This window comes from Methylotenera versatilis 7, assembly GCF_000799165.1.
In the GTDB taxonomy this organism is placed as follows: domain Bacteria; phylum Pseudomonadota; class Gammaproteobacteria; order Burkholderiales; family Methylophilaceae; genus Methylotenera_A; species Methylotenera_A versatilis_A.
Map to the genome: position 1 here is coordinate 807,403 of NZ_JUGF01000001.1, position 82,372 is coordinate 889,774.

The 82,372-nt window shown below is 42.8% G+C and carries 79 protein-coding genes and 1 pseudogene (1 of these 80 cut by a window edge); 44 read left to right on the forward strand and 36 right to left on the reverse strand.

The genetic code is table 11. From position 1 onward, the window contains the following. Positions 1-113, reverse strand: partial view of a hypothetical protein gene (locus K370_RS03575; RefSeq protein ID WP_047538364.1) — the beginning only. Its footprint begins 460 nt before the window's first position; only the first 113 of its 573 coding nucleotides appear in the window; the start codon lies at positions 111-113; its stop codon lies off the left edge, out of view. Between the two features lie 66 nt (positions 114-179). Continuing rightward, positions 180-2,096, reverse strand: a complete 1,917-nt coding sequence (locus K370_RS03580; RefSeq protein WP_047538367.1) for an ATP-binding cassette domain-containing protein — start codon at positions 2,094-2,096, stop codon at positions 180-182. A 278-nt stretch (positions 2,097-2,374) separates the two neighbouring features. Between K370_RS03580 and K370_RS03585 the strand changes: the two genes are divergently transcribed. From K370_RS03585 to tldD, 3 genes are all read left to right on the forward strand, one after another. After that, on the forward strand, positions 2,375-6,244 hold the full coding sequence (locus K370_RS03585) for a YhdP family protein (protein ID WP_047538370.1): 3,870 nt from the start codon (positions 2,375-2,377) through the stop codon (positions 6,242-6,244). A gap of 17 nt (positions 6,245-6,261) precedes the next feature. Continuing rightward, positions 6,262-7,122 carry a carbon-nitrogen hydrolase family protein gene (locus K370_RS03590; RefSeq protein WP_047538373.1) on the forward strand — a complete coding sequence of 287 codons (861 nt, stop codon included), beginning with the start codon at positions 6,262-6,264 and terminating at the stop codon, positions 7,120-7,122. Between the two features lie 99 nt (positions 7,123-7,221). Continuing rightward, the gene (gene tldD / locus K370_RS03595; RefSeq protein ID WP_047538376.1) at positions 7,222-8,688 is read left to right on the forward strand and encodes a metalloprotease TldD; all 1,467 of its coding nucleotides are present in this window, start codon (positions 7,222-7,224) and stop codon (positions 8,686-8,688) included. Between the two features lie 152 nt (positions 8,689-8,840). On the opposite strand, the gene efp is transcribed toward tldD, so the two are convergent. The 8 genes from efp to K370_RS03635 all read right to left on the reverse strand — a co-directional run bounded on the left by efp (position 8,841) and on the right by K370_RS03635 (position 13,645). Further along, positions 8,841-9,401, reverse strand: coding sequence for an elongation factor P (gene efp, locus K370_RS03600; RefSeq protein ID WP_047538379.1), 561 nt, complete (start codon positions 9,399-9,401; stop codon positions 8,841-8,843). An 81-nt stretch (positions 9,402-9,482) separates the two neighbouring features. Next, complete coding sequence (earP, locus tag K370_RS03605; protein WP_047538382.1) at positions 9,483-10,643, reverse strand: elongation factor P maturation arginine rhamnosyltransferase EarP; 1,161 nt, start codon at positions 10,641-10,643, stop codon at positions 9,483-9,485. An 82-nt stretch (positions 10,644-10,725) separates the two neighbouring features. Then, positions 10,726-11,133, reverse strand: coding sequence for a hypothetical protein (locus K370_RS03610; protein ID WP_047538385.1), 408 nt, complete (start codon positions 11,131-11,133; stop codon positions 10,726-10,728). Then, complete coding sequence (locus tag K370_RS03615; RefSeq protein ID WP_047538388.1) at positions 11,134-11,475, reverse strand: heavy-metal-associated domain-containing protein; 342 nt, start codon at positions 11,473-11,475, stop codon at positions 11,134-11,136. It abuts the gene before it with no gap. Between the two features lie 27 nt (positions 11,476-11,502). Further along, positions 11,503-12,171: a hypothetical protein gene (locus K370_RS03620; RefSeq protein ID WP_047538390.1), complete on the reverse strand. Its 669-nt coding sequence runs from the start codon at positions 12,169-12,171 to the stop codon at positions 11,503-11,505. A gap of 102 nt (positions 12,172-12,273) precedes the next feature. Next, a complete protein-coding gene (locus K370_RS03625) occupies positions 12,274-12,666 on the reverse strand; it encodes a hypothetical protein (RefSeq protein ID WP_047538393.1) in 393 nt (130 codons plus the stop codon). A gap of 31 nt (positions 12,667-12,697) precedes the next feature. Then, positions 12,698-13,204 (reverse strand): transcription elongation factor GreB, encoded by a 507-nt coding sequence (gene greB, locus K370_RS03630; RefSeq protein ID WP_047538396.1) that lies wholly within the window; start codon positions 13,202-13,204, stop codon positions 12,698-12,700. A gap of 39 nt (positions 13,205-13,243) precedes the next feature. Beyond that, positions 13,244-13,645 carry a hypothetical protein gene (locus K370_RS03635; protein ID WP_047538400.1) on the reverse strand — a complete coding sequence of 134 codons (402 nt, stop codon included), beginning with the start codon at positions 13,643-13,645 and terminating at the stop codon, positions 13,244-13,246. Between the two features lie 101 nt (positions 13,646-13,746). On the opposite strand from K370_RS03635, the gene K370_RS03640 reads away from it, so the two are divergent. Both K370_RS03640 and K370_RS03645 read left to right on the forward strand, forming a co-directional pair. Then, positions 13,747-16,452 (forward strand): PD-(D/E)XK nuclease family protein, encoded by a 2,706-nt coding sequence (locus tag K370_RS03640; RefSeq protein WP_047538403.1) that lies wholly within the window; start codon positions 13,747-13,749, stop codon positions 16,450-16,452. A 33-nt stretch (positions 16,453-16,485) separates the two neighbouring features. Further along, entirely contained in the window at positions 16,486-19,884 is a 3,399-nt protein-coding gene (locus K370_RS03645) for a UvrD-helicase domain-containing protein (protein WP_047538406.1), read from the forward strand. A gap of 50 nt (positions 19,885-19,934) precedes the next feature. On the opposite strand, the gene K370_RS03650 is transcribed toward K370_RS03645, so the two are convergent. Continuing rightward, positions 19,935-20,546, reverse strand: a complete 612-nt coding sequence (locus K370_RS03650) for a DedA family protein (protein WP_047538410.1) — start codon at positions 20,544-20,546, stop codon at positions 19,935-19,937. Between the two features lie 14 nt (positions 20,547-20,560). Next, on the reverse strand, positions 20,561-23,962 hold the full coding sequence (mfd, locus tag K370_RS03655; RefSeq protein ID WP_047538413.1) for a transcription-repair coupling factor: 3,402 nt from the start codon (positions 23,960-23,962) through the stop codon (positions 20,561-20,563). 153 nt (positions 23,963-24,115) lie between these two features. Between mfd and rpiA the strand changes: the two genes are divergently transcribed. Both rpiA and mltF read left to right on the forward strand, forming a co-directional pair. Next, positions 24,116-24,796 carry a ribose-5-phosphate isomerase RpiA gene (rpiA, locus tag K370_RS03660; RefSeq protein ID WP_047538947.1) on the forward strand — a complete coding sequence of 227 codons (681 nt, stop codon included), beginning with the start codon at positions 24,116-24,118 and terminating at the stop codon, positions 24,794-24,796. Positions 24,797-24,823: 27 nt separating this feature from the next. Beyond that, positions 24,824-26,302: a membrane-bound lytic murein transglycosylase MltF gene (gene mltF, locus K370_RS03665; protein WP_047538416.1), complete on the forward strand. Its 1,479-nt coding sequence runs from the start codon at positions 24,824-24,826 to the stop codon at positions 26,300-26,302. A gap of 51 nt (positions 26,303-26,353) precedes the next feature. Here the strand turns inward: mltF and serS are convergent, their stop codons facing one another. From serS to K370_RS03685, 4 genes are all read right to left on the reverse strand, one after another. Continuing rightward, entirely contained in the window at positions 26,354-27,631 is a 1,278-nt protein-coding gene (gene serS, locus K370_RS03670; RefSeq protein WP_047538419.1) for a serine--tRNA ligase, read from the reverse strand. Positions 27,632-27,638: 7 nt separating this feature from the next. Next, positions 27,639-28,976, reverse strand: coding sequence for a replication-associated recombination protein A (locus K370_RS03675; RefSeq protein WP_047538422.1), 1,338 nt, complete (start codon positions 28,974-28,976; stop codon positions 27,639-27,641). Between the two features lie 93 nt (positions 28,977-29,069). Then, entirely contained in the window at positions 29,070-29,705 is a 636-nt protein-coding gene (lolA, locus tag K370_RS03680) for an outer membrane lipoprotein chaperone LolA (RefSeq protein WP_047538425.1), read from the reverse strand. Further along, positions 29,689-32,001: a DNA translocase FtsK gene (locus tag K370_RS03685; protein WP_047538435.1), complete on the reverse strand. Its 2,313-nt coding sequence runs from the start codon at positions 31,999-32,001 to the stop codon at positions 29,689-29,691. Before K370_RS03685 ends, lolA begins: the two co-directional genes overlap by 17 nt. A gap of 153 nt (positions 32,002-32,154) precedes the next feature. Between K370_RS03685 and K370_RS03690 the strand changes: the two genes are divergently transcribed. The 4 genes from K370_RS03690 to K370_RS03705 all read left to right on the forward strand — a co-directional run bounded on the left by K370_RS03690 (position 32,155) and on the right by K370_RS03705 (position 35,162). Next, on the forward strand, positions 32,155-32,619 hold the full coding sequence (locus tag K370_RS03690; RefSeq protein WP_047538439.1) for a Dps family protein: 465 nt from the start codon (positions 32,155-32,157) through the stop codon (positions 32,617-32,619). 99 nt (positions 32,620-32,718) lie between these two features. After that, on the forward strand, positions 32,719-33,669 hold the full coding sequence (gene trxB, locus K370_RS03695; RefSeq protein WP_047538442.1) for a thioredoxin-disulfide reductase: 951 nt from the start codon (positions 32,719-32,721) through the stop codon (positions 33,667-33,669). Positions 33,670-33,901: 232 nt separating this feature from the next. Then, positions 33,902-34,441 carry a Smr/MutS family protein gene (locus K370_RS03700; protein WP_047538949.1) on the forward strand — a complete coding sequence of 180 codons (540 nt, stop codon included), beginning with the start codon at positions 33,902-33,904 and terminating at the stop codon, positions 34,439-34,441. Positions 34,442-34,460: 19 nt separating this feature from the next. Beyond that, complete coding sequence (locus K370_RS03705; RefSeq protein WP_152603136.1) at positions 34,461-35,162, forward strand: hypothetical protein; 702 nt, start codon at positions 34,461-34,463, stop codon at positions 35,160-35,162. On the opposite strand, the gene K370_RS03710 is transcribed toward K370_RS03705, so the two are convergent. The 9 genes from K370_RS03710 to K370_RS03745 form a co-directional block, all read right to left on the reverse strand. Beyond that, positions 35,157-35,636 (reverse strand): DUF1348 family protein, encoded by a 480-nt coding sequence (locus tag K370_RS03710; RefSeq protein WP_047538455.1) that lies wholly within the window; start codon positions 35,634-35,636, stop codon positions 35,157-35,159. The two genes, K370_RS03705 and K370_RS03710, sit on opposite strands and share 6 nt — an antisense overlap. Before the next feature lie 75 nt (positions 35,637-35,711). Next, entirely contained in the window at positions 35,712-37,556 is a 1,845-nt protein-coding gene (locus tag K370_RS03715; protein ID WP_047538458.1) for an ABC transporter ATP-binding protein, read from the reverse strand. A 170-nt stretch (positions 37,557-37,726) separates the two neighbouring features. After that, positions 37,727-38,218 (reverse strand): 2-C-methyl-D-erythritol 2,4-cyclodiphosphate synthase, encoded by a 492-nt coding sequence (gene ispF / locus K370_RS03720; RefSeq protein ID WP_047538953.1) that lies wholly within the window; start codon positions 38,216-38,218, stop codon positions 37,727-37,729. Then, positions 38,218-38,907 (reverse strand): 2-C-methyl-D-erythritol 4-phosphate cytidylyltransferase, encoded by a 690-nt coding sequence (gene ispD, locus K370_RS03725; protein ID WP_047538955.1) that lies wholly within the window; start codon positions 38,905-38,907, stop codon positions 38,218-38,220. The genes ispF and ispD overlap by 1 nt, the downstream gene beginning before the upstream one ends. Before the next feature lie 94 nt (positions 38,908-39,001). After that, entirely contained in the window at positions 39,002-39,154 is a 153-nt protein-coding gene (locus tag K370_RS12385) for a DUF2474 domain-containing protein (RefSeq protein ID WP_081977145.1), read from the reverse strand. Further along, entirely contained in the window at positions 39,154-40,161 is a 1,008-nt protein-coding gene (gene cydB / locus K370_RS03730; RefSeq protein WP_047538461.1) for a cytochrome d ubiquinol oxidase subunit II, read from the reverse strand. The genes K370_RS12385 and cydB overlap by 1 nt, the downstream gene beginning before the upstream one ends. A gap of 1 nt (position 40,162) precedes the next feature. Beyond that, positions 40,163-41,593 carry a cytochrome ubiquinol oxidase subunit I gene (locus K370_RS03735; protein WP_047538464.1) on the reverse strand — a complete coding sequence of 477 codons (1,431 nt, stop codon included), beginning with the start codon at positions 41,591-41,593 and terminating at the stop codon, positions 40,163-40,165. Positions 41,594-41,900: 307 nt separating this feature from the next. Further along, entirely contained in the window at positions 41,901-43,091 is a 1,191-nt protein-coding gene (locus K370_RS03740; RefSeq protein ID WP_047538468.1) for an ammonium transporter, read from the reverse strand. 195 nt (positions 43,092-43,286) lie between these two features. Next, the gene (locus K370_RS03745) at positions 43,287-43,958 is read right to left on the reverse strand and encodes a hypothetical protein (protein WP_047538470.1); all 672 of its coding nucleotides are present in this window, start codon (positions 43,956-43,958) and stop codon (positions 43,287-43,289) included. Between the two features lie 188 nt (positions 43,959-44,146). On the opposite strand from K370_RS03745, the gene K370_RS03750 reads away from it, so the two are divergent. The 3 genes from K370_RS03750 (at position 44,147) to hslO (ending at position 46,460) form a co-directional block, all read left to right on the forward strand. Continuing rightward, a complete protein-coding gene (locus K370_RS03750) occupies positions 44,147-44,461 on the forward strand; it encodes a DUF3301 domain-containing protein (RefSeq protein ID WP_047538960.1) in 315 nt (104 codons plus the stop codon). 67 nt (positions 44,462-44,528) lie between these two features. Further along, the gene (gluQRS, locus tag K370_RS03755; protein WP_047538962.1) at positions 44,529-45,428 is read left to right on the forward strand and encodes a tRNA glutamyl-Q(34) synthetase GluQRS; all 900 of its coding nucleotides are present in this window, start codon (positions 44,529-44,531) and stop codon (positions 45,426-45,428) included. Between the two features lie 96 nt (positions 45,429-45,524). Further along, positions 45,525-46,460 carry an Hsp33 family molecular chaperone HslO gene (gene hslO, locus K370_RS03760; RefSeq protein WP_047538473.1) on the forward strand — a complete coding sequence of 312 codons (936 nt, stop codon included), beginning with the start codon at positions 45,525-45,527 and terminating at the stop codon, positions 46,458-46,460. 22 nt (positions 46,461-46,482) lie between these two features. On the opposite strand, the gene K370_RS03765 is transcribed toward hslO, so the two are convergent. Next, positions 46,483-47,010, reverse strand: coding sequence for a pilin (locus K370_RS03765; protein WP_052185158.1), 528 nt, complete (start codon positions 47,008-47,010; stop codon positions 46,483-46,485). A gap of 29 nt (positions 47,011-47,039) precedes the next feature. Continuing rightward, positions 47,040-47,825, reverse strand: coding sequence for a TrmH family RNA methyltransferase (locus tag K370_RS03770; RefSeq protein WP_047538476.1), 786 nt, complete (start codon positions 47,823-47,825; stop codon positions 47,040-47,042). 136 nt (positions 47,826-47,961) lie between these two features. Between K370_RS03770 and aqpZ the strand changes: the two genes are divergently transcribed. The 6 genes from aqpZ (at position 47,962) to K370_RS03800 (ending at position 52,765) form a co-directional block, all read left to right on the forward strand. After that, positions 47,962-48,651, forward strand: coding sequence for an aquaporin Z (aqpZ, locus tag K370_RS03775; RefSeq protein ID WP_047538966.1), 690 nt, complete (start codon positions 47,962-47,964; stop codon positions 48,649-48,651). Positions 48,652-48,732: 81 nt separating this feature from the next. Continuing rightward, positions 48,733-49,449 (forward strand): pseudouridine synthase, encoded by a 717-nt coding sequence (locus tag K370_RS03780; protein WP_047538479.1) that lies wholly within the window; start codon positions 48,733-48,735, stop codon positions 49,447-49,449. Between the two features lie 183 nt (positions 49,450-49,632). Continuing rightward, the gene (locus K370_RS03785; RefSeq protein ID WP_047538482.1) at positions 49,633-50,055 is read left to right on the forward strand and encodes a hypothetical protein; all 423 of its coding nucleotides are present in this window, start codon (positions 49,633-49,635) and stop codon (positions 50,053-50,055) included. 253 nt (positions 50,056-50,308) lie between these two features. After that, positions 50,309-51,703: a DEAD/DEAH box helicase gene (locus K370_RS03790; protein WP_047538485.1), complete on the forward strand. Its 1,395-nt coding sequence runs from the start codon at positions 50,309-50,311 to the stop codon at positions 51,701-51,703. Positions 51,704-51,705: 2 nt separating this feature from the next. Next, positions 51,706-52,179 carry a YaiI/YqxD family protein gene (locus K370_RS03795; RefSeq protein ID WP_047538488.1) on the forward strand — a complete coding sequence of 158 codons (474 nt, stop codon included), beginning with the start codon at positions 51,706-51,708 and terminating at the stop codon, positions 52,177-52,179. A 4-nt stretch (positions 52,180-52,183) separates the two neighbouring features. Beyond that, positions 52,184-52,765, forward strand: a complete 582-nt coding sequence (locus K370_RS03800; protein ID WP_047538490.1) for a lipocalin family protein — start codon at positions 52,184-52,186, stop codon at positions 52,763-52,765. 95 nt (positions 52,766-52,860) lie between these two features. Here the strand turns inward: K370_RS03800 and K370_RS03805 are convergent, their stop codons facing one another. From K370_RS03805 to K370_RS03815, 3 genes are all read right to left on the reverse strand, one after another. Then, positions 52,861-53,541 carry a BON domain-containing protein gene (locus K370_RS03805; protein WP_047538492.1) on the reverse strand — a complete coding sequence of 227 codons (681 nt, stop codon included), beginning with the start codon at positions 53,539-53,541 and terminating at the stop codon, positions 52,861-52,863. Between the two features lie 340 nt (positions 53,542-53,881). Continuing rightward, the gene (locus tag K370_RS03810; protein WP_047538494.1) at positions 53,882-54,412 is read right to left on the reverse strand and encodes a BON domain-containing protein; all 531 of its coding nucleotides are present in this window, start codon (positions 54,410-54,412) and stop codon (positions 53,882-53,884) included. Positions 54,413-54,624: 212 nt separating this feature from the next. After that, positions 54,625-56,103, reverse strand: a complete 1,479-nt coding sequence (locus K370_RS03815; RefSeq protein ID WP_047538497.1) for a CHASE3 domain-containing protein — start codon at positions 56,101-56,103, stop codon at positions 54,625-54,627. 117 nt (positions 56,104-56,220) lie between these two features. Here K370_RS03815 and K370_RS11990 point away from each other — a divergent pair, with 117 nt between their 5' ends. The 9 genes from K370_RS11990 (at position 56,221) to K370_RS03860 (ending at position 60,487) form a co-directional block, all read left to right on the forward strand. Further along, complete coding sequence (locus tag K370_RS11990; RefSeq protein WP_047538499.1) at positions 56,221-56,394, forward strand: DUF1328 family protein; 174 nt, start codon at positions 56,221-56,223, stop codon at positions 56,392-56,394. Between the two features lie 146 nt (positions 56,395-56,540). After that, positions 56,541-56,699, forward strand: a complete 159-nt coding sequence (locus tag K370_RS11995; protein WP_047538501.1) for a DUF1328 domain-containing protein — start codon at positions 56,541-56,543, stop codon at positions 56,697-56,699. 80 nt (positions 56,700-56,779) lie between these two features. After that, entirely contained in the window at positions 56,780-57,202 is a 423-nt protein-coding gene (locus K370_RS03830; RefSeq protein WP_047538504.1) for a DUF883 family protein, read from the forward strand. A 23-nt stretch (positions 57,203-57,225) separates the two neighbouring features. Then, entirely contained in the window at positions 57,226-57,717 is a 492-nt protein-coding gene (locus K370_RS03835; protein ID WP_047538508.1) for a phage holin family protein, read from the forward strand. Between the two features lie 63 nt (positions 57,718-57,780). Beyond that, positions 57,781-58,413 carry a response regulator transcription factor gene (locus K370_RS03840; RefSeq protein WP_047538511.1) on the forward strand — a complete coding sequence of 211 codons (633 nt, stop codon included), beginning with the start codon at positions 57,781-57,783 and terminating at the stop codon, positions 58,411-58,413. Positions 58,414-58,548: 135 nt separating this feature from the next. Next, positions 58,549-59,022, forward strand: coding sequence for a response regulator (locus tag K370_RS03845; RefSeq protein WP_047538969.1), 474 nt, complete (start codon positions 58,549-58,551; stop codon positions 59,020-59,022). A 27-nt stretch (positions 59,023-59,049) separates the two neighbouring features. Then, the gene (locus K370_RS03850) at positions 59,050-59,520 is read left to right on the forward strand and encodes a hypothetical protein (RefSeq protein WP_047538514.1); all 471 of its coding nucleotides are present in this window, start codon (positions 59,050-59,052) and stop codon (positions 59,518-59,520) included. Positions 59,521-59,603: 83 nt separating this feature from the next. Further along, positions 59,604-60,053, forward strand: a complete 450-nt coding sequence (locus K370_RS03855; RefSeq protein ID WP_047538516.1) for a hemerythrin domain-containing protein — start codon at positions 59,604-59,606, stop codon at positions 60,051-60,053. An 11-nt stretch (positions 60,054-60,064) separates the two neighbouring features. Further along, entirely contained in the window at positions 60,065-60,487 is a 423-nt protein-coding gene (locus tag K370_RS03860; protein WP_047538518.1) for a DoxX family protein, read from the forward strand. Between the two features lie 25 nt (positions 60,488-60,512). Here K370_RS03860 and K370_RS03865 read toward each other — a convergent pair whose 3' ends face one another. Both K370_RS03865 and K370_RS03870 read right to left on the reverse strand, forming a co-directional pair. Beyond that, on the reverse strand, positions 60,513-61,316 hold the full coding sequence (locus K370_RS03865; RefSeq protein ID WP_235272677.1) for a TraB/GumN family protein: 804 nt from the start codon (positions 61,314-61,316) through the stop codon (positions 60,513-60,515). A gap of 79 nt (positions 61,317-61,395) precedes the next feature. Then, a complete protein-coding gene (locus tag K370_RS03870; protein WP_047538523.1) occupies positions 61,396-63,594 on the reverse strand; it encodes a YgiQ family radical SAM protein in 2,199 nt (732 codons plus the stop codon). Positions 63,595-63,750: 156 nt separating this feature from the next. On the opposite strand from K370_RS03870, the gene K370_RS03875 reads away from it, so the two are divergent. From K370_RS03875 to aroA, 5 genes are all read left to right on the forward strand, one after another. Then, positions 63,751-64,488, forward strand: coding sequence for a heavy metal translocating P-type ATPase (locus K370_RS03875; RefSeq protein ID WP_047538972.1), 738 nt, complete (start codon positions 63,751-63,753; stop codon positions 64,486-64,488). Between the two features lie 29 nt (positions 64,489-64,517). Continuing rightward, positions 64,518-65,219, forward strand: coding sequence for a leucyl/phenylalanyl-tRNA--protein transferase (gene aat / locus K370_RS03880; RefSeq protein ID WP_200883428.1), 702 nt, complete (start codon positions 64,518-64,520; stop codon positions 65,217-65,219). A gap of 1 nt (position 65,220) precedes the next feature. Continuing rightward, on the forward strand, positions 65,221-65,946 hold the full coding sequence (locus K370_RS03885; RefSeq protein ID WP_047538529.1) for an arginyltransferase: 726 nt from the start codon (positions 65,221-65,223) through the stop codon (positions 65,944-65,946). A 103-nt stretch (positions 65,947-66,049) separates the two neighbouring features. After that, on the forward strand, positions 66,050-66,916 hold the full coding sequence (locus tag K370_RS03890) for a prephenate dehydrogenase (protein WP_047538532.1): 867 nt from the start codon (positions 66,050-66,052) through the stop codon (positions 66,914-66,916). Positions 66,917-66,928: 12 nt separating this feature from the next. Further along, entirely contained in the window at positions 66,929-68,212 is a 1,284-nt protein-coding gene (aroA, locus tag K370_RS03895; RefSeq protein WP_047538535.1) for a 3-phosphoshikimate 1-carboxyvinyltransferase, read from the forward strand. Positions 68,213-68,250: 38 nt separating this feature from the next. Here aroA and K370_RS03900 read toward each other — a convergent pair whose 3' ends face one another. After that, positions 68,251-68,475, reverse strand: a complete 225-nt coding sequence (locus K370_RS03900) for a DUF2061 domain-containing protein (RefSeq protein WP_047538538.1) — start codon at positions 68,473-68,475, stop codon at positions 68,251-68,253. 90 nt (positions 68,476-68,565) lie between these two features. Here K370_RS03900 and cmk point away from each other — a divergent pair, with 90 nt between their 5' ends. From cmk to K370_RS03930, 6 genes are all read left to right on the forward strand, one after another. Then, positions 68,566-69,231: a (d)CMP kinase gene (gene cmk, locus K370_RS03905; protein WP_047538541.1), complete on the forward strand. Its 666-nt coding sequence runs from the start codon at positions 68,566-68,568 to the stop codon at positions 69,229-69,231. Between the two features lie 213 nt (positions 69,232-69,444). Then, the gene (gene rpsA, locus K370_RS03910; protein WP_200883430.1) at positions 69,445-70,959 is read left to right on the forward strand and encodes a 30S ribosomal protein S1; all 1,515 of its coding nucleotides are present in this window, start codon (positions 69,445-69,447) and stop codon (positions 70,957-70,959) included. Positions 70,960-71,058: 99 nt separating this feature from the next. Then, a complete protein-coding gene (locus tag K370_RS03915; protein WP_020168729.1) occupies positions 71,059-71,343 on the forward strand; it encodes an integration host factor subunit beta in 285 nt (94 codons plus the stop codon). Between the two features lie 166 nt (positions 71,344-71,509). Continuing rightward, positions 71,510-72,760 (forward strand): lipopolysaccharide assembly protein LapB, encoded by a 1,251-nt coding sequence (gene lapB / locus K370_RS03920; protein WP_047538547.1) that lies wholly within the window; start codon positions 71,510-71,512, stop codon positions 72,758-72,760. A gap of 23 nt (positions 72,761-72,783) precedes the next feature. Further along, positions 72,784-73,485, forward strand: a complete 702-nt coding sequence (gene pyrF / locus K370_RS03925; protein ID WP_047538550.1) for an orotidine-5'-phosphate decarboxylase — start codon at positions 72,784-72,786, stop codon at positions 73,483-73,485. Positions 73,486-73,589: 104 nt separating this feature from the next. Beyond that, entirely contained in the window at positions 73,590-74,210 is a 621-nt protein-coding gene (locus tag K370_RS03930; protein WP_047538553.1) for a ComEA family DNA-binding protein, read from the forward strand. Positions 74,211-74,289: 79 nt separating this feature from the next. On the opposite strand, the gene K370_RS03935 is transcribed toward K370_RS03930, so the two are convergent. Beyond that, positions 74,290-74,751: a glycine zipper domain-containing protein gene (locus K370_RS03935; RefSeq protein ID WP_047538556.1), complete on the reverse strand. Its 462-nt coding sequence runs from the start codon at positions 74,749-74,751 to the stop codon at positions 74,290-74,292. Positions 74,752-74,882: 131 nt separating this feature from the next. Beyond that, positions 74,883-76,934, reverse strand: coding sequence for a methionine--tRNA ligase (metG, locus tag K370_RS03940; RefSeq protein ID WP_047538559.1), 2,052 nt, complete (start codon positions 76,932-76,934; stop codon positions 74,883-74,885). Positions 76,935-77,060: 126 nt separating this feature from the next. Between metG and apbC the strand changes: the two genes are divergently transcribed. Further along, the gene (apbC, locus tag K370_RS03945; RefSeq protein ID WP_047538575.1) at positions 77,061-78,149 is read left to right on the forward strand and encodes an iron-sulfur cluster carrier protein ApbC; all 1,089 of its coding nucleotides are present in this window, start codon (positions 77,061-77,063) and stop codon (positions 78,147-78,149) included. Positions 78,150-78,157: 8 nt separating this feature from the next. Beyond that, positions 78,158-78,769, forward strand: a complete 612-nt coding sequence (locus tag K370_RS03950) for a DUF1294 domain-containing protein (RefSeq protein ID WP_047538578.1) — start codon at positions 78,158-78,160, stop codon at positions 78,767-78,769. Between the two features lie 51 nt (positions 78,770-78,820). On the opposite strand, the gene pgl is transcribed toward K370_RS03950, so the two are convergent. After that, positions 78,821-79,525 (reverse strand): 6-phosphogluconolactonase, encoded by a 705-nt coding sequence (gene pgl / locus K370_RS03955; RefSeq protein WP_047538581.1) that lies wholly within the window; start codon positions 79,523-79,525, stop codon positions 78,821-78,823. A gap of 257 nt (positions 79,526-79,782) precedes the next feature. Here pgl and gnd point away from each other — a divergent pair, with 257 nt between their 5' ends. After that, on the forward strand, positions 79,783-80,688 hold the full coding sequence (gnd, locus tag K370_RS03960) for a phosphogluconate dehydrogenase (NAD(+)-dependent, decarboxylating) (protein WP_047538584.1): 906 nt from the start codon (positions 79,783-79,785) through the stop codon (positions 80,686-80,688). A gap of 165 nt (positions 80,689-80,853) precedes the next feature. Beyond that, positions 80,854-82,353: pseudogene (zwf, locus tag K370_RS03965) on the forward strand (glucose-6-phosphate dehydrogenase). Positions 82,354-82,372: the final 19 nt, after the last annotated feature.

Sequence of the window (82,372 nt, forward strand, 5' to 3'; positions counted from 1 at the left end):
GCTGAATCGACTGCATTGTAATCGTCCAAACTAATATTAGGCTTTGCGCCATCGTCGTAGCTATCTGCTAAGCATAGCGCGTGCAATAAGGTTAATCGTTTTGAATAGTCCATAGGTTTTCTCAATCCGTTTTTAAATAAGTTTTTTGCCTACTTTATATTTAACTCAGCGCTAAATGATTAACTACCGATTTCAGGCAAAGTTTCTAATTGTTCGTGCAATTCCAACCAGCGCATTTCTGTCGCTTCTACTAACCCCGCCAATTCAGCTTGGCGTTTTAGCAGGTTTTGCAGCTCATTTTTATTTGCAACATCATACAAACTTGAATCGCCTGCTCTGGCATCTAATACCGTTTTTTCAGCCGCAATTTGTTCAAGCTGTTTTTCCAGTTTTTCAGTTTCTTTTAGTAATGGTCTACGTGCCAAAATACGCGCTTGACGTTCTGCTTTACTTTGTGCGTAATCATTCTTTTTAGGCGTCGTTTCGGCATTCACTATTTCATTGTTTTGTTCTTTTGATAGTTGAGTTTTTGTTGTCGCAAGCCAGTTTTTATAATCATCCAGATCACCATCAAAGGTTTTTGCCGCGCCATCTGCGACCAAGACAAAGTTGTCACAGGTTGCGCGCAGCAAGGCTCTATCATGCGAAACTAGAATCACGCCACCTTGATAATCCTGCAAAGCCAGCGTTAATGCATGACGCATTTCCAAATCCAGATGGTTGGTCGGTTCATCCAATAGCAGCAGATTTGGACGCGTCCAAATCAGCAAAGCTAAAGCCAAGCGTGATTTCTCGCCGCCAGAAAAATTTTCACAGCTACTGCGTGCCATGTCACCTTTAAAATCAAAACCGCCTAAATAATTGAGGTGCTCTTGTTCTCTGGTAGATGGGTCAAGCCTTAGCATATGTTGCAGCGGCGATTCATTTGGTCGCAATTGCTCTAGTTGATGTTGGGCAAAATAACCGATATTTAAATCTTTACCAGTAACGCGCTTGCCACTTAAAGGCTTTAGCTCATCCGCAAGTAATTTGATGAGGGTAGATTTACCCGCACCATTCTTACCCAACAACCCAATGCGTTCACCAGGGCGAATCGCTAAAACAACATTGTTTAAAATAGGTTTATCTGCATAACCTGCGCTTATCTCGTCCAGTACCAATAACGGATCAGGGGCAGATACAGGTGGCCGAAACTCAAAACTGAATTGTGAGTCGATATGCGCAGCAGAAATCATTTCCATGCGCTCTAGGGCTTTAATGCGGCTTTGTGCCTGACGTGCTTTGGTGGCCTGTGCACGGAATCGGTCAATATAGCTATGCAGATGCGCAACTTTGCGTTGCTGCTTTTCATGCATGGCTTGTTGCAATGCCAGCTTTTCAGCACGCTGGCGCTCAAAATCACTATAACCACCGCGATACAGCGTAATACGCTGCTGTTCTATGTGCAGCACATTATCAATGACGTTATCCAAAAAGTCGCGGTCATGCGAAATAAGTAATAACGTTCCGCGATAATCACGCAGCCAACTTTCCAGCCAGATCACCGCATCCAAATCCAAATGGTTGGTTGGTTCATCCAGCAAGAGTAAATCACTGCGGCACATCAATGCGCGCGCCAGATTCAACCGCACACGCCAGCCGCCAGAGAAATCACTCACAGGACGCGTTAAGTCAGTCTGGCTGAAACCCAAACCATCCAGCAAACTGGCCGCGCGCGCCTTGGCAGAATATCCTTCGATATCGCTTAAACGCTGGTGCAACTCTGCGATTTTTTCGCCTTGATGCTGAGTTTCTGCTGCTTGCAATGCGGCTTCTACTTCGGTTAATTCTGCATCGCCTTCCAAGGTAAATTGCAAGGCTGCTAAATTTAAACTCGGCGTTTCTTGCGCCACATGCGCAATCACCCAGTTAGGTGGAGTTTCCAAATCGCCGACCTCTTGCTGCAACTCACCACGCAATAAGGCAAAAATGGATGATTTACCAGCGCCGTTTGCGCCGATCAAGCCAACTTTGTGACCCGGATGTAATTGAAAAGCTGCTGCTTCTATCAACACTTTTACACCGCGAGTTAAACTTAAATTTCTAAATTGAATCAATACAATTCCAGTTGATAAGCAGTAAAACGAAACCGACGAACCATTTAGCAAGTGGATTCGTCAAAAGGCGTTATTCTAAAGCAATCTACATGAATTTTTATCAGAATATCCGCTTAAAGCATGTTTACGTTTTGTTTACGTGTAAACATCTAATTTTCAAGTAAAATAATGACTTAATACGCGTATTAACCATAGAAAACCGACTAAATACGCTTTATCGACCTTCAATCAACCGTTTAGAAAATACCCATTCATTTAGAAATGACAATACCCAACCAATGATTACCGTAAAAAAAATAGCTCGCTGGGTATTGTATGTCTTTGCTGTGTTGCTGGGCGTGGTCGTAGTGGCGGCACTGGTAATACGCTTTATGATTTTTCCTAATATCGACCAGTACAAGGACGATATTGCCACTTTTGCAACAAAAACGATTGGGCAAAAAGTAACCATTGGCGAAATCGTCACGGGTTGGGATGATATTTCACCACATGTTGCACTCCTAAAAGTAGATGTGTTTGACGCAGAAAATCGCGTTGCACTGCACTTGAATAATGTAGAAGCAACACTGTCTTGGATAAGCGTGCCTTTACTGCAACCCAGATTAAGAGAGTTACAGGTACATAATCCTGAATTAACCATCAGGCGCAATGCAGACGGCAGCATCTACTTGGCTGGTATCAACATGGCAAGCGAATCTAAACCTGATTTTGCCAATTGGTTATTAAAACAACGCAGTGTAGAAGTTAAAAATGCACAGGTAATCTGGCAGGATGATCTACGTCAGGCACCTGCACTATCTTTAAAAGAATTCAATTTAACACTGGAAAAACCTTTATTAAACAGTTTATTAAGGCAACATACTTTTGAAATATCCACCCTGCTATCCGCAGGTACGCAGCAAAAAATAAAAGCCAGCGGGTACTTTATTGGTAACGATGTCAGCAAGTTAAACACATGGCATGGCGATGTTGCGGCTGAACTCACCCAAACAGAATTAGCCGCTTTTAAACCTTGGCTGGATTACCCCGTTAATATTCAAAGTGCTTTAGGCAATGCAAAAATTGCCCTGACTTTTGCTAATGCGCAGATTCAAAGGGTGAAATCAAATGTTGGTATTAGCAATTTGGCGGTTGTTACCAAAAATGAAACCGCACCGTTAGTTGCAACAAAATTTACCGGCGACCTGCTATGGAGCAAGTTAAAAAATACGCAAACCTTTAGCGCGCGCGATATTCAACTTAATACCAATACAGGTTTGAATATTCGCAATGGCAACGCAACGTACGTCAGCTCAATCAAAAATAATAAACCCTGGATTAAAGCCGATGTCCGCTTGGATCAATTTAATTTGGCCATGTTAAAACAGGTTTCATCGCACATTAACTTGCCACAGAACATAGTGACGCAACTGAATGGATTTTCGCCGGTTGGCGCTCTGCAAGCAGTACATTTAAGCTGGGAAGGTAGCGCAAATAAACCTGAACACTATTTAGTGAATACACGATTTAATCAGTTAGGTATTCAGGCATTTCAAGAAATACCCGGTTTTAGCAATTTAACAGGTGCGATTCAAGCAGATGAGGACGGCGGAAAACTTACGCTGGCATCACAAAATGCCACGCTGGACTTTAAAGATATTTTACGCTGGCCAATTCCTGCAAGCCAATTAAAAGGCGAAGTGGATTGGAAGGTACGTAAAGATCAAACCCGCATTACTGCCAAAGAGGTTTTCATTTCCAGCCCGCATATCACCGGAACCGTTAACGCCAGTTATGACATGAATGGCATCAAAGGTGGTCATTTAGACTTAACCGGCAAGTTTGGCAAAGGTAATGCGAAATATGCGCCATTTTATTATCCGATCATATTAGGTGAAAGCACGATACATTGGCTGGACACCTCTATATTGGCGGGGCGTGCAGAAGATGTTTTGCTGAGAGTGAAAGGTAATTTAGCTGATTTCCCTTTTGTGGATAAACAAAACAAGCCAAATACTCAGCTAGGAATATTTAAAGTAACGGCTAAAGTTAGCGACGCTTTATTGGAGTATGGCACTGGCTGGCCTGCTATCGATCAATTAAATCTAGACCTGCTGTTTGAGGGAAAACGCATGTTGCTTGAAGCAAATTCAGGCCGTATTTCTGGCAATAAGATCATTAAAAGCCGCGCAGAAATTGCGCAGCTTGATGCAGATTGGCCCATTCTACATATTGTGAGCGAAGCAGAAGGTTTGGTTTCTGATGCCATTAAATTTGTGAACGAAAGTCCTGTTAAGCAAGTGACACTAGGGTTTACAGACAACCTTAAAACAGCTGGCCGTGGCAACTTACAATTGACGCTGGAGATTCCGCTGGAAAATTCTGAACAGGCAAAATATAAAGGGCTTTATAAAGTCAGTAACAGTACTATTTTTGCCAATACAGAATTAGGGTTACCCGAATTAACCAAGTTAAATGGCAGTTTGGTTTTTAACGAAAAAGGCTTATCTGCCAACAATGTTAATGCCGAAGTATTAGGAGGGCCTGCACAATTTAGCCTGAATACTGGCTCTGACAAGGTGGTTAAAGTGATTGCCAGCGGCAAAGTGAATGATATTGGCATTAAAAAATTCAGCGCAAATGCGCTCACAAACCGCATTACTGGTAACGCAAGCTGGGCTGGCGAGATCACCATTAACAAACCATTGGTTGATTTGAATTTTCGTTCAAATTTAGTTGGTTTAGCCTTGGACTTTCCGCCACCTTTTAATAAACCTGCCAACCAAGAGATGTCAATTAGTGTTAATAAAAAACAGACGGTCAGTGATAGCGATGTGATTAACATTAACTATGATCAACTTGTATCCGCAAAAATATTACGCACATTAAAAGCACAACAACTTGCATTCGATCGCGGAGACATTGGCATCAATACCGCTGCCGTTACTCCTTCGCAACAAGGATTATCGGTGCATGGAAAACTGGATGAGTTGGATGTAGATGAATGGCTAACGCTATTAAGTGAAAAACCATCCACGCAGACAAATAGTAACAATGCCGATTTAAACATCATCGGCAAAGCCGATTTGACCGTACAAAAACTGACTATTTTTGACCGCACAATTAATGCGCTCAAAGTAACTGCTCAACCCAATGCAACTGGCTTGAAGATGGATATTGACGCGAAAGAAATGAGTGGCGATGTTGAATGGCAAGGCGAAGATCGTGGCAAAATCATTGCACGCCTTAAACACTTAAGCATCCCCAATACAACCAGCATTACATCACCAACCATCACTAAGAAAGAATATATAAAACAGGCAAAAACTTATCCTGCGCTGGACATAGTGGCGGATAATTTTGAGCTGGGCACTAAAAAATTAGGCACTTTAGCGCTAAATGCTTTTGAGAATGGTGAAGACTGGGTGATTCAAAAGCTGGACATCACCAACGCAGACAGCACACTTAACATACAGGGCAATTGGCATAATTGGTCTCGCAATCCCAATACCAGCTTAATTGTGTCGCTAAGCACCAATAACATTGGTAAAACATTCAACCGTTTTGGCCAGCCTGATACGGTTAAAGGCGGCGAAGCCAAAGTTGATGGGCGACTTAACTGGGCTGGTAGTCCGCATGAGTTTGACATCAGGCGCTTAGATGGCAATTTAACTTTTGAGGCAACAAAAGGCCAAGTATTAAAAGTACAACCAGGCGTTGGACGTTTATTCGGTTTAGTGACATTGCAAAGCTTGCCACGCCGTTTGAGTTTAGATTTTAGAGACTTATTTAGTGATGGTTTTGCATTTGATAAAATTAGTGCAACCGCTAAAATTAACAGTGGCATTGTACGCAGCGATGACTTTTTTATGACTGGTCCAGCCGCTGAAGCAAGCATTAAAGGTGAAACAAATTTAAAAACTGAAACACAGCATCTAAAAGTAAAAGTCACTCCACATATCAGCGATAGTTTATCCCTTGCTGCACTTGCAGGTGGCCCGATTGTCGGCGCAGCCGCCTTTGTTGCGCAAAAAATATTAAAAGACCCTTTTAATAAAATCGCTTCTACTGAATATGTCATCGGAGGCACGTGGGATAATCCGATAGAAATAAACGCAGAAAAAGATGATGCTCAGAAACCTAGCAACCAGTCTCCATTAACTCCTTAACAAACTGTTGAATAGATATGATCAGCCAAACTAAAAAAGCACCCCAGCAATCAAAAAGCACCCCTGCTAACAGTGTAAAAGTAGCAGGTATCCAAATGGCATCCAGCCCGCAGGTAAACTCCAATTTAATTGAAGCCGAACGCTTAATTGCGCTGGCGGTAACGCAAGGCGCAAAGATTGTCGTATTGCCGGAATATTTTTGCATAATGGGCATTAAAGAAACAGACAAAGTGGCAGTACGCGAAAGTACTGGTGATGGGCCGATACAAAAATTCTTAGCCAAAATGGCACGTAAGCATAAAGTCTGGCTGATTGGCGGTACAATTCCTTTAGTCAGCAATTTCCCCAATAAAGTGCGCAATAGCTGTTTAGTGTTTAACGACAAAGGCGAGCAAGTTGCGCGCTATGACAAAATTCATTTATTTGGCTTGGATTTAGGTACAGAGCATTATCACGAAGAAAACACGATTGAATCGGGCGATAGCGTCGTGGTGGTAGATACTCCTTACGGCAAAATTGGTTTGTCTGTCTGCTACGATTTACGCTTTCCAGAGCTTTATCGCGCCATGGGCGAAGTGGATATGATTGTGATCCCATCGGCCTTTACCGAAACTACCGGCAAAGCACACTGGGAGAGCTTAATCCGCGCGCGTGCGATTGAAAACTTATGCTACGTCATCGCGCCAGCACAAGGTGGCTACCATGTATCAGGCCGCGAAACACACGGCAACAGCATGATTGTAGACCCATGGGGCGTGATTTTAGACAGGTTGCCACGCGGTTCCGGAGTCGTCGTTGCCAATGTCAATCGTGATTACCAAACAAGCTTGCGTCAAAGTTTGCCGGCACTTAAGCACAAAACAATTAAAGCGATTTAACTGGCCGTCAATTTAAGCACGCATCAATCAAGAATATACTTAGCGCGATTACTGCTGTGCGAGTATAGTAAATTTAACTTACGTCACCATATTAAAGTTATGAAAATAGAACAGCCAAATTTAACTAAAGCCAGTCACTTTGATACCGCACAGGATGTGCTATTAAAGCCGACAGGACTTGATACAAGTGCTTTGCAAGGTGTACTTGGCAATATTATGTCGCATCAGGTGGATTATGCGGACTTATATTTTCAATATAGCCGCAGTGAATCCTGGGGTTTAGAAGAAGGCCAAGTCAAATCGGGAAACTTCAGTATTGATCAAGGCGTGGGCGTACGCGCAGTTAGTGGTGAGAAAACTGCTTTTGCCTATTCGGATGACATTAACCTACCCGCCTTGCAGCAGGCTGCAAATGCCACTAAATCAATCGCCGCACTAGGTCTGGAACAAACTGGCAAAAGCATTATAACTAGGCAGAACAATCAACTTTATTTACCGCAAGATCCAATTGCCAGCTTATCAGCCGATGCAAAAGTAAAGTTGCTGGAACGTTTAGAGCAGTTTGCAAAAAAAATTGACCCACGTGTCACGCAAGTAATGGCCAGCATTGCGGGGGAATATGAAGTCATCATGGTCGCGCGTAGCGATGGCGTCATGGCAGCCGACGTACGGCCTTTAGTACGCATTTCGGTGCAAGTTCATGTAGAGCAAAATGGTCGCCGTGAGCAAGGCTCCAGCGGCGGCGGCGGACGTTTTGACTATAGTTATTTTACCGATGAAGTATTACAGGATTACGCCCAACGAGCGGTGCATCAAGGCTTGATAAATTTAGAGGCGCGCCCGGCCCCAGCTGGCAGCATGACGGTTGTGCTTGGCGCTGGCTGGCCTGGTATTTTATTGCATGAGGCGATTGGACATGGCTTAGAAGGCGATTTCAACCGTAAAGGCAGCAGCGCTTTTGCCAACATGATGGGCAAGCAAGTCGCCGCCAAAGGTATCACCATTGTTGATGACGGTACATTAGCCGACAGACGCGGTTCATTGACCATGGATGATGAAGGTAATCAAACCAATAAAACGGTGTTGATTGAAGATGGCATTTTGCGCGGCTATATTCAAGATAGCTTAAACGCACGATTGATGAACATGCCGCTAACGGGCAATGGCCGCCGTGAAAGCTATGCGCATATCCCCATGCCGCGCATGACCAACACCTACATGCACAATGGCGACAAAGACCCTGCTGAAATTATTAAATCCGTTAAGAAAGGTTTGTATGCAGCCAATTTTGGCGGCGGACAAGTCGATATTACCAGCGGGAAATTTGTATTCAGCGCGGCCGAAGCTTATATGATTGAAGATGGTAAAATCACCTACCCTGTTAAAGGTGCTACATTAATTGGTAATGGGCCAGATGTGTTAACGCGCGTTTCCATGATTGGCAACGATATGGCGCTTGATTCGGGCGTTGGTACTTGCGGCAAAGAGGGTCAAAGTGTGCCAGTTGGTGTTGGTCAGCCAACACTTAAGATTGATGGATTAACAGTGGGCGGTACCGCGTCTTAACTCATTTATCAAATAAAAAGGCCGCATATGCGGCCTTTTTATTTGATTGTTTTACTTAACAACTAAATCTATTTAAACACTTTTTTGCCAAATTAGACTAGGCGAAAATTTTAATTTTGCAACGACGTATAATGACGCAAAAATGCGTTTAATTATTTTAATACGCGGTTACGATATTCGCCGGTTCTAGTATCTATCTCGATTTTGTCACCTTGTGCAACAAACAATGGCACAGGAATTTCGAAACCTGTGGCTAACTTAGCTGGTTTCATTACCTTGCCTGATGTGTCACCTTTAACAGCTGGTTCTGTATAAGCCACTTCGCGTACAACAGTCGTTGGTAATTCAACTGAGATTGCTTTACCTTCATAAAAACGAATATCCACTGGCATTGCGTCTTCTAAAAATGGTAATGCATCTTCCATAAACTCTGCATCTACATCATATTGATTATATTCCGCATCCATAAACACGTAAGTTGGATCAGCAAAATAAGAATATGTCGCTTCTTTTTTCTCCAGCACGATCACGTCAAATTTGTCGCCTGCGCCATAAATAGTCTCGCTTGGTGCTTCTGTCAGCAAGTTTTTAAATTTCATTTTTACTACGGCTGTGCTGCGGCCAGATTTATTATACTCGGCCTTGACTACCACTAGCGGTACGCCATCAACCATAATCACGTTACCTGGGCGGAGTTCTTGAGCTGTTTTCATCGGGTTGCCTTACTGTTTAGTTGGATTGGAATCGAGCCGCGCATTATACCTAAACTATTATTTTTTAACCAGTTTCGCTCATTAGGTTGATTGTTGTGCCATATTACAAAAAACCACCAGCTTAGCGGCAAGATCTTTTTGCTTAGCCAACTGGTGAGATTGCTGCAAAGTATAGCCAGCAATATTGGGTAATTGGTTTAAATAACCATGCCAAACTGCTGCGGATAAATGGTCAGAGGCCCAAGCGGCGTGCATCTGCATCACTTGGTTTTTCACAGAAAAATTTGCATAAAACAACGCCAAAAATGCATCCAGTTTCTTAATATGGGTATTTTCATCTTGAAAATAAGGCTGCCAAATAAATGGCTTCCCCGCCCAAATCGCACGTAACCAGCTATCCTCTCCACGCACAAAGTTAATATCACACGCCGTTAATAATCGGTCGTAATCGACCTGGTTTAAAAATGGTAAAACATGCAAATTAAGATTTTTAAGTTGTATATTTTCACCCACTTTCAGTGACTTAACACCAAAAAAATCGGCAATTTTTGGCAAAATACTGCTCTCTGGTACATAGCAATCAATGGGTTGATTCGATTCGGCTATTGCCGTCAATAAATCGGTAATCGGTGCGTGTGGGTAACCAAACAGAGATACTTTTAAATGGTCGCTATTGCTTAAATTTAAGCTTTGCCAAAACGCATTTTGATCAGCTTTGTTATTCGCAAACTCTTTATTTCTATCAAAAAGATTAGCTTCCCGAATCAAACCACCAGTAGATTCAGTAAATCCAGGAAAGTAAAAATGTCGCGTTAAACCATTGGCTTGGGGCGATGGCTGTGCATGAAAATCCGCAACCCATGATTCGGCAGATAAATACTCTAAATTAACCCACGTTACTTGCTGATTAAACTTAGATTTTTTTTGCACCATCGCATTTAAATAAGCAACTGGCAACTCACAGGCGAAGGCTTCAATAACCACATCAGCTACATCTGTAAAATCAACATTTATCTCTTCATTAGAGTTCAACCATTTTAAAATAATGATTTCATCGATGGCTTGTTGCTTTATATCTACATTCAAATGCGGAATGATTTTTTTTGCAGCTGCTAAATCATCTATCCAAAGTCGTACGCTTAATCCGTACTCACTATGCAATTGCCTTGCCAAGCGCCAACAAACGCCAATATCACCCAAGTTATCGACAATCTTACAAAAAATATCCCAGTGCTGTTTCATGCGATGATTTTAAAACAAAAAGCCTCAAACATTTTAAATGCTGAGGCTTTTGTCATACACATAACTAAAGTTCAGTTAATTACTAAATCAACAATGGCGCAATAAAGGCAAAAAACACGCCTATCGCAAAAATAACTACTGACAGCCAATAAACACGTAATGCACTACGTCGCGTTTTTGCACAAATTTCCGCCAGATTCAGGTCTGCTGGACAAGGCGCATTACGCGCCTGCCACTGCAAGTAACCCGCAATCGCTAACATCACCCCAGCCAAGCCAAAAATTAACGACTTGTGCTCACTTATCCATATTAATTGTGGAAAATAAGAGATTAAACTGGTCAGCGTTGCTGCGGAACCAATAGCCACCAAAGTGGCCGGTAACGCACAACAAATCAGCGTAGATCCACTGGTGAAAAGTGACAGGATGTTGGCTTTTTGTGCGGTTTTAACTGCGTTTAAATCACCGTTCAAAACAGTATTCTCTGCCATCTACTTTTCCCCCTGCTTTGCTTCAAGCTCGGCTTTAATATGTGCCACTGGATGCTCTGATATTTCGATAGCAGTCACGTCATAACCAGCATCTTTAATAATAGCCTTCACCTTGTCGTTAGAAAGCGTTTGACCATCTTTCAACTCAACCGCCACAATGCGCTGTTTTAAGTTAACGTAAACATCTTGCGTTTGCGTGAGTGCGCGCATTTTTTTCTCAATGCCTTGCGCGCAAAAGGCGCACACCATGCCGTTAACATTGGCTTTGATGGTTTGAGTTGCAAAGGCTAAAGGGCTGAATAATGCAGAGAATACAAGCGTTGTTAATAATAGTTTTTTCATGATGTTTCCTTAAATTAAATCTTAAAATTAAAATATATACATAAAGTTAAAGCGAGGTTCGCGTGAATTATTCACCCCTGCTTCAACAAAAAAGCTTTTGTTAATTAATCGCACCATTGGCGTGACCTCAATTTTTTCTGACAAGCCATTCATATTGCGCGCCTCTAAAATCAGCCAGGGCTGGGTTTTGTCATAATCGGTTTCATAAAATGAAAACCCCGCACGCACTGAGGTAAAGTCATGATTAATATCGGAAGCACGATAAAGCCGATGAGATGCTTGAAAGTAAACACGAGTCGTCTCGTAATCAAACTGCACTCCTGGCGTTATCATGACTTTGTCAAAGTCACGGTTTTCGCCTATCAACTTATTTTCGCCCTGCAATGCCCCTACTCCGCCCTGAAACCATAAGTTGGCTTGTGCATGTGGTGCGTTCCAGCGTTTAACTAAGCGTGTGTAAGTGATTTCTTCCAGAGTGCGCGACTTGCTTTTGTCATCGGCACGCATATAAGTCGCGCTTACGCCAAATGCATCACGTGGCGTCACGGCATAGTTAATAAATGACTCACGCCAGTTATTATTAAAATCGCCCATAGCCATAAATGATTCGTTAAAGCCCATCGGCCCTGCGGTTGCAGCTTGGCTAAGCAGTATTGCCAGCAATGGCAATACCACTTTAAAGCGTGTGTAAAACATGATTTTTCCTTTTATCTAAACCTTGATGACTCACTTAGTTGTTCAGTGAATAAGTCATCAAATCAAATTAAAAAGCCCTAGATTTTGGGCGAAATTAGGCTGTCAGATAAAAGAGATGGGTGGGCGCTGCAGATTAGGAAGTGTAATTGAAACGTAAGGTTGATGATTAAAATCAAATGCTTGGGTAAAATTTAAAGCAAAAGCCGACTGAATCTGCGCGGGCATTGCCGTTAACGCACACATATTGGCACAGACACTCGCACAACTGGATTTGTGTGGTAATTGCTGATGATTCACATGCTCAGAATCTTCAGAAACCGCACTGTGCGAGTCTTGATGACAAGGCATGACATTCGATGTTAATTCTGCTGATTGCTTGACGATATTCGCTTGCATCATGCTGTTGCATACCAACATATTGGCAGTCGCCAAAGCTTGCATTGGCATTAACACCAATAGCAAATAAGCAAAAAAATGTGAGCAACGTTTCAACATAAATCTAGGATAGCAGAGTCATTAATTTAGTTCAAATAGCAATATCAACTGGCGTATAACGGATATCAATCACTTCAAACGCTTCATCACCTTTGGGTGTAACTACCCGCACTGTATCGCCTAAACCCTTACCTAGCATCGCTTTTGCCAGCGGAGAAACCCAACTGATATAACCCTTGGTCGGTTCCAGTTCATCTTTGCCGACGATGCGATATACATGTTCGCTATCGTCCGCTAAATTAAATAATGTCACCCAAGCACCAAAAAATATCTTTTCTAAATGCTGCTGCAAACTGCTATCGACAATCTCGGCTAAATCCATGCGACGCATTAAATGGCGGCAACGACTATCGATTTGGCGTAACCGTCTTTTTCCATAAATATAATCACCATTTTCACTTCTATCGCCATTGCTAGCTGCCCAAGAAACGGTGCGTACCACTTCTGGCCGCTCTACTTTATACAGTGCGTGAAATTCCGCCTGCAAGGCGGCAAAGCCTTGTGGCGTAATATAGTTTTTTTCGTCTGTACTACTCAATTAAAATCCTGCCAAATTAACTCACTGCCATTCACTGCTTTAATTGAAAAACTGATTAAACGCATCGTTATCTAACACCTGAACATTTTTAACAAAATAAGGCGTTTCACCAAAACAACTGCTTGGAATACCCTTATGCTCTTCGTAAGTGATTCTGACACGCTTACCCAAACTATTATTGATTTTTTCAACTAAGTTTTTGTCTTTCACTGTGAAGTTAAACTTCTCAGCCTGTGTGCCCGGCATTGAAACCAACACCAATTCACCTTCATAGGTTTTGCAAACATAACCTTTTTCTGAAAATTTTTGCACATAACCGGCACGCTCACCTGTTGAATAAACCCAAGTCAAGGCTGCCCAAGTGTATAAACCAAATAAAATAATTGGAATAATCACAGCCAGAATAAGTATTTTGAATAATTGAGCCAGTTTATTTAACATCACTTACCTTTGGGATTTTCTCAAAATGAATGCTCGGATGAATGTTCAAATCCGACAAGTTTATGCCGCTATTTTACTGCAAGTTCGCCTACAATAACGACATGTCCGAATTAACCCAACACTTAATATTATGCGCGACAGCACGCTTAAGCCGTGGCTTGCAACTGCATTACCAACGACAATTATCGCTTAAGCAAACTCAATGGCAAACGCCACAAATCATGACTTTGCAACAATGGTTAAGCCAATTGATGCAACAGGGCATTTTGGCCGGTGAAGTAAATATACAAAGTTTCCCTGTCATCCACTTAAATACAACGACAGAAAAAATGCTGTGGCAACAGACGATTCAAAGTTGTATACAAAAACACGAGTTAGCGGATTTGTTTGATATTGCCAGCTTAGCTGATGCGGCAATGGAAGCGAATCAATTACTGATTGAATGGCAAGTGAACGATGCCGATTTAAACGATTACTTTCAATCAGTGGAAACGCGGCAGTTTTTGCGTTGGCGACAAGCATTTCATGCTTTGTGCGCACATAACAAAGCGCTTGAATCTGCGCGCCTGTTAGCATTACAAGTGGATTTTTTAACCAATACGACTATGCAATTGCCTCAAGCAATTGAATTGGCTGGCTTTGATCGTATTACGCCGCTGGAACAACAGTTAATCAACAACCTAAACGCAAAAAACGTCAAAATAAATTTTATGCATCATCAGCAAAATGCTCAAAATATCCAGCAGATTGCCTGTGATGATATTGATGCAGAATGTCGTGCTGCGGTGGCTTGGGCAAAAGCATCATTAACGCAGAATCCGCAGGCAAATTTAGCCATTATCACGCCAGTATTAGGCAACATCCGCACCAAACTGGCTGATTTATTAGACGATACCTTTCATCCCGAAACCTTGCACCCAAGTTTGTATGAAGCGCCGCGCATCATGGATTTTTCCATTGGCGCGCCATTAAGTGAGCATGCCATGATTGCCACCGCCCTGCGTTTATTGCGCTTGGCAAGCAGTGGTCAGAATTCGTCACAAGCAGACTTAAGCGCACTACTGCTAGATGTTTATTGGGGCACTGAAACCGAATCAGATGCACGTAGTTTGCTGGATGCGCAAATGCGCAAAAAACTTACGCGCAACGTTAACTTACAAACATTAATGCTTTTAGCGCAAAAAGCTAGCGATGATGCATTGCCGCAGTTTTTAACCCATTTAAATACGCTACAAAACGCGCAAACTCAGTGGCGCGGCAAAAATAAACCCGCTTATTGGGCAACACAATTTAGCCAGTTATTAAGCAATGTCAATTGGGCAAACCCAAGCGGTTTAAGCAGTTATGAATATCAGGCACAACAATCGTGGCTAAAGGCTTTACAGAGCTTGAGTGAACTAGATACCTTGATTGGCGTAATCTCGGCAATAGATGCGCTGAGCAAACTGAATCAAATATGCAGCGCCAGTATGTTTTTACCCGAAACCGTCGGCAACCCGCGTTTACAACTATTGGGCATGTTAGAAAGCAGTGCAATACCGTTGAATGGCGTATGGATATTAGGTATGAACGATCAGCACTGGCCGTCGCCAGCAAGACCAAACGCACTATTGCCGGTTAAACTGCAGCGCGATTTAAACATGCCGAATGCCGATACGGATATTCAGGCCGCGTTTGCGCAAAAAGTACAGCAGCGCTTATTAACCAGCGCCAATAAAATTGTATTTTCATGGGCACGCAAAGAAGCCGACCGTGAATTGCGCGCTTCACCCTTATTAAGCCAATTGCCTGTTGGCGATGTTACTGCAACCGTCAGCACCATTGCAGAAACACTCAGCGCAAATGTTTCTCACGAATCAAACACCGAGTTAATCAATGACTACATGGCACCAGCGATTACTTCTGCAGAAAGACTGCGCGGCGGCAGTGCTTTATTTGAAGCGCAAGCCATCTGCCCTGCCTGGGCTTTTTATCAATACAGGCTAGGTGCAAAATCTTTGGAAAGCCCAACTGACGGATTAGATAGCCTTGCCCGCGGCAATTTAACCCATGCTGTATTACAAGCGTTCTGGCTCGATTGCAAAAGCGCAGCCAATCTTAAATCGCTGTCCGACTCGCAACTTGAAACTGCTATAAAAACCGCCATTGATGCCGCTTTTAAAGACACGCGTAATATTGAAAATATCCCTAAACAAATTCTGCAAATTGAGCAGCAACGCTTACAACCGTTAATTAACGTGTGGCTACAGCTTGAAAAACAACGCGCAGATTTTACCGTGCGTGCTTGCGAAGCAGAGCATACTTTAGTCATAGAAGACTTGGAAATCACCTTACGCATTGACCGCATTGATGCATTAACTGACGGCAGCCTGGTGATTATTGATTACAAAACCGGCAGCAGCAAACCTAGCCATAGCAGTTGGGCGGATGAACGCATCACCAAACCGCAAATTCCATTATATGCAGCCTTGGTGCTGAAGGAAGAGCAAGTCGTTGCCGCCTGTTTTGCCAAAGTAGATATGCTAGAAAGTCAATTTAGCGGCGTGGCAGAAAATGATGCTCTACCCAACATTAAGCCATTTTCTGATTTAAAAAACGGTTCTGTTTTTAAAGATTTTGCTGATTTTGAAGCGTTAATCGCGCACTGGCAGCAAAGCTTAACGGCAATTGCGCATGAAATTAAAACCGGTGTGGCTAATGTGCGATTCGAGAATGAAACAGATTTACTGTATTGCGATGTAAAACCACTACTGCGCTTGCCAGAGCGTGCATTGCAATTTGAACAACAAGCATCTTTGCAAAAATAAACCCATAAAAATAACACTTACAAAATAAAAACCATGAATAACGCACTGATTCAATTAGATAGTGAAAACCGCCAACGCGCACTGGCGCTGGAAAATTTCATTGTCGAGGCGCCAGCCGGTGCAGGTAAAACAGAGCTGCTGACACAACGTTATTTAAAATTGCTCGCCACGGTTGAAGCGCCGGAAGAAATCATCGCGCTGACATTTACCAATAAAGCCGCTACCGAAATGCGCAACCGCATTTTAATGTCGCTGGAAGCGGCAGAAAATAATATTTTTGTTGATGCGCCGCACAAACAGGTAACACGTGATTTAGCCAATGCAGCATTGGCACATGCAAAAAACCTTGGCTGGCAATTACTCTCGCAACCAGCGCGGCTACGCATTCAAACCATGGATGCATTGTGCAGTAGCTTGGCACGGCAAATGCCATTATTAAGCCGATTTGGCGGTCAACCTGTGGTTAGCACAGATGCTAATGCACATTATCAAACCGCAGCCCAGCAAGCATTGGCGCATATTGCGAATGAAGATAGCGGCAATGAAACTAGCATCAATGAACCTGTAAGCACCGCATTACGGTTTATGCAAAACGATATCGAAAAACTCACTGAGTTATTAGCGGATATGCTGGCAAAACGCGACCAATGGCTGCCACTGATTAGTGAGCATTCCAATATTACCGTGGATGAAATTGCTGATGGCGTAGCAAATGCGCTGCAAGAACTAATAGAACAGCGACTTGCGTTGACGTTTAAAGTCATTCCAGCAAATATTCAATCTCAGTTAATGCCTATCGTGCGTTTTTCTGCCAGCAATTTAGAAGCAAACCATGCTTTGCAAATGCTAGCCGATTGGCAAATACCACTCACCGCAAGTGTGGATGATTTAGCTACTTGGCAAATATTGGCAGATTTTTTACTGACAAACGAAGGCACTTTTAGAAAGCAGTTAAATAAAAATATTGGCTTCCCTGCCAAAGATAAAAATCATCCCGAATATGATGAGTTTAAACAACAGCTCTTGCAGGTCACTGATTTAATCTCTAGCCCACAGGCTTTAGATGCAGCCCGCAAATTACCCAATTTGAATTTGGATTTAATAAGCCAGGATTGCGTGATTGTGAAAGCTTTTGCGCAATTGCTGCAATTGGCAACTGCGCATTTATGGACAACATTTCAGACCGCTAACGAAGTTGATTTTGTGCAGATTGCACAATCCGCCAGCTACGCGCTGGAAAACGAAAGTGGTGCGACAGATTTAGCACTCAAGCTGGACTATAAAATCTCCCATTTATTAGTAGATGAGTTTCAAGATACCAGCCCGACACAAATGCGTTTGATTGAGCAGTTAACATTAGGCTGGCAGCCAGATGATGGCCGCACGTTATTTTGTGTGGGTGATCCCATGCAATCGATTTATCGCTTTCGCAAAGCAGACGTAAGCTTATTTTTAACCGCCAGTGAATCTGGTATTGGGCAATTGCCGCTTACGCCACTCAAACTCACTCGCAATAACCGCAGCCATCCGCAAGTAGTGGATTGGATTAACAGCACTTTTAAATCGGTTTTTCCTGCGGCGGACAACATCACGCAAGCCGCCATTAGCTATCGCACCTTTATTGCCACCAAAGACGCGATTGCAGATGAAGGTGTGACGGTGCATTCACTGGTGCTGAGCGATGAAGAAAGTGAGCAAGCAAAACTGCTGGAAGCGCGCCACGTGGCGGATTTAATCACCGTAGAACAGCAAAGTAATCCTGAAAACAAGATTGTGGTTTTAGTGCGTTCGCGTAATCATCTAAATGAATTGGTTTCTGTGATTCGCCGCGATTATCCGCACATCAGCTTTCAGGCCGTAGAAATTGAAGGCTTAAGTGACAGACAAACGGTTTTAGATGCGCTTTCACTCACGCGGGCGATGCTGCACCACGCCGACCGCGTGCATTGGTTGAATATTCTGCGTGCGCCTTGGTGCGGGCTGATACTGGCAGATTTGCATGCACTGGCGCATGACAATCATTTTGCGACAATCTGGCAATTGATGCAGGATGAAGATCGGTTACAAAAATTAAGCGTAGACGGCCAGCAACGCTTGCGACATGTGCGCGATATTTTGAGCGAAGCATTCAAACATCAAGGCCGTATGCCTTTGCGGCGCTGGCTGGAAAGCACATGGCTTAAATTGGGCGGTGCCAGCACGTTAATCAACGCTGGTGATAATCGCGATATTCAGGCATTTTTTGATTTAGTGGAAAAAACCGCACGTGGCTTTGTGCTGGATTTTAACCAGCTAGATACCGCCATGTCGAAACTCTACGCCCAGCCTGATATTGCGGCAACTGATCAGTTACAGTTTTTAACCATTCACGCATCCAAAGGCTTAGAGTTCGATACGGTCATTTTGCCTGCGCTTAACCGCAAACCGCCTAACCCTGATAGCCCGATGATGTTGTGGGAAGATGTGCCGGCGGGTAATCATCGGCAACTATTAGCAGCACCAGTGGCAAAAAGAATCAAAGGCAAAGCCAGCACTTATGATTTTTTAAAAGCCTTGGAAACTGAGCGTGCAGATAACGAAACAGCGCGCCTTTTGTATGTAGCTGCCACACGCAGCATTAAAAAATTGCACTTGGTTGCTGTCGTTAAACAGAATCAAAATGGCGAACTAAAACCAGTTTCCAAATCATTATTGTCATTACTTTGGCCAACGATTGAAATGCAATTTTTAGCCGCAACACCATTGATCATAACGGCAGAATCCACATTGCGGCTGCAGGATTTTACGCCGCAACTGATGCGTTTAAAAACACCATGCGTGCCGACTTTGTTGAGTAACTCAACTGCAAAAACAATTACTTACTCAGTTAATAACGTTAACACACCTGCTGAACCGCAAGCATTATTGAATATTGCCGCCGATGCAGGCACGTTGACACATCTATATATGGAGATGATTGCCAATAGCGATTTAACGGCATGGCCAGAAAGCCGTATTCGAGCTTGTTCGCGGGCCATGCAATATTGGTTACTGCAAAAAGGTCATGCCGAAAATACTGTGCAAACGTATGTGAATATGGTTATAGATGCCTTAATTAACACCGTCAATAGCGCCGATTGCGCGTGGCTAATGCAAGCAAGAGAAAGTCGTCAAACCGAATTGAGCATAACAGCAATTGATGCACAGGGCGAAGCGCAAGAGCATCGATTAGACCTGACATTTATTGAGGCAGATAAATTGACCAACGCGCCGACGCGCTGGATTGTGGACTACAAGCTGACGTTTTCTGATGATGCAGACTTAACGTTGGATTTAGCGGCAGAACAACACCACTCACAGTTATCGCGCTATGCCGACTTGTTTAAAAATGAAGGTTTACCAATTCAAACCGCAGTGTATTTTTTAGCGCATGGCAAGCTGGTTTTACTTTAAATTAGCTTTGCTCTAATTAGTTTTAGGTTAAGAAAACTGTTTAGCCCAAACTACTCCTGCTTAAAATGGTGCCAGACATACCAAGCCAAAAACGCTAATCCGCCGGCAATAATCACATAATGCAGTTGGTGAAAATAGACTTCCAAGTCTTCCCAATGCTCGCCAGCTTTCATACCGATGTAGCCCAACACTCCACACCAGATAAATGAGCCAAAAAACGTATAAACAATAAAACGTGTCATATTCATGCGTGCTACGCCAGCAGGAAAGGCAATAAACGTGCGTACGCCCGGCAATAAGCGTGCGATAAAAATAATGATTTCACCATGCTGTGCAAACCATCTGTCCGCCATATCTAAATCTTTTTTGCTAATCAGCACGTATTTACCGTATTTCTCTGCCAATGGCCTGCCGCCAAACATGCCCAAATAATAGGCTGGAATCGAACCAATCACACAACCAATCGCACCCGCCATTGCAATGCCAAACAATGTCATCTCACCCTTGCTCACCAAAAATCCTGCAAACGGCATAATGATTTCGCTAGGCAATGGAATACAGGCAGATTCAATCGCCATCAGCAGCACAACACCGCCATAACCCATGCTGGATATAACGCCAATAATCCAGGTTGCTACAGCAGCGATTAGTTTTTCCAACATATTACTTTCCTAACTTATGCAAACTCTTTTAATAGCGTTTTAACAAATTCCGCACGATGTGCCACATTACCCAATTGTACGGTCACGCGTAATTTATCTGGCCCATTCATACGGCAGCGGCGATCACGTTGTAATAAATCGATTAATTTTACTGGGTCGACTTCGGTACTTTGTGCAAAATGTAATTGAATAGCGCTATCGCTAGCGTCAATCTTATTAATGCCTAACGGTTTTGCCGCGATGCGTAACCGATGGCATGCCATTAATGCCTCGCCTTGCTCTGGCAGCAAACCAAATCGGTCAATTAACTCTTCTTGCAGGCTATCTAAATCATCATCATTATTAGCGTTGGCAAGGCGTTTATAAATCACCAGACGCTCATGCACGTCAGGGCAATAAGCATTGGTTAACAAGGCTGGTACATGCAGATTGATTTCTGTCGTCACGCCCAGTGGCGCGTTTAAATCGGGCTCTTTGCCTGCTTTGAGTTGCTTAACCGCATGATTCAGCATATCTGAATACAAACTAAAACCAATCTCTTGCATCTCGCCACTTTGACTATCACCTAACAACTCACCTGCGCCGCGAATCTCCAGATCATGCATCGCCAGATGAAAACCTGCGCCCAAGTCTTCCAGTAACTGAATCGCATCTAAGCGTTTTTGCGCTTGCGGTGTGATTTTGCGATGTTCATCAGTCAGCAAATACGCATAAGCCTGGTGATGACTGCGCCCTACACGACCGCGCAACTGGTGTAATTGCGCCAAGCCGAACATATCGGCATGATTCATGATAATGGTGTTGGCGGTAGGTACGTCAATACCTGTTTCAATAATGGTGGTACACAACAGAATATTGCTGCGTTGCTGATAAAAATCGCGCATGACATGTTCTAGCTCACGTTCACGTAGCTGGCCGTGTGCAATCGAAATTCGTGCTTCTGGCAGTATTTTTTCCAGCTTTTCTTTTTGCACAAAAATGGTATCCACCTCATTATGCAAAAAATAAACCTGCCCGCCGCGCTTAAATTCGCGCATCACCGCTTCACGAATAATGCCGTCGGAATAATAGGTATGGAAGGTTTTGATGCTTAAGCGTTTTTGCGGCGGCGTAGCAATCACGCTAAATTCGCGCAAGCCTTCCATCGCCATACTCAATGTGCGCGGAATTGGGGTTGCAGTAAGCGTTAAGATATCCACTTCCGCACGCAAAGCTTTTAGCTGTTCTTTCTGGCGCACGCCAAATCGATGTTCTTCATCCAGAATCGCCAAGCCTAAATTTTTGAATATCACATCTTTTTGAATCAGGCGATGCGTGCCGATAATAATATCCACCTTGCCCTCAGCCAAATCAGCTAAAGCTTGCTTTTGTTCTTTGGCAGTTCTGAAGCGTGAGATTTCGGCAATTTTAATCGGCCATTCTGCAAAACGATCACAGAAATTCTGGTAATGCTGTTCTGCCAATAAAGTCGTCGGCACCAGCACGGCAACCTGCCTGCCACCCATTACTGCTACAAAAGCCGCGCGTAACGCGACTTCTGTTTTACCAAAGCCCACATCGCCACACACCAGCCTATCCATTGGGCGGCCAGATTGCATATCCTTGATTACATTTTCAATCGCTTCCAGCTGGTCTGGCGTTTCTTCAAACGGAAAGCCTTCACAAAACGCTTCATAATCTTTTAGACTTAAGGTAAAAGCATGGCCGCGTCGTGCTGCGCGTTGCGCGTATAGATTCAATAACTCTGCTGCTGTATCGCGAATTTGTTTGAGCGCTTTTTTCTTGGCTTTTTCCCACTGACCAGAGCCTAAACGGTGCAATGGTGCGCTTTCCGGCGGCCCACCAGAATAACGAGAAATCAGGAATAATTGCGAAACGGGCACATATAATTTATCGTCACCAAAGTATTCCAATAGCAAAAATTCGGTTTCGCCTTCGCCAAAATCCAGATTCATCAGGCCTTTATATCGCCCTACGCCATGCTGTTCATGCACCACTGGGTCGTCCATACGCAGCTCGGATAAGTCTTTAAGCATGCCTTCTGTATTGCGCGCTTTTTCTTTTTCTCTCCTACGTTGCTGGCGTACGGTGCCTGAATACAATTCTGATTCAGTGATGACAATGACATCATCATAAAAACCATTATGCAAAGGTGAAACACCCAACATGATCGGCGCATCACTAGTGTGAAAATCTGCCCATGTTTCGCCAGTGGGCATGTGAATGCCATGTTCTGCAAACAGCTGCAGTATGGTTTCGCGGCGACCTAAACTTTCAGCGGTGATTAAAATACGTTTCTTTTTGGCTTTGATAAAAGCCTGCAATTTATGCAAAGGCTGTTCGGCACGGCGTTCAATATCCAAAGCTGGTAATGGATTTTTGGCTTCATGCGTCAGCGTTAAAACAGAGTAATTCTGTGTCTGTGCAAAGAAATCGTCGGTTTTAATCAGCAAAACTTCCGGTTTTAAAATCGGTCGTTCTGGGTCATGCGCTAGCAAACGATATCTGGAATTTGCTTCCGTCCAAAACTGCTGCGCAGCCTTGTCACAATTGCCATGCAAACAGAGCGTGGTATTTTCTGGCAAGTAGTCCAGAAAATTAGAAGTTTCTTCAAAAAAAAGTGGCAAATACCATTCAATACCACCGCTGGCAATACCTTTACTCACATTTTTGTAGATGGTCGCGCGTTGCGGATCACCTTCAAACTGCTCTCTAAAATTGCTTCTGAAAGTTGCGATACCTTTGTCATCCAAAGGAAATTCACGTGCAGGTAACAATCTGATTTCTGGCACTGGATACAAACTGCGCTGCGTATCCACATCAAATGTACGGATGGTTTCAATCTCATCATCAAACAAATCAATGCGATACGGCAACACACTGCCCATGGGGAATAAATCGACCAACCCGCCACGCACGCTGAATTCTCCGGGGGAAATCACTTGACTGACATGGTGATAGCCCGCTTGCGCACATTGATGGCGCAACGCTTCCAGATTCAGCTTCTGGCCTTTTTTGAGCATAAAGCTATGCCCAGCCAAATAGGCTACTGCGGGCAAACGAATCAGCGCGGTGGCAATCGGTACCAAAATCACATCACATTGGTTTTGGCTAATTTGGTACAAAGTAGCCAAGCGTTCTGAAATCAAATCTGGATGCGGCGAAAACACATCGTAAGGCAGTGTTTCCCAGTCCGGCAGCAGATGCACGCTTAACTCTGGTGCAAAGTATGGAATTTCTTCCAACAACCTTTGTGCTTCAAACGCATTAGACGTAATCACCACTAATGGTGATTTTTTAGCAAAAAGTGTTGTTTTTAAGCGACATGCAAGTGATGCTAGAGATAAGCTATCTAAGCCATTGGCAGCATAAGAAAAACGACTTTTTTGACCTGACTTTGGGGGAGTTAACTGCATAAATGAACTTGAAAATGACTTGGATAATGAGGGCTTATTACCTATTATAACCTTAAGCCTGATGGTTAAATAATTTAGGTTATAACAATAAAAGAATAATTAAGTACAAATAAAAAAGTATTGAGGAGCTTCAATCAAATGAACGATAAGCCTATTAACGATAAGCAAGTCGTCGCGATACATGCCGCGAACTATGTTAAAAATGGCATGCTGGTTGGCTTAGGAACAGGATCTACCGCCAACTACTTTATTGAAGAACTGGCGCGCCGCCAGCTTGAAGAAAATCTAAATGTCACCACGATTGCCAGCTCAACTGTCAGCATGATAAAAGCGCAAAGTCTGGGTTTAAATGTCATTGCGCTGAACCAGGTTTCTGAGATTGATTTATATGTGGATGGCGCAGATGAAATCACACCGGATATGACACTACTGAAAGGCCGTGGCTATGATTTGGTGCTTGAGAAACTACTAGCAAAAGCAGCCAAACAGTTTTTAGTGGTAGCCGATAAAAGTAAATTAGTAGAGCGCATCGGCACCAACTTTGTCATTCCTATTGAAGTCATGCCAATGGCATGGAAAACAGCTAAACGCAGTTTAGAAGCCATTGGTGGCGTAGGTGATTTGCGCCAGAATGTCGCTAAAGATGGCTTGACGGTTACCTCGCATGGCAGCCTAGTGCTGGATATGAGTTTTGATAAATCTATCTCAGAAGCACAATTAAACCAGCTGATTAATAATACGCCTGGCGTGGTAGAGCATGGTATTTTCTGTGGGCTTGCCAGCGGCATACTCATTGCAGAAAACGGCAATGTTACTGAAGAATACTGGAAATAGCTTTTGCTAACGCTTAAGGCTGCATTAATGCGATATCCTCGCCCTATTTTCAGCGCAACACCATTAGCATTTTTACTCTCCTTTTTACTGTTAATCACCGCCTGCAATAAAACAGATGATGATACTAAGATCATTATTGAGCCGGCATCTAATGCAAAAAAAAACAAGGTAGTCACTTTTGTCACCCTCAATAGTCCCAACACTTATTATGTAGACGGCAATAAAGAGTTTGCAGGACTTGAGTACGATTTGGCTACATTATTTGTGAAGGATTTGGGTAATGACACGCAATTGAAACTGATTGTTGCCAATAATATTAATCAGGTTATTTCTACCATATTAAAACATAAAGCCGATATTGCTGCGGCTGACGTAACGGTTACAAAAGACCGCAAAGAGTTAATTGATTTTTCGGTTGATTATCAAGATGTGCAGCAATTAGTTGTTTATAACATTGAAAAAAACAAAGCAGAGCAGAAAAAACCACCAAAACAATTAAAAGATTTAGTCGGTCTACACATTTCATTACCTGCAAATTCCAGCTTTGTAGAACGCTTAAGCAAACTGCAAACCACCGAACCAGGTTTAATGTGGGAAGAACACCTGCATGTTGGATCAGAGGAGTTATTACAAGAGCTTGAACGCGGTGAGATTGATTACACCATTGCTGATAGTCATTTGGTTTCTATCATGCAAAATTACTACCCTCAGTTGGGCGTCGCGTTTGCGCTTGGCGAGCCAGAAAAAATTGCATGGGCGATGCCTAAAAACAGAAACCCCGAGCTGCAACAGAAAGTGAATGCTTTTTTTAATCGAATTAAAAAAGATGGCACTTTGCGTAATTTACTGGATCGCTATCACGGCAATGTAAAACGCTTAAAACCGGTGGATATTCAAACTTTTTTAATTCGCAGTCGTACCTTGTTGCCTAAATACAAACGGCTTTTCCAGCAAGCGCAAGAAGTAACCGATTTAGATTGGCGTCTAATCGCCGCACTTAGTTATCAGGAGTCGCATTGGGATACATTCAACACCTCTCCTACCAACGTTCGTGGCTTGATGATGTTAACGGAAAGCACCGCCGACTTGATGAAAGTGACAGATAGATTAGACCCCAAGCAGAGCATTACTGCGGGTGCAAAATATATCAACATGCTAAAAGAAACGATTCCTGAGCGCGTGCCAGAACCTGATCGCACTTATATGGCATTAGCCTCATACAACATTGGCTACGCGCATGTAGAAGATGCGCGCGTGTTAGCACAGCGTTTAAAATTAGACCCGAACCGCTGGGCAGATGTGAAAAAAACCTTGCCTATGCTGAGCAATCCAACCTATTACGTGAATGCAAAATATGGCTACTGCGGCTGTGGTCAGCCCGTTGTTTTTGTCGAATCCATTCGCAGTTATTACAATATCTTAGCGCGCTTTGAACCGGGTTATGACGCTGATGAGAACAGCTTTAAAATCGCCAGTGCCGATAATTTTAAAGGTGGCGATTTTTAAAGTGATTAACTTAAACTAGCTGAGCTATTCAATAGCTCAGCCAATGTAAAATTAAGCAGATTTAATCACTTGTAGATTGTTCATGTAAGGCTGCAGAACTTTGGGAATCGTTACGCTGCCGTCCGCATTCTGGTAATTTTCCAATACCGCCACCAAGGTACGCCCTACCGCTAAACCAGACCCATTAAGCGTGTGCACCAATTCTATTTTACCTTGCTCATTTCTAAAACGCGCCTGCAAACGACGCGCTTGAAACGCCTCGCAATTAGAAACAGAAGAGATTTCCCTATAAGTATTTTGTGCAGGCAACCAGACCTCTAAATCGTAAGTTTTAGCTGCACCAAAACCCATATCACCCGTACAAAGTGATACTACGCGATACGGTAATTCAAGCGCTTTCAGAATATTTTCAGCGTGCCCAACCATTTCTTCCAAAGCCTCATAGCTTTTGCCTGGATGTACGATTTGCACCATTTCCACTTTATCAAATTGATGCTGGCGAATCATGCCCTTAGTATCGCGCCCATAAGAACCAGCTTCAGATCGGAAGCAAGGTGTATGCGCAGTGAGCTTAATCGGCAATGATTCTAAAGGCACGATTTCATCGCGGACTGTATTGGTAAGCGTCACTTCTGAAGTTGGGATTAAATAAAGCTTATTGTCGTTGTGATTTAAGCTAAATAAATCTTCTTCAAATTTAGGCAATTGGCCTGTACCAGTTAATGTCTCTGTATTCACCAGATACGGCGTATAACATTCTTCATAGCCATGCTGTTCAGTCTGCGTATCCAGCATAAACTGCGCCAAAGCACGGTGAAGTTTGGCAATACCGCCACGCATAAAAGTAAAGCGCGTGCCTGAAAGTTTGATACCTGTATCAAAATCCAAACCCAGCGGCGTACCAACATCGGTGTGGTCTTTAATCTCAAAATCAAAAGTGCGTGGTGTACCTATTTTTCGCACTTCAACATTATCCGCCTCTGATTTGCCTTGAGGCACACTTTCGTGTGGCAAATTCGGTACATTTAATAACACGCTTTGCAGTTTAATTTGCAACTCTTCCAGTAAAGCTTCGTCTGCTTTTAGTGCGTCGCCCAAACCAGCAACTTCCGCTAATATCGCGCTGACATCCTCGCCTTTTGATTTAGCGATACCAATTTGCTTAGAAGTGTTATTGCGCTTGGCTTGTAACTCTTGTGTGCGTGTTTGTACGGCTTTGCGCTCTTGCTCTACAGCCGAGAATGTTGCTGAGTCGAACACAAACCCGCGCTTGTTTAACTGGTTAACAACGCCATCTAAATCATTTCTTAATGCTTGAATATCTAACATGCGATTCCTATTTCTTCACTTTTTTATTTATTTCTTTAAGGTCGAGTTCTTTAAGGTGCTTCAATTTTTCGCCAATTTTACCTTCTAAGCCGCGCGGTGTGGGATTATAAAATTTTGGCGGGCCATTCTTATCTTGTTCCAGCTCATCTGGAAAATACTGCTCGCCTGCCGCGTAAGCTTCAGGCTCATTGTGTGCGTAGCGATATTCTTTGCCGTAATCCAGTGCTTTCATCAATTTGGTCGGCGCGTTCCTTAAATGCAATGGCACCGTCCTAGATTTATCTTGTGCTACAAAGGCTTTGGCCTGATTGTATGCGTTATAAGCGGCGTTACTTTTGGGCGCAACGGCCAAGTAAATCACCATGTTTGAAAGTGCTAATTCACCTTCTGGCGAACCCAGCCGCTCATAAATCTGCCATGCCTCCAACGCCATTGTTTGCGCACGCGGGTCAGCCAGACCGATGTCTTCAATGGCCATGCGAATGATGCGACGACCTAGGTAAAGGGGATCTGCACCGCCATCTATCATGCGTAAAAACCAATATAATGCGGCATCCGGATTGCTGCCACGTACCGATTTATGCAGTGCAGAAATTTGATCGTAAAACGCCTCGCCACCTTTATCAAAACGGCGCAGCTTGCTTGCCATCGTCGTTTGTAAAAAAGCTTCATCTATTTCGGTAACCTTAGCGCCTTCAGCCGCGTTAAATAAGCCTTCCGCAAAATTCAGCAAACGTCTGGCATCACCATCGGCATAAGCCAATATCTGTTCTTTAACCGCGTTTGTAAGCTGAACGTTTGGTGCAACTAATTGCTGCGCGCGAGTTAGCAATAAATCCAGCTCAGCTTCTGACAGTGAATTCAGTACAAATACCTGCGCACGACTTAACAACGCACTATTCACCTCAAAAGATGGATTTTCAGTGGTCGCGCCAATAAACGTAATCAAGCCACTTTCAACAAATGGCAGAAAAGCATCCTGCTGGCCTTTGTTAAATCGGTGTACTTCATCGACAAATAGAATCGTTTTACGGCCATGTTGCTGCAGAGTTAATTCTGCCCGCTCAACCGCTTCGCGAATATCTTTTATGCCCGACAAAACCGCAGAAATCGGCACAAAATCTGCATCGGCGGTATTGGCAATCAAGCGCGCCAATGTGGTTTTCCCCACGCCTGGCGGTCCCCACAAAATCATAGAAGGTAATTTTCCAGACTGAAACGCCAATCTTAATGGCTTATTTTCGCCCAGTAGATGCGATTGCCCGACCACTTCATCTAAAGTTTTAGGGCGTAAGCGTTCGGCTAATGGCGCAGTTGGGCTGACAGTTTGAAATAAGTCGTTCACTTATTTTCTCTTTGATTTGAAGGATTTGAGGTTGAAGTTTACAACTTTAATGTAGAGTTTGCCGTCACGTGACTAAGAAGATACCTTAAAATCTCACTCACTTACTACATCGGCACCTTTGGGTGGAATAAATAAAAAGGCTGAGGCTTGCAGGATAGGGTTTCGCTCAACCGCATCAAAAGTAATGAGCGTGATGTGATTAAAGCTATCGTGGAGTTCCATTTTACGCAAACTTTCACCATTAAAGCCCAGCAAAACGCGCTCAAATCCACTCTCTTTATCTTTGGGCAGCGCCAAAACCCAAGTTAAACCATCTTTACGTACTGCATTTTTAATCGTAAAACTTTTTTCTACAGCATCGCCACCAGCCAATAAAGCAGCCGGGCTAGAACCTAATGCTTTGCTCAATTCGCGAATAGTGACTTGCTGCAAATCCGTATCATACAAAAATACTTGTTTGCCATCGCTGATAATTTGCTGTTCATACGGCTTTGAGTAATCCCAGCGAAACTTGTTGGGACGTTGCAATTGCATCGAACCTTGTACTTCTTGAATTTTTCGGCCTTGCGTATCAGTGACCACTTGGCTAAAGTTCGCGCGCATCGCATTCGTATTATTGAAAAAATCGCTCAGGCTAGCTACGCCATCAGCCAGTGCAGCCTGCGAAACTGCCATTTGTGAAGCGATGAATAAACCTGTTACTACTATTTTTTTAATCAATTGATGCATTACCTTTTGCCAACACCTCTCTGTTACCGTTGCTTTGCATGGCCGAAACCAAGCCTGCGCGCTCCATGTCTTCAATCAACCTTGCCGCACGGTTATAACCTATTCTAAGTTGACGCTGAACCGATGAAATACTGGCGCGGCGACTGGTTAACACAATATTCACCGCCTCATCGTACAGCGGATCTTTTTCTGCGCCATTGTCGCTACTGAACTCACCCGCTTCACTACCGCCTTCAGTTTCATTAGTCAAAATGCCTTCTATATAGTTCGGCTCGCCCAAGGCTTTAAGATGATTAACCACTTGATGCACTTCGTGATCGCTAACAAACGCGCCATGAATCCGCATCGGATAACCTGTGCCAGGCGGCATGTAAAGCATATCGCCCTGACCTAACAACGCTTCAGCACCCATTTGATCTAAAATCGTGCGTGAGTCGATTTTGCTGGATACTTGAAATGCTACACGTGTCGGGATATTGGCTTTGATTAAACCGGTAATCACGTCCACTGACGGGCGTTGCGTTGCCAGTACCAAGTGAATGCCAGAAGCACGCGCTTTTTGTGCCAAACGTGCAATTAACTCTTCCACTTTCTTACCCACTACCATCATCAAATCGGCCAATTCATCAATCATCACCACAATCATCGGCATTTCTTCCAATGGCTCTGGTTCATCTGGTGTTAAGCTGAATGGGTGCGGAATTTTTTCGCCAGCTTTTTCGGCTTCTTTAATTTTCTGGTTGTAGCCGGCCAGATTACGTACGCCCAGCATAGACATCAGTTTATAGCGGCGCTCCATCTCGGCCACGCACCAGTTCAGCGCATTAGCGGCTTGGCGCATATCAGTTACCACTGGCGCCAATAAATGCGGAATACCTTCATAGACCGAAAGCTCCAGCATCTTGGGGTCAATCAAAATCATGCGTACTTTGCTGGGTTCAGATTTATATAGCAAGCTCAAAATCAAGGCGTTAATCGCCACCGATTTACCCGAACCAGTCGTACCCGCTACCAACACATGCGGCATTTTGGCTAAATCAGCCACAACTGGCTTGCCTGCAATATCTTTACCCATAGCGATTGCCAATGGCGAATGCATCTCGGCATACACCTGACTACCCATGATTTCAGATAAAAACACGATTTGGCGTTTTGGATTAGGGATTTCCAAACCCATACAGCTTTTGCCCGGTATCGTTTCGACCACGCGAATACTCACCACAGACAGTGCGCGAGCTAAATCACGCGCCAGATTGGTAATCTGGCTACCTTTAACACCAGCCGCCGGTTCTAGTTCAAAACGCGTAATGACTGGACCAGGTTGTGCAGACAGCACTTTTACCTCAATACCAAAATCCATTAACTTGCGTTCAATCAGCCTGGAAGTAAAGTCTAGCGTTTCTGCAGAAGGCAAATCAACTGTATTGTTGGCAACATCCAGCAAATGTAATGGCGGCAGGCTGGAATCCATATCTGTCGCAAATAGCGTGGTTTGTTTCTCTTTTTGCACGCGCTCGCTTTGTGCGATTTCAACGATTGGCGCTTTAATTTCGACTGGTGCGCGGTCTTCAGTACGTTTGCGCTCTGCCTCAACAAACTCTTCACGTTTCTGCACCACTACTTTGCCCGCTTTTCTGTCTTGCCAATCGTGATATTTATTAATCGACCAATCGTAAGCAGCAATCAGGTTTTTACCCAATTTTTCGGTAATCATAATCCACGACCAGCCCGTGAATAAGCTAAAACCGACTGCAAACAGAGATAGCAATATCATGGTAGAGCCTGCGAAACCAAACATACTGCGCAATGCGCCATCTACCGCATTACCCAACATACCACCGCTAATCAATGGCAAAGTTGCTGGCAAGGTAATGAAATGTCCCGCTTCTAAGGCACAAGAGGAAACTAATAGTAAGAAAAAACCGACTAAATTGAATAGTAAAAATGGACGCTCTGAGATGGTTAACTCTAAACGCAAATACACCAGCCACATGCTATAAAAGGCTAAAATTACCCACCACCATGCTGAAAACCCAAATAAATACAGCAACATATCGGCAATCCAAGCACCAACTGCACCACCTGCATTTTGAACGATAGCGTTGTCAGAAGCCATGTGTGACCACGAAGGATCCTGGTTATCATAACTCACCAGAATCACAGCAAGATACAAACCGACCAATACCAAACCCAGCCACCATGCCTCGCGCACCAAGCTGGCTCCGTGTTGTTGCGATGGACTAGGCGGTGCTTGTAGACGGCCATTCACGGCCGAGGATTTTTTATTAAAAAACAAACTGTTACAAACCTTATGATAATGAGAGAATTTTTTATTTATTATAACAAAATCAAATTGCACAAAGCATGTCTATACAATTAATATTAAGCAAACTAACATTACACATATTAATTCAGTTGATTAAGCATTTATTGACCAAAGGAGCATCACATGGATATTGGAATTAAAGAACAAGATAGAAAAGCGATTGCGGAAGGCTTATCACACCTATTAGCTGACACTTATAGCCTGTATTTAAAAACGCATTACTTCCATTGGAACGTAACGGGCCCAATGTTCAATACGCTGCATTTGATGTTTGAAACCCAATATAATGAACTTTGGTTGGCTACAGACCTCATTGCCGAGCGCATTCGTTCTTTAGATGTATTTGCACCAGGCACTTACAGCCAATTCGCCGAATTATCTTCTATTAAAGAATCCGCTGGTGTGCCAAAAGCCAACGATATGATTGCAGAACTCGTTGCTGGACATGAAGCAGTCTGCCGCACTGCACGCAGCGTATTCCCTGCTTCTGATAAGGCTTCCGATGAAGCGACGGCGGATTTATTAACACAACGTTTGCAGCTGCATGAAAAAACAGCCTGGATGCTAAGAAGCCTTTTAGAAAAATAACGCGCTAAAAATTAATATTAATGCAATAAGCTTGCTTGAAAAAGCAGGCGTTCAACCTTACCTTAATAACTATCAGTTAATCTCAGAAAGCAATTCAACATGGCAACACGTCACGTCCATCTTCTTATTTTGGGCTCAGGTCCTGCGGGTTATTCGGCAGCCGTTTACGCTGCACGCGCCAATTTAAATCCTGTATTAATCACTGGCATTGCGCAAGGCGGCCAATTGATGACCACTACAGAAGTAGATAACTGGCCAGCAGATAACGAAGGTGTGCAAGGCCCGGAATTAATGGAGCGTTTTCAAAAACATGCTGAGCGCTTCAATACTGAAATGATTTTTGATCATATTCACACCACGCATTTGACTGAAAAACCGATTCGCTTAGTTGGCGATAGCGGCGAATACACATGTGACGCGCTGATTATTGCGACGGGCGCATCAGCCAAATACCTAGGCTTACCAAGTGAAGAGAAATTCAGCGGAAAAGGCGTTTCAGCTTGTGCGACATGTGATGGGTTTTTCTATCGCAATCAAGAAGTTGCCGTGATTGGCGGCGGAAATACGGCGGTTGAAGAAGCACTATATTTAGCGAATATTGCCAGCAAAGTGACTTTGGTACATAGGCGCGATAAATTCAAAGCCGAAGCTATTTTGGTGGATAAGCTCAATGCGCGCGTGGCAGAAGGCAAGATTGTTTTGGAAACATTTAACACGCTAGACGAAGTATTAGGCGATGCAACAGGCGTAACTGGAATGCGCATTAAAAACGTGAATGACAACACCACAAAGGATATCGATTTAAAAGGCGTATTTATTGCTATCGGCCATAAACCGAATACCGATATCTTTGAAGGCCAACTGGAAATGGAAGGCGGTTATATCGTGACGCAAGCTGGTCGCAAAGGTAACGCTACCGCTACTAGCATCCCCGGTATTTTTGCAGCGGGTGATGTGCAGGACCATATCTATCGCCAAGCGGTAACCAGTGCAGGGTCAGGTTGTATGGCAGCTTTAGATGCTGAGCGCTATTTAGATGGCTTGAACTAAATTAATCTAATTACTTAACATAGAATCAAGGCAATTTTTAATCGATGATGACACCATGGCAAAACCTAAACCATCATCGATTAAAAATCAGTCACTAACACCAAAACCACTGGCGAAAAATAAAGTCGCGCTAAACGCAATACCGCTCACAAAAGCCGAAGCAAAAGCCATTAAGAATGAGCTTACGCAACTTAACTTAGCAAAACAAGAAGCATTAAAAAATCAGCAGAAAATTGCTGAGACACCCGCCACAGAACAAGACAAACACTTATTTCTAGAGGCCGTTAAGAACGCGCGCCCTTTAAATACAGAACCGCAGCACTCCGAAAAATCCTACCCAAAACCTGTCCCCAAACAATTTATACGCGATGAAAAACAAGCCCTTAGAGATAGCCTAAGTGACGACTTTTACCCTGCGCACGAACTGGAAAGCGGCGAAGAACTGCTTTATCTGCGCACAGGCCAATCGCCCAGTATTTTAAGCAAACTGCGTCGCGGCTTTTGGGTGGTACAAGCACAAATCGATTTACATGGATTGATTTCGGACGAAGCACGTGAATATGTAGCAGAGTTTTTAAGCAGCTGCAAAAAACGCAATATCCGTTGCGTGCGCATCGTGCATGGTAAAGGCCTAGGTTCACGCAACCGCGAACCGGTGCTGAAACATAAACTGCGCAACTGGTTAATGCAAAGAGATGAAGTGATTGCCTATGCGCAAGCTAAGCCTGAGGATGGTGGCAGTGGCGCGGTGATTGTTTTGTTGAAAGCTTAGATAAATAGAAAGATTGAATATGTTAGAAAATAAAAAAACCAATTTTTTCATAACTTTCACTATTGTTTTGATAGTTATTCTTCTCCTAGCTCCAATTTTCTTTTATGTACTCAAATTTGGAAACACACTCTCTAAATCTCAAGATATATGGGGAGAATTTGGCTCTTATGTATCTGGTATTTATTCACCCTTGTTATCATTTTTTACATTAATTGTGTTGTACTCACAACTTAAAGTACAAAGAATCACGAATGAAATTCATAAAAATATTAGTAAATCTAATGAAGATAGAGCTTTTGTTGAGGAAGCAAAAAAAGATGCGAGAAAATATCTTATAGATTTAAAAGCAGAGATTTCTAAAATGCAATCTGATAACAACCCTTTTTATAAAGATTTGACATCAAACTTCACATACCGAACAATCGAAGAGCTGAAAAGCCCAGAATTACATGCAATAGCTGTTAATTTGGATAGGGATAATCCAAACGTTTTGCTTAATTGGCAAAACTTTTACACGGCTTTCATGCGCCTAAAAGCAAAAATAGAATATCCATATGAACATAATTTTAGCATCATTAAAAATGAAGCATTACTGGTACTACAATATAAAGGGTGTGTAGCCTTAGACAATCTTTTATATTGCTACATCAAAGGTAGTATCAACTATCATTACGAATACAGTGATTTTGGTATTGCGACTTGCAATCAACATGTATCATAAACCCAACTCACTTAAACTCGCATGCTCATCTGGTCTGCGGCCTAGCGGCCAGAAGAATTTTCTGTCACTTTCTTTAATCGGTAAATCGTTAATACTGGCGTAGCGCAATTCCATTAAACCATTGGCATCAAATTGCCAGTTTTCGTTGCCGTATGAACGAAACCAATTGCCAGCATCGTCGTGCCATTCATAGGCAAAGCGCACAGCGATGCGGTTGTCGTCAAATGCCCATAATTCTTTAATCAGCCGATAATCCCGCTCTTTGGCCCATTTGCGGGTTAAGAATTCCACAATTTGCGCACGACCTTTGGGAAACTCTGCGCGGTTACGCCATTGCGAATCCTGCGTGTACACCATTGAAACACGTTGCGGATCACGGCTGTTCCAGCCATCTTCTGCCAAACGCACTTTTTGAATCGCGGTTTCACGCGAGAATGGTGGTAAAGGTGGTTTAGTTTCAGTATTTTCTGACATTTCAATCTCCTTCAAAAAATTAATATGATGGGATACAGTGCAAGGCGCACGGAACAATGTGCTTATAAATAGACTTTATTGCTCACCCAAAAAACCGCCGCTTTGATGCGTCCATAGGCTGGCATACAAGCCGCCCAATTGCAGCAATTCGGCATGACTGCCCTCTTCTATGATTTTGCCGTTATCCAGCACAATCAATCTATCCATCGCGGCGATGGTGGAAAGTCTATGCGCAATCGCAACCACAGTTTTACCTTGCATCAGATTATAAAGACTGGCCTGAATCACGGTTTCCACCTCACTATCCAGCGCGCTAGTGGCTTCATCCAGTAATAGAATCGGCGCATCTTTTAACATCACGCGTGCAATAGCGATGCGTTGGCGTTGCCCGCCAGACAGTTTTACACCTCGCTCACCCACATGCGCATCGTAACCAGTTCTGCCTTTTACATCACTTAAATTCAGTATAAATTCATGCGCTTCTGCACGTTTGGCGGCGGCGACCATTTCTGCTTCTGTGGCATCCGGACGACCGTATAAGATATTGTCACGCACGCTACGATGCAGTAATGAAGTATCTTGCGTCACCATACCGATTTTTTCGCGCAAGCTATTTTGTGTCACGGCATTAATATTTTGATTATCAATCAGAATCGCGCCATTCTCCACTTCATAAAAGCGCAACAGTAAATTCACAATAGTAGACTTTCCAGCGCCGGAACGCCCGACCAAGCCCACTTTTTCACCCGGTTTAATGGTTAAGTTAAGTGCTTTTAATACGGTTTTTTTGTTAGCAGTTTGCTTCTCGCTGTTGTAACCAAAATCCACCGCATCAAATTTTACTTCACCTTGTTTGACGGCTAGCGGGTTTGCATTTGCTGCATCAATGATTTTATTCTGCGTGGTCAGTGTGCTAATCCCATCTTGCACTGTACCGATTTGCTCATACAGCGATGTCATTTCCCACATCACCCAGTGAGAAACGCCATTTAAACGCAGCGCCATTGCTGTAGCCGCCGCCAGCCCACCAACGGTGACTTCACCTTTGCTCCATAGCCATAAGGCCGTTAAGCTGGTAGCGATAATCAGCAGCATATTCAATAGGTGATTCACAATCTCTACCTGGCTCACCAAGCGCATTTGCCCATGTACGGTGCCTAAAAATTCATGCATGGCAGATCTTGCATAGCCCGCTTCGCGCCCTGCGTGTGAGAATAATTTAACTGTACTGATGTTGGTATACGCATCAGTTATTCGCCCTGTCATCAAGCTGCGCGCATCCGCCTGATTTTGCGAAAGCTTGCTTAAACGCGGCACAAAATAGCTGAGTGAGATGATGTAAGTGGCTAACCAAACCAAAAATGGCAGCATGATGAGTGGATTAAAAAAGCCCACGATGGCGACCATACTGCCAAAATATACAATTACATACACCATGATATCGGCCACGATAAACCACACATCGCGCACCGCCAGCGCGGTTTGCATGACTTTTGCCGACACGCGTCCAGCAAACTCATCCTGATAAAAACTCATGCTTTGATTCAACATCAACCGATGAAAATTCCAGCGCATGCGCATGGGGAAATTGCCTGCCAGAGTTTGGTGCTTGAATAGCGTTTGCAGCGCAATAAAAACCACGCTAAAAAGCAGAATAATCGATAACCAGATTAGATGTTCGCCTTCGCGCACCCACAACTCTGCAGGCGGAATATTGCTTAACCAATCGACCAGTTTACCCATGATGGCAAACAACAAGGCTTCAAACGCGGCAATCAAACCTGTGAATAACGTCATGCCCGCCAGATAAGGGCGGAAACCTTCTGTACAGCCCCACGCAAACTGCCAAAAATTCTTGGGCGGTGTGGCGATCAGACGTTCAGAAAAAGGTGGACTGAGTTGTTCAAACCATTTAAACATGCATTTTTACTTTTTGTTGTGATTGTGATGAAGAGTATTCTGACCGTTTTTAATCATTTTTGAGTGTTAAGTTGTATCAATAGGATGATTAAAATAGGCTTTGGTTGCAAATAGTTGAAAGTACTTAATATTCAATTAACAGCAAAAAGCGACGCTGTGATGAATCAATCTCACTTACCGATTAACGTACAAACCGCTTCGGCTGCGATGCCTTCGCCGCGACCAGTAAAACCTAATTTTTCGGTGGTTGTGGCTTTAACATTGATTTGGCTAAGTTCAATTTGGCAATCGGCCGCAATATTGACGCACATTTGTGCAGTATGTGCAGAAAGTTTGGGTGCTTCGCAAATCACGGTGGCATCGATATTATTCACGGCGTAATTTTTAGTGTGTAATAACGCCACCACATGGCGCAATAACTGCCGTGAATCAATACCTTTGTAGCTGTTATCGGTAGGCGGAAAATGTTTACCGATATCGCCCAGTGCCGCCGCGCCTAGTAACGCATCGCATATCGCATGCAATAAAACATCCGCATCTGAATGACCATCCAGACCTTTATTATGCGGAACATCGACACCGCCAATAATGCACTTTCTCCCAGTGACCAGTGCGTGCACATCAAAGCCATGACCGATACGTATCACGAAACTATTAGTCATCATTGGGCTTCCTTGCTAAAAAGTGCTTCTAATAATATTAAATCTTGCGGATAAGTCACCTTTAAATTACGCAACTCACCTTGCACTAGCTTGGGGCTTAATCCTAACGCTTCAATTGCTTCAGCTTCATCGGTAACGCTGTCTTTAAATTGATGTAAAGCACTTTTTAAAGTACCGTAACGAAACATTTGCGGCGTTTGTGCCTGCCATAAATTGGCACGCGGAATAGTCTGCTTCACTTGATGATTGGCAGCGGACTGTTTTAAGGTATCCGCTACGGGCAACGCCAGCAATCCACCGACAGCATCATTTTCTAATGTATCAATCAATTGGCTCAATAAGGCATGTGTTAAACCTGGCCTTGCTGCGTCATGCACCAGCACCCAATCATCTTCATGCAATTGCGGTGCAATGGCATGCAATGTATTCAGCACTGTTTCGGCTCTGGTTTTGCCGCCCGTATAATGCAAGTGCAGGCGACTTTCTGGCTCTAACGTTAAACTACGCCAAAAATCATCTTCAGGATTCAGCGCTACGTGAATCGCTGCAATACGTGGGTGATTGAAAAAAACTTGAATGCTATGCGAAATCATTGGCTTACCACCTAGCGCAATGTATTGCTTAGGTAGCACATTTGCCATACGGTTACCAACGCCAGCCGCCGGAATAATTACATGAAAAAACGCCATGCCAATATTATAGTGTAGTGGCAATTCGTTTTGGCCTTAATAAATAAAAACTTACCCAAAACAACACGCTGAAAGGGGAAAATAATTTTTATAGTTAAGATTTATATCCCACCACAGCCATTAAGAATTTAATTGCCCAGCTTAAAATCACTACAAGCAATACACTTGAAAACCATAAAACAACCAACCAGGTTAGTCGTTTTAACCAGACTTTATCTTTTCCCATTTTGTTTGGCGCTCGCGGCATTAATGGTAATGATCATCTTTTGAAACTTTACCGCGAAAAACATAATAACCCCACGCAGTATATGCAAGAATCAGCGGGATGATAATGAGGGCGCCGATAAGTGCAAAACTTTGACTGGCGTGTGGTGAAGATGCAGTATATATAGAAATATTTGGCGGAATGATATTAGGCCAAATACTAATGCCTAGCCCCAAATATCCCAGAAAAACCATTCCAAGTGAATAAATAAAAGGAGAAGTATTGGCTTTAGCGGCCAGTGACTTTTGCAACTGATAGAAGAGACAAGCCACCATTAACGGTATTGGGGATAACCAAATAATGTTGGGCAGTGTAAACCAGCGCTCAGCGATTTGGTTACTAAGTAAAGGCGTCCATATACTCACGACTACGATAATTGCTAAAAGTATAAACGCCAGAATTCGTGTCAATCGATAGCTATTATTTTGTAGCTCACCTGAAGTTTTCATGATTAGCCAAGTGCTACCCAATAGAGCATACGTCACGACCAGACCAACGGCGGTAAATAACGAAAACGGGGTTATCCAATCTAGTGGGCCGCCTGCATACTTTCCATCTATGACATTAATTCCATTAATGTATGCACCCAAAATCAAGCCTTGAAACCAGGTCGCAGCAATAGATCCAAAGATGAAAGCCTTATCCCAAAAATGACGTTCATTTTCGTGCGCTTTAAATCGAAATTCAAAAGCCACACCACGTAGTATTAATGCCAATAACATCAGGATTATCGGCATATAAAAGGCGCTTAAAACTACTGAATAAGCCAAAGGAAAAGCGGCTAAAAGCCCTGCCCCGCCTAATACCAACCAGGTTTCGTTACCATCCCATACAGGCGCAATCGTATTCATCATAATGTCGCGATCAGTTTTATCCTTAAAGAATGGGTACAGGATACCTATGCCAAGATCAAAACCATCCATCATGATATACATCATGATGCCGAACAAAATGACGATTGCCCAAATTAACGGTAGGTCAAAATTCATACTAATCCTCCTTTTTCTCAGAAGGTGTCGAATGCGGCGGATGAAATTCTGCTGCAATAATAAAATCTTCTACTTCATTTTTGTTTATTGAAAATGCATCACCTTGTAAAGATTCATTTGGTTTAGGCCCTATGCGAAGCAACCGCAGTAAATATATGACGCCTACACCAAAAACCAGCAGATAAATAACGATGAACAACGTTAAACTAATGCTCAGTTCGGTAACGCTGTGTTTAGTCACTGCATCAGCAGTGCGCATCAGACCGTATACGATCCACGGCTGACGCCCGATCTCTGTGGTATACCACCCTGCAAGCATCGCCACGATACCAGCAGGCCCCATAATTAGAGCGAAACGCAGGAAAAGCTTATTTTGGTAAAGGTCTTTTTTCCAGCGTGCCCATAGAGAAAATAAACTTAACAAAATCATGAGCAATCCCAGCCCAACCATCACACGAAATGTCCAGAATACAATGGTGGAGTTAGGTCGATCTTCTGCAGCGAAGTCTTTTAGTGCCGGTATTTGCTCAGTCAAAGAGTGGCGTAGAATCAAGCTGCCCAAAGTTGGAATAGCCACTTCGAAGTGATTTTTTTCCGCTGCCATATCAGGCCAGCCAAACAATACCAATGGAGAAGCTTTACCAGGTATATTTTCCCAATGCCCTTCAATGGCAGCAATTTTAGCGGGTTGGTATTTCAAGGTATTCAACCCATGAAAATCACCGACCATTGCTTGTATAGGAGAAACGATCAAGACCATCCACATGCCCATTGATAGCATCTTGCGGATACCGACATTCGTATTGCCTTGCAATATCTGCCATGCCGCTGCCGAAACAACTAAAAGTGCAGTAGCCAGATAAGCGGCCAATACCATATGAATAAAACGATACGGGAAAGATGGATTGAAGATTATTGCCAGCCAGTCAACGGGAATCACCTGACCGTTGATGATTTCAATCCCTTGCGGGGTGTGCATCCAACTATTTGACGCTAATATCCAAGTGGCAGAGATTAAAGTACCGAGGGCGACCATTAATGTTGCTGCAAAATGAATGCCCGGCCCTACTCGTGACCAACCAAAAAGCATAACCCCCAAAAAACCTGCTTCTAAGAAAAAGGCCGTAAGGACTTCATAAGCTAATAATGGCCCGGTAACACTTCCTGCAAATGTCGAAAACCCTGCCCAGTTGGTTCCGAACTGGTAAGCCATCACCAAACCTGAGACCACACCCATTCCGAAACATAGTGCGAAGATTTTTACCCAGAAATGATAAAGGTCTAGAAAAACAGCCTGCTTGGTCATTAACCAGCGAGCTTCTAGCACAAACAGATAACTGGCTAACCCAATTGAGATAGCAGGAAAAACAATGTGAAAAGATATAGTAAATCCAAATTGAATTCGCGCTAAATCTAGTGCTAAATCAGACATCACTCTTATCCTTAAACTGTTTTATCACAACAATGCGTGCTAGAGCTTTCCTAATAAAAATTAATCGAATGACTTGCAGAATCTAAAATATCATCATGATCAAACTTTTACACCTCACCATTAAGTGAAATCGCAAATTACGCATCACCAAACTTCCATACCGCTTCTGTATTCAGCTAACATGTATTATCACCTCAACTGATGCTCAATAAAAATGAAATTTAGCGATTTTTAATATTCAAATTGCTGATGAAATAAGCCTTAAGCTGACCTTATTTGTTTTTATCACATTAACGGCTAATTTGCATTAATCATCAGCCGTCGCGCTGATTCTATGAATACTCAAATCCGCGCCGTCAAACTCTTGCTCTGCACTCATACGAATACCGCTTATTTTTTTAAGTGAGCCATACACAACAAAACTGCCTAAAACGGCAATTGTCACACCTAGACCTGTGCCGATTAGTTGTGAGATAAAGCTAACGCCGCCTATACCGCCCAACGTTTTTGCACCAAAAATACCGGCCGCTAAACCACCCCAGGCACCACACAAGCCATGCAAAGGCCAAACACCTAATACATCATCAATTTTTAAGCGATTTTGCGTTAGGTTAAATGCCCATACAAATAAGCCGCCCGCCACTAAACCCGTTGCTAATGCGCCAAGCGGATGCATAACATCTGAGCCGGCACATATTGCCACCAAACCAGCTAATGGGCCATTATGCACAAAACCAGGATCATTTTTTCCGACCAGTAAAGCGGCAAGCGTGCCGCCTACCAAAGCCATTAATGAGTTCACCGCTACCAACCCAGAAATACCTTGTACTGCCTGCGCAGACATCACGTTAAATCCAAACCAGCCAACAGTGAGTATCCATGCGCCGAGCGCTAAGAATGGAATGTTAGAAGGCGGATAAGCATGCAAACGGCCATCTTTACCATAACGCCCAGCACGTGCGCCTAATAAAACAACTGCAATTAACGCAATCCAACCACCCATTGCATGTACGACAACTGAGCCTGCAAAATCATGAAACTTGGCGCCAAAACTGGTTAACAGCCAATCCTGGAAACCAAAGTGACTATTCCATGCGATGCCTTCAAAAAACGGATAAACAAAACCTACAATTAAAAAAGTAGCTGCTACTTGCGGGTTAAATTTTGCGCGTTCTGCAATACCGCCAGAAACAATCGCCGGAATCGCTGCGGCAAAAGTTAACAAGAAAAAGAACTTAACTAAATCGAAACCATTTTTAGCAGCAAGGATTTCTGCGCCGCTGTAAAAGCTCACGCCATAAGCGATGCTGTACCCAATGAAAAAGTAGGCAATGGTCGATATAGAAAAATCCACCATGATTTTGACCAAGGCATTAACCTGGTTTTTACTGCGAACCGTGCCAACTTCCAGAAAAGCGAAACCTGCATGCATCGCCAGCACCATAATGGCCCCCAGCAATACAAATAAAACATCATTCGCCGAAACGAGTGCTTCCATTTTTTTCTCCCATCAATATGATAAATAGTGTGTATTTATTATAAAACTGGGCAATAGAAGCAATATTTAAGCCACTAACACTGGCTTGATTATTAAGGATATTTTTTATAAGAGAGAATTAATTTGCACACAATTAGTGCGATGCACAATTAGCAGCACTAATTGTGTGCAAAATTTATGTGCAAGATATTACAGCTATAACATGCTGACAGTATTGCCATTTAGGATATATTTTTCTGCGTCCGGATTACCGGACCAAAAATGAAAAAACTCGCGCACAACTACTAAAAATAAACGGCGATTTTTCTTCACTTCAAACAAAGGCAATGTCGCATCGACGGTTGTACGGTAAATTTTATTGCTTTTATCCGGAGCATCCCGTAATCGCACCAGCAAAACCTTAGCTAATTTTAAGCGCGTATCAATTAAGGTCTGCTCTGCGTTTTCGTTACGCAGCGCCTTTGTGTAGGCTTTTAAGGCCCAGCTATCCGTGGTTGAAAACTTTTCCTGGTCAACGTTATGCCACAAACTGCTTAAGCTGACCTCTACTGGCTTCCATTCAATTGGTAGCTGATCTTTAGTAGCGCTTTTGCAAAACTGTGCAACCGCCTTTAAATCATTAATCCAAAACGGGTAATACTCACGCGCAATGATTAAACTTTCGGGCCAATCAGATTCTGCGATTGAATCCATCATTAGCTCAATCGCAAGCCGATATTCCCCGCCATTGGTACTTTTATCGGCCAACAATGGCAGCAATTTATTTAAAAAACTAATGCGCTGTACAAATGTTTCAGGTCCAAAACCCTTCGCTGTTAATAGCTTAAAATAAACTTCCAGCGCTTGTTGCTCACGTTGTTGAATCATAATTAAATAGCTAGTTTGTTAAAGCTGAATTGTTAAAGTGGGTTAAACTATATTTTAGATTCTACTGCATAATCTATTGAAAAATATAATAAATCACGCATATAACTAAAGGCAAAGCTGTCGCGATTCACTTAATTTTTCACCCAATACTGACTTAAGTGTTTATTTATAATCAAAAAAGTAAAAATATGTTCGAGCTCATCTTACTCATTATTATGTTGTTTCTCGCTTGGTTTTGGCAAGATACAGTTTCCAAGCGCGAGATTGCAATTATGTTGGGACGAGAATTAGCCCAGCGTTACCAACTACAGCTATTAGATGAAACGGTTGCATGCCACAAAGTCAGGCTGGGGCGCGATAGCCGCGGACACGCACAATTTCAGCGGCTTTATGTATTTGAAGTAACCGCAAACGGCGCTGAGCGCCTGGAGTGTAATTTGCAGTTGCTAGGTAAACAATTACAAACTTGGCATATTCCACCGTACGTGCCGATTGTGCATTAGCAGCCTTAATTGACCCAAAATGTATTGTCGATAAAATAAATCTATTCAACGTTCATTTTGTATGGATATGCACTACATTGGCCGATACGCCCCCTCACCTACTGGACCACTGCATTTTGGCTCGTTAATTGCCGCCGTCGCCAGTTATTGCGATGCAAAAGCTAATGCCGGAAAATGGCTGCTGCGTATTGAAGATTTAGATAAGCCACGCGAAATAGCCGGTGCAGCAAGCACCATTTTGCGGCAACTTGAAACTTTCGGTTTTGAGTGGGACGGCGAAATTATCTACCAAAGCCAACGCAGTCAATATTATGCTGATGCGTTCGAACAACTACAAAAACAGCAGTTAATTTACCCCTGCACCTGTACACGCAAAGAAATTGCCGATTCCACCACGCATTCTGGTATTGAAGGCTTAGTGTATCCAAGCACCTGTTTGCAACGTGCCATCAAACCGAATACAGCGCCTGCTTTTCGCATTAAAACCAACGCTGTGCCAATCAGTTTTAATGACACAATACAAGGCAATACCAGCCAAACCTTAAGCATGGATAGCGGCGACTTTGTACTCAAACGTGCAGATGGGCTATTCACTTATCAACTCGCTGTCGTGGTCGATGACGCCGCACAAGGTGTTACGCATATCGTGCGTGGTGCAGATCTACTTGCATCCACCCCACGCCAAATTTATTTGCAGCAATTATTGCAGTTAACTCATCCAATCTACACTCACGTGCCGGTAGCAACAAATGCAGCGGGAGAAAAGTTAAGCAAACAAACCAAAGCGCCGGCAGTTGATACGCAATCTATTGGGCAAGCTTTGTTTCATGCATTGGATTTTCTGGGGCAAAACCCACCGACCGAGATTCAAAATAGCCAGCCGGATGAGATATGGAATTGGGCCATTACAAACTGGCAGTTACATCAGATTCCACGCCAAAAGTATGTCTTTTACAACAAGCAATAAAATATGATCCAGATGCTTTCATACATCACGTGATTTTAATCGCAATTTTTAAGCGTAATCTAAGTTAACGCTTAAGCCAATGTTAAAATACGCGTTATGAAAAATTCTACCGATACGCTTCACCACTTTATATTTGAAGACAGATTCAACAACCCGATGCCCATACGCGGCAATCTGGTGCACTTAAACGATACTTACCAGCAAGTGCTGCAGCATCAAACTTTACCTACAGTTTTAAAATATGCTTTGGGTGAGTTAATGGCTGCCAGTGCATTGTTATCTGCCACACTTAAGATGGATGGCGCGTTGGTACTGCAAATACAAAGCAAAGGCTTGCTTAAATTATTGGTGGTGGAATGCAGTTCAGATTTAAATATGCGCGCCACAGCAAAGTGGGATGAAACAAAAGTTAGCCAAATTGAAGAAAAAATATTTTTTGATTTGGTTAAAAATGGGCAATTTATTATTACGCTAGACCCGAAAGTAGGCGAAGCTTATCAAGGTGTTGTGCCAATTGAGGGCGAATCAGTCGCAGAAATGCTGCAAAACTATATGTTGCGTAGTCAGCAGATTGACACTTCGCTTTGGCTACATTGTGATGAAACAAGCGCGTCTGGCATGCTATTACAAAAACTGCCTGATTTCGGCGGACATCTAGGCGGCGTGGCTGCGCCAGTTCTAGATTACGATGCTGATGCCTGGAATCGCATGAATCATTTGGCAAACACGGTCACTAATGACGAACTGCAAAACTTGCCTGCCGAAACGTTATTAACCCGCCTTTTTGGTGAAGAGGATATCCGTTTATTTGAGCCAAAATCTACACAATTTCACTGTAGCTGCAATCAAAACAGCGTGGCGAGCATGTTGCGCATGCTGGGTGAAGAAGAATTAAACAGCATTTTGGCCGAATTTGGCAAAATTGAAGTGAACTGCGATTTTTGCAATAAGCACTATCTATTCGATGCCGTAGATACCGCGCAACTATTGGCGACTGAGGCAAGTGTGAACATCAGCAACGCCAAGCACTAGCATCAAAGCAAAACTTAACCCATTACTTACAGGCAAAAGGCAAAAACTTAACGTCAATATTGGTTCTGTTTTCGCCAAACACCGTCATATTAGCTGGCGCTTGCGCGTTGCCACACACCCAAGCGACTGGTACCGCTTGCGATTCTTCAATCACCGCAGGGCGAATGGTCAAAATCTTACCTTGCAATTGCGCTCTGGCTTTATTGCCAAAAGTCATGTGAATAACGCCGTTATTCACTTCAAGCGCACTAATAAAATTGCTCACCACTCTATCTGGGGTTGGCAATCCTGCTTCTTTATTATCCACTGGCAAGGTTTTAAGTGCTTTCCACTGCGCCGCTGCAGGCTCTTTTGCAGCATCTGCTAAAGGAATCGCGGCGGACACTTGTTCTCTGATAATGCGCTCAATACCAGACGGAATCGCAATCATGGCTAATATCGCGATAATCGCCACCACAACCATCATCTCTACTGCCGAAAAGCCACTTTGGCTCGGCTTAATACTTTTTACTTTTATCCATCGTCTTATAACACACTGTGTTTTAAGCATAATTACTCCTTTTGTATCTCTTAGCTCAACTAGCTAGCTTGCCGCTTACGTTCAAACAAGCAAATAGCCGCAGCCGCAGCCGCATTAAGCGATTCCACTGCCAGCCCATTCGTTTGACTCATGGGAATGCTGATACGTTTACTACAATTTTCAATTGTTTTTGTTCTTAAGCCCGCACCTTCGTTGCCTATCACAAAGGCACTCGCATGACTTAAATCTTGGCTGTATAGCGATTCACCATCCATAGTGGTTGCGTAACTACTGCCATTAAAATTTTGTAGCTGGGTACTTAAATCGGCATTTTCCATAATCGGCAACACAAATTGTGCGCCCTGCCCGCCACGTAACGCTTTAGGCGACCAAGCATCGGTGCAGCCTTTGCTTAGATAAACTGCTTGCACACCAGCGGCAGCGGCTGTGCGCAGCATGCTGCCTAAGTTACCCGGATCTTGAATGTCTTCCAGCATCAATACAAATTGCGGTTGCTCTGGTATTTCTAAAACGGGTGTTCTCACCACAGCTAAAATACCTGTGCTACTCGCCACAGGCGTAAGCTCTGCAAACATCAGCGTAGGGAACATAATCGTATTCACATGCTCAAGCTGCTGCATCAGATTACTGGCTTCTAATGTGCTTTTTCCTTCTGGAATAATGATTAACTCTGGTTCACCAAAGGTTTGCAGATACGCTTCTATCAAATGCACACCATCAAGGACTGTTTTGCCCTCTGTTTTTCTTTCACGTGCGTTATCAGCCAGCTTTTTAAGGTATTTAAAAATCGGATTATCGCGCGAGGTAATATGTTTAAAGCTCATAGAAGTTAGAAATTCACACAAAAATTTACAAAAGTTAAGCCCATTTTAACCCAAAGCAACTTGTTCATTCTGATTATTAAGCGTAAATTACTTCGCGTAATAACTCATAAAAATCATGTCATTGGGAGGCTTAAATATGTCATTAACAAAACGTTCGATAGCAGAATTAATTGGTACTTTCTGGTTGGTGTTGGGTGGTTGCGGTAGCGCGGTTTTAGCGGCCGGCATTCCGGAATTGGGGCTGGGTTATTTAGGCGTTGCGTTCGCTTTTGGGCTGACAGTTGTCACCATGGCATACGCGATTGGTCACATTTCGGGCTGCCATCTCAATCCAGCAGTTTCAATCGGTCTTGCGGCTGGCGGACGTTTTAAAGCTTCTGAATTACCGCATTATATTATTGCGCAAGTCATTGGCGCAATTCTGGCCGCCCTACTCATCCGCACGATTGCAAGCGGCATGGAAGGCTACACTGGCGGCCTAGCTTCTAATGGATTTGGCGCACACTCACCACACGGCTACAGCATGGCAGCGGCTTTAATCACCGAAATCACGATGACAGCCATGTTTTTATTCATCATCATGGGCGCTACAGACAAACGTGCACCTGCTGGATTAGCACCATTGGCAATCGGTTTTACGCTTGCGTTAATCCATATGATTAGCATCCCTGTCACCAATACATCGGTTAACCCAGCACGTAGTACTGGCCCTGCCCTAATTGAAGGTGGTATTGCGCTAGATCAATTATGGCTATTCTGGCTAGCACCCATTATTGGCGGCGTGATTGGTGCGCTGGTATATAAGTTTTTGAATAAAGAAGATTAATCGCATTAATCCTGATTGAACGCCCGCCAGATGTGGGCGTTTTCTTTTTCAAGATAATCAAGCGTGCTTTATAATGCACACATGGCTAAAAAACTCGACCTAGAACGTATTCTCAGCAAACAAGGTTTCGGCACCCGCAAACAATGCCGCATTATGATTATCAATGAAGAAGTCACCGTTAACGGTGATTTATGCGATGACCCAAGTGCAACATTTGAACTGGAAAACTTAAAATTCACCGTAAAAGGTGAAGCATGGGATTACCGCGAAAAATCTTACTTGATGCTGCATAAACCCAGCAACTACGAATGCTCACACAAAACCCAGCATCACCCGACTATTTATAGTCTATTGCCGCACCCATTAGTGGTTCGCGATGTGCAGTGTATTGGCCGCCTGGATGAAGACACCACTGGCTTAATACTCATTTCAGATGACGGCCAGTTTATCCATCGCATGAGTTCACCCAAACACAAAGTACCAAAAGTGTACGAAGTGACCTGCAAACATAAAGTGAGCGATGAACAAATCGCACATATTCTAAAAGGCGTACAGTTAATCGATGAAGATGCGCCAATCGCTGCGCTAGCTTGCGAAAGAATCAGCGAAAACGTGATTCATATGACGTTAGCAGAAGGCAAATATCACCAAGTCAAACGCATGGTCGCCGCAATTAGCAACCGCGTAGAAGCTTTAAAACGCATTCAGATTGGCGAGTTAAAGTTGCCTGATGATTTGAAAGTTGGGGAGTGGAAATGGTTAAGTGAGGGTGATATGCTGTTGTTGAATGCAAAGTAAATTTACTTAGTTTAGATGCTTTTGAATACTGCCTTCATGATTCATTAGGTGCACAAAACTTATCAACCCATTGTTTAACCAAGATTGTTACTTTTTAATAAAATTAACAATCTGCCTGAATAAAATATTAAATTCTTATTTGGCACCTATTTTACGTTATGCATTTTTTCAGGACTTAGCAACATGACAATTACCGCTCACCTAGATGACCTCAGTGATGAAGGATTAGATATCTTACTTCGTATCGCATTGCATACCGATACGAGACAAATCGACGACTGGCGTTCCATCGGCGCTTTAATTGAGTCACGAAATATTACTGTTACTTACATTAAGGACTCACTGTGGTCAGCAGAAATTCCAGATGATGCGTCTGGAAAGTCTTTTGAGTCAGAGTTTGGGCACAATTCAAGAGTTGCGGTCGCATGCACCGTCATACGTGCTCTCTTTCCCGATGGACCGGCATTTCGTATTTCGAAAGACAAAGCAGCCGAACTTTTTACTGAAAAGTTTCTCAGCAGCTCTACGTGGCAACTCAGTATGCAAATTGCGGGCTTAGAGCCAGAAGACGATGGAAAAATATCCGTCTTTGTCAACTACCCATAACTTGCCAGCGCGCCATCTCTAACTTTACATTCAAACGAACGTTGTGCGATAAAGCTGCAAATGCTGATTACTTCCACGTTTAAATTCACTTTTAAACATTTTTCGCTTTCCAAGCTTTACCCCGTATAATGCCTTCACCCTGCAAAAACCAATCTGTGCAGCGGCCATATTTTTATTTCCCCTATATTTGTTTGTCTCGATTGGTGTTGCAGGAAATGCAACAGGCCAACTTTAGTTTTTTGAAAGTTTTACTTTGTCTATTGCATCTACTCAATCTATTAACACAACCACGCCTGCCGAAACCGTTAACTTGCATTTTAATCAGCTAGGCCTTGCCGAACCTATTCTGCGCGCGATTATCGACGCGGGCTATACCACACCAACACCTATTCAAGCGAAAGCGATTCCCGTTGTTTTAAACGGTGGTGATTTGTTGGCTGGCGCGCAAACTGGCACTGGCAAAACCGCTGGTTTTACCTTGCCTTTATTGCACTTATTGCACTCTAAACCCAAACAAAACAAAGCTGGCCAACCACGTTGCTTAATGTTGACGCCAACTCGTGAATTGGCCGCGCAGATTGAAGAGTCAGTTAAAACCTATGGCAAATATTTAAATTTAAAATCGATGGTCGTATTTGGCGGCGTGAATATTAATCCGCAAATTAACCGTTTAGGTAAACCAATCGATATTTTGGTCGCCACACCTGGCCGTTTGTTGGACTTAGCCAATCAGCGCAAAGTGGATTTATCAGCCGTGGAGTTTTTGGTGCTGGATGAAGCGGATCGTATGCTGGATATGGGTTTTATCCGCGATATTAAAAAGTTGCTGGCCATGTTGCCAAAGCAACGTCAAAACTTGCTGTTCTCTGCGACTTTTTCTGACGAAATTAAAACACTAGCCGATGGATTGTTGCATAAACCGGGTTTTATTGAAGTTGCGCGCCGCAATACTGCATCTGAAATGGTTGAACAGACCGTGCATCTGGTTAAGCAGGCGCACAAAGCCAGCTTGATGAGCTATTTGATTAAAACCAATAACTGGCAGCAAGTACTGGTATTTACCCGCACCAAGCACGGTGCAAATCGCTTGGCTGAAAAACTAATCAAAGACGGCATTCCTGCCGCTGCGATTCATGGCAACAAAAGCCAGGGCGCGCGAACCAGAGCGTTAGCCGAATTTAAAAATGGCGACATCCCTGTTTTAGTGGCGACTGATATTGCCGCACGCGGCTTGGATATTGACCAGTTGCCGCAAGTGGTCAACTTTGAATTGCCGAATGTGCCAGAAGATTATGTGCATCGTATTGGTCGTACCGGCCGTGCTGGTAGCAGTGGCGCTGCGATTTCTTTGGTGGATTTTGAAGAAGCGAAGTATTTAAAAGATATTGAAAAGCTGATTAAGCGCGAAATTCCAAAAGTGGCTGTAGAAGGTTTTCAAGCACCAACGCATTTAGAGCCAGAAGCGCCTCGTGGGCCTAGAAATCAACCACCTAAGGCTAAACAAGCCAAGCGCCCACAAGGTAATGGCCAAAAACCAACGCATTCTAAACCGCAAGGTCAAAAGCCATCACATCAAAAACCTTTTCAAAATATGCAACAGCCAAATGGTAGTAAACCTGCACATCACAGTGGGAATCGAGGTAAATAAGTTTGGATATATGGGTGGATGCTGACGCTTGTCCTGTCGTGATTAAAGAAATTCTATTTCGCGCCGCGATTCGCACAGGAATCAGCACCACACTGGTTGCCAATGCATTTCTTCGCGTGCCGCCCTCGCCTAATATTCGCTCCATTCAGGTGGATAAAGGTTTTGATGTGGCGGATAATTATATTGTGCAAGCCTTGCAAGCGGGCGATTTGGTGATTACGGCAGATATTCCATTAGCTGCCCAAGTGATCGCAAAAGATGCGCATGCGCTTAACCCGCGTGGTGAAATGTATTCGCCAGCGAATATTGCAGAGCGTTTGGCTATGCGTAATATGATGGATGAATTACGCAGCCAAGGTGCAGAGATTGGTGGGCCTGCGGCGTTTAATCTAGCAGATAGACAAGCGTTTGCAGCAGAACTGGATAAGTTTATCGCGCGCCATACAAACATTATCGCTAACAAAATTAGGGGTTAAATGAATGCAAAGCTTACTGCAAAAAATAATATTGATTGTTTTATGTTTTAATTTACTCGCCTGTTCTGATGAGCAAGACAACATCAAAGTTGTAGACAATATAGACGCCAATCAATATCTTGGCACCTGGTACGAAATTGCCCGACTGGATCACAGCTTTGAGCGCGGCTTACAGAACGTCACAGCCAATTACATACAAAATAATGACGGCACAATTAAAGTGATCAACCGTGGTTTTAATACCAAAAAGAATGAGTGGAAAGAAGCAGAAGGCAAAGCTTATTTTGTAGAACCGACCAATAAAGATGGTACTAATACTGGCAAATTAAAAGTATCTTTCTTTGGGCCATTTTACGGTGGCTACAACATTATCGAGCTGGATAAGCCCTATTACAATTACGCGATGGTCACCAGTGGCAAAAATTACTTATGGATATTGTCGCGCACACCACAACTCGCGTATCCCATTAAACAACACTTGATTGCACGTGCCAAAGAGCTGGGGTTTGCAACAGAGGATTTGATTTACGTTGCACAAACCACTGAAATCATCGACTACAAAGCAGGACCGCACGTTAGCCCCTAACCGTATGATTAAATAGAAAAACGCCCAATATGAATTGGGCGTTTTTATTGGTTAATGCTTATTTAGCTTAAAGTACTTATTTTAGCTAAATAATTTTAACCTCTAACTTCTAAGCCATTTCTAACAGATTTAACACCTGCGATTTGAGAAACGACTTGCTCTGCCCTAATTTTAGCGGCTTCGTTATCCACAAAACCACTCAGCATTACTTCGCCATCGCGTGTTTCTACGCTAATTTGCAGGCTTTTTAATTCTTTGGTGGCTAATATTTTAGCTTTGGCTTTTGCAGTAATCACACTGTCATCTATTACTTCGCCTACTGACCTATTTGAGTTGGCGCCTGATTCTGCTGCTGCCGTGTTCACAGGTTCTTGATTAGTCAGCGTTGATTGACCTTGCGTATCAAGACTGTTTTGCGGCAAAACTGCATCCGGGCGTTTACCTGATTTGAAATAGATGTACTCATTCTGGTCAATGTAACCATCATGGTCAGTATCGGCTTGGGCAAATGTTTTCTTGTTAAATGCCTTACCTTTTGAAGCCTCATGCGGTAAAAGCAAGCCATTACCTGTTGTATCCAGCGCTGCAAACTCGGCAGCTAAAGGTGCCATCCAGCTTGTGCTGTATGTTTCCGAGGTTGGTGCCGTATTCACGCTAGTAGAATCCATTGTGTCCGTTGCATCTTCTGCAAAGGTAGTCGCCGCAGTTGTGCTGAAGGCTAAAACAATCACTAAAGCTATTGGTTTGAATGATTTAGTTAAGTTATTTGTTTTCATTATGTTGCTCCTAAAAGTCATGTAGTCAGTTAAGTTAGCTACTTTTATTTAAACGTGCATGGTTCTAATCGTGCAGTACCAGTATATTAATTAAGTTGATTACTTAATTCAGTCCTACAAAAGCTGATTTCTCTGTCAGTCACGGACTACAAACTGTGCAATAACGAAAAAGCCGCATGCTTTACGAAACATGCGGCTTTAAAGGTCAAAATTATAGATTTGGAATAGTAAGGCTTGCTAATTACGTTCTGTTTTGGAGTGGATTTAACTCAAGAGAATGGCGTTAAATTGCCAAATGTAGTGCTGGCAATACAACAAACCAAATTGACCCCTTCTAAATTTAACCTTTAACCTCTAGGCTATTTTTAACAGACTTAACACCTTCAATTTTTGAAACAACTGTCTCGGCTTTAATCTTTGATAGTTCATCATCCACAAAACCGCTCAAAATCACAACACCATTAAAGGTTTTTACGCTAATTTGCAGGCTTTTCAATTTCTTTTCAGCCAGCAAGTTTGCTTTTGCTTTAGAAGTAATCACACTATCTGAAGCAACTCTTTTGACTGCCTGTTTTTGAGCGCCTGATTTATAGTTGACAAACTCTTCTTGGTTGAGGACACCGTCTTTGTCAACATCTGCTTTTGCAAAATGGCCTTTGGTAAAAAATTCATCTTTGCTAAATTCTGTTTGGGTAAGCAACGCATTTGAATCAGTATCTAATTTTTTAAATTCTGTTTCCAACGAAAAGCGACCATTTTGAACAGAATCTGCAACAGCGTCTGAATCTAATGCAACAACTTGCATACTAGACAAACCAAAAGCTAAGGCAATCGCTAATGTTGCTGATTTTAATGTTGTTAATTTTTTCATCTTTCAACTCCCGATAACTGATTTAATAATCACATTTATACAATCGCAAGTCATTAATATTTTTGCGAATTGTGTGATGTCGCCATGTTACGCAAGTGAGAAGATGAATAAAGTCCAACAAATACTGATTATGTTGTCAGATAGGGACTACAGTCTATTTAAAATTGAGTGCTGCCTAAAGATCAAGGGGCTAAGATTTATTATCGATTAAATTAAAGCGATGGCGCCTCAAAATCCATTGGAATTAAAGCGCGGGTCAATACACCTTTTCCTGGTTCACTCACTATTTCAAAATGCCCGCCAATCGCCAATACACGATGACGCATGCCAGACAAGCCGTGTGTATGTCCATCTAAAGCTTTCATATCGAAACCGAAACCGTTATCTTCAATTTCTAATTTGATATATTGCGCATCGACAATCACATCAACAGAAACTTTGCTGGCTTTGGCATATTTATTGGCGTTATTCAACGTTTCTTGCACGATACGATACGCCACTAAACTAATGGTTTCATTTAATTGGGTATTTTCATCTGGCAAGTTTAAAGTCAACTCCCACTGATTACGCTCTGCTGCATCTTGAATAAGCGATTGTAACGCTGGCCAGAATCCAAAAGTGGTGAGTATGGCTGGATGTAACTCTTGTACGATATGGCGTTTATATTGAATGCCTTGATCCACATAACTGTTGGTTTTGCGCAACTTAGCCGCTACTTCTGCAGCTATCTCTGGCGTAATATCTTTCATTTTCTTGATGACCCAAGCAATATCCATCTTGGTTGCCGTAAAAATAGAACCGAGCTCATCATGCAATTCGCGCGATAGTTTTTGTCGCTCCCGCTCCACATCTGCCTGATAATCCAGCGCTAAACTGCGTAATAACTTGGTTTGCAATTGCAGCTTTTCTTCATAAATGGCATTTTCTTTTGATACGCGCTGCTGCAAATGGCTTTTAATGGCGAGCTCTGCCAGTAATTGCTTAATCACCAGCACCACAATCCATATCAAAATCAAAGCTCCGCCAAAGATTGAAAGTCGCGCGATTAAAATCGTATGCTGCTGCTCATTTATCTTAGCGTTTAACGCCTTATTTTGATTGTTAATTACGATATCGGTGTATCCCATGAATTTCTGCATTTCCACCAGACTTTCATCCAGATTCATCACCTGTCTCGCCTCTTGCGTTTTGCCTGTTCTCGCTAAATTAAGCGTCACTTTCATTTCGGCCGCTTTTGCTTCCAGACTTGCAGAAATAGCTTTCATCCAATCCCGCTCTTCTACTTGCTCTTTACCGGAAGAGGTGCGAATCACCAATGCTTCGATTTTCGCAATATTATCCCTGGCATCATTCAGTGCATGGTTAAATGGTTCGACATGCGTCTCTCTTTTGGTATACAAGTAACCACGCTGCGCACTTTCGGCTTTATATAGATTCGTTTTCAGCTGGTTCAACGTCACGATATTGGTTCTGATCTGACCAATCACCTCACCTTGACGATCGATTGCCTGAATCCATTTATCGCTATAAAGCACAGACACCATGGTAATCAGCAAAGCCACAGCAAGCATGGCAATCGTACGTCCGCCCAGCAAAGCGATCAGCTTTTCAAACGTGAGCCAGCCTTGATTGAACAAAACCTTTGTTTTCTCTAGTGTTTTATTGGCGAAGCTTTGTATAGCCGGATTCAAAATATGTAATCGCTTTCTGACATCAAAATCAGATTATAACTTCTAATCCGTTTAAAAGCGGTTGAGTATGATTGCATCGTTAAGTTCCTCTTTTTCATCTCATGCAAAGGACTCATCATGCTTTATTACGCATTTCTCTTTTTTGTTATCGCTATTGTTGCGGGATTGCTTGGGTTTAAAGATGTAGAGTCTGGTGCGACTAAACTTGCCAAGTTCTTCTTCTTTATTTTTATCATTTTAGCATTACTCGTATTGGGCGCTGTGGTGCTTGGCCTTAACTTGGCATTTTAAACTTGGCATTTTAATAAACGAACATCTTGTAGGCGCTTTCTGACAAAGTTATCAGAAAATAGCCGCTGATAATCAGCAAGGTGTTCACATAAAGTAGTAACTGTGCATTTGCATTGCTTGACTACAAACTGACAAGGAGGTTCAAGATGCTTCATTACACCGTCGTATTTTTTATCATCGCCATTATTGCCGCAGTGTTTGGATTTGGCGGGATTGCGGCAGGTGCAACTGAAATTGCAAAGATATTATTTTTTGTATTTTTAATTGTGACCATTATTTCATTCATCATCGGTAGAAAACGTTAGTTTATCGGCTGAATTGATAGTCTTAAATATTGTTTCACCAGTTTAATTTTTAATCATTTACAAAGGTAAAGGAATTCACCATGTTTAATTCAAACAAGCAAGAAGAGTTAAAAAATAAAGCCGCAAATTTGGCTGAAAATGTGAAAGACAACGTTCAGGATGTTGCAAGTGATGTAAGACGTAGTGCCGATAAAATCGGTCAAGACTTGCAAGAAAAAACCCTTGAAACCAAACATGAAGCACTAAGCGTGATTGATAGCTTAAAGTCATTGATTAACCAATACACAAGCTCGGCTAATGTGGCGGATATTAAAAATCAGATCTTAGACAAAGCCTATGAATTAAAAGGCACTGTTAAAGATGAGGTGACACATGCTTATGAAGCTGGCAAAGAACGTACCGTTCATACTGTGCAAGAAAAACCTTTGTTGAGTTTAGGCTTGGCTATTGGTGCAGGCGTGTTACTGGGTTATATTTTGGGTTCTAAACAATCGTCAAAATAATTCTAAGAATCTGAAAGTCACCTATGTGGAACACCGCGCTGAAGTTTATTGCACAATTACTCCTTGCCAAATTCGTACGTGACCGTATGAAAAGTGTGCAGGAAGATTTTAGTAATGATGCAGAAGGCCATTTCGGCGCACTGAAAAAAAACGTAGCGGCGTTGGTTGAAAACCACGCTGCTATATTTAAACAACAACTGAATCAAGACATGAAGCGTGCAGCCAATAGTTTATTCGGCCTCGTTTTCATCTTCTTTGCGCTACTGTGTTCTGTCTTAACGGCATTAATGTGGTTATTTGCAATCGCATGGAACAGCGCTCACCGTGATGTAATTTTAGGAGTAACAATGGCTTTACCGTTATTAATCAGCGTAGGTATCTTTCTTGCTATTCGCCATACCTGGAAAAAACAGCCGCTTTTTTCAAAATCCATGATACAAATTGAGAGTGATTGGCAAGTATTTAAAGATGGATTAGATGGCACGGCAGATACTTCCGATGAAGCTAACCGATAACTTTTTTGATTCAATTCTTGATTGAATCTGTTTATTTAATTTGAATTCTAGGCCCATCTATTCATGAAAAACGTTTTATTGGTTGATGACCACAGTATTGTGCGCCAAGGTTTAAAAAACCTGATCGCCTTGGAAGCGGATTTAACAGTGACAGGCGAAGCTGGATCTGGCCTGGAAGCCATTAAAATGGTGCGTGCCAATCAATATGACATTGTTGTATTGGATATTTCAATGCCAGACAAGAATGGCGTCGATACTTTACATGATTTAAAACATGTCGCACCAAGCCTGCCTGTACTGATATTAAGCGGTTACGGCGAGTCGCAGTATGCGCTTAATTTAATTCGTAACGGCTGCAAAGGTTATCTATCCAAAGATGCTGATTCTGACGAAATTATCAAAGCTATCCGCACCATTGCCAACGGTAAACGTTATATTTCAGCAGAGCTAGCCGAGCTAATGAGTGAGCAGCTTAGCCATCCATCCGAAAAACAATTGCACGAAACCTTAAGTGACCGTGAGTTCCAGGTATTTTTTAAATTGTCTAGCGGCTTAAGCGCCACGGAAATAGGCGAGGAACTGAATATTAGCGTTAAAACGGTAAGCACTTATCGATCGCGTATTTTGGAAAAGATGAGCCTTAAAACCAATGCGGACTTAACTTATTACGCGATTAAAAATGGATTAATCACATGATGGGATGTATGTACTTTGCTAAAAAACCTGTAGCCGTATGTCAGACAAAAGCCGATTGTTTGCACTTTTTGAGTATTGTAAAATGGGTTTTGGTCAATTAAAAGCTAACTAATGCGTAACGATAAACAACATAAAATGTCAGATTTTAAAGATAACCCTCCAAACAAAGCGACATTGAGTACAAGCAATTTGCACAAATCGCAAAGTCAATCTGAGCCGATGAAAATGCTATTGGTAGAAGACTCTACTTTGTTGCGTGAAGTGTTATTTGAAACGATTAACGGCCTTAATAATGTTGCAGTAGATGGTACCGCAGACACGCAGCTTAAAGCGATTGAATTGTTAAATGAAAAACCATTTGATATTTTGTTGCTGGATATAGAGTTGGCCCAAGGTAATGGTTTTGAGGTGATTCGACATATTCAAAAAGAACCCTCTTCTTTCGGCCAGCCAATTCTCATGATGCTGACTAATCATGCCCATCCGCATTATCGTAGCTTGGCCAAAAGTTTAGGCGTGCATTATTTTTTCGATAAATCCATGGACTTTGATTTAGCCATTGAAGCGATTGAACTAGAGGCTAATCGATTTTCAAGTGCACAGCATTAAAGGCTGTATGGTTTATGTGAAGTCTTCATGTTAAAAACTGAAACTTGGGAACTGATTAGTTATATCGTTACAGCCTTTGGCTTGCCACTGGCTATTTTTTCTTTTATTTGGCAGCAACGCAAAGAACGCGAAAACGAAGAAGAAGCTGTTTACCAAATGCTGTCAGATGCTTACACTGATTTTTTGAAATTGGTCATGCAAAATCCCGATCTCAAATTACGTTCGCAATCCGAGATTCTTGACCTGACTGAAGAGCAACGTGAGCGCATTCACGTGATTTTTGAAATCTTGATTTCTTTATTTGAACGCGCTTACTTGCTGGCTTACGAAGACAATATGTCGAATAAGCAACGTCGCAGATGGGCGTCTTGGGATGATTACATGCGCGAGTGGTGCGAACGTGATGACTTTAAATTTAAGCTACCGCGTTTGTTGCAAGGTGAAGATGCGGATTTTGCAGCCTATATTCAAAAAATCGCAAACGAAGAACATATGTAAGCCTTAAAGTTAAATATCAATAGGCATTAAGTATCTGTTAATAATAAAAAATTACTGATTTACTTCTGTTAACTGGAGTTTATATGAATATTTATGAAGCATTAAGAGCAAGCCATGATACACAAAGACAGCTTTGTGAAGAGCTGCTATCCAGTGAACCCAACGCACAATCGCGTAAAGAGCTATTCAAAACATTAAAAGTCGAATTAGAGGCGCACGCTGCCGCTGAAGAGCGATTTTTATATTGCCCCATTATGATGGAAGATGCTGGCCTTTCAATCTCACGCCATGCGTTGGCAGAACATCATGAAATGGAAGAGTTGATGGAAGAATTAACCACCAATGATCCTACTGTGCAAGGTTGGCTAACGCGCGCAAAAGCCTTGTGCGAAAAGGTCAATCATCATTTGGATGAAGAAGAAAAAGCCTTCTTTCAGTTATCAGGCAAATTATTGAGTGATAAACAAAAGAATACTTTAGCCAAAGATTATTTAAGTGATTACGAGCGACTTAAGACAAAATACAGCAGCTGATGTAATTGATAATGCTCAAAAATAACCTGAATTTTCAATCGACCAATAGTAATAAGTTGAAAATCGCTGCCAGAATACTTGTAACCGCTTGGTTTATTATTGGCGGCATTATGCATTTTGCTAATCCTGAACCATTTTTACGCATGATGCCTTCTTATATCCCGTATCACTTGGCGTGCATATATATCAGCGGCGCGCTTGAATTGTTGGGTTCAATTGGCTTATGGATTAAGCCTGTCAGAAGTTTAGCTGGCTATGGTTTGATGACATTAACAGCAATTCTCACGCTGACCAATATCTATATGGCTCAACATGCTAATTTGTTTCCCGGCATTCCAGAATGGCTTTTAATTCTGCGTTTACCTGTGCAGGCTGTGCTGATTTGGCTAATCTGGTGGTGCTCTCGGCCAGAGAAAAACTATTATTTCGCTTAGCTGATTGTTTTAGTTCAATTAGCTATTATTTGTTAATCTGGCTTAATTTAAAGCCCGCTTTTTTAAATGCGTTAATTAAGCCTGTTTCACCCGCCAGATGTGATGCGCCGACCGCCACAAATACTGGTTTTTCACTTGCGGCTTGAATACTGCGCTCGGCCATCACTACATTGCGCTCATCTAATAATTTAGTACGCATCTTTGTCCAGATAGATTTAGGCAACATGCCGCTTGTGATTTTTTCATCCAAGGCGCTAATTCTGTCGGAATCACCATCTAAATAAGCCGTCATCAAACGCTCAAAGTCGGCTTCTTTTTGCGCCTGTGTGCGCTTTAACACAGCGCGCAACATGATTAGTTGCTCTTCACGACTAAAGTCATCCATCACACCAAAATGCGCTGTGCTGGTTTCCAAACCTTCAATATCCTTGGATAAATCTTCCGATTTTGCCATCAGCAAATTATCCTGCGCAAAAGGCGTTTGCGGCTTGGGCAGATCAAATATTACCGCCAGTAACCACGGCTTCATACGCAGCACAACTTCAAAATGCATCACATGAAAATCTGCCAGTTCACGCACTTGGTCAAGCTCTAGTTCTGTCAGCATTTCACGCAAAGTGGCGCCTTGCATCAATAACAGACTTTGGTCTTTATTATCCTGCTTGGTTTCCATGATAAAAGCATCCACGCTATTCAGCGCTTCAATCACATTGGGTGAAAAATCAGTGATGCGATTATCATCGGTATGCATGGTGCCAAATAGATAGCTGACAATGCCAGTGGGCGACTCCATCTTCCAAAACAAGCCTTTTTCGGTTGCCTGCACCATCACAGATGCACATAACAGGAAACTGAAAAGGATTGCTCTAGTGAATGATCGATCGCTGAACATGCGAAAAAACTAAAATCTATTTAACCCGTGCAGGCCTTGCTGCATTTTTCATATTATTAAAAGACTTAGGCAAGCTGCCATATTTCTTAGCAGGTGCAGGCTTGTTCGATTTAAACACACTACCATCAGATTGACGAATAGCGCCCATCACCGCAGGTTGAAATGCTGGCACTAAATGCTTTTTGCTATTGCCAATTAAATCCTCACGGCCCATTTTTTTCAAAGCTTCGCGCAAAATCGGCCAGTTGGCTGGGTCGTGGTAACGAATAAATGCTTTGTGCAGTTTGCGTACCCCTGCCGCTTTAGGGATAGGCACATCATCGGAATCGGCCGTCACTTTGCGTAACGGATTTTTGCCGCTGTGGTACATCGCTGTTGCCATCGCCATTGGCGTGGGCGTAAAGTTTTGCACTTGGTCTAAACGGAAGTCGTATTTTTTTAACCAAAGCGCAAGGTTAAGCATATCTTCATCCGTGGTGCCTGGATGCGCCGCAATAAAATACGGAATTAAATACTGCTTTTTACCCGCTTCGGCACTGAATTTCTCAAACATGGCTTTAAACTCATCATACGCACCCATGCCCGGTTTCATCATCTTGCTGAGAACGTTTTCTTCACTGTGTTCTGGCGCGATTTTTAAATAGCCGCCAACGTGATGCTGCACCAGTTCTTTAACATATTCTGGCGATTTAACCGCCAAATCGTAGCGCAAGCCACTGCTGACTAAAATCTTTTTAACGCCTTTAATGGCACGCGCTTTGCGATATAGCTGAATCAACGCGCTATGGTCTGTATTCAGGTTCTCACAGATACCTGGATAAACACAGCTTAATTTTCGGCATGATTGTTCAATTTTTTCAGACTTACACGCAATGCGATACATATTCGCAGTCGGGCCACCAAGATCGGAAATCACTCCTGTAAAACCATCGACTTTGTCACGAATTTCCTCTACTTCTTTCAAAATAGATTCTTCACTACGACTTTGAATAATACGGCCTTCATGCTCAGTAATACTGCAAAACGTACAGCCGCCAAAACAGCCACGCATGATATTGACTGAAAAACGAATCATCTCCCATGCGGGGATTTTGGCGTTTTTGTAGATTGGATGTGGCGCACGCGCATACGGCATATCGTAGACGTAATCCATTTCCTTGGTGGTGAGCGGAATTGGCGGCGGATTTAGCCATACTTCCCTATCACCATGTTTTTGTACCAACGCCCGCGCATTACCCGGATTAGCCTCTAAATGCAGTACACGCGAGGCATGCGCATACAAAATTGGATCTTTTGAAACTTCTTCGTAATCGGGCAAACGAACTACTTGTTTGCTTCTATCCGCTTTTGGCTTACGCACGATTTCAATTGCTTTGGTACCTTCGGGCAAATCCAGTTTTGGCTTACTCTCATCAGTCGCACAACTGGCGTCCGCTTTGCCCATCTTCATTTCATATGGGTCAACTGGCTTATCAATAGCGCCAGGGCGATCCAGTTTGGTACTTTCAATCTCATCCCAACCTTCAGGAATTTGCTTGCGTAAAAAAGCCGTACCGCGAATATCTTGAATATCCGCGACTTTTTCGCCTTTAGCGATGCGATGGCTCAATTCGACCAATGCTCTTTCTGCATTGCCATACAACAAAATATCAGCTTTAGAATCCACCAAAATACTGCGGCGTACTTTATCCGACCAATAGTCATAATGCGCAATACGGCGCAAACTGGCTTCGATACTGCCCACTACAAGCGGCACATTGGAATAGGCTTCGCGACAACGCTGACTGTAAACCAGAACGGCTCTGTCAGGACGTTTATTAGGTGCGGCATCTGGCGTATAGGCATCATCGCTGCGGATTTTTCTATCAGCGGTATAGCGATTGACCATGCTATCCATATTGCCGGCAGTAATACCAAAATATAGATTAGGCTTACCTAACGCTTTAAATGCACTGGCGTTTTGCCAATCGGGCTGCGCGATAATCCCCACACGAAAACCCTGCGCTTCTAGCAAACGACCGACTAAAGCCATGCCAAAACTGGGGTGATCGATATAAGCATCGCCTGTCACTAAAATAATGTCACAGCTATCCCAACCTAACGCATCCATCTCCGCCCGCGTCATTGGCAACATTTTGGCCGTGCCAAAACGCTTCGCCCAATATGGTCGATAGGTATGAATCGGTTTCGCTAGATTATTGGTGTAGACTTCCATGATAGGCTAAGTAATAGGCCAGACAAATATTAAGCGCGCATTTTACGCTCTAATTGCTTGATTAAAAAGCTAATATTTGTATGATTAATGTAATTTATTGAATGTTTGGCTAATCCATGCAAGTTATAACATTATCTATCCATGAAAAATAAAACCATGAAAACAATTTATTCAATCACAGGTATGACTTGTGGCGGTTGCGTTAACCGCGTTAAAGCGACATTAACACCATTTGCAGAATCTGTTGAAGTAACGCTTGACCCACCACAGGCAACGCTAAAAAGCCCAACAGCAGATTTAGCCACACTAAATGCAACCTTAGAAAAAGCAGGTCATTATGCGCTTCACACAATCGAACAACATAGCTCTACATCAACCCCGGTATCAGAAAACTTAGCCAATAAAAACTTAGAGAAAATCAACTGGTTTAGTACTTACAAACCATTAATACTGGTGTTTACCTATATTCTACTGGTGACTTTAACAGTTGAATACGCACATGGTGAATTTGATCTGCATCGTTTTATGCCCAACTTTATGGCTGGCTTTTTTATAGTCTTTTCATTTTTCAAACTGCTTGATTTATCAGGTTTTGCCAGTAGTTATGCCATGTACGATTTGCTGGCCAAACGCGTATTCAGCTATGGTTTTATTTACCCCTTTATTGAGCTTGGGCTTGGCATTGCCTATTTAATCAACACAAACCCATTATTAATCAATGCAATCACTTTAGTTGTCATGGTTTTTTCTAGCCTGGGTGTCATTAAAGCAGTCATGAACAAACAAAAAATCCGTTGCGCTTGCTTAGGTACGGGCTTTAATCTACCCATGACCACTGTCACCATTATTGAAGATTTATTAATGGCAGCAATGGCGGCCTGGATGTTAATTTGAGCATATTCGTTAATTAGGACTTGCTTAAATTGAGTATCGGCTATTATCAACTTCCGACAGGGAAAGTCGCTGCAATTGAAAACGACTGCCCTTTTCCGCCGTTAAGCCAAGCCTTAACTGAACCTAATGGCTTAATCGCTATTGGTGGTGATTTATCCGCCGCGCGCCTGTTAACTGCATATAGCCAAGGCATATTCCCTTGGTTTAATGCGGGCGAACCTGTGATGTGGTGGAGCCCAAACCCACGCATGGTTTTATTTCCAAATGAATTAAAAATTTCTAGCTCACTTAAAAAAACGCTTAAAAAAGACCTATTTGAAATACGTTTTAATACCGCGTTTCGTGAAGTAATCACCGCTTGCAGCGATATTAAACGGAATCATGAAGTCAGTAACCAGTCACACACATGGATAAGCCAAGATATGATTAATGCTTACTGTGATTTACACAACATTGGCCATGCTATTTGCATGGAAAGCTGGCTCAATAATCAGCTGGTTGGCGGCTGTTATGGCGTATTAATCAACAAGATGTTTTATGGCGAAAGCATGTTTCATACACAAACCGATGCTTCAAAAATTGCTTTTGTTCACATGGTTAATCATTTAAAAAATCAAGGCATCGGCATGATTGATTGTCAAATGAAAACGCCGCTTTTAACCAGCTTTGGTGGGCGCGAAATCGACCGTCAAGAATTCATGCAAAATTTGACCAAGCTGGTAAACTTTTAACATGAGTTTGCCCAATGAACAACCGCTACACAAGCTACAGTTTTACGTCACCACGCCGTATAAATGCGGCTACTTACCAAATAAACTCGCACAAAGTTTAATCGCCTCTCCGCAACATTTAATCGATGCCAATATCTACAACGGATTAATCAGCCAAGGTTTCCGGCGTAGCGGGAAATTTGCCTATAGACCGCATTGCGAGAACTGCCGTGCCTGCATTGCGGTGAGATTAGTATTAAGCACGTTTGCACCAACACGCGGACAAAAACGCGCCAGTAAACAACATACCGATTTAACTGCGCAAGTAATGCCCCTGCACTACAACCAAGAACATTTTGAGCTATACAGCAGCTATCAATCACTACGTCATCACGATGAAAACGCGATCGAAGCAAAAGATGATGATGAAGAGCAATATCGCCAATTTTTATGCCAAAGTAATGTGGAATCTTTAATGATTGAATTTAGAAACGCCGACAATCAAATCAAAATCGTCAGTGTCATTGATGTGGTAAAAGATGGCGTTTCAGCGGTTTATACGTTTTATGATGCGCTTGAAACTAAAGCCAGCTATGGAACATACGCGATTATGTGGTTAGCCGAGTGGACAAAAAGCTTAGATTTGCCCTATTTATACTTGGGCTACTGGATACAAGACAGCCCCAAAATGGCATATAAGCAAAAATTCAATCCTCAAGAAAAGCTTATTGATGGTGAATGGCAGTGAGATAACAAAAGCTATTGCCGGAATAATGCTGCAAAGCCCCGCATGTTACAATCGCGTTTTTGATTTTTAGCACTTACTTAGAACTTCGGAGAGACCTTCGGCATTGAAAAAACTCGTTATATTTGGTGTGGGCCTGATTGGCGGCTCGGTTGCATTGGCTTTGAAGCAAGCACGATTTACTTCGCATATTGTTGGCGTTGGGCGCACAAAATCCAGCTTAGATGAGGCATTAACATTAGGCGTGATTGATAGTGCAGAAACCGATATTGCCAAGGCTTTAGACGGCGCTGATTTAATATTAATTGCTGCACCGGTCGCACAGACAACTGCCATTCTACAAAGCATCAAACCGCATTTAAACAAACAAACCGTCATTACCGATGCAGGTAGCACCAAAGGCGATGTACTGGCAGCAGCGCATACTGTGTTGGGCGCACAGTTCAATCGGTTTGTCGGCGGCCACCCAATTGCAGGCGCAGAAAAATCTGGCGTTTCGGCAGCAAAAGTTGATTTATTTATCGGTAAAAACGTCGTATTAACACCAACCACAGAAACAAATATGGACGCCATTGCCAGCGTTACACAGCTTTGGCAGGCATGTGGTGCAATTGTAAGTGAGATGCCCGCTGAAAATCACGATGGCATTTTTGCCGCAGTGAGCCATTTACCGCATTTATTGGCATTTGCGTTGGTTGATGATATTGCTGCACGACCAAATGCTGCACAACTATTCAGTTTCGCTGCCAGCGGTTTCAGAGACTTCACGCGTATTGCAGGTAGCCATCCTGAAATGTGGCGTGATATCAGTTTAGCCAATAGAGCAGCGCTGCTTAACGAGTTAAGTGCTTACCAATTGGAATTAAATCAATTAAAACAATTGATTGAAAATGAAGATGGCGCTGGACTACAAGCCTTATTTGAACGCGCGAGTGTAGCTAGAAACAATTGGGCAAATAGCAAAACAAGATAAAGAAAACCGTTTATGGAACAATTACACTTAGCTGCTGCCAACCACGCCAAAGGCCAAATTAGACTACCCGGCTCTAAAAGCATTTCCAATCGCACATTATTATTAGCAGCATTGTCCAATGGCATCACTGAAATTCACGATCTATTAGCCTCTGACGATACCAGCCGCATGCTGGAAGCTTTAGAAAAACTCGGTGTAAAAATTGAAAATCTCGGCGGAAACACTTGGCGCGTCACAGGTTGCAATGGAAACTTACCGAATAAAAATACAGCGTTATTTTTAGGCAATGCAGGCACCGCTTTTCGCCCACTCACTGCTGCACTTGCCCTATCTGGCGGACATTACAACCTAAGCGGCGTGCCGCGTATGCACGAAAGGCCGATTGGTGATTTGGTTAATGCGCTGCGCCAGGCAGGCGCTATTATTGATTACACTGGAAATGATGGCTTTCCACCTTTTAACATTTCGCCAGCCACTTTCAATTTAAATGAACCGATTCAAATTCGCGGCGATGTTTCCAGTCAATTTTTAACAGCGCTTTTAATGGCGCTACCATTAACCAAACAGCAAGCCACTATTGAAGTAGTAGGCGAGTTAATTTCCAAGCCCTATATTGAAATCACACTGAACTTAATGGCTAAATTTGGCGTAAAAGTTCAGCGTAAAGGCTGGGAAAGCTTTACGATTGCAACCAATAGCGCCTATACCTCTCCCAAAACAATCCATGTTGAAGGCGACGCCTCAAGTGCCTCATACTTCCTGGCTGCTGGCGCAATTGGCGGCGATGTTCGAGTAGATGGTTTAGGCAAAAGCAGCATTCAAGGTGATGTACGTTTTGCTGAGGCAGTTGAACTCATGGGCGGCAATATTAGCTATGGTGAAAATCATATTCAATCCAAAAAAACCCATCAAATCAAAGAAATTGATTTGGATTGCAACCATATTCCCGACGCTGCAATGACTTTGGCAGTGATGGCTTTATTTGCAGATGGCACAACTACTCTTAGAAACATCGCCAGCTGGCGTGTGAAAGAAACTGATCGGCTCACAGCAATGGCGACCGAGTTACGCAAAGTGGGCGCAATTGTGGAAGAAGGCGCAGATTACTTAACCATTACACCACCCGAAAAATTGACACCGAATGCGGTTATTGATACTTATGATGACCACCGCATGGCGATGTGCTTTTCTTTGGTGAGTTTAGGTGGCGTGCCGATTACCATTAATGATCCTAAATGTGTGAATAAAACATTTCCGGATTACTTTGAAGAATTTAAAAAACTGGTCAGCTTATAGTGTTAAGCATTCAAAACTTAACACTATTTTTAACTAAATTAATGCATATGCAACCAGCCCAATTTCACGGTTTTGGCATATTTTTCGGGGTTGGTTTGCTCGAATTTTTTCCACGCTTTTTCGTGAAAGTAGAAAACAACCGTATTGCAGGCAGGTTCGATAATTGCCAACAAACCACCGACCATTGCGCTACCCGTTAACAAATATCCTACGGTGAATGCAACGGTAAAGTGTAAAATTGCGAATGAAATTGTTTTAGCCATGCTGAACTCCTTAAATGAATGAAACCATTATTGTTCCATTAAGAAATTTAATCCAATTGATTGTCAAAATACCATTGATAAGTTTTACTTATGCATAACACCCTCACCCCCGTTATTACCATTGATGGTCCTTCTGCCAGCGGAAAAGGCACTATTGCCGAGCGTGTAGCAGAAAAACTCGGCTTTCATTATCTGGATTCCGGTGCGTTATATAGAATCGTCGCATTTGCTGCCAAAAGAAATAATATCGCATGGAATCAAGCAGATACACTGGGTGAATTGGCAAAAAAACTCCATATACAATTTACCAAAGGTGAGATTTATTTGGATGGGGAGCGCATTACCGAAGCAGTTAGAAGTGAAGAAATGAGTCGCGGCGCATCAGAAGTCGCCATTCACCCACCCGTTCGTGATGCGTTATTGGGCTTACAGCGCAGTTTTCGCCAGGAACCTGGCTTGGTTGGAGATGGTCGCGATATGGGCTCTGTGATTTTTACAGATGCACCGTTGAAAATATTTTTAACGGCCGATGTAGAAACACGGGCAGAACGTCGCTACAAGCAACTCATCAACAAAGGCTTAACGGCTGACTATTCGCAAATTTTAGCGGATCTGCAAAGTCGTGATTATCGCGACAGCCAGCGCAGTGCTGCGCCGCTTATTCAAACAGCCGATGCGCTATTGCTGGACACCACGCATCGCAACATTGAACAAGCGGTAGCGTTCGTTTTAAATGCTTATCAGAAGCACCAGTAAAAAATCTTAAAAAACACCTAACAATCGCCATTAAAAAAGCATTAAGTCATTGAACTCATGCTATTTTTTGTGTAAGATGTCCGATTCGTGTTAAGTTTAAAACAATTAGTTTAATTTAACGTTTAATAACTGCCCCACTGCTAGGTGGGAACGCTTACGGTAATTTTCAAATTTGAAAAATGGCTTTAAGTAATTTTTTAGGTAACTCTTTTAATGGCTTCTACTTCTAACACTCCATCATCGATGGAATCTTTCGCCGCGCTTTTTGAAGAAAGCTTGGCACGTCAGGAAATGCGTTCTGGTGAAGTAATCACCGCCGAGGTTGTATCAATTGATAGTGACCACGTAATTGTTAACGCTGGCTTAAAATCTGAAAGCGTAATTGACGCTGCGGAATTCAAAAATGCTCAAGGCGAGCTTGAAGTGGCCGTTGGCGACTTTGTAAAAGTATGTATCGAAAAGCTGGAAGATGGCTTTGGTTCAACTCAACTTTCTCGCGAAAAAGCGAAGAAAATGGAAGCTTGGCTTGATCTAGAAGATGCTATGAACGAAGGCCGCGTAGTTAAAGGTTTCGTATCTAGCCGTGTTAAAGGCGGTTTACGCGTTTCTGTTAATGGCATCATGGCTTTCTTGCCAGGTTCATTAGTGGATATTCGTCCAGTTAAAGACACCACTCCTTTTGAAAATAAAGAGTGGGATTTCAAAGTAATTAAACTTGACCGCAAACGTAACAATATCGTGGTTTCTCGCCGTGCGGTAATGGAAGTCAGCATGGGTGCAGACCGTGAAGCGTTGATGAGTACATTGCAAGAAGGCGCAATCATCAAAGGTATTGTTAAAAACATCACTGATTACGGTGCATTCGTTGATTTAGGCGGCATTGATGGCTTGCTGCATATTACTGACTTAGCATGGCGTCGCGTTAAGCACCCATCAGAAGTGCTAACAGTTGGTGAAGAAGTCGAAGCAAAAATCTTGAAATTCGATCAAGAGAAAAACCGTGTTTCATTAGGTATCAAACAATTAGGTGACGACCCATGGGTTGCATTGACTCGTCGTTACCCAGTCAGCACACGCTTGTTCGGTAAAGTTTCTAACATTACTGACTATGGCGCATTCGTTGAAGTAGAGCCAGGTATCGAAGGTTTGGTACACGTTTCAGAAATGGACTGGACTAACAAAAATATCCACCCAGGCAAAATCGCACAATTAGGCGACGAAGTTGAAGTGATGATTCTTGAGATCGATGAGGATCGTCGTCGTTTATCTTTAGGTATGAAACAGTGTAAAGCCAACCCTTGGGATGATTTCTCTGCTACTCACGCAAAAGGTGACAAAGTATCTGGTCAAATCAAATCAATCACTGACTTCGGCGTATTTATCGGCCTAGCTGGTGGCATTGATGGCCTGGTGCATTTGTCTGACCTGTCATGGACACAAACTGGCGAAGAAGCGATTCGTAACTTCAAAAAAGGTGACGAGTTAAGCGCAGTTATTTTAGCGATTGATGTTGAAAAAGAGCGTATCTCTCTAGGTGTTAAGCAACTGACTGAAGATCCATCAGGCGCTACACCTTCATCTACCAGCGAAGATAAAGCAGCTAAGCCAAAAGCTAAAGCAAAAACCAAAGCTGAAGATAGCAGTACTAAAGCTGAAGATGACGCGGCAGCAGCTGGTACAACTAACCTTGGCGCTTTATTAAAAGCAAAAATGGATAGCAAGAAATAAGTTAATTAGTAATAACCAAGCTAGTTTGATGTTAATCGATATTAATTTAAACATATTAAGCTAAACAACAATAAGCTAAATTAAAGGCAACCATAAGCCATGACAAAATCAGAATTAATTAATTTATTAGCAGAGCGTTTTCCACAACTTGTTGTGAAAGACGCTGAGTTATCAGTTAAAGCAATTTTAGACGCAATGACTGATAACTTATCAACTGGTGAGCGTATCGAAATCAGGGGATTTGGTAGTTTTAGTTTGAATTACCGCCCCCCACGTTTAGGTCGCAATCCAAAAACTGGCAGTAAGGTTCAAGTACCTGCAAAACATGTACCACACTTTAAAGCCGGTAAAGAGTTACGCGATCGCGTTGATTCTGCGACTTAAAATTAGCGATTACTATCAGTTATATTAAAAACGGCGCAAAATTTGCGCCGTTTTTTTATTTGCAATCTCTGTTCAGCATTTAGCTTTTTAAATAACTCACTACAATCAATTAGTCATAAAGCTTAAGCTTGGGTAAAATACCCTCTATATAATTGATTCAAGATTGATGATGATAGAATTTGAATATTGGTGGCTGTTAGTTTTACCGCTGTTTTTTACTTTAGGCTGGATTGCCGCGCGTGTCGATATTCGGCAGCTACTCTCAGAATCCACTACCCTCCCCGCCGCTTACTTTAAAGGCTTAAATTTTTTAATCAGCGATCAGCATGATAAAGCCGTGGAAGCTTTTTCTGAAGCCGTGGAAGCTAATACTGACTCTTTAGAGCTACATTTTGCATTAGGTAGTTTGTTTAGGCGCACAGGCGAAACAGACCGCGCCATCAATCTACATGTCAATTTGCTTGATAAAAAAGAATTAACCGAGCCACAAAAAAACGCAGTAAAAGCTGAACTCGCACAAGACTATTTAAAAGCAGGTTTATTTGACCGCGCTGAAGAATTATATAAAGACTTGGAAGATCAACGTTATCGCCAGCCAGCACTACGGGCCTTATTAGAGATTTACGTGCGCGAGCGTGAATGGGCGCAAGCCATTACTACCGCAACTGAACTGGAACGTTTATCTGGCGTACCTTTTAGAAAAGAAATTGCACAATACTATTGTGAAATTGCCATGAATTTCATCATTGCGCAAAATCCAGATGCCGCACAAAAACAATTAGCATTAGCCTTGGATGCCAATAAAAAATGTATTCGTGCCAATGTGTTGCTGGGAGATATTGCAGCTAGCGCACAGCAACACCAAATCGCTATCTCTTATTGGAAACGCATAGAATTTCAGCAGCCAGAATACTTAGGTTTAATTGCCAGCAAAATGCTGAAAAGCTACCGGGCTTTAGACATTAACATTACTGGGGATGCTGAAAATACTGGCATTACAAATAATGGCAGCCATTTAAAAGAAGGTTTGGCACAACTCAATACGTATATTGAAGTCTACAAACTACCTTCGTTAATGTCTGTTCTATACGAAGCCACGCTGGCAGAAGAAGGCGCTGATAAAGCCGCTAAGCTTGCACGCAATGAGTTAATTCGCCAGCCCAGCTTAACTACGCTAGACCAACTGCTACAGGCGCGTGCAATGGCAGATGATATTAACAACCAAGACGTACAATTGATGCAACAAACCGTACGCAACGCAATTGGCAATCGCGCCGCTTATCATTGCAACCAATGTGGTTTCCGCGCCAAACAATATCACTGGCAATGCCCAGCTTGTAATGCTTGGGAATCATTGCCTGCCGAACCCTCTGAGACGGTACAGCGTGAAATGACCGTAAAAAAAACCAATCCGTAATTTAAACTCTAAAAGTTAAAAAAATGATCGATTCTAAAATCATTGTCGCGCTGGATTATGCCGATTCGACTAGCGCACTCAATCTAGTTAATCAATTAGACCCTGGCTTATGCAAGCTTAAGATTGGTAAAGAGTTATTTACTGCCGCTGGCCCACAATTGGTGGAAAAACTAATTGCCAAAAACTTTCAGGTTTTTCTGGATTTAAAATTTCATGACATTCCTAATACCGTGGCAAAAGCTTGTGAGGCAGCGAGCAATTTAGGTGTCTGGATGCTGAACGTGCATGCCAGTGGCGGAACTGCCATGATGCAAGCAGCGCTGGAAGGTGTAGATAAAAGCAAGCAGTCACCTTACTTAATCGCCGTTACAGTATTAACCAGCATGAGCCAAGAAAATTTAAATGAAATCGGCGTCGAAAATAGCATTGAAAATCAAGTGCTTAAACTGGCAAAACTGACCCGGCTTGCTGGCCTGCATGGTGTCGTTTGTTCTGCATTGGAAGCCAAATTATTAAAACAACAGTTGCCTTCAGACTTTTTATTGGTTACTCCCGGCATACGCCCCGCAAGTGCAAGCAAAGACGACCAAACGCGTATATTAACGCCAACGCAAGCCTTAATGGTAGGCGCAAGCTATTTGGTGATTGGTCGCCCAATTACTCAGGCCGCCAACCCTATTGATGCATTAATTGCTATCAACCAAGAAATTCAGGCATTTGCTTAATTAGTTAAATGCGGGATTGTAGCATCTGGTAGTTAATCCACTAAAACAGTACACTAGCGTTGACGACAACGCTCGTCAAAACACTTAAATTTAGGGAGAAACAAATGAAAAAAATACTAATAGCTTTACTCACTAGCCTGACACTTAGTTTTAATGCGTTTGCCGCAGTAAACTTAAATACCGCCACTCAACAGGAACTGGAAACTTTAAATGGCATTGGCCCAGTAAAAGCACAGGCGATTATTGATTATCGCAAAAAAAATGGTGGTTTTAAATCGGTTGATGAACTTGAAAAAGTAGATGGTGTTGGCGCAATTACACTGCAAAGCGTACGCAAAGACGTTGCAGTGAGCGGCAAAACAACGGTTGTAACACCTGCTGCAAAAGACACCAGTTTAACTAAAGCTGCAGAATCAAAAACAGGTGACGCAAAAGCTAAAAAAGCAAAAGCGGAATCAAAGGCAAAAAGTGATTTAACGAAAGACGCTAAGCCGGCGAAAGAAACTAGCTTAGTTAAATCTGCTGAATCAAAAACCGGTGATGTAAAAGCGACAAAAGCCAAGAAAGAATCTAAAGCTAAAGAATCCAAAGCCGACGTAGCGAAAGAGACTAAAGCAGCTAAAGATACTAGCGCTGCAAAAACGGCCGAAGCAAAAAAAGCAGATCCAGCTAAAGAGAAAAAACCTGCAAAAGCTAAAAAAGCGGATGCTGAAAAGAAAGAGTAATCTGAATCATTCTTAGATATTTAAGAAGTTCTTCATCATTAAAAAACCCGCTTGCGCGGGTTTTTTAATTTGCTGTAAATTAATCACGATGTCCATTGTGATTATGCTTATTGTGACCTTTGCCACGTTTCTTTTTATGTTTATGGTTGTGATTATTGTTGTTACTTACCTTAGGACTTGGCTCATCAATAACCTTACCAACTATCGCGCCGCCTGCGCCACCTAAGCCAGAACCCACAACCGCACCTGTTGTGCTACCACTCACTTTGCGACCTACATAAGCGCCACCAGCACCGCCGGCTGCACCTCCAATCACTGCACCGGCTTGACCTTCACCCTTGGTAGTGACAGCACCGCCCAAGCCACCACCTACTGCACCACCGATAACTTCGCCAGTGCTACCGCCAACAACACTACCAATCGCAGTGCCAGCAGCAGCGCCTAAACCACCGCCCACAGCTGTTTTAGCATTGCTATCTGCAGCCATCACTTGACCTGAGAATAACAAAGCTAATAAAAATTGAATCGAGATACCTTTCAAAACACACTCCTTTTAAGTACTACAAAGCCACTGCTTTGTCTCACACGTATATTACAAGATAAAAAATACTGATAAATCAGAAAGCGCCGACATTGCAAGTCAGCGTTTTCCTACAAACAAACGGCTGAAAACTATTTAACACGCATACCTGCTTGCGCGCCATTATCTGGGCTTAAAATATAAGGGCCGCCACGCTCATCACTGGCGGCTAGCACCATACCTTCACTCATACCAAACTTCATTTTACGTGGTGCTAAGTTTGCCACCATCACGGTGTTTCGCCCGATTAAAGTTGATGGATCATAGGCAGATTTAATGCCAGCAAATACTTGTCGCGGCTTTTCTTCGCCAATATCAAGCGTCAATTTGAGTAACTTTTCAGCGCCCTCTACATGCTCTGCATTAACGATTTTAGCGATACGCAAATCCACCTTGGTAAAATCATCTATGCTGATATATTCGGCTTCGGGTAATGCAGCGGTATTCGTCACTGATGCTTGCGCAACAGTAGGCGTTGCAGTTAAGTTCTCTTTGTTGGCTTCCGTCATGGCTTCAATCAGTTTTGGGTCAATACGCGTAATCAAGTGGTCATAAGCATTAATCGTATGTTGGTTGGCTAAAGTTGCACCAACACTACGCCAGCTTAACGGTGAAATATTAAGAAATTTTTCAATCTCAGCGGCCAAGTTTGGCAAAACTGGTTTTAGATACAAAGTCAGCAACCTAAACATTTCCAACGCATCAGAACATACTTGCTGCAAAGCAGTATCTTGTCCTTCTTGCTTCGCCATCACCCACGGCGCTTTTTCAGCAACATAACCATTGGCAACATCCGCCAAGCGCATAATTTCACGCAATGCCTTACCGTATTCGCGCTCTTCGTACGCACTGGCAATAAAACTTGCAGCTGATTGCAACTCGGCAATAACAGCATTTTGATTGGATGGCTGTAATTTACCGGCAAAACGCTTGTTAATAAAACCTGCCGTACGGCTGGCAATATTGATGTATTTACCCACCAAATCGCTATTCACGCGCGCAACAAAATCCTCTAGGTTTAAATCGATATCTTCCATCGTGCTATTTAATTTAGCTGCGTAGTAATAGCGCAAATATTCCGGATTTTTAATATGGTCTAAATAGCTGCGAGCAGTAATAAACGTACCGCGCGATTTACTCATTTTTTCGCCGTTAACGGTTAAAAAACCATGTGCGAAAATCTTGGTCGGTTTACGATGTCCGCTGTATTCAAGCGTTGCAGGCCAAAACAAAGCATGGAAATACAAAATATCTTTACCAATAAAGTGGTAAAGCTCTGTAGTGGAATCCGCTTTCCAATATTCGTCAAAATCCAGGCCTTTATCAGCGCATAACTTCTTAAAGCTCGCCATGTAGCCTATCGGCGCATCCAGCCAGACATAAAAATATTTGCCTGGCGCATCTGGGATCTCAAAGCCGAAATAAGGCGCATCGCGTGAAATATCCCAGTCGTTCAGGCCATTCTCAAACCACTCACCCATTTTATTGGCCGCTTCGCCTTGCAGCGTAGCCTTATCTGTACCCGCGCCCTGACGCGTCCACTCTTTTAAAAAGGCTTCACATTCTGAAAGCTTGAAAAAATAATGTTCAGTTTCTTTACGCACCGGCGCTGCGCCAGAGACTGCGGAGTAGGCATTAATCAGCTCGGTTGGATTATAGGTCGCCCCACACACTTCACAGTTGTCGCCATACTGGTCTTTAGCATGACATTTCGGACACTCGCCTTTAATAAAGCGGTCTGGCAGGAACATATTTTTGATGGGGTCATAAAACTGCTCAATCGTTTTTGTCGCGATCTTGCCATTGGCTTTTAGTTTGCGATAAATCGTTTGCGATAACTCTTTATTTTCAGGCGCATTGGTTGAGTAGTAATTATCGAAATCTACCAAAAACTCCGCAAAGTCTGCACCATGCTCTTTATGCACATTATCAATTAAAGCCTCAGGCGTAATGCCCTCTTTTTCAGCACGCAGCATAATCGGTGTGCCATGCGTGTCATCTGCACAAACATAATGCACCGTATGCCCCTGCATTTTTTGAAAACGCACCCAGATATCCGTTTGAATATATTCCACCAAATGCCCAAGATGAATACTGCCATTGGCATAAGGTAAAGCAGAGGTAACCAGGATTTTGCGTGCCATATAATGCTTTGAATTGAGGTAAAACGCTATTTTAGCAAATTAAGCAATGTTTCGCTTTAAGCATGCAAGCTTTAAATACAACCTTGCAGTAAAATAGGTTTTTTTAAATTAATATAGATTCATATCATGGCACTGACAGAGTTAACCATTCAAAACGCCCTAAAAACACTGATTGACCCTAATACTGGCAAAGACTTTATCACCAGCAAATCGGCCAAGAATATTCAAATTAGTGGCAACAACATTAACGTGGATATCGTATTGGGCTATCCCGCTAAAAGCGTGATGGCTGAAGTGCAAACACTAGTCACTCAGCATCTTAAAACGCTAGCTGATGGTGGCGTAGTCACAGTTAATATTGGCAGCAGAATCGTTGCGCACAAAGTACAACAAGGCGTGAATTTATTACCTAATGTTAAAAACATTATCGCTGTGGCTTCTGGCAAGGGTGGTGTAGGAAAATCCACGACTTCAGTCAATTTGGCATTGGCATTAGCTGCCGAAGGCGCAACAGTCGGTTTGCTGGATGCAGATATATACGGCCCCAGCCAACCGCAAATGCTGGGCATTAGCGGACGACCTGAAAGTATGGACGGCAAAAGCATGGAGCCCATGCTGGCACACGGCATACAAGCCATGAGTATTGGATTTTTAGTCGATACCGATACGCCGATGGTTTGGCGCGGTCCAATGGTAACAGGCGCGCTGGAGCAATTATTACGTGACACCAAATGGCGCGATTTAGATTATCTGGTGATTGATTTACCGCCAGGCACAGGTGATATTCAGCTCACTTTAGCGCAGAAAATCCCGGTTACAGGTGCGATTATCGTCACCACGCCGCAAGATATTGCCTTGTTGGATGCACGTAAAGGTTTGAAAATGTTCGAAAAAGTGAACATCCCTATTTTAGGTATCGTAGAAAACATGAGTACGCATATCTGTAGCAACTGCGGCCATGAAGAACACATTTTCGGTGCAGGTGGTGGCGCAAAAATGTGTGCAGATTACAACGTAGATTTGCTAGGCTCATTGCCTTTAGATATGAGTATCCGCGAGCAAACTGATAATGGCAACCCAACCGTCATCAATGCACCGGATTCAAAAATCGCTAATATCTATAAGGAAATTGCACGTAAAGCGGCGATCAAAATCGCCAATGCCAGTCTAGATCACAGCAGTAAATTCCCGAATATTGTGATTCAAAATACTTAAATCGCAAGATGCGTTACCAAGGAAAAATTACGACTTGGAAAGACGATCAAGGCTTTGGTTTCATTACACCGAATGGTGGTGGAAAAGATGTTTTTATTCACATAAAATCTTTTACCCAAAACAAAAAAAGACCAATAGGTAATGAGTTGGTTACTTACGAAGTGCTTACTGGTGTGAATGGTAGATTAAGCGCCCAACAAGTGCGTTACGTAGGTGAAATTAATAACAGACCTGTGACAATTGGAAAAAGTGTTTATCCAATTTACTTCACCATAATATTTCTAGCGCTAATGTGCTTAGCTGTGTATTTAAATACTTTACCCTTGTTTATATTGGCCATTTACGCCATTACTAGCTTGGTCACATTCATTTTGTATTGGACAGATAAACGCGCCGCAAAAAAGAATTTACAAAGAACTCCTGAAAAGACGCTCCAATTATTAAGTCTTCTCGGCGGTTGGCCTGGCGGACTATTTGCACAAAGAGTTTTTCGGCATAAATCCGTTAAGCAATCGTTCCAATTCACCTACTGGACAACTGTTCTTATGAATATTGCCATTTTATTTGTGATTGCTTCACCAGCTGCACGTCGATTACTAAGCAAACTGCTGGGCGTTTAATTTTATTGTCGTGTTTAAAAAATGGATTCCCGCACCCGCGGGAATAACAGGCTACTTGAGCTCTACACCAAAACTATATACATCCACACCATTCTCAGGTGCAATCAAAGTCGCAGGAATCCTCACCCCTTTGCGCCAATTATCCACCGCTTCTTGTTTACCGCTACCCGTGACTAAAAACAACACTTCATGCGTGTTATTTAAACGGTTTTGACTCATGGTCACGCGGTCAGCAGGCGGTTTTGGTGCATCAAAAACAGGTACAGCATCTGCACTGTTATCGACAACCTGATTTGGAAATAAACTGGCGGTGTGGCCATCTTCACCCAAACCTAAAATGACCAAATCAAACGCACGCACGCCATTTAAAGTTTTTGCATAGGCTTTTGCGCCCTCTACATTACCTAATTCAGTTGGAATATCATGAATCTGGTTTTGTGGAATCGCTACCAGATTTAACCAGGCATCACGCGCCATTTTGCTATTGCGCTCTACATGATCTACTGGCAAACAGCGATCATCATTGTGATAAATATGCCAGTTCGCCCAATCGGCTGATTGCTGGCTTAATAATTGATACACACTTTTAGGTGTACTCCCGCCAGCCAACACCACTAAAAAGCTGCCGCGCTTATTAATAGCCTCTTCCGCTGCTGCCAAAATGCGCTTTACAGCAGCTTGGTTAATTGCATCTTGTGAGTTAAATGTATGCCAGCGCGTGTCAGAACTTAAGCCTGTGAGTGAATTATTTTGCATTGTAACCAACCTAATTGAAACTTTAAAAATTGAAATTGAATTAAACCTAAAAAAGAAAAAAGCAGCCTAAAATCGCTCTGCTTTTTTTAAAAGTTTGATTATATTTATTCAGTCCTTCTGCATTTGAGAAGCACCCCTAAATTTGTTATAATTATACGCAACTCAATTAGATAATTCTTAAAAAAATTTTCTATATTTGATCGCACTACATCCATAAGATGAGTGCTTTTATCATCCTCATACCATAGGAAAATCGCATGAAATTAGCAATGATAGGCTTAGGCAAAATGGGCGGCAACATGGCTGCACGTTTATTACGTCATAAAATTGAAGTCGTTGGCTTCGATTTCAACAAAGAATTCGTCTCTAATCTAGTAGAAAAAGAAGGCATGATTGCAGCTGACTCAGTTGTAGATGTCGTGAACAAATTAGAAGGACAAAAAATCGTTTGGCTAATGTTGCCAGCTGGCGAAATTACCGAAAATCAAATCAATGACTTAATCCCGTTATTAAACAAAGGTGACATTATCGTCGATGGCGGTAACTCTAACTATAAACACAGCCAACGTCGCGGTGCAATGCTTGCAGAGCACGGCATTGGCTTTATTGATTGTGGTACTTCTGGCGGTGTATGGGGCTTGGATAATGGCTACTGCCTGATGTACGGCGGCGAGAAACAATATGCAGATGTATTGGCTCCTTATGCACAAGCACTAACTCACGCAGACCGCGGTTGGGCGCACGTTGGCCCAGTGGGCTCTGGCCATTTTACCAAAATGATTCACAACGGTATCGAATACGGCATGATGCAAGCATTTGCTGAAGGACTGGACTTAATCAAAGGTAAAGAAGCGTTCAACCTTGATTTGGCTCAAATCACTGAACTGTGGCGCCATGGTTCTGTTGTACGTAGCTGGTTGCTAGATCTGACTGCTGAAGCGTTAAAAGGTGATCAGTCATTAGAAGGCATCGCTCCATATGTTGCTGATTCCGGTGAAGGTCGCTGGACAGTAGTTGAGGCTGTTGAGCAAGGCGTTGCGGCGCCAGTATTGACAGTCGCATTACAGGCGCGTTTCAGAAGCCAAGATAAAGATGGTTACAGCTACAAATTATTATCTTTAATGCGTAATGCTTTTGGCGGCCACGCAGTTAAAAAGAACTAAATCAACTTAAATAAACGTCCTTATCTAAGTATCTTGAGATTATTTTCAGGATGATTTTTGGACGTTTTTTAATAAACCCATCGTCATTTCCATTTTTCGGGAATGACGCAATGGCGAAATTTTTACTTAAATTAAAATATTCAGGTTTTAGATAAGGCTTAGGAAATGACGCAAACCCTTGCAGCTAGTAACGATATTGACCCATGTACGCTTGTGCTGTTTGGCGCAAGCGGCAATTTAGCACGTGTAAAACTTTACCCTGGATTGTTTAGACTGGATTCTATTGGCCGCTTACCTGCGGACTTAAAAATCCTGGCCGTTGGTCGTCAAGAAGTGACTTTGGAAGCATGGCGTGCTGATATTAAAAGCATGTTGGATGCTAAATTCAAAAAGGGCTATGACGCAGCAGCATTTGAACGTTTCATTGCGCGTAACTATTATCATGCTAATCCACCAACTGACCCAGATGCATTTATCAAGCTTAAAAACACTTTAAGCAATGATGCAATTTTCCCGCAAAACTTAGCTTACTTTTTATCCGTACGCCCTGTAGATTTCGCACCGGTTGTGGAATCATTGGCAAAAGTTGGACTGACGCAGGAAGACAAATTCTGGCGCCGTGTGGTGTTGAAAAGCCATTTGGTACCGATTTAGCATCAGCGAAAGAGCTGCAATCTGGCCTGACTAAAAACCTAAAAGAAAGCCAAATTTACCGTATTGACCATTATTTGGGTAAATCTGCGCTACAAAATATTCTGTTACAACGCTTTACTAACACGATATTGGAACCAATTTGGAACAATCAATATATTGATCATGTGCAAATCACCAATACTGAAATGTTGGGCGTGGGCGACCGCACACAGTTTTATGATAGTACCGGTGCATTGCGCGATATGATTCAAAGTCATATTCTGCAAACCTTGGCCTTAACCGCCATGGAGTTGCCAAAAGATTTAACGCCAGACGGCGTGCGCGATGCCAAGATTAAAGTGTTAGAACAAATTCGTCCAATTCCAGTAGACGAATTAAACAAACACGCTTTCCGTGCGCAATATGCAGCGGGCAAAGTCAATGGCGAAAAAGTACCGGGCTACTTAGAGGAATTGGGTAACAAAGATAGCGTGGTAGAAACCTATGCTGCGCTTAAATTGTGTTATTGATAACCCACGCTGGAAAGGTGTGCCATTTTATATCCGCACCGCAAAACGCTTGCATGAAGCCGATACACGCATTTCTATCCGCTTTAAAAAAGCGCCGTTGCAAGTGAACGAGCAAGATCAAAACTGGCTAATTATCGGTATTCAGCCGCGTGAATGTATCAAAATGGAAATTCAAGCCAAAGTACCAGGTTTGGATATCAACACGCGAACCATTCAATTAGATGCGGCAAACCGTTTAGCAGAAGATGATACCGTTGATGCTTACGAAGCTTTGTTGCTTAACTTAATGCAAGGCGATAACTCAAATTACCTGCATATTAGTGAAGCCGAAGCGCAATGGCGTCTGGTTGATCCAGTGGTTAAGGCTTGGGCAGCGGATAAAACGCCTGTGCACCAATACCCTGCTGGCTCTAGTGACCCAGAAGCCTCAAAAGTTATTTTTGAAGCCGAAGACCAATTTTGGCGTTATAGCATTGAATTGGGCGGCGACAAACCCAACTAAAATGCACACTGATTTTTAG

What these genes read in the sequence shown, in the direction of transcription:
- K370_RS03585 (WP_047538370.1), top strand. Translation starts at nt 2,375, where the DNA reads ATGATTACCGTAAAAAAAATAGCTCGCTGGGTATTGTATGTCTTTGCT.
- hslO (WP_047538473.1), top strand. Translation starts at nt 45,525, where the DNA reads ATGAAAAATTCTACCGATACGCTTCACCACTTTATATTTGAAGACAGA.
- aroA (WP_047538535.1), top strand. Translation starts at nt 66,929, where the DNA reads ATGGAACAATTACACTTAGCTGCTGCCAACCACGCCAAAGGCCAAATT.
- cmk (WP_047538541.1), top strand. Translation starts at nt 68,566, where the DNA reads ATGCATAACACCCTCACCCCCGTTATTACCATTGATGGTCCTTCTGCC.
- K370_RS03705 (WP_152603136.1), top strand. Translation starts at nt 34,461, where the DNA reads ATGTTAGAAAATAAAAAAACCAATTTTTTCATAACTTTCACTATTGTT.
- K370_RS03735 (WP_047538464.1), bottom strand. Translation starts at nt 41,593, where the DNA reads ATGTCTGATTTAGCACTAGATTTAGCGCGAATTCAATTTGGATTTACT.
- K370_RS11995 (WP_047538501.1), top strand. Translation starts at nt 56,541, where the DNA reads ATGCTTCATTACACCGTCGTATTTTTTATCATCGCCATTATTGCCGCA.
- K370_RS03745 (WP_047538470.1), bottom strand. Translation starts at nt 43,958, where the DNA reads ATGATTCAACAACGTGAGCAACAAGCGCTGGAAGTTTATTTTAAGCTA.
- K370_RS03765 (WP_052185158.1), bottom strand. Translation starts at nt 47,010, where the DNA reads ATGCTTAAAACACAGTGTGTTATAAGACGATGGATAAAAGTAAAAAGT.
- K370_RS03810 (WP_047538494.1), bottom strand. Translation starts at nt 54,412, where the DNA reads ATGAAAAAATTAACAACATTAAAATCAGCAACATTAGCGATTGCCTTA.
- K370_RS03615 (WP_047538388.1), bottom strand. Translation starts at nt 11,475, where the DNA reads ATGAAAAAACTATTATTAACAACGCTTGTATTCTCTGCATTATTCAGC.
- K370_RS03620 (WP_047538390.1), bottom strand. Translation starts at nt 12,171, where the DNA reads ATGTTTTACACACGCTTTAAAGTGGTATTGCCATTGCTGGCAATACTG.
- trxB (WP_047538442.1), top strand. Translation starts at nt 32,719, where the DNA reads ATGGCAACACGTCACGTCCATCTTCTTATTTTGGGCTCAGGTCCTGCG.
- K370_RS03855 (WP_047538516.1), top strand. Translation starts at nt 59,604, where the DNA reads ATGAATATTTATGAAGCATTAAGAGCAAGCCATGATACACAAAGACAG.
- K370_RS03640 (WP_047538403.1), top strand. Translation starts at nt 13,747, where the DNA reads ATGTCCGAATTAACCCAACACTTAATATTATGCGCGACAGCACGCTTA.
- pyrF (WP_047538550.1), top strand. Translation starts at nt 72,784, where the DNA reads ATGATCGATTCTAAAATCATTGTCGCGCTGGATTATGCCGATTCGACT.
- K370_RS03915 (WP_020168729.1), top strand. Translation starts at nt 71,059, where the DNA reads ATGACAAAATCAGAATTAATTAATTTATTAGCAGAGCGTTTTCCACAA.
- K370_RS03645 (WP_047538406.1), top strand. Translation starts at nt 16,486, where the DNA reads ATGAATAACGCACTGATTCAATTAGATAGTGAAAACCGCCAACGCGCA.
- K370_RS03750 (WP_047538960.1), top strand. Translation starts at nt 44,147, where the DNA reads ATGTTCGAGCTCATCTTACTCATTATTATGTTGTTTCTCGCTTGGTTT.
- K370_RS03800 (WP_047538490.1), top strand. Translation starts at nt 52,184, where the DNA reads ATGCAAAGCTTACTGCAAAAAATAATATTGATTGTTTTATGTTTTAAT.
- K370_RS03635 (WP_047538400.1), bottom strand. Translation starts at nt 13,645, where the DNA reads ATGTTAAATAAACTGGCTCAATTATTCAAAATACTTATTCTGGCTGTG.
- K370_RS03770 (WP_047538476.1), bottom strand. Translation starts at nt 47,825, where the DNA reads ATGAGCTTTAAACATATTACCTCGCGCGATAATCCGATTTTTAAATAC.
- rpsA (WP_200883430.1), top strand. Translation starts at nt 69,445, where the DNA reads ATGGCTTCTACTTCTAACACTCCATCATCGATGGAATCTTTCGCCGCG.
- K370_RS11990 (WP_047538499.1), top strand. Translation starts at nt 56,221, where the DNA reads ATGCTTTATTACGCATTTCTCTTTTTTGTTATCGCTATTGTTGCGGGA.
- K370_RS03885 (WP_047538529.1), top strand. Translation starts at nt 65,221, where the DNA reads ATGAGTTTGCCCAATGAACAACCGCTACACAAGCTACAGTTTTACGTC.
- K370_RS03715 (WP_047538458.1), bottom strand. Translation starts at nt 37,556, where the DNA reads ATGTTTAAATGGTTTGAACAACTCAGTCCACCTTTTTCTGAACGTCTG.
- K370_RS03950 (WP_047538578.1), top strand. Translation starts at nt 78,158, where the DNA reads ATGCGTTACCAAGGAAAAATTACGACTTGGAAAGACGATCAAGGCTTT.
- K370_RS03610 (WP_047538385.1), bottom strand. Translation starts at nt 11,133, where the DNA reads ATGGCAGAGAATACTGTTTTGAACGGTGATTTAAACGCAGTTAAAACC.
- K370_RS03650 (WP_047538410.1), bottom strand. Translation starts at nt 20,546, where the DNA reads ATGTTGGAAAAACTAATCGCTGCTGTAGCAACCTGGATTATTGGCGTT.
- K370_RS03690 (WP_047538439.1), top strand. Translation starts at nt 32,155, where the DNA reads ATGGATATTGGAATTAAAGAACAAGATAGAAAAGCGATTGCGGAAGGC.
- K370_RS03780 (WP_047538479.1), top strand. Translation starts at nt 48,733, where the DNA reads ATGGCTAAAAAACTCGACCTAGAACGTATTCTCAGCAAACAAGGTTTC.
- cydB (WP_047538461.1), bottom strand. Translation starts at nt 40,161, where the DNA reads ATGAATTTTGACCTACCGTTAATTTGGGCAATCGTCATTTTGTTCGGC.
- lapB (WP_047538547.1), top strand. Translation starts at nt 71,510, where the DNA reads ATGATGATAGAATTTGAATATTGGTGGCTGTTAGTTTTACCGCTGTTT.
- K370_RS03870 (WP_047538523.1), bottom strand. Translation starts at nt 63,594, where the DNA reads ATGGAAGTCTACACCAATAATCTAGCGAAACCGATTCATACCTATCGA.
- pgl (WP_047538581.1), bottom strand. Translation starts at nt 79,525, where the DNA reads ATGCAAAATAATTCACTCACAGGCTTAAGTTCTGACACGCGCTGGCAT.
- metG (WP_047538559.1), bottom strand. Translation starts at nt 76,934, where the DNA reads ATGGCACGCAAAATCCTGGTTACCTCTGCTTTACCTTATGCCAATGGC.
- K370_RS03625 (WP_047538393.1), bottom strand. Translation starts at nt 12,666, where the DNA reads ATGTTGAAACGTTGCTCACATTTTTTTGCTTATTTGCTATTGGTGTTA.
- ispF (WP_047538953.1), bottom strand. Translation starts at nt 38,218, where the DNA reads ATGACTAATAGTTTCGTGATACGTATCGGTCATGGCTTTGATGTGCAC.
- K370_RS03805 (WP_047538492.1), bottom strand. Translation starts at nt 53,541, where the DNA reads ATGAAAACAAATAACTTAACTAAATCATTCAAACCAATAGCTTTAGTG.
- gnd (WP_047538584.1), top strand. Translation starts at nt 79,783, where the DNA reads ATGAAATTAGCAATGATAGGCTTAGGCAAAATGGGCGGCAACATGGCT.
- K370_RS03930 (WP_047538553.1), top strand. Translation starts at nt 73,590, where the DNA reads ATGAAAAAAATACTAATAGCTTTACTCACTAGCCTGACACTTAGTTTT.
- K370_RS03850 (WP_047538514.1), top strand. Translation starts at nt 59,050, where the DNA reads ATGTTAAAAACTGAAACTTGGGAACTGATTAGTTATATCGTTACAGCC.
- mfd (WP_047538413.1), bottom strand. Translation starts at nt 23,962, where the DNA reads ATGCAGTTAACTCCCCCAAAGTCAGGTCAAAAAAGTCGTTTTTCTTAT.
- K370_RS03590 (WP_047538373.1), top strand. Translation starts at nt 6,262, where the DNA reads ATGATCAGCCAAACTAAAAAAGCACCCCAGCAATCAAAAAGCACCCCT.
- K370_RS03840 (WP_047538511.1), top strand. Translation starts at nt 57,781, where the DNA reads ATGAAAAACGTTTTATTGGTTGATGACCACAGTATTGTGCGCCAAGGT.
- earP (WP_047538382.1), bottom strand. Translation starts at nt 10,643, where the DNA reads ATGAAACAGCACTGGGATATTTTTTGTAAGATTGTCGATAACTTGGGT.
- K370_RS03830 (WP_047538504.1), top strand. Translation starts at nt 56,780, where the DNA reads ATGTTTAATTCAAACAAGCAAGAAGAGTTAAAAAATAAAGCCGCAAAT.
- K370_RS03865 (WP_235272677.1), bottom strand. Translation starts at nt 61,316, where the DNA reads ATGGTGCAGGCAACCGAAAAAGGCTTGTTTTGGAAGATGGAGTCGCCC.
- aqpZ (WP_047538966.1), top strand. Translation starts at nt 47,962, where the DNA reads ATGTCATTAACAAAACGTTCGATAGCAGAATTAATTGGTACTTTCTGG.
- K370_RS03900 (WP_047538538.1), bottom strand. Translation starts at nt 68,475, where the DNA reads ATGGCTAAAACAATTTCATTCGCAATTTTACACTTTACCGTTGCATTC.
- K370_RS03875 (WP_047538972.1), top strand. Translation starts at nt 63,751, where the DNA reads ATGAAAACAATTTATTCAATCACAGGTATGACTTGTGGCGGTTGCGTT.
- efp (WP_047538379.1), bottom strand. Translation starts at nt 9,401, where the DNA reads ATGAAAACAGCTCAAGAACTCCGCCCAGGTAACGTGATTATGGTTGAT.
- apbC (WP_047538575.1), top strand. Translation starts at nt 77,061, where the DNA reads ATGGCACTGACAGAGTTAACCATTCAAAACGCCCTAAAAACACTGATT.
- tldD (WP_047538376.1), top strand. Translation starts at nt 7,222, where the DNA reads ATGAAAATAGAACAGCCAAATTTAACTAAAGCCAGTCACTTTGATACC.
- K370_RS03710 (WP_047538455.1), bottom strand. Translation starts at nt 35,636, where the DNA reads ATGTCAGAAAATACTGAAACTAAACCACCTTTACCACCATTCTCGCGT.
- K370_RS03860 (WP_047538518.1), top strand. Translation starts at nt 60,065, where the DNA reads ATGCTCAAAAATAACCTGAATTTTCAATCGACCAATAGTAATAAGTTG.
- K370_RS03845 (WP_047538969.1), top strand. Translation starts at nt 58,549, where the DNA reads ATGTCAGATTTTAAAGATAACCCTCCAAACAAAGCGACATTGAGTACA.
- serS (WP_047538419.1), bottom strand. Translation starts at nt 27,631, where the DNA reads ATGTTAGATATTCAAGCATTAAGAAATGATTTAGATGGCGTTGTTAAC.
- lolA (WP_047538425.1), bottom strand. Translation starts at nt 29,705, where the DNA reads ATGCATCAATTGATTAAAAAAATAGTAGTAACAGGTTTATTCATCGCT.
- K370_RS03835 (WP_047538508.1), top strand. Translation starts at nt 57,226, where the DNA reads ATGTGGAACACCGCGCTGAAGTTTATTGCACAATTACTCCTTGCCAAA.
- ispD (WP_047538955.1), bottom strand. Translation starts at nt 38,907, where the DNA reads ATGGCGTTTTTTCATGTAATTATTCCGGCGGCTGGCGTTGGTAACCGT.
- K370_RS03785 (WP_047538482.1), top strand. Translation starts at nt 49,633, where the DNA reads ATGACAATTACCGCTCACCTAGATGACCTCAGTGATGAAGGATTAGAT.
- gluQRS (WP_047538962.1), top strand. Translation starts at nt 44,529, where the DNA reads ATGCACTACATTGGCCGATACGCCCCCTCACCTACTGGACCACTGCAT.
- mltF (WP_047538416.1), top strand. Translation starts at nt 24,824, where the DNA reads ATGCGATATCCTCGCCCTATTTTCAGCGCAACACCATTAGCATTTTTA.
- K370_RS12385 (WP_081977145.1), bottom strand. Translation starts at nt 39,154, where the DNA reads ATGCCGCGAGCGCCAAACAAAATGGGAAAAGATAAAGTCTGGTTAAAA.
- K370_RS03740 (WP_047538468.1), bottom strand. Translation starts at nt 43,091, where the DNA reads ATGGAAGCACTCGTTTCGGCGAATGATGTTTTATTTGTATTGCTGGGG.